This is a genomic window from Proteiniclasticum ruminis DSM 24773 (assembly GCF_000701905.1).
Lineage (GTDB): Bacteria > Bacillota > Clostridia > Clostridiales > Clostridiaceae > Proteiniclasticum > Proteiniclasticum ruminis.
The window spans coordinates 173,015-288,357 of sequence record NZ_JNKC01000005.1; the positions used below are offsets into that span (position 1 = coordinate 173,015).

Genomic DNA, 115,343 nt, shown 5'->3' on the forward strand with positions numbered 1-115,343 from the left:
TCAATGGAATCTACTGGAACCTGAAAAACATCGGGGACCCTGTACAACCAGGGGAACGTTTCAGTGTTCTGAAGATTGAAGACAACAAATTAATCATTCGTAAGGAGGAAAATTAACATGCCATGGATTATCATTACAGCAGTCATTCTATTATTCATTATGGTGGTGCTTTTAAGCTCCATCAAGGTCGTCAATACCGGTTCTGTATACGTACTTGAGAGGTTCGGACAATATTACAAAACCCTTCAGCCCGGGTGGCATGTCATACTGCCTTTTGTAGATTATGTCAGAAGAAAAATCTCTATGAAGCAGCAGATCCTTGACATTCAGCCTCAAAATGTAATCACAAAAGATAATGTCAATATCAGCGTTGATAATGTCATCTTCTATCAGGTGCTGAATCCTAAAGATGCCGTATACAATATTGAAAATTATGTATCTGGTATCATGTACTCCACCATCACAAATATGCGTAACATCATCGGTGATATGTCACTGGACGAAGTGCTCGCAGGACGTGACAGAATCAACATGAAACTTCTGGATATTGTAGACTCCATTACAGACGCCTATGGCATCAAGATTCTCTCTGTGGAAATCAAAAACATTGTGCCTCCAGAAGAGATTCAGAACGCTATGGAAAAGCAGATGAAGGCAGAGCGAGAAAAAAGAGCTGCAATTCTCATTGCTGAAGGAGACAGAGAGTCCAGCATCGCTAGAGCAGAAGGCGAAAAACGAAGCAATATCCTGCGTGCTGAAGCAGAGAAAGAAAAGAACATCCGACTGGCAGAAGGTATGAAAGAGTCTCAGCTTCTGGAAGCGGAAGGTAAAGCCCGAGCTATCGAAGCCATTTCCAACGCTGAGGCTGAAGCCATACGTAAAGTGAATGCTTCTATCATCGAGTCTGGTACAGATGCAAGAATCATTGCGCTGAAGCAAGTGGAAGCCTTAAAGGAAATGGCCACAAATCCAGCGAACAAACTCATTCTTCCCGTGGACACACTGAACTCACTTGGCAGTATTGCAGCCATAGCAGACATCATCGGGGAGAAAAGATCTCAGCAGTAAAAACATTCGGAAAGGATCTCCATTCATGGGGATCCTTCTTCGTTTCTCTGCAGAACTCTGCTATAATTTAAAAAGACGAAAGGAGGGGATTGTTTGAAAAAAGCGGTGATCACCGGAGCGACAGGAGGAATAGGAGAGGCTATCGCCCGAAAATTCGCCTCCCTTGGCTATGAGCTCATCCTGATTTTTTCCAAAAATCTCGAAAAAGCACAACAGCTGAAAGAAGAGCTTTCAGCCCAAGTACCTGTTTCCATTTATAGTTTGGATTTTTCAGACACGAAAAGTTACACCACTGAATTCCAGCATATCCTAAACCATCATAGCAGTATCGATGTCCTCATACACAGTGCAGGCATCTCTGTCCGAAGTCTCTTTCATGAAATGCAAGATAGTGAATTCGAAAGGCTGTTTGAAGTTAATGTGAAGCCACTATTTTATCTCACGAAAGAAGTCATCCCAAAGATGATTTCAAAAGGAGAGGGATCTATTCTCAGCATCTCTTCCATCTGGGGTTCCAGAGCAGCTTCCATGGAAGTGGCTTACTCCATGACAAAAGGGGCCGTAGAGCAGTTTACCCGAAGCCTCGCAGCGGAGCTTTCCCATATGAACATCAGAGTAAACGCCATTGCGCCAGGAGGTGTTCACACCGAACTCCTTTCTAATCTCACACCGGAGGAGATGCGCACTTTTACTGAAGATATTCCCTTCAACAGGCTCGCTTCTCCAGAGGAGATTGCAGATCTGGCCGCTTTTCTTGTACAAAAAGGAACCTACATCACAGGTCAGGTTCTGACCATTGACGGCGGATTCACATTATAACCATCCATTCAGAAGCAAAAAAATCACCCCTGTAAACTAGGCTTTGCGTATTACGCTCCTTGTTCACAGGGGTGTTTCCATGTCGGATTCTTTTTATCGTTTTTTTTGACCTCGTTTATTCCTGTTCATTTGTGTCATACTCTCTAAACTCGCTGAAGATGATTTCAAAAACCACGCCTTCTTCATCATTATAAAGACTGTACTGGTACTTGTGCTTCTCCAGTATATTCTTCACAATGGAAAGTCCCAGTCCTGAACTTCCTTCTTTTCTCTGCCTGGACTGATCTTTCTTGTAGAACTGGACCCATAGATTCTGAAGTTCTTTCTCTTCAATATGCGCAGGGGAATTCTTGACCTTAAGAGAAAGTCCTCTGTCCTCTTTATCGAGCATGATCATGACAGTGGCCTCAGGCTTCTCATCCGTATAGCTGATGGCATTCTTGATGATATTTCTCAGTGCGGTGGACAGCTTGCTGCTGTCTCCATAAATCATATAGCTGACAGGCATCCTGAACTCAAAATGAATCTTATCGCCATAGATTTCCAAAAACGGAGAAGCACAATTCACCACAAGTCTGTTCAGATGAACGGGTTCCATGGACACTGTAAAGGAATCGGACTCTGTATAGTTCAGCTCAATCATATCTTTCACCAGTTTCTCCATGTTTCTGGTCTCATCCAGGATGATGGAAAGATACTCGTCTTTGCTTTCAGACGCCACACCGTCAATAAGACCTTCAGTGTAACCCTGTATCAGCGTAATCGGCGTCTTCAGTTCATGGGATATATCCCGGATGAAATCTTTTCTCTGGTTCTCAAGTCGTTGAGTTTTTCGTATATCCTCCTCCAGAAGTTTGTTCTTTTCCTGCAGCTCCATCAGTGCTCCTTTCAGATTGAAGGAGAGGGTAGACAAACTTTCGGCCAGGTCGCCAATCTCATCTTTTTGGGTATTCTCTATGGTTACGTCAAAGTTCAGGCTCGCGAGCTCCTTGGATGTCTGGATCAGCTTTCTGACGGGCTTTGTTACAGTTTTAGACACAAAGAAGGCAAGTATAGCCACTACAATAAAGCCTCCCAGAAATACATAAAAGAAGAAATTCTTAATCGTTCTTGCGGACTCATTGATGGGCAGCATTGAACTGATTGAGATGGCAAAGGATTCATAGTCGCCAACCTGAATGGAACCAGCCGTTAAAAAATAGCGGATACTGCCGTCTTGCCGCTCATATTCTCGGCTTAAGATTTCCCGTCCCTTGAGAAGGTTCTCCCGAAGAGAGGGGTCTCGGATGAGATCATTGAAAAACCTGTTGATGATTTCAATATAATCTCCTTCGATGTTGTTGCCGCCGTAGGCCATATATTGGAGCTGGCCATTCTGTCCAAAAATAAATAGACGGGTGTTGTTCTGGGTCTCAAAGTTATTGATGGCTTCTATAAAGGTGTCATTCTGAGATATTTCCTGATTTCTGAAGGCTTGAAGATTCTCTTCCAGTGCTGTTTTCTTCGTTACCGTGTAATACGACTCAAAAGAATAGGACATAAAAAGCATCGATCCAAGAAGCAGCGTACCCATCAGAACAATCAGAATCAACGTCAGCTTATTTGCAATAGATCTAAACATCGTCACTCACCCGGAATCTGTATCCATATCCCCGTACCGTCTCCACATAGGCTGCTGCTGTCTGGAGCTTCTCTCTGAGCCTCTTGATGCTGGTATCAATGGCTCTCAGATCTCCTTCATAATCAAATCCCCATACTTTCTCCAGAATGATCTCTCGAGATAGAACCAGGTCCTTATTCTGGGTGAAAAGGAGAAGCAGTTCAAATTCTTTTTTTGTCAGGAATATTTCTGAAGTCTCCACATAGACTCTCTGCGCCCCCGGATGGAGGGTCAGCCGTCCAAAGACAAGCTCTTCCTGAAGCGGGTCCTCCTGCTCCAAACGTTTAAACAGATTGCCGATTTTCATAACCAGAATCTTTGGCGAAAAGGGCTTGGCGATGAAATCATCCGCACCAATCTCATAAGCTTTGACAAAATCCTCATCCATGGTTTTTGCTGTGATATAGAACACCCGGGTATTCTTCTTTTTTCTCAGTTCTTCCAGCATATCAAATCCATTCATAAAAGGCATCATCACATCCAGAAGTATCAGATCATAGTCTTTCTCCAAAGCCATATGAAGGCCCTCCTCACCATGTGAGGCCAGATCCACATGATATCCTTCTTTTACCAAATAATCGCGAAGAAGATCCCTCAGCCTTTTTTCATCTTCCACAATGAGAATTTCTTTATCCATCTTCACTTCATCCTTTCAGATAACTAAATATAGATCTTGTTTTTGTCATCCTTGTCGCCCTTCATGAGAAGCACTTCCTTCACAAGCTCCTTAATGGCTGTATTCATCGCATTAGGTTCCACCCTCGTCAGACTGATTCTTAGGATCTTCCGGTCTTCCTGCTTGGTAAACCCCTGCAGATCACGGAATCTGTATCCTTTCACCTGCAGTCCCTCCAAAAGAGTTTTCAGCTTGAAATCCTTGGGGAAATAAAGACTTGCAAAAAAGCCCGTCTCAGGAATGTAATAATCAAACGGAAATCCCTGGAGCGCATTTTTAAAAATCATGATATTCTGCTTGACCCGATCCTTAAGCACAGACATATCTTTCATATAAAACTCCGACTTCAGGTATTTCAGAAGAATGGCCTGATTGAAGAGGGGAGCTCCACCATTGAGATAGGTGATATTATAGGACAGCTTTTTAGCAAGCTCCATGGGTGCAATGACTGAGGCAATTCTCAAGGAAGGACTGATGGTCTTGCTGTAACTTCGTACATAAACAGTACGGTCTTTTCCTAAACTGAAGAATGTGCTTCCTTTCGATAGTTCTGAGAGATAGTCATCCTCAATGATATAAAAATCATACTTCCGGGCAAGCTCCAACACTTTTTTCATTTCCTTCTCTTTCAGATCCGTTCCCAAAGGATTATGATTTCTGCTGATGGTGTAAAAGAACTGGAACTCTCCAGTTTTCGCCTGTTCCTCCAGCTGAATCAGATCCAGCCCGTCTTTGGTTCGCATAATGGTTTCATGGGGTATGTTCTTGATTCTAAGATAAGAAAGGACGATGTTGTAGGTCGGATCTTCCACCAGCACCTTTTTCTCCCTGAGATCAGCACCGAGCAAAAGGTCTATGGCACCTTGCGCACCTTCTGTTATGAGTACAGATTCCAGAGAAACCTCCGGATCATGCAGCTCCATAAGCAGGTGTTCTCTCAGCAGGTTGTATCCCATGGGATAGCTGTAGTTCAGAAGGTTCTGGTTCTTCTCTTCAAGCACCTGATCATAAATTTTCTTCATAGATGCCAGGGGAAGATTTTTATTGTTGGGTACACCAGAGTAAAAATCATATTCTGTGGTGCTTCTCTTTTTATTCTTGTTGATATAGTACCCGCTCTTTGGTGCTGAAAAAACCAGCTGCAGCGATTCCAGTTCATTGTATGCTTTGATTACTGTTGAATTTGAACACCCAAATTTGATGGCAAGACCACGGATAGATGGGAGTTTATCCGTATAAACATCTTTATCAATCTCAGAACGTAAATAATCCATGATTTCTGTATACTTGTAATTCATAATATCCCCCTTGGTGTACCAGTTCAGTTTTAACCATTATATCATCATACCCCAGGGGATTTCTATAGTGTTCAGGTATCTGAACACGCTGGCTGTAATTTTCAGGACTCTTGTTGTATACTGTATTATAGTATTGTATTGTGTCATACAGGTGACAGAGATGCGTAGCAGAAGGAGCGGTACCGATGAGATTTTATGAGATTCTTGAAAAACACTATGACTATATTTTCCCATTTCAGAATTCTACCTATGACTTCATCCGTGAAGGGCTCAATCCTCAGGATAAAGTGCTGGATGTCGCTTGTGGTACAGGTTCTTACACCATTGCACTTCGAAAGGAAGGTATCCTGTCCTGCGGTCTTGATCTGGAGGAGTCCATGATCCGGATTGCGGAAAAGAAAGCGGAAGAGCAGGGAATACAAGGGGATTTCATCGTCTCAAACATGCTGGATATGGATCTTGTTCATGAAGGCGGTTTAAGACGGATTTTCATCATCGGAAATTCTCTGGTGCACCTGAACTCCCTAAATCAGATTAAAAGCTTCATCACAACGGCAATTAATCTCCTGAATGAAGACGGAGATCTGGTGATTCAGATCATTAATTATGACCGGATTCTGAAAGAGCACATCGACCATCTTCCCACCATCCATGTGCCAGAAATCAGCCTGACTTTTGAGCGGAACTACACCTATGATGCTGAGGCGCATCTTGTTGATTTTTCCTCAAAACTGACTCTGCAAGGTGAAACAGAAGAAGCTTCGGTGCTGCTGTTTCCGTTGAAAAGTGAGGAGCTTGTCCACTTGCTGATGGAAGCAGGCTTTGAGGAGATCCATCTGTACGGCAGTTTCAAAAAAGATCCTTATACAGATTCCTCCCTGCCTCTTATTGTTGTTGCAAAGAAAAAACTATCATAAATGGAGATAAGAAGAGATATGATCGATTACAGACAATCCACCCTTGAAAATGGACTTACTATACTCACGGTGGTGAAACCAGGAAGTCTATTTTCACTCAACCTAGGCATCCGTATCGGTGCGCTCTACGAACCTATGGCTCAGAAAGGAATCTGTCATTTCATCGAGCATATGCTTTTTAAAGGAACAGAAACTCTGGATAACCAAACCCTCAATCATAAGATTGAACATTTGGGTGGAGATTTCAATGCATATACGGACTATATTTCTACGGTGTTCACAGTCTCCGCCATGACCAGTGAACTGGGAGATGCCCTGATGCTGCTCTCTGATATGATCCAGCATCCAACCTTCTGTAAGAGCGAGATGGAAAAAGAACGAACTGTGATCATCTCAGAACTGAAAGCCTCTCTGGATGACGTGGAAGACAGCACACATAAACTCCTGTTCGAAAAAGCCTACAACAGCAGTCCGTTGAAATATGATGTCATTGGCACGAAAGAAAGCATCTCTTCTTTGAGAGCGGAAGATCTTTTCTCATTCCATCAGAAGCATTATATTCCCAATGAATCCATCTTAGTCCTTGTGTCAGATTTGTCTCACAATGAGGCTGTTTCCATGGTGGAAGATTACTTCGGCACATGGAAAACAGGTCCTCAGCCAAAGAAAAACGTGGCCTTTGAAAAGAATACACCGGGCATTCACACCTCCTTTAAGGATATGGAACAGTCCGCCCTGGGTTTTCTCTACACCTTTGAAATCAAAGAGGAGGAGAAGCTTCCCCTTCGGGTGCTGAACTATAAACTTGGTGTCAGTGGAAATTCTATTCTTTTCAGAGAGCTTAGAGAGAACCGTGGACTTGCCTATGATGTATATTCTGATTTGGAGCTTACAGACCCCTTACAGAATCTCATGATTTACACTCAGGTACCTGACGAGCGCCTGGAGGATGCGGAAGAACTGATTCTGCATATTCTGGAGGAGATCAAACGTGGAGCTTACTTCAAAGAAGAGGATCTTTTTCTGATGAAGAAGGTGCTCACCACCAGTATCTTCAGCACACTTCACCATCACAGCGATCTGTCATCCTTTATGCTGGATGCTGTGCTCAGCAAAGAGGATCCGCTTTCCTTCCAGAAGGATCTGGAGAAGCTGAAAGATGTGACACTTCAGGATATCATGAACATTGCAAAGAAAATTTTCACATCACCTACAATTTACAGGTTAAGAGGGGAGGAACATGAAGACAATAACGAAGATTTCTGAAAACAAGAAAAACAGCAGCCGGGTCAGCATCTACGCTGATGAAGAGTTTCTGCTCTCTTGTGACAAAGAACTGATTTACAAAAGAGGTCTTGTGAAGGGAATGAAGATTGACACAGATCTTCTGTTGGAAATTGCGAAAGAAGATACCTTCATCCGTGCACGAGAAACAGCCCTTAGAAGTTTGGAACGGACCATGAAAACGGAAGAGGAGGTTCAGAAGAAACTCCAAGAGAAAGAGTTTGATGAAGACACCATCACACGAGTTCTTTCCCTTTTGAAAGAGTACAATCTTCTAGATGATGCACGCTATGCGGAGCTTTATCTGAAAGAAAAGCTTCGGTCCAGGGGCCAGAAAAAAGCAAAATATGAACTGCTTCATAAAGGTGTGGACAAAGAAGTGCTCAATGAGGCACTTGAATCTCTAAAAGACAGCAGCCTTGAAGAAGATACCTGTTTCAAACTAGCTAAAAAGAAATATGATCAGCTGAGTAAAAGAGAACAGGACCCTTTCAAGCTGAAATCCAAACTCTACACTTTTCTTGCAGGAAAGGGATATGAATACGACCTCATCAGCAGTACCTTGCGAAAGATCCTTACTGAAGATGAGGAGGAATAACAGCCGGAGCAGAGCAGCTTACTAGAGATGCTTTGCTCTTTTTTCATCCGGAATCTCTTTTATTTTTTTCCACTCCTTGAGAAAAAATTGTTAACTTTTTTGCTCTTTCATTATTTTTTGTCAGTGTTATAATTATTTCTATATTCAAAATACAACAAAGACGGAGCAGGTGAGTGTTCATGCTGGATAAATTATATTTAGGACTGGACGTTGGATCCACAACAGTAAAAGCTGTTGTTACAGATAAAAATCATCGGATGATCTACCATTCGTATGAACGTCATTTTTCAGATATCAGAAGTACCGTGGTGAATGTTATGCAAAAGATCCACGCTGCCTTTGGAGACAGAGAAATACATGTGGCTGTGACAGGCTCCGGTGGTCTGTCTGTTTCTTCTTGGCTGAAAATCGACTTCATCCAGGAAGTGATCGCATCGACAAAGGCTGTAGAAGCCATAATTCCTGATACAGATGTTGCCATCGAGCTGGGAGGAGAAGATGCAAAAATCACCTATTTCAAAGGTTCTGTAGAGCAGAGAATGAACGGCACCTGTGCCGGTGGTACCGGCGCTTTCATCGACCAGATGGCCGCTCTTCTCAAAACAGATGCCCAGGGACTGAACCACCTGGCAGAAAATGCCACCTATATTTATCCCATTGCCGCACGATGTGGTGTGTTTGCAAAAACAGATCTTCAGCCTCTGCTCAATGAAGGAGCAAGAAAAGAAGATCTGGCTGCCTCCATCTTTCAGGCAGTAGTGAATCAGACCATCTCCGGTCTTGCCTGCGGAAGAAAAATTGAAGGAAAGATTGCTTTTCTTGGAGGACCACTGCATTTTCTCCCAGAGCTGCGAAAACGCTTCATAGAGACTCTTCATCTGACGCCGGAAGATATCCTGGAACCAGAAAATGCGGAGCTCTATGTCGCCTTAGGCGCTGCTTTAAGCTCTGAAGGAAATTATCCTCATCAGCTGAACCTTCTGATGGAAAGAGCAGGAAAACTGAAAGATGTATTCCAGAAAGAAGTCCACAGACTTCCCGCACTGTTTCAGAATGAAGATGATTACCAGGCATTCCAGGAAAGACATCACAGCGCACGTGCCATAAGAAAACCGCTTGCCTCTCATAAAGGAGCTGCTTTTTTAGGCATTGACTCAGGCTCCACCACAAGCAAGGTGGTGCTCACCGATGAGGACCTCAATATCCTGTACTCCTATTACGGAAGCAATCAGGGTGACCCTCTACAAGAGATTCTGAAAGTTCTGAAGGAACTTTATCATCTACTGCCGGATGATGTTCATATCGCCCATTCAACGGTAACGGGTTACGGCGAAGGACTCCTGAAGGCAGGGCTGGGGATTGACACTGGGGAGATCGAAACCATTGCCCACTACGAGGCTGCAAACCACTTTCTTCCAGGAGTGGATTTCATCTTGGATATTGGTGGACAGGATATGAAGTGCCTCCGGATCAAAGATGGTGCCATCGATTCCATTCTTCTGAATGAAGCCTGCTCCTCAGGATGCGGATCCTTTATTGAGAGTTTTGCAGAATCCCTGGGAAGCAGTGTGATGAACTTTGCGAAAGCTGCAGTGTCTTCCTCTGAACCCGTGGATCTTGGCTCCAGATGTACTGTTTTCATGAACTCCAGAGTAAAACAAGCCCAGAAAGAAGGTGCAAGTCTTTCTGATATCAGCGCTGGGCTTTCTTATTCTGTCATCAAAAATGCGCTTTTTAAAGTCATAAAAGCCAGAGACCCTAAATCCATGGGAGAGAAGATCATTGTACAAGGTGGCACCTTCTACAATGACAGCGTTCTCCGTGCTTTCGAGCTTATTTCTGAAAGGGAAGCCGTTCGTCCGGATATTGCAGGACTCATGGGTGCCTTTGGCGCAGCAAAAATATCAAGGGATCGCTATACCGGCAAAGAAACCACTCTAATTTCTTTAAGAGAACTCGACGCCCTTCATCCCAAAACCGAAATGCGAAGATGTAAGCTTTGCAATAACCACTGTCCTCTGACCATTACCTTCTTTAAAGAAGGACAGGAGGAGTATATTACTGGAAACCGCTGTGAAAGACCACTGGCCTCCAAAAATGCACGTGAAAAACTCCCAAACCTTTATGACTACAAATACCAGAGAACTTTCCGCTACAAACCCTCTACAAAAGTGGAGGAGAGCAGGGGTACTGTGGGCATTCCAAGGGTGCTGAACCTTTTTGAGAACTATCCATTCTGGGCCGCTTTTTTTGACAGTCTGAAATTCCGTGTGGTGCTTTCACCTGCTTCCTCCAAGACTCTTTATGAAAAAGGGATGAGCAGCATACCATCAGAATCTGTATGTTATCCTGGAAAGCTGACCCATGGACATATTGCTTCCTTGGCGGAGAAGAACGTAGATTTTATTTTCTATCCCTGTATCCCCTACGAGGAGAAAGAGGACACAGGTGCCAGCAACCACTATAACTGTCCTGTGGTTACCTCTTACCCAGAAGTGATCAAAAACAATATGGATGTACTTCACTTAAACCATGTGAAATTTCTTCATCCATTCCTGAACCTTCAGGATCGGAAACATCTTTCGAAAAAACTGTACGACGTCCTTTCAAAGCACTACTCCATCACTCTTTCTGAAGTAAAGGAAGCTGTGAGAAGAGGGTACATTGAGGTGGAATCCTATAAGAAGGATATCCGACAGAAAGGGGAGGAAGTGGTCCGGTATCTGGATGAAACGGGTCATAAAGGCATCGTTCTTGCAGGAAGACCTTACCATGTGGATCCAGAAGTGCATCATGGCATTCCGAATCTGATCATAGAGCAGGGGATGGCGGTGCTGACAGAAGACTCCGTGGCGCATCTGTCTCAGGTAGAACGGCCACTGCGTGTGGTGGATCAGTGGACCTACCACAACAGGCTCTACCGTGCGGCTGCCTTTGTCAGCAAAAAAGAGAATCTGGAGCTCGTTCAGCTCACAAGTTTCGGCTGTGGTCTTGATGCAGTAACCAGTGATCAGGTAGAAGAGATTCTCAGAAGCAAAAATAAACTGTTCACCCTCCTGAAGATTGATGAGGGGAACAATCTTGGTGCTGCAAGGATAAGAATCCGGTCACTCAAGGCAACCATGGAAGAACGGATCCGCAATGAAATCCATTCAACCGATACGCCGCTGACCTATGACCGGCCTATCTTCACCAAAGAAATGAAAGAAAAGCATACCATCCTTTGTCCCCAGATGTCTCCGATACATTTCCGATTCGTGGAAGCTGTGCTCAAGCACCAGGGCTTCCATGTGGTGGTGCTTCCGGATACGGACTTCGCAGCAGTGGATGAAGGCCTGAAGTATGTCAATAATGATGCCTGCTATCCCTCCATTCTGGTGGTAGGGCAGATGATCAAAGCGCTGAAAAGTGGGGAGTATGATGTCAACAACACATCCTGCCTCATCACGCAGACAGGAGGCGGCTGCCGGGCTACAAATTATGTGGCATTTCTCAGAAAAGCACTGAAAGACGCTGGATTTTCTCAAATCCCAGTGATTCCTTTGTCTGTTCAGCAGTTTGAAAAACATCCCGGAATGAAACTGGATCTGAAAACACTGAGCGGTGCTCTTCAGGCGCTGCTGTATGGCGATCTTCTTATGAGAGTCCTTTATCGGGTCCGTCCCTATGAAGTCATCAAAGGTTCTGCCAATGCGCTCTACGAGACCATGAGCCTGGAAGTGGAAGAAGTTCTTAAAAACCCAACGCTTTCTTCCTTCAAGATGCAAGTCCGAAGAATCGTGGATCTTTTTGATACCCTGGAGCTGAAAGAGACGGTAAAGCCTAAGGTGGGTCTTGTGGGAGAAATTCTTGTGAAATTCCATCCTACGGCCAACAACTCTGTTGTTCAGGTCATTGAAGAGAACGGTTGCGAAGCTGTGATGCCGGACCTGACAGATTTTCTTCTCTATTGTGCCTACAATAATGTAGCAAAGCATGAGGAGCTGCATCTCAGTCTTGGGAAGGCCATGGCAAGTAAAGCTGTCATCGGACTGATTGAAAGTATCCGAAAACCAATGAAAGAAGCTCTTGCTGATTCTAAAAGGTTCCATGCACCCAGCAGGATTGAACATCTTGCAGCGATCACAAAAGATATTGTTCAGATTGGAAATCAGACGGGTGAAGGATGGTTTCTGACGGGTGAGATGCTGGAGCTCATTGAAGAAGGAGTGGAGAACATCATCTGCATGCAGCCCTTTGCCTGTCTTCCAAATCACATCACCGGAAAAGGGGTCATCAAAAAGCTCCGTGAGGAAAATGAGAATGTGAACATCACAGCCATCGATTATGATCCAGGCGCCAGCGAGGTGAATCAGCTGAACCGAATCAAGCTCATGCTCTCCATTGCCTTCAAGAATCTGGAAAAGAACCAAAAGAACCAAGACATCGATGCAACGGAAAACCGCTTGACAATCCTCAAGAGGCAGATATAATTAGAATATATGTGAAATGCGCTGAAAAAGAGGAGTATCCATGAGGATGTGCCAGAGAGGAAAACCCTAGGCTGAAAGGTTTTCTCATTTGAACCGTGGAGAAGGTAGCTTTTGAGCTTCTGGACTGAACTTTTATCTGTAAGTCCAGACGGTTGTTCCCAACCGTTATGTTTTGAGAGCCCATGGAAGTGGGAATAAAGGTGGTACCGCGAGTCTTCGTCCTTTTACAGGATGAAGACTCTTTTTTTATACACATTTTTCAGTATGCATATAGCTATGTTTGTACATTTTCTGTCCATGTGGGACAGAGGAATTCACTAGGAGGAAATTATGGAAAAGAAAAATCTCAACACAACGTACAACCCAAAGGATTTTGAGAAAAGAATCTATGAACACTGGCTGAAGAAGGACTACTTCACAGCCAAGGTGAATCCGGATAAAAAACCGTACACCATTGTGATGCCACCACCAAATATCACAGGAAAACTGCACATGGGTCATGCGCTGGATCTCACACTTCAGGATATGCTCATCAGATTCAAGAGAATGCAGGGTTTTGAGACCTTATGGCTTCCCGGAGAAGATCATGCATCCATTGCCACAGAGGTCCGGGTGGAAAATGAGCTTCTGAAAGAAGGCATCGTAAAAAAAGAAATCGGCCGAGAAGCTTTCCTCGAAAAGGTCTATGAATGGTCCGAAGAATATCGCGGAAAGATCAGAGATCAAGTTAAGAAACTGGGTTCTTCCTGTGATTTCACAAGAGAAGCCTTCACCATGGATGATAATCTTTCCAGAGCAGTCCGTGAGGTTTTTGTAAAGCTGTATAATGATGGGCTGATCTACCGTGGAGACAGAATCACCAACTGGTGTCCAAAGTGCCAGACAGCTCTTTCAGATGCAGAAATTGAATATGTGGAGACACAAGGCAACTTCTGGCATTTCAGATATCCTCTGACAGATGGAACTGGATACCTGGTCATTGCCACCACAAGACCGGAAACCATGCTGGGCGATACGGCTGTTGCTGTTCATCCAGAGGATGAACGGTTCCAGCACCTGGTTGGAAAAACCCTCACACTGCCCCTCATGAACCGGATCATTCCCATTGTGGCTGATGAGTATGTAGACAAGGAGTTTGGAACAGGTTGCGTAAAGATTACGCCCGCCCATGATCCTAATGACTTCCATGTAGGTGCCAGACATCATCTGGAAGCCATTAAAGTACTGGATGACCGTGGTGTTGTCAACGAACTGGGCGGAAAATACCAAGGAATGGACAGATATGAAGCAAGAAAAGCCATTGTCAAGGACATGGAAGAACTTGGTCTTTTGGAAAAAATCCAGCCTCATGTTCATAACGTGAATACCCATGACCGATGCGGAACAGTCATCGAACCTATCATGTCCAAACAGTGGTACGTAGAGATGAAGCCTCTGGCAGGACCTGCCATTGAAGCGGTAAAATCAAGAAAAACAAACTTTGTCCCAGAACGTTTTGAGAAAACATATTTCCACTGGCTGGAGAATATTCAGGACTGGTGTATTTCCAGACAGCTGTGGTGGGGACATCGAATTCCAGTCTGGTACTGTGATGACTGCCATGAAATCAATGTATCCAATGATGCTCCTACTTCCTGCAAAAAATGCGGAAGCACAAATCTCAGAGAAGAGGAAGATGTGCTGGATACCTGGTTCAGTTCTGCTCTATGGCCATTTTCCACACTGGGATGGCCCAATGAAACAGAAGATCTCAAATATTTCTATCCAACATCGACCCTGGTCACCGGGTATGATATCATTCCATTCTGGGTCATGAGAATGATGTTCTCCGGACTTTACAACATGAAGGAGATCCCATTTGATACTGTCTTTATTCATGGTATCGTGAGAGATTCCCAGGGCAGAAAGATGAGTAAGTCCTTAGGCAACGGCGTGGATCCGCTTCTCACCATCGATGAGTATGGTGCAGACGCCTTGAGATTCATGCTGATTACAGGAAATGCACCTGGAAGCGACATCCGTTTCTACCCTGAACGTGTAGAAGCCGCAAGAAACTTTGCCAATAAACTATGGAATGCTTCCAGATTTGTACTCATGAACCTGGATGACACCCTGCTTGAAACCTATAAAGACAGCGAGAACTACAGCTTGGCTGACCGCTGGATCCTGTCCAAGATGAATCATCTGATCGAGGAAGTCACGGAGAACTTTGAAAAGTTCGAGCTTGGCATTGCTCTGGCAAAAGTCTATGACTTTATCTGGAATGAGCTTTGTGACTGGTATATCGAACTGGTGAAACCAGTATTCTATAATGGAACCGATGAGGAGAAGGGAATCAGCTACCGCGTAATCCGCGAAGTGCTCATCAAATCCTTGAAGCTTCTTCATCCAACCATGCCTTTTATCACTGAAGAGATCTACTCCTTCCTGAACGATGAAGAAACCATCATGAAGGCACCATGGCCAGAAGCAGAGAAAATGTTCATGGATCCTGCCATTGAAGACACCATGAGTGGAATCATTGAAGCCATCAAGAGCATCCGAAATCTCCGAGCTGAAATGAACGTGCCAAATAAGAGAAAGACCATGCTGAACATTCTGCCAAACAGCGGAAAGGAAGAGGCCTTCAAAAGCTCAAGAGACTACCTGATGAAGCTTGCTTATGCAGAGGACATCACCTTACTTGAGAAAGCTCCTGAAGAAGAGGGCAGCGTAACTCTCGTCACGTCTACGGCGAAAATCTATATTCCGCTTTTGGATCTTGTGGACAGAGAAAAAGAACTGGAACGTCTCGAAAAAGAAAAACAGAAACTGCAGTCTGAAATCGAGCGCGTCAGCAAAAAACTGAACAACGAAAAATTCCTGGCCAATGCAAAAGAAGATGTGGTTCAGGAAGAGAGAGCCAAAGGGGAGAAGTACCAGTCCATGCTGGACGCGGTCCTTGAAAGAATTGGCGCTTTAAGCTAAGAACTGGGAGGGAAGATGGAAACATCTTCCTTCTTCTTGATTCTATGGCAGAGTTCATTATAATAGAGATAGAAAAATGGAAGGAATTTGGTGAACACCTTGAATTATCAGGAAACATTACAGAATCTGCATAGTATTCCTAGAAGAAAAAAAGAAAATGATCTGAAGAGAATGGAGAGGTTCATGGAACTTCTTGGTAATCCACAGAACACGCTGCGATGTGTTCATGTGGCAGGCACAAATGGAAAAGGATCCGTCTCCAAAATGATTGCACACAGCCTCACCACCAGCGGATATACGGCTGGACTGTTCACGTCACCTTATATCATTGAATTCAGAGAAAGAATTGCTGTAAATGGAGACTTGATCAAAGAAGAAGAAGTTATTGAATACTACAGCATCGTCCAAAAAGGCATTGAAACTCTTCTACAGGAAGACTTCGGTCATCCTTCGGAATTTGAAGTGGTCACTGCCATGGCTTTCATGTACTTCAAAGAAAAAAATGTGGATATCTGCGTCATAGAGGTTGGAATAGGAGGGCGATACGATGCCACCAATGTGCTCTTTCCCATATTATCGGTGATCACTTCCATTTCCAAGGACCATGTGAGTCAGCTGGGAGACACGCTTCGTGAAATCGCCTTCCATAAAGCTGGCATCATAAAATCAGCTCCAGTGATTGCTTCCTCACAAAAACAAGAAGTCAGAGAGGTACTCGACAGTGCTGCGGCTGAAAAGAAAACAGACATCACTTTCATCGAACCGGCCATGTATGAATTTTTAGAACTGGAAGGATCCAAACAAAAAATCTGTCTTCGGATGGATGGCATTCCGCCTTTTACTGTGAGACTGAATCTTCTTGGCACCTATCAGCTGGAGAATGCAGCCACTTCAGTGAAAGCTCTGCTGACACTTCAAAAGTCAGGCTACCAAAAGCTGACTGTGGAATCCATAAAAAAATCACTGGAAACAGTGACTTGGATTGGCCGAATGGAGGTCGTTCATACGACACCTTTCACCATTATGGATGGGGCTCATAATGAGGATGGAGCATCTCGGCTCGTGGAAAGTATCCAGTCCTATTTCCCCCAACAAAGAATTTTGCTTCTGCTGGGCATGCTGAAAGATAAGGATGTATCAGCCGTCACAAAGCTCCTTGCAGGGGCTGCAGCAATATGCTATCTTCATACACCAGATGATTTCCGGGCACTTCCAGAGACGGAACTGGCGTCTTATATTCCACCTGGAAAACCATACTTTCTTCGCCATACAGTGGAAGAAGCCTATAAAAAAGCTGTGGAGGACTTTACGGAAGGAGATCTTATCCTCTCCACAGGCTCACTCTACACCATCGGAGATATGAGGACCGCTGTAGAGAATACTTGGAAAGCGGACACGAAATCAGTTTAAAACGAGTAAAGTCCGGAGGAATACAGTCATGCTGCTTCCTCCGGACTTTTTCTACTGTCCTTTTTTACTGAGCTCCTTATAAAGAAGTTCATAAATCTTTGTAGACTCTTTCTTCCAGGTCTGAACGGATTTTTCTGCTGTCTCTTTCGTTGGCACTATCATACTGATCCGTATCAGCTCATCTTTGTTTTCAAAGGCACTCAATATCACCTGGAAGGCGCCGTGAGGACCTTCACTGATTTCATGAGTAATGGTGGTCTCCCGGATTAAATGGTTGATGTTTTCAGTGAGGTACGTATCGATGACCTTTTTCTTCCGGTCTGGAATCCTGTCCTGAAACATACCAAGAACACTTTTTCCCTGATCTGAAATCACCACTGCTTCCTTGTCATGAACAACATCCAGAAGCACCAGTCCAGTCTTTATGAGTTCTTCAATGTACTGCTGCAGTTCAAAATAATTGATGTACATGCATTCCAGAATAATATTTGAAAACTGAGTTTTCGTAAGAATCAGTTTAGACTGATTCAATGTATACAAAATGAGTAGTTTATTCTCTGCTAAAGCGTTGTCCATAATCTCCTCCTTAACACTATTTCCATGATACTCAAAAAACACGGTCATGACAACTGCAAAAGTATGAGAAGCCTTTGTGAAATAATTCCATATTTTTATGATATATTTCAGAGATGACTTGTAATCGAATACAAGTTTGTTATAATTAAATGTAGAACTTTTACAAAAGTGACATGTATATGGAACAAATGGGGGGAATTGCAACTTGGAAGAAACAAATGATAACATTGTCATCCTGGAAGGTCTTTTTGTACAGCCACCTGAATTCAGCCATGAGCTCTTTGGGGAAGAGTTCTATACCGGATTATTCTCTGTAAACCGGTTAAGTGATTCAAAGGATATTTTAAACATAACCATATCCAAGAAGCTGCTGCCTGAGAACGACAGCCTCCTGGAACAATACACGAAAATCACCGGGCAGCTCAGAAGCTACAACAAGGTGGTCGGATCAAAAAACAAACTGCTCCTCACTGTCTTTGCCAGAGATCTTGAATTTCCGGAACTCCATGCAGAAGAGCCCAATCTCATAGAGCTCACAGGATATATCTGCAAGGATCCCATCTATAGGATGACACCATTTGGCAGAGAAATTACTGATTTATTGCTGGCTGTGAACAGACAGTTCAATAAGACAGACTATATTCCAGTCATTGCCTGGGGGCGGAATGCGAAGTACACGAAAAACATGCAGGTAGGGGATATGCTGAAAATCACAGGAAGGCTCCAATCCCGAGGATACACAAAAACCTATCCGGATGGACGGACGGAAGATAAAATTGCCTATGAGGTTTCATCATCTTCCATACAGAAAGTGTATTCTGTAAACGATTTATCCGAAAAAGATGAGGATTCTGAAGAGAATGATAAAAATCTGAATATATCATAATTTCCATATTGACATCCTTTCTAATGAGCCTATAATTACATATTATAGACGAATAGAGGGATATTTATGGATAAAAGCTTACTTCTATTCCAAGGCGTAGTGATACTTCTGATGCTTTTTGCAGCTGTACTTTTCATCCTGGATCAGGCCTATCTGCAAGGCATCCTGTATATCGCCATTGGTTTTGTATTTCTGGTTTATTCCCTGGCAGGGAGAAAAAAGAAATCTCAATAGCATACCTGATTAAGACTGCTGAACAGCAGTCTTTTTTTGCACTTCTTACACGCTAGGATAAAACTGTGATTTATGATAAAATACTAGAATCATAACTGCATATAGTAATGTTGGAAGGAACTGTGATGAAATGGAAAGTTATCATGATTTTTCAAGAATTTATGATATGCTGATTCAGGAAGATATCTGCTATGAGGAGATTGCATCCTATATTTTAGGACGCGTAGAGAAGAAAAACCGTTATCTGGACCTTGGATGCGGCACAGGCACATTATCGATTCTCATTGCCAGACATTTTCAGGAAACCTATCTTGTGGATCTGTCACCGGATATGCTTACTGAAGCAGTGTCAAAATTCACCGATGCCGGATTGCACCATAAAGCCTATGCCCTGTCCATGGACGAGATTGATTTCAGGAAAGAGTTTGATCTGGTCACCTCATCCATCGATGCGCTTAATTATCTTCTGGAGGAAAACCAGGTACAAGAGGTGTTCAAGAAGGTGTTTGCCCATCTCACAGCAGATGGGGTATTTATCTTTGATGTCCAGTCTCCATATAAGATTAAAGAGATTCTCGGAAATAATGACTTTGTATATACTACGGATGATCTGGTCTATACGTGGGAAAACTTTCTGGACAATGATACTGTAGAGATGTCATTAAACTTCTTCGTCCCACATGGAGATCTTTATGAACGTATTGAGGAGTTTCATATGGAACGGGCATACGAGTCAGATGTTCTGATATCAATGCTGAAAACTGCAGGTTTCCAAAGTATAGAGCTCTATGACAATTATTCAATAAACAAACCGGTGCAAACCACAGAACGATGGACGATTATTGCAAGAAAGAGGGAACAAAATGGATAAATTGATACATGCAATGGCTAAAGAAGGCAGCGTTAGAATTATTGCTGCTGAGACGACTGCGCTCGTGAATGAGGCAGTGAAAAACCACAATACGATGCCTACCGCAACCGCTGCTTACGGAAGAATGCTAACCGCTGGTGCAATGATGGGTTCTATGCTGAAAGGAGAACAGGACTCTGTCACCGTTCAGATAAACGGTGGCGGTATCTCTGGTGGCATTCTCATCACTGGGCGTTCCGAGGGACGGGTAAAAGGGTATATTGTGAATCCCGATGCGGATATGGTGCACAATGACCTTGGAAAGCTCAATGTTTCCGGAATTATTGGTCTGGATGGAAAACTCACGGTAATCACAGATTTGGGAATGAAAGAGCCCTATGTGAGCTCTGTCCCCATCTATACTGGAGAAATCGCAGAAGATCTGGCCTATTACTATACTGTCTCTGAGCAGACTCCGTCTGCTGTGGCTTTAGGCGTTCTCGTGGACGTAGACGGCAGTGTAATGAAGTCCGGAGGCTTTATCATACAGATGATGCCCGGTGCGGATGAAATGCTGGCGGACCTCATCACGTATCGCTTAGAGGAAATCCCAAGCTTGACCACACTGCTTCGTGATGGAAATTCCATTCTCGAAGTGCTTCAGTTTATTTTCGAAGACATGGACCTTCAGGTTCTCACAGAAGGCACACCTGTCCTTTATTGCGACTGTTCAAGAGATAGAGTGGAAAAAGCATTCCTCTCCATTGGGGAAGAAGAACTGACAAAGCTTTATGACGAAAATAAGGAAGAAGAACTGGTCTGCCATTTCTGCAACAAAAAGTATAACTTCACCCATATAGATATTGGAAATCTTCTTCAAGAGATCAGAAAGCACTAGGAGCGGGACCCTGTTCCTGAATATTGATGCAGTATTTTGAAACCCTTTAACTCAAAAAAAGAGTACGCTTCAGGAACAAAATCTCGTGAAGCACTTGATTTCTAAGGTGAATTCTGTTTTAATAATCTTTGTGTTCAGAAATAAGGAGGACTATGTAAATGAATAAAGCACAACTCGTAACTAAGATTGCAGAAAAAACAAACTTCACCAAAAAGGATTCTGAAAAGGTTCTGAAAGCTACCATCGAGAGCATCGTAGAAGCACTCACAGAAGGGGATAAGGTACAGCTTTCCGGTTTCGGTACTTTTGAAGTTAAGAATAGAAAAGCTAGGGTAGGAAGAAATCCTAAGACCAACGAAGAGATCCAGATTCCAGAGTTCAAGCAGCCAGCATTCAGAGCTGGTAAAGACCTCAAGGACATCATCAACAAGTAAAAAATTCAAAGTAAAAGAGCAGCAACCGCTGCTCTTTTTGTCTTTTATTCTTTTACTTTTCACGTTCGAAGTATTTGGTGTGCAGAAGCTTGTGCGCCATCTCTCCACCAGGTTCTCCGAGGAATTCTTTATAAAGATCCTGAATGTATGGATTTTCATGGGACATTCTGATGCTCTGACTCTGGTCGATGGCATAGATTCCTTTTGCTCTCTCTTTGAGAATCTCCAGGTCTCCATGATGGTAGGGCTGTCCACCACCGCCTATACAGCCTCCAGGACAAGCCATAATCTCAATGGCATGGTAGTTGCTCTTTCCTTTTCTGATGTTCTCCAGAAGCGTTCTGGCGTTTCCAAGGCCATTGGCAATGGCGATGTTCAGTTTGAGGTCTCCGATTTCAACGGTTGCCTCACGGAGTCCTTCCATTCCACGCACTTCATTGTAGTCAATCTTATCAATTGCGCCTCCTGTGAGCTGAACTGCTGCGGTTCTTAGCGCCGCTTCAATAACGCCACCTGTGGTGCCGAAGATCTGCGCCGCACCTGAAGATTCTCCTAGTGGATTGTCATATTCGGAGTCTTCCAGCATGAGGAAATTCATTCCAGCTTCTTTGATCATTCTTCCAAGCTCTCTGGTGGTGATCACCACATCCACGTCCTTTACTCCGCCATATTCAAGCTCTGGTCTTTCTGCCTCATATTTCTTCGCTACACAAGGCATGACTGAAACCACCACAACATCTTTGGGATCGATGTTCATCTTCTTTGCGAAGTAATGCTTTGTGATGGCCCCAAACATCTCGTGAGGGGACTTGCAGCTGGATGGAATATCCAATAAATCTGGGAACTGATGTTCAAAGAACTTGACCCAGGCAGGGCAGCAGCTGGTAAGGATTGGCAGCTTTTTATTGTTCTGGATCCTATTGATCATCTCATGGGCTTCTTCCATAATGGTCAAATCCGCAGCGAAATTCGTATCAAAAACATAACTGAATCCAAGATTCTTGAGGGCTGTGACCATCTTTCCAGTCACTACAGCTCCGGGCTCGAGACCGAACAGCTCTCCAATGGCTACACGCACAGCAGGAGCCACTTGCACAACCACTGTTTTTGACTTGTCCGCCAGTGCATTCCATACTTTGGACACATTGTCAATTTCAACAAGTGCGCCAGTAGGGCATACAGCTACACACTGACCACAGAATGTACAGACCGTTTCTCCAAGCGGTGCGTGGAAAGCAGGCCCCACAACAGTATCAAACCCACGGTCAAGACCGGAAAGCGCATGTACCGTCTGCACTTCATTACACATGGTTTCACATCTTCTGCAAAGTATACATTTAGAAGAATCGCGATAAATGGCTTTAGAAGACATATCCACAGGGAACAGAGACATCTCGCCTTCGTAATGAACCTGCTTTATGCCCAAATCTGCTGAAATCTTCTGCAGCTCACATTCCTGATTCTTCAAGCACACCAGACAATCCTTTGGATGATCGGATATGAGAAGCTCCACCATGGTTCTTCTGGCTTTAATGGAACGGATGGTATCTGTCTTGATCTTCATGCCTTCATATACTGGCGTGGAACAAGCGGGAGCAAGATTTCTTCTTCCTTCCACTTCCACAACACAAGCTCTGCAGGATGCCACTTTGTTCACCATCTTGATGTTGTGAAGGTCCAAATGGCAAAGGGTAGGGATTTTGATATTCAGAGTTTCTGCTGCCTGCAAAATGGTGAAATCTGCAGGAACCTGAATCTCCTTATTATTAATGGTGATATTGACCATAACGATTCCTCCTAAACAATTTGAACTGCCTTAATAGGCTTCACTGGACAAGCGGTGTAACAAGCACCACATTTGATGCATTTTTCCTGATCGATGACATGTTTCTCTCTGACTTTTCCTGAAATTGCATCTACTGGACATGCTCTAGCGCATTTTGTACAGCCGATACATGCATCTGAAATCACATAGCGCATCAGGTCTCTACATACTCCTGAAGGACATCGTTTCTCTATAATATGAGCACGGTATTCATCCTCAAAAAACTTAATTGTGCTTAAGATTGGATTTGGCGCGGTCTGTCCAAGTCCGCACAATGAGGTGTCCTTAATGGTTTCCGAGAGGTTCTTAAGCTTCTCAAGATCCGCTTCTTCACCTTTTCCTTGAGTGATTCTTTCGAGGATTTCAAGAAGTCTCTTGTTACCAACTCTACATGCAGTACATTTACCGCAAGATTCTTCTACCGTAAAGTCCAGATAGAATTTAGCGATATCCACCATGCAGTTCTCTTCATCCATGACAATCATTCCACCTGAACCCATCATGGATCCGATGCGGTTCAAAGACTCATAGTCAATAGGAGTATCCAGATCTTTCTCTGTGATGCAGCCACCTGAAGGTCCTCCTGTCTGGACCGCCTTGAAAGCATGTCCACCTTTAATGCCACCACCGATTTCATAGATGATTTCTCTCAAGGTGATGCCCATAGGTACTTCCACAAGACCTACATTGTTGATCTTTCCTGCTAAAGCAAATACTTTGGTTCCTTTTGAGAACTCTGTTCCGATGGAAGCATACCACTCTGCACCTTTCTGGAAAATCACAGGAACATTCGCAAGAGTCTCTACATTGTTTACACAGGTAGGCTTTCCGAAAAGACCTGACTCAGAAGGGTAGGGAGGCTTTGATACAGGTTCTCCACGGTGACCTTCTATACTCTGAATGAGAGCAGTTTCTTCACCACATACAAAAGCACCTGCGCCATACTTGATCTCAAGATCAAAATCAAATCCGGTATTCAGTATGTTTTTGCCGAGAAGATTATATTCTTTCGCCTGTGCTATGGCAATCTTGAGTCTCTTAATGGCCAGGGGATATTCTGCTCTGATATAAACAATACCTTTATTTGCACCGATAGCAAATCCGCCGATGGCCATAGCTTCGATGATGCTGTGCGGATCTCCTTCCAGAATGGATCGGTCCATAAATGCGCCTGGATCTCCTTCATCGGCATTACAAACCATATACTTTTCTGTACCTGGGCTTCTTAAGGTCATACCCCATTTGGATCCTGTAGGATAGCCACCGCCGCCACGCCCACGCAGTCCTGAATCTTTCAGATGGTTCACCACATCGATGGGCTGCTTGTTTGCAAGGATATCTGCCAAAGCAACATATCCATCATTGGCGATATACTCATCAATTCTTTCAGGATCGATGAGACCGCAGTTTCTTAAAGCAATTCGGTTCTGTTTACCATAGAAGTCCATATGGTGCTGCGTATCTATTTTCTTTTTGGTCTTGGGATCCACATAGAGGAGACGTTCAACAATTTCACCCTCCATAAGGTGTGAAGAGATGATATCATCCACATCGGAAACCTTCACTTCAGTATAAAATACATCATCAGGATATACTTTAACAATGGGACCTTTTTCACAGAATCCGAAACAACCTGTAATATGGCACGTAGCTTTATCCGACATATTGCGCTTTTTCAGCTCATTGTTGAATTCCTGTACGATTTCTTTACTCATAGCACTGTGGCAGCCAGTTCCCGCACACACGAGGATTTCTCTTTTTCCGGTGACCGCTTCCACATTCTTTCTCAGGAAGAGAAGGCCTTGGCTCTGCTCTTTTACTCTCTGTAGATCTTCAATACTTCTTAGCATATTACACCTCACACTCACTGATGATTTTTGCTACATCAGCGCTTTCAACTCTTCCGTAGACTTTATCATTGACCATAACAACAGGGGCCAATCCACAAGCTCCTACACAGCGCAAGGAATCAATGGTATAAATACCGTCAATGGAGGTTTCTCCCGATTTCAATCTCAACTGGGACTCCAGTTCTCTTAGAATCTTATCCGCTCCTCGAACAAAACAGGCGGTACCCATGCAGACATTGATCACATTCTTACCTCTAGGTTCAGTCGTGAAATAAGAGTAAAAACTTACCACACCATAAATCTTAGCCCTTGGGACGCCAATCTTGTCACTGATATGGGCCACCAGTTCTTCTGAGATGTACCCGAAGAGGTTTTGAGCCTTATGAAGCACTTCGATGAGGTCAGATTCTTTCGCATGAATGTCATCAATAAAAGTGTCCAGCTCCTGGATTTTTGGATTTTCAAGTAAACTACACATTAATTCTCCCCCTTGTTAAATAATTGCCAAACAATATTAATTATAGCCCGAGAGCATCCTCAAATCAATGGAAAACGCCTGAATTCAGTACAATTTACATTATTGTCAAATTATTATCATTTTAATTCAAAAAGAGGCAGTTGTTGTAAGTGGATGCTATGAGAAATGGGGTAAACGCGATTTTTATTTCCTAGTAAAACACTAAGAAATCCAGCATTTTCAACGGTTTTCATCAATAAAAACAGGCGCAACTCTTCTGGAAGTATCGTCCTTCCCTCAGAAGCCCCACCTGAACTGTCTCATATTATTCAAAAAAAGATTCACAATCGCTGTTCATTATAAAAATCGATACATCTTCCACTTTAGTGCCAGAAAAAATATTGATCTCATCTTTCAAAATCTGCGCCAGCACTTTTTTCTCCTCCAATGCAAGGGGAGGGCAGGAGACCACGTCAATATGAATAAAGTCTCCTAGATTAGACTCCATATCGGAGCGGAACTCAGATTCATAGAAAATCACACGAACATCCTTATCCGGTAATGAAAAACATCCTGCTACCCGGAACACAATACTTTTAATCAGACGGTTCTTCCTTTCATGGCCACTGCACCGCGGGAAATGAAGTGAAATAGTAAGCATTAAAAAAACCTCCTTATCCTCCTTCATTATACTTTGAAAAGTGTCCTAAAAAAAGACTGTAAACGTTTATTTTTTCTTTGGCCCAACTAAGATTTCCGTGGTGCTGCCAACGAAAAGAGAAGGAACCTCCGTATTCCTTGCATTTGATGATATCTTCCGTTGACGGTGCTTTTTTTATCCGCTATAATAAAGGAAATTCAATATCATCAACATGATGAACAGGACGAGTACTTATTAGAATTCTCAAAGAGAAGGAAACCACGGCTGGAAGTTTCCAGTGAGTTCTACTAACGAAGACCCCCTGGGAGTGGAGTACGAGGATAGTTTTTATATAAGTGCTTCCGTTTGCCGCGTTAAGGCGTAGAGTGATAATAAAGTTTATCTTTATTTTAATTAGGGTGGAACCGCGACGACTCGTCCCTTTCTGAGGGACGGGTCTATTTTTATTTATATAGGAGGAATGGAAATGATCAACATAACATTAAAAGACGGAAATGTCATAGAGCTTGAAAAAGGCTCAACGGTAAAAGATGCTGCATTTGCAATCTCATCTGGCCTTGGCCGAGCTGCCATGGCAGGAAGGGTGAACGGAGAACGGGTAGACCTAAGGTTCCCTCTGGAAGAGGACTGCACCCTCGAAATCAGAACTTTTGATGATGAAGACGGACAGCATGCTTTCCGTCACACATCTTCCCACATTCTGGCCCTGGCAGTGAAGAGGCTTTATCCAGAAGTGAAACTGGCCATCGGACCAGCCATCGCAGACGGATATTACTATGATTTCGATAAAGAGGGCAGTTTCTCTGCAGAAGACCTTCTGAAGATTGAAGAAGAAATGAAGAAAATTGTAAAGGATGATCTGAAACTGGAAAGATACACTCTTTCTAGAGAAGAAGCCATTGCACTCATGAAAGAAATGGATGAGCCTTACAAGGTAGAGCTTATTGAAGATCTTCCTGAAGATGAGGTATTATCCTTCTATAAAATGGGAGAATTTGTGGATCTCTGTGCTGGGCCACATATTTCCTCCACAAAGCTCGTTAAGGCATTTAAACTGACCCAGGTGGCAGGTGCTTACTGGAGAGGTTCTGAGAAAAACAAAATGCTCACAAGAATCTACGGCACTTCTTTCCCTAAGAAAGCAGATCTGGATGAATATCTGCTAAGAATAGAAGAAGCCAAGAAAAGAGACCACAACAAGATTGGCAGAGAGCTCGGTATATTCACATCTTCCGAACTGATTGGCCAGGGTCTTCCACTGTTCAAGAAAAATGGAACCAAAATTCTCCAGGTCATGAAGAGATTCATAGAGGATCTGGAAGAAAGCAGAGGGTATGAGTTTACACAGACACCTCTCATGTCCAAGTCTGATCTGTTCAAAATTTCAGGACACTGGGATCATTATAAGGATGGTATGTTCATCATGTGCCAGGATCCTCATGGTCATGGAGACCTGTTCGGCGACGATGTGGAAGGGGAAGTCATGGCTTTAAGACCTATGACCTGTCCTTTCCAGTTTGCCATCTATAACTCTGATCAGCACAGCTATAGAGACCTTCCCGTGAGAATGGGTGAAACCTCTACACTATTCAGAAACGAATCCTCAGGCGAGATGCACGGTTTAACAAGAGTCCGTCAGTTCACCATATCAGAAGGTCATCTGATCGTAAGACCAGATCAGCTGGAAGAAGAGTTCAAGGGAGTTCTTGACCTGACCAACTATGTCATGGAAGTACTTGGCATCAAGGATGACATTACCTATAGATTCTCCAAATGGGATCCCAAGGACACACATAAATACATCAATAATCCTGAAGCATGGGAAGCAACCCAGAACACCATGAGAGAGATTCTCGATCATGCAGGTGTAGATTACGTGGAAGCAGAAGGAGAGGCCGCTTTCTATGGTCCAAAGCTTGACCTTCAGATGAAAAACGTGCACGGCAAAGAAGACACCATCATCACAGTTCAGATTGACTTTGCTCTTCCCGGCAGATTCAATATGACGTATGTTGATAAAGACGGTCAGAAGAAGCATCCTATCGTCATTCATAGAACGTCCATCGGCTGTTATGAAAGAACTTTGGCCATCCTCATTGAGAAATATGCGGGCGCAATGCCACTATGGCTTGCTCCAGTCCAGGTAAGACTTCTTCCTATCTCTGAAAAGTATCATGATTATGTGGAAGAAGTGCTGGCACTCATGAAGAAAAAGGGAATCCGCGCAGAAATGGATGAGAGAAACGAAAAAATCGGATACAAAATTCGAGAGGCTAGAAATGAGAAGATTCCATACTTTGTGGTCATCGGAGAACAAGAGCAGGAGAACGGCACATTATCCGTAACCAGCAGAGAAAAGGGTGATGAAGGCAAGGTTTCCATGGAAGATTTCATCAACAGAATTATCATGGAAGACGAAAGCAAGTTCAATTATCATTTTGCTAAAAAAGCTGAAGAAACAAAGGATGAAAACTAAAGATTTGAATCCTTGCACTGTTTGCGGGAGAAAAGGAGACAGGCATCACATCATTCATAAAGAAGAAGGTGGGCTTGATTATCCCTTGAACAGGATCTATTTATGTGATGAGCATCATAGGGGACCTCACGGTCCCCATAAAGATCCCCAGGTGGATGCTTCTTATAAAAAAATGCTCTACGAAAAACTGCATCTTCTTTTCGAAAAACCTTATTATCAGGTGGAAGAGATTAAATCTTCCATCCATCTCTCAGCAAGCCTTCTTAGAACCGTAACAAAAACACTGAAACGATATAAGGAAGGGTACAGGAACGTGGACCTCATTGATTTTCTCATGAGCGGTCACCACATTTCTGATGAGGAGCTTGAACCAGAGCTGTTTTTGGACGAGTGATTGAAAAATCACACTATAGTACTGCAGCTTGAAGATTCCATATCTGGCCAATGCTGTAGCGTACTTTCGCTCTTGCCACGCCATCACTACAACACAGAATAAACAAATCGGACATCGTTCCTTAGGAGACACATGAAAGAAATCATCATTTCCGCTGTCGTCGGATATTTATTAGGCAACATCCAAGCTGCATATATACTTGGAAAACTGATCAAAAAAGTGGATATCAGGACCATGGGGCAAGGAAATGCCGGCGCATCCAATGCCGTAGAATCTCTTGGCTGGAAGTTCGGGGTACTGGTTGCTATCATCGATGTGTTGAAAGGCGCAGTTTCTATCTTGCTCATCAAGATGCTCTTTAAGGTTGAGCTGAACTCAGAAGGAGCCTTTCTTCTTTATCTTGCTGGCTATACAGCGATTTTAGGGCATATCTATCCATTTTATATGAATTTTAAAGGTGGAAAGGGAACTGCAACTCTTATCGGTATTCTACTTGGTATGAATCCATTGTATGGTCTCATAGGCATCCTTTTTATTGCAGCCACCACTTTTCTGACAGATTATATTGTGCTTGGCACTGCAGCACTGACTACTTATGTGGTAGTTCTGACGTATTTGAAAGATTTGGGCCCAGGTGCCCTCATCTTGTCAATCTTAGGGGCACTTCTAAGTATGTTTCTGCATCGTAAGAATTATAAAAGAATCAAACTTGGCACCGAGACAAGGCTGTCACAGGTGCTTGGCAGAAAGAAGAAATAGGCAAAAACTCAAAAGACCGCTTCAAGTTCTAAAACTTAAAGCGGTCTTTTCTCATGGTTTTCTAAAACCAGATATTGATTTCTTTTTCTGCACTTTCCTGAGAGTCTGAAGCATGAACTGTATTCTCACGATAGCTGACACCATAGAGCTTTCTGACCGTACCAGTTTCTGCATCTGCAGGATTGGTTTTTCCGTTCAGTTCTCTCACTTTTTGGATGGCATTCTCACCTTCAAGCACCATGGCTACCAAAGGACTTCTTGTGATGTAGGTAATAAGAGGCTCAAAGTAGTCTCTTCCCTCATGTTCCTTATAATGCTCCGTCGCAGTCTCCACATCCGCATGAACCATACGAAGTTTAGTGACTTTCAGGCTGTTTGCCTCATAAAGTGCTATAATGTTGCCGATGAGGTTTCTTTCCACCGCATCAGGTTTGATCAGTACCAAGGTGTTTTCCATAATAATCTCCTATCAAACGTTATTTTAAACCATTATATCAGGGTTTTAATACCTTGTGAAGAGCAAATATACTGTAAAAAGAGGATCCATAATGATAAAACAAACACATCCACTCTCTCCAATCTATAACAAGCATTCCGAGATTCTCATTTTAGGGAGTTTTCCTTCTGTAAAGTCTAGAGCATCCATGTTTTATTACGCGCATCCTCAGAATCGATTCTGGAGGATCTTGCCAAGGATTTTTAACTATCATAAGACACTGGAGACGAACGAGGAGAAAACTCAGTTTTTACTGGAACGGAGAATCGCACTTTGGGATGTTCTTCATTCCTGCACGATAGAAGGTTCCTCAGACAGCAGCATCAAAGATGCTGTCCCCAATGACCTGACCTTCCTTCTCGAAAACTCGGACATCCGGCGCATTCTATGTAATGGCACAACCGCTTACAAACTATATAATAGATTTCAAAAGACTTTGATAGGGAATGCGATTGAAGTGCTTCAGTTACCAAGCACCAGTCCAGCCAATGCAAGATTTTCAGAAGAGATGCTAGAAATCATCTGGAAAGAAGCTCTGATACATCATAAATAAAAGGAGATGCATCAGCATCTCCTTTTATTTATATGAACTATCTGTTTCTACCAAATCCTCCGAAACCACCATTCATCATACCACGTCCCATACCTTTTCCGAATCCGAGACCATAGTTCTGACCAGCGACTCCACCACCGCATGGACCAGTACCATTTTCAATATTCTCAAGAATCTGATCTGCGCGTTCTCTGGATAGGGAACCTTCCTTCACGCGTTCTTCAATGACTTCTTTTTTCTGCTCCAGAACTTCGTTTCTGAATTCCTCCAATTTTCCCTCATCTTCCGCAATTTCATAGAGCATTTTTCCTTCTTCAAAATGTTCTTCTTCAATCTCTTCAATGGACTTTCCTGTGATACCAGCCAGGGCCTCCCAGGGATTGTCGTACTTTGCTGCTGCAAATACTGTAAGGGATGTGATTCCCATAGCCACCGCCAATGTGCTGCCTGCAATAATCTTACTGATTTTGTTCATTTTTCATTTCCTCCTTTGGTTGTTCTTTGATTACATCATATGATCCATTTGTGTCAAAAATTTGTTTTTTCTCAAGTAATCCTGTGTTTTTTCAGCTCTACATCTGACAGTGGTGGACATTGGGATTGTTTTCAATCGGACAATTGTAGATTCCATTTTTTTGTCCATTTCCCGGTATATCTTGCCCCATCATAAGCGCTTTGCGATACTCATGCCTTCTGCTTTTCATGAAATTTTCCATAGCAGGAACCGACTTCTCAGAAACCTCCATTGTCATTTCACTCACTTCAGAAGCACGAACTTCCACAGGAGCGAGAAGAGCGGTCCCCGCAGATACAGCCATAGTCAGCATAAGTGCATTTGTCAAGATCATCAATTGTATTTTTTTCATTATGAAACCCTCCAAATTTGTTTTATGAGGTCACTATACAGCGTAATTGTGTTGAAAGTTTGTATTAAGATAGCATTTTCTGTGTTTCTCTTTTGCCCTACAGTCTGAATCATCACAAAAAAAACATATCTCTTCGCTAAAATGTTATTATTGAATTGAACAGAAAACAGAAAGGAATGAGTGTCATGAACTTGCTCATCGCAGACGACCATAAACAAATCACATCAATACTAAGTGATTATGCAAAAAAAGAAGGGTATACCGTATCGATCGCCAACGACGGCAAAGAAGCATTAAGTATGTTCAGCAAGAACACTTTCGATCTGGTACTACTTGATGTGATGATGCCGGAGATGGATGGTTTTCAGGTATGCAGAGAGATACGGAAAACATCCACTGTACCCATTATTATGGTCACTGCCAGAGGAGAGGACTTTGAACGCATCATGGGACTTGATATGGGTGCTGATGATTATATCGTCAAACCTTTTTCACCTGGCGAAGTCATGGCAAGAATCCGTGCTATTCTAAGAAGAATTTCACCTGATTTAAAGGAAAGCCAGGATAAAAACATCTTACATTATGATAATCTCACCATTAATATTGAGGAGTTTACTGTCCTGGTGGAGAATGAACCGGTATCACTTACGAAAAAAGAGATCGAGATCCTTTATACCATGGCAAAGAATCCAAACAAGCTTTTTACCAGAGATAACCTTTTAAACAGTCTTTGGGGCTATGATTACTTCGGAGATGCCAGAACTGTAGACTCTCACATCAAGAGGCTCCGTGCAAAACTGGACAGCTGTCATCACCCGAACTGGGAGATAAAAACAGTCTGGGGAATGGGATATAAATTCGAGGTGGAACATGAACTATAAAATCACAAGAAAACTGGTTCTTTTTATTGTTTCTCTGCTCCTTCTCTTTTCATTGCTCATGAGTGTGGTATTTGCACGCCTTTTTTCTGAACATACTTTAGAATACCATCAGGAGGATCTGAAGATCCGTGCAGAAGCCATCGCTTCCAATCTCACAGAATTTTTGAACTCCACTACAAGTTCTGGTTCCATGGGTATGAGTGGTATGGGCATGGGGATGAACGGAATGAAAGGATATATGCCCTATTTGAGAGGGCTGGAGCAGGTTGCCATGGGCAACATATGGATTGTAGACCGGAATGCTTCTATCATCTATGAATCAAAGGGACTGGAGATTGAATCTCAAGAGCTTCCATCCTCGGCTAATGAAATCATTGAAAAAGCACTTTCTGGAAGCACTTCTTTCAGTGAGACCTTCAGTGACTTTATTGGCATAAAAAGTCTTACCGTAGGGGTCCCCATTCTCAATGATACGCAAGAGGTCATAGGTGCTGTGCTGCTTCATGCTCCTGTGAACAACATTGACTCCTCTATCTTAAGCGGACTGAATATCCTCTTTATTTCAGCAGCCATTGCTTTGGTTCTGGCGATTCTCTTAGGGACTCTTTTCTCTTTAAAGTTCATCGCACCCATCAAAAAAATAAATAAGGCAGCTTATAAACTATCTGAAGGGGACTATTCCATCCAGACTCAGGTGATTCAAAATGATGAAATCGGAGATCTTGCAAAAACGGTAGATCAACTGGCCATTCGCCTTGACGAAGCATCCAAAGAAAGTAGCAGACTGGAACAAAGCAGACGGGACTTTATTGCCAGTGTCTCACACGAACTGAGAACACCTGTCACTGTGTTAAGAGGTTCTCTAGAGGCACTGAAGGATGGAATCATAGAAGACGAGGATCAGCGCAGACAATATGAGGATCAGATGTTCCAGGAAGTCCTTTCTCTGCAGAGGCTGGTAGATGATCTTCTAAGTCTTACAAAACTTCAGAATCCGGATTTTAAGATCAGTAAAGAACTTCTCAATCTTTCCGAAGTTCTTTCTGATGGCGTCGATGCCATGAAGCTTTTAGGGGCAGACAAAGAAATCAGCCTGAGCCTTTCAAACCCGTATACCTTCATACCATTTACAGGAGACTACGGAAGACTTCGCCAAATGTTCATGGCCATCCTTGATAATGCCATAAAGTTCTCACTAAACCGAAGCTCCGTTGACATAGAGGTGGGGGAACAGACCGGAAGAACCATTGTAAAGATCAGGGATCACGGCATCGGAATGGAAGAAAAGGTAAAAGCGCATATTTTCGAGAAGTTCTATCAGACCTCGACAACAGAGAATCTGAAAGGAACCGGGCTAGGGCTTTCCATCGTGAAGGAGATAGCATTAAGGCATGATATATCCATCGATGTGGAGAGCCGTAAAGGGGAGGGAACAGTATTTTCTTTCACCTTCCCGAAAGAAAAAGCGCCAAGCTAAGTGATTTTCTTGTCACAAAACCTTGTCAGCACAGGATATATCCGGTATGATAGGAGAGTACAAAAATTATTTTCAGGTAGTTGACAGACTTTCTGATTATGTTATAATAGTTTGGTACAAGTAGAAACCACCGTTTCTCACCCTACGACTAGCGTTGTATGGTCATAATTCATTCTTTAGTGAATTTGAGGACGGTTTATGCCGTCCTTTTTTAGCGTCTATCGTTAGAAAAGGCATGTTAAATTCCGGAGGTGAAAATTATTAAATCAAACAACCCAATCAATCATGAAATAAGAGAAAAAGAAGTAAGACTTATTTCAAGTGAAGGTGAACAGCTTGGAATTGTATCATCAAGAGATGCCCTGAAAATGGCAGAAGACCAGAATCTGGATCTTGTGATGATTGCTCCCACAGCAAAACCACCCGTATGTAAAATCATGGACTACCATAAGTTTACCTACGAACAGGCCAAAAAAGAAAAAGAGGCCAAGAAGAATCAGAAGATCATCACCCTGAAAGAAATCCGATTCAGCCCTAAGACCGAAGAACATGATATCACAATCAAGTCAAACAAGGCACGGGAATTCCTGACAGACGGAGACAAGGTGAAGGTTACTGTAAGGTTTAGAGGCCGCGAAGCCGCTTACGCAGAAAATGGATACAAGATCCTGAGTAATTTCGCATCAAAATTAGAGGATGTCGGTACGATCGAAAAGCCTGCCAAAATGGAAGGTCGTAACATGATCATGATACTGACTCCAAAGAAGTAACAAACTTTAGGAGGAAGAAACGATGCCAAAAATGAAAACCCATAGAGGCGCTGCCAAGAGATTCAGAAAAACTGGAAGTGGAAAGCTGAAGAGAGGAAAAGCTTTCAGAAGTCATATCCTTACTAAGAAGTCTTCCAAGAGAAAGAGAAATCTTAGAAAGACCGGGTATGTTTCTACAACACAAGAAAAGGCAATGAGAAAGTTGCTACCATACCTATAATTAGAAGGATACAGGAGGATTAAAAATGGCAAGAGTTAAAAGAGCCTTAAACGCTCGTAAGAATCATAAAAAAGTACTGAAGCTTGCAAAGGGATACTACGGTGCAAAGAGCAAGCTGTTCAAGACAGCAAATGAGACTGTTATCAGAGCTCAGAGAAATTCCTATATCGGCAGAAAGCTGAAGAAGAGAGATTTCAGAAGACTCTGGATCGCGAGAATCAATGCAGCTGCTAGAATGAACGGTCTTAGCTACTCCAGACTGATGAACGGTCTGAAGATTGCTGGAATCGACATCAACAGAAAGATGCTTTCTGAGATCGCAATCCATGATCCAAAGGCATTTGCAGTGCTCGTTGAGACCGCAAAGTCCAAATTAGCATAAACCCATCAAAATCACCTGTTTTCAGGTGATTTTTTATTTTCCGATTTAATACCAATGGTTGAACATTTCAGAATTATTCTATAAGATGAAGAGTAAGATAGATTGCAGCTCTTATAAAGTCTGACAAGAGTGGTGTACTGATTAATTATTTACAAAAGGCATCTTGCAAAACACAAAAAAAGGCGTACAATAATCCGAGTGACAGGCTAATATTGACAAACGAGGTGCTCCTATGGAGAACATAAAAAAGAAGAAACATCTAAGTCCTTTTAAAATACTGGCAATAGGATTTGCCACAGTCATCCTGACGGGAGGAATTCTCCTGTCCCTTCCAATATCCTCTGTATCTGGCCAATACACAAGTCTTCTGGATACCATTTTTACCGCAACCTCTGCGGTCTGCGTAACGGGGCTTGTGGTTCTTGATACAGGAACCTACTGGTCGGTATTTGGACAATGGATTATTTTAGTCCTAATCGAAATCGGCGGCCTTGGATTTATGGCATTATCGACAATCTTTGCACTGCTTCTTGGAAAGCGTATCTCCTTAAGAGAACGGCTCGTTATGCAGGAAGCATACAACACTTTTTCTTTGCAAGGTGTCATCAGCCACGTTCGTTATATGCTGTTTTTTACCCTTGCCGTACAAGGGGGGGCTGCTCTCATACTGATGACACAGTTCATTCCCCTATATGGGATCGGAACAGGAATATATTATGGAATCTTCCATGCGATATCAGCATTCAACAATGCAGGCTTTGATCTTTTGGGCAACTTCACCTCAGTCACTGTACTGAACACCAATAAGGTGGTGCTGATGACCTTAGGAACACTGATTAACATCGGTGGACTTGGCTATCTCGTATGGCGTGAGATCATCAGCAGCATCCGGTCGAAAAAGAAGTTAAAGAACTTCAGCCTTCACTCAAAAGTGGTTCTGACCATTTCACTGACCTTAGTTTTATTCGGCTCATTGATTTTCCTGATTTTTGAGTGGAATAATCCTGCAACCATGCAAGGGATGAGATTTTCAGATAAAATCGTCAACTCGTATTTTACTGCAACTACCCCTAGAACGGCCGGCTTCAACAGCATCTCGAACTCAGAGATGTCTCCCGCCGGAAAGCTTCTGACCATGGCTTATATGTTTATTGGTGGTTCTCCAGGTTCTACAGCAGGTGGTGTGAAAACCACCACACTGGGTATCGTGATTTTCACACTGATTTCTGTCCTGAAAGGGCGGGAAGATGTGGAGGTCTATCACAAGAAACTCTCACAAAGCACCGTATACCGTGCAGTGGCAGTTTTCTTGCTTGGCATATCCATTGTAATTATGGGCGTTATGGTGCTTTCCATTGCAGAGGTAGGAGCAACCTTTGAAGTCATTCTTTATGAAGTCCTTTCAGCCTTCGGCACAGTTGGACTGACCCAAGGCATCACACCAAGCCTCACTGCAGTCAGCAAGGTCACTTTAACTCTCATCATGTATATGGGAAGAGTGGGTCCATTAACCGTCATGCTGGCCTTAGCAGGAAAACAGAGTAAAGCAAACGTTAAATATCCAGAAGGCAAACTTCTGATTGGATAAGGAGAAAGACATGAAAGCAAAACAATTTATAGTAATTGGACTTGGCCGCTTCGGTCAAAGTGTCGCAAAGACTCTATTTCAGATGGGATATGATGTGCTGGCTGTGGACGATGACGAAACCACAGTACAGGAGATTTCTGATTCTGTCACCCATGCAGTGCAAATGGATGCCACAGATGAGTACTCACTAAGGACACTGGGTGTCAGAAACTTTGATATTGCAGTAGTTTCTATTGGTACCAATATCCAGTCTTCCATCATGGTGACATTGAACCTAAAAGAAGCTGGCGTTAAAAAAGTCATCGCAAAAGCTACCAACGAAATGCACGCAAAGCTCCTGACAAAAATTGGAGCAGATCGGGTGATTCTGCCAGAATATGATATGGGTGTCCGCGTGGCACACAATTTGGTTTCTTCCAACATTCTTGATTTCATCGAGCTCTCACCTGATTATTCCATCATAGAAGTCAAAGCACCTGAAAGCTGGATAGGCAAAGACATCAAGACATTGGATGTCCGGGCAAAATATGGCATCAACATCATGGCAGTGAAATCAGGCATGGATATCAACATCTCTCCAAGTGCAACAGACCTGATCAAACAAGAAGATATCCTTGTAGTCATCGGTTCTATTGATGATCTATCACACATTGAAGGACTTGTGTCCAATGACTGAGTTCCGGATTGAGAGTAAATCAAACCCTGTGATCAAAATGGCGAAAAAACTGAAAGAGAAGAAGTACAGAAATGAGAGCAGACGATTTCTTGTGGAAGGATTCCGGTTTCTGGAAGAAGCGCTGAAATCGGGGAAAAAAATTGACAAGATCTTTTATGTTCCTGAAAAAGAAGAAGATTTCAGAAAGTATATTGAGCCAAATCTGAAAGGGGAAGAGATTTATTCAGTACCTGAAGCTCTATTGAAGGAACTCTCATCCACGGTGCATCCACAAGGGGTCATCGGCGTCGTTCATATGGATGAAAGCTCTGATAATCATGGTGCAGATCCTTTCAGAAATTCCATGTACCTTTATCTGGATGGTCTTCAGGATCCCGGCAATCTCGGCACCATCATCCGTTCTGCTCATGCAGCAGAAGCAGGGGGGATTCTCCTTGGAAAGAACACCGTGGATCCATACAGTGACAAAGTCCTTAGAAGCTCCATGGGCTCTATTTTTCATCTCCCTCTCTACAGAGATGGGGATATGATGCTCAAAAAACTCCAGAATCAAGGCTATAAACTTGCCGTTACGAGTCTGGATGCAACGAGAAGCATCTATGAGGAAGATCTTGCACAGAACCTGGTTCTCGTCATCGGCAACGAGGGCAGTGGGGTGACAAAGGAAATCCAGGACAATGCTGAAATGCTTCTGAAAATCCCAATGCCTGGAGGCGCAGAAAGTCTGAACGCAGCAGTTGCTGCATCTGTTATTCTATTCGAGAAGGTTCGTCAGACTCAAGAAAAGTCTCTCTAGTGGTCCTTTTTACAGTTCATAGGGCGCACTCAAAATCAGACCTAAACATTGCATCGCATCTCAGGAAAGTCTTTGAGAATGGCTTGCACATTTGTGAAATACCTTTTATAATAGATTAGAACTCAAACTGAATACTGTGCGAGGATGAAGAGAGTACCTGTACCCCTTCCAGTTAGGGAAAAAAAGCCATGGACTGAAAGCTTTTTATGGAAAGATACAGCGAAGTTCACTTCGGAGCATCAGAGGGGAAATCCAGTAGTCTCTGACGGGTAAACCGATATATTTAACTGAGCGGACAGATAAACTCTGTCAATCAGGGTGGTACCACGGAAGCATTCCGTCCCTATTTATTAGGGGCGGTTTTTTTATTTATTTTGATAGGAGGAACTTATGAGAGAACAAATTGACGCCATAAAACAGAAATTCAATGAAAAACTGGCTGCATTGTCCACCAGCGAAGAACTGGAGAAGCTGCGTGTGGAGGTGCTGGGCAAGAAAGGAGAATTCACCCAGATTCTTCGAAGCATGGGCAGCCTCAGCGCAGAGGAAAGACCCCTCATCGGGAAACTGGTGAATGAAGCAAAAGAGGAGCTGGAGGATAAAATCCGCTCTGTGAAAGAAAGCCTCAAAGAACGTGCAACGGATGCCAAACTGAAGAATGAAGTCATAGACATTACGCTGCCCGGTGTAAAATCACCCATGGGCGGGAAACACCCCCTCATGATGACCATGGAGAAGATTGAGAACATCTTCCTGGAAATGGGATTCACCATTGAAGAGGGACCTGAAGTGGAACTGGACTATTATAACTTCGAAGCGCTGAACATCCCGAAGGATCATCCCGCAAGAGGGGAACAGGATACCTTCTATATTGATGATCAGGTAGTACTGAGAACACAAACTTCTCCAGTACAGATCCGAACCATAGAAAATCAGAAACCACCCATCAAGATGATTTCTCCCGGTAAGGTGTACAGATCCGATGATGTGGACGCAACGCATTCCCCCATCTTCTATCAGATTGAAGGCCTTGTCATAGATAAAGGAATCACGTTTGCCGATCTTAAAGGCACTTTGGATCTATTTGTAAAGAAGATGTTTGGAGATGATATCATCACCAAATTCAGACCCCATCACTTCCCATTCACAGAACCATCTGCAGAAATGGACGGCACCTGCTTTGTATGTCATGGAGAAGGCTGCAAGGTATGTAAGGGTGAAGGATTCATGGAGCTTCTGGGCTGCGGTATGGTGCATCCTGAGGTACTCAAGAAAGGCGGTATTGATCCAGAAGTCTATTCCGGATTTGCCTTTGGCTTCGGTCTGGACCGTATGACCATGCAGAAGTTCGGTATCGATGACATCAGACTGCTGTATGAAAGCGACATGCGTTTCCTGAAGCAGTTCAAGTAGGAGGAAGTAGAGATGAAATTACCAATAAACTGGCTGAAAGACTATGTAGATATTGATGTGGACGGAAAAACCCTTGGCGATGCTCTGACCCTTTCCGGCTCTAAAGTGGAAGGTCTCGAGAATCCCTTTGATATACTGAAAAACATTGTCACCGGAAACATCACAAAAATTGAAAAGCATCCGGAAGCGGATAAACTTCAGGTATGTACCGTGGAGATCGGTGAGGAGGAACCCATAGTCATTGTCACCGCTGCAACCAATATGAAGGAAGGCGACACAGTTCCAGTGGCGCTTCACCAGTCCACTCTTTTTGACGGTTCCGAAATCAAAAAAGGAAAGCTTCGCGGCATCTTGTCCAATGGGATGTTCTGCTCTGAAGAAGAACTGGGACTGAAAGAAAAAGGCACCTGTGACGGTCTCATGATTCTTCCTCTAGATACTCCAGCAGGAAAAGACATCAAAGAAGTCCTTGGCTTGAACGGTGGTATTCTGGACCTGGAGATCACCTCCAACAGACCCGATTGCCTCAGCATCCTTGGTCTTGCCAGGGAAGTTTCTGCTGTATACGGTGCTCCACTGAAAAAACCTGACTTTACCTTCAATCCACAGAAATCAGACGTAGACCCCGTGAAGGTTTCTATAGACACACCTCTTTCCAGAAGGTATATGGCCCGGGAAGTTGTGGATGTGGTCATCGGAGAAAGTCCAGATTTTATCAAGAGCCGACTTTTAGAAGCAGGGATCAGACCCATCAGCAATATGGTGGATTTGACAAACTTTGTGATGCTGGAAATCGGACAGCCCCTTCATGCTTTTGACAAAAGAGAGATCACCTCTGGCATCATCCGGGTGAAAGAAGCTGCCGGCGGCGAGAAATTCACAACTTTAGACGGAAATGAGCGGACATTGAGAGAGAACACACTGCTCATCATGGATGATGACAACATCATCGGACTTGCCGGTCTCATGGGCGGTCTGGATTCAGAAATCAAAGAAGATACCACGACTGTTATTCTGGAGTCTGCAAACTTTGACGGTGTTACCATCAGAAATGCATCCTCTTATCTGAATCTTCGTACCGATGCCTCCACAAGATTTGACAAGGACATTGATCCTAATCTGGCAGAACTTGCCTTAGATAGAATCTGCCATCTCATTGAGAAGCTCGGCATCGGAAAGGTGCTGGACTATACTGTAGATGTGTATCCCATGAGAAGAGAGCCCAATCAGCTGTCTGTATCTTCTGATTACATCAACAGGTTCCTGGGAACAGATCTTTCCGGCCAAAAAATGGCGGAAATTCTAAACTCCCTGGAGATTGACACAAAGGTGGATGGAGATGCATTAGAGATCACCACGCCAACCTTCAGAAATGATCTGTTCATCAAAGAAGATATTGTGGAAGAAGTAGCCAGAATCTACGGATACAATAACATCAACCCAACGGTCCCTCATGTGAATGCAGAGCGGGGCGGAAGATACCCTTACCAGATTTTAAGAAGAAAGCTGGAGAACTCTCTTGTAGCCCAAGGGCTTTACGAATCCATCAGCTACAGCTTCATCTCCAGAAAAGACCTGCAGAAAATCCTTCTGCCTGAGGATTCTCCATTAAGAAACATGGTGGAGATCCGAAATCCTTTGGGCGAAGATTTCTCTGTCATGAGAACCACCATGATCTCTTCCATGATGGAATCTCTGGCAAGAAACGAAGCAAGAAGCAACGAAGAAGCCTCTCTTTATGAGATTGGCAAAATCTACCTGAAAAATGAAAGCCCACTGCCTGAAGAAAGAGAAGTCCTAACGGTAGGACTCTATGGAAAGGATCTCTTCTATCACCTGAAGGGCATCGTAGAAGTCATCATTGAAGAGTTCGGCCTTACCGGTATTTCCTACGAACGGGCAGACCATCCTTCCTTCCATCCTGGAAAGTCCGCTCATGTGCTTTTAGGGAAGAAGAAGCTCGCGACCTTTGGTGAGATTCATCCAAAGGTTTCCCAGAACTATAACATGGAAAAAGCATCCTATATTATGGAACTGGACCTTATGACCCTCTACAACGCTGCAGTGACCGAGAAAAAATATGTGGAGATTCCTAAATATCCTTCTGTCACCAGAGACATTGCTGTACTCATCGATGATGCAGTGCTGGTCCAGGAAATGGAAATGATCTTCAAGAAGCAGGGTGGATCACTTCTTGAAAGCTATACTCTGTTTGACGTCTATAAAGGAAAACAGCTTCCTGAAGGAAAGAAGAGTGTCGCCTATAATCTTGTGTACCGGAACAAAGAGCGGACTCTGACTGATAAAGAAGTCAATAAAGTTCATGATAAAATTGTCCGCACACTGGAGCATATGCTGGGAGCAGTATTAAGATAACCAGAAAAGAATCTTAAAAATCCGTCAGGAAATTCTTCCTGACGGATGATTTTTTCCGGAAAACAAGCTATAATATTAGGTACTGATGAATAATTGAGAATATTGAAAAATATAGGGATACTAAAAATACAATGTATACGGGGGCATGCAGAAAGGGGACGACAAGATGAATAAAGTAACGGTACGGATCTGTGGTCAGGAATACACCTTGAAAGGTGAGGAATCTGAGGAATATCTAAAAAAAGTCGGAAAAGAAGTGCATCAGATGATCAGCTCCATGATGGAGAGAAACCGTCAGATGGATACTTCCTCCGCCTCTGTTCTGGCTGCGCTGAACGCTGTGGACAGACTGTACAAAAAGCAGGATGACCTGGAGAACCTCAAGAAAGAGGAAGGATCCGTCTATAAAAAAGCGGCAGGTATGGAAGAGGAGATGAAGCTTCTTGAAAAAGAGGTGGATCGAATCCAGAAAGAAAACAATCAGCTGAAAGAAACTCTTTCAAAAACCCAGGAAGAGGACAGCAGGGAAAAACTGGGAAAAGACAGAGAAATCAAGAGACTTGAAACGGAGCTGAGGCTGACACAAGACAGTGCCAAAGAATACCGCGATGAAAATGAAAGTCTCTCCAAGCTGAACAAAGAGCTGAAATTTGAGCTGCAGTCTTATAAATATAAAGTGCTGGAGCTTCAGAAAAAACTCTTTGATACCCAGCTGACCCAGACAAAAGAGCTGAAAGACAAGGAAAAAAAGGAAAAGAATCCCATCTTGAAAGAAAAATCCAGGTAGAAACGCCGGATTCCCATGAAAACCAGAACGAAGAGGTCCTTCGCTCTGGTTTTCATGCTATAATAGATAGGTAAATTTTAAGGATTGAGGTAGATTTTTTGTGAGATATATTGAACTATTAGCACCAGCAGGCAGTATGGAATCCTTGGTGATGGCTGTGCAAAACGGAGCCAACGCTGTTTATCTTGGCGGAACCAAATTCTCCGCTAGAGCCTATGCCACCAACTTCACCGAAAAAGAGCTCGAAGAAGCGGTTGATTACTGCCACAGCTATGATGTTCGGGTAAATATCACGCTGAACACTCTTCTGAAAGACAGTGAGCTGGAGGAAGCCGTGTCCTATGCATCCTACCTCTACGAAATCGGTGTGGATGCCCTCATTGTGCAGGATCCAGGGCTCATCTACAGACTGAGAACTGAACTGCCGGATTTTGAGCTCCATGCATCCACCCAGATGACAGTCCATAACGGAGAAGGCGCTCTGTATTATACAGAGAAAGGAATTCGGCGGATCGTGCTGTCCCGTGAGCTGTCCTTTGAGGAAATCAAAGAAATCAGTGTGGACCTTGGTGTAGAAACCGAGATCTTTGTCCACGGTGCTCTTTGTATCAGCTATTCCGGGCAGTGTCTCATGTCGAGTATTTTAGGCGGCAGAAGCGGAAACCGCGGAAGATGTGCCCAGCCCTGCAGGCTCCCTTATGACCTTTTGGATGGGCAGGGTGCTTCCAGAGCAAAGGCCTACCTCATGAGTCCGAAGGATATCACAGCCATAGACAACATGGATGAGATTCTGGATTCCGGTGTTTATTCCTTGAAGATTGAAGGAAGAATGAAACGTCCGGAATATGTGGCGGCCACAGTACAGTATTTCAGAGAAGAGATTGAAGGATACAAATCCAACAAACATAAAGAAAACCTTCTGAAAGTCTTTAACAGAGAAGGGCTTTCCGATGGTTATTTCCATGGTAAGACCGGTAAAGATATGATGGCCTTCCACTACCCTAAAAACACAGGGGTACCCATCGGGAAGGTCCATGGGGACGGAAGTCTCCAGCTGGATGCGCCTCTAAAAAAAGGTGATGGTCTTCGAGTCGGAGAAAAAGGCTTGACCGTGGAAGGGATCCGGGACGGAAAAGATGTGAAAGACTCTGCAGCTGCTGGCGAACAGGTGAGACTCATCGGGCGGAGCAAGCTCCCCGAGGGAGAACTCTTCAAAACCTATGATTTTGAGCTGATGGATCAGCTTAAAAGAAGCCATAATGGTCTGTACGACAAAAAAATAGGCCTCACAGCAGAACTAATCTTTGCCCCTGGTGAGGAAGCCTCCCTTACAGTGATCTATAAGGACAGAACGTATCAAAAGTCTTCAAAAATGGTGGAGAAAGCACAAAAAGCACCTCTTTCCAAAGAGAGAGTGGAAGATGCGCTGAAGAAAAGCGGTGAGATTCCTTTTGTCATAGATACCCTCCATTTCACAAAATTCGAGGAAGGCTTTCTGCCGGTGAAAGATCTCAACGAAATGAGAAGACTGCTCCTGGAAGACATCGTAACTTATGAGGTGCAGAATAAAAAAAGGACCGGAGGACGTCAGGAAAAAGAAGCTCCTTCCCTTGAGAAAAGACAAGAGAAGATGCGCCTTGTGGGAATCTCCACCAAAGATCAGCTGAAAGCCGCACTGGATTCCAATTTGAAAGAGCTGGTGCTTTATCCGTTTTACCGTGGAGAAAGACATCTCAATTTCAAGGATGTGGCAGATCTTCTGAAAAAGAACGAAGAACTGGGTCTAAAGATTTATCTGAAGGTCTCCAATATTTTGAGAAAAGAGCTTCACGGCGTGGTCTCTAAAGTAAGAGACCTGAAAAAATATGGTGCAATAGAAGGTATCGTCACAAATAATGCGGGTGTCCTACGTGCCCTCCACAAGGAATTCCGGATCATCGGCGACTATAAAATGAACCTTATGAACAGCTATGGTCTTCATCTTTATGGAGAAGATCTTTATATGAGTATGGTCAGTGAAGAGCTGAACCGTCAGGAACTGAAAGATCTGAAACATAAAGATCGTCTGATTACTCTTGTCTATGGAAGGCAGGAGCTCATGCACAGTGAGTACTGTCCTGTGGGTGCTTCTTTAGGGGGTATGACACGGGAAACGCCATGTAATGAAATCTGTATGAGAGATACATTTTCTCTCAAAGACCGTATGGGTGAAGAATTCCCCGTGATGACCGATGTTTTCTGCAGAAGTTATATCATGAACGGCAAACCCAAGAATCTTCTGGACACCACAAAAGATCTGCAGTCCCTAGGATTCACCTCCTTCCGTGTGGATCTCACCACCGAGTCCTATGAGGAGTCCATGGCGATTCTGAGCGCTTTCAAAAACGAACAAGCCTTAACCCTCGAAGCATTCAACCGCGGACATTATAAAAGGGGAGTGGAATAGTGAACGAAAAAAATATACAAAAACTGGAATTCCCAAAAATCCGGGAAAAAGTGGCCGCCTACGCGGTATCTTCTCCAGGAAAAGAAGAAATACTGAAGCTTATGCCCTTCACCTCCAAGACAGAAATCCTCCGCGCTCTTCAGGAGACCAACGAAGCGAAAAGTCTTCTGGATGAGAAGGGAGGTGCTCCTTTTGAAGGGGTCTATGATGTTCTTGGCACTTTGAACTATATTGGGAAAGGAGGCACCGCCTCCATCGACGGTCTTGTAAAAACCGCCAACATCTTGAAAAGCGCCCGACTTCTGAAAGACTATGTGGGCAAAGATGAAAAAACAGGTGCACTTCAGGAGCTCACTGCTGGTGTCACATCCTTAAAAAATCTGGAGAACGCCATCTATCAGGCCATCACAGATGAAAATGAGATTGCAGATCATGCCAGTGACGCACTTTTAAGAATCAGAAGGACGCTTCGTGAAAAGACTGCCAGCGTCAAGGATAAAATTCAGGGAATGGTCCGGGAGAATGAGAAATATCTTCAGGATGCCATCTATACTGTCCGGGGAGACCGCTATGTCATCCCGGTAAAAGCAGAACACAAAAGTCAGGTGAAAGGCCTCATCCATGATCAGAGCGCTTCCGGTGCAACTCTTTTCATTGAGCCCATGGGGCTTGTAAATCTCAACAATGAGATCAAAGAACTGATGCTGAAGGAAAAAGCTGAAGTGGAACGGATCCTCATGGAACTGTCCCAGAAAGTGGATAAGGATCTGCCCCTCGTACAGGCCAATGCAGATATTGTCTATGCACTGGATGTGATCTTTGCAAAAGCGAAGTATTCCATCAGAACCGATGGCACCATGCCTGCGCTTATGGAAAACCTCACATTCAACTTAAGAGATGCAAGGCATCCTCTCATTCCGGATAAAGTCGTGGTTCCTTCCACCATCTACATGGAAGAAGGCATCACTGCCATCATCATCACAGGACCCAATACTGGAGGCAAAACGGTGACGCTGAAAACCGTAGGCCTTCTTCATATCATGGCCATGTCCGGCATCCTGATTCCGGTGACAGACGGCTCCAGCATCGGCCACTACAGCAGTATCTATGCAGACATAGGAGATGAGCAGAGCATAGAGCAGAGCCTGTCCACCTTCTCCTCTCATATGGTGAATATTGTCCATATCATTGAAGAAGCAGATGAAAGAGCTCTTGTTCTTTTTGATGAGCTCGGCGCAGGGACTGACCCGACAGAAGGCGCAGCTCTGGCCATGGCCATTTTGGAAACACTGAAGGAACGTGGGCTGCACATCATGGCCACCACCCATTACAGTGAGCTGAAAGCCTACGCACTGAAGTCAGACAAGACCACCAATGCATCCGTGGAGTTCAACGTGGAGACGCTGCGTCCAACATACAGACTCCTTATTGGCGTGCCTGGAAAATCCAATGCTTTTCTCATTTCCAAAAGGCTTGGGCTTCCTGATGAATTTATAGAACGTTCCAGAGCTTACATCGATAAAGAGGCCCTACGATTTGAAGAACTCATTGAGAGTCTGGAAAAATCCAGAAGAGATGCCTCCAAAGATGCCCGCTTTGCAGAAAATATCAAAAATGAGCTGAAACGAAAAGAAGAGGAGCTGGAAAAGAAGCTTCAGAGGATTGAGGAAATCCGTGAGAAAGCCTTGCGTGATGCAAGGCAGGAAGGGAAGAAATATCTGGAGGAAGCCAAGGAAAAGGCCGATGTTCTTTTGAAGCAGCTTCGTGAGATTGAGCAGAATGTGGATCTTAAAGACAGCAGAAGAAGCCTCCAGTCTCTCCGGGACACGCTGAAGAAGGATCTTGAAAAGGGAGAACAGAAGGAGCTCTTCGAACGTGTGGAAGGAGAAAAGGTCACAGAGTTTAAAGAAGGACAGGAAGTGCTTCTGTCCACGCTGAACCAAAAAGTATCTATTCTCAGTCTACCGGATGCCAAAGGAGATCTGATGGTACAGGCAGGCATCATGAAACTCTCTGTGAACAAAAGAGATCTGGTTATGCTGAAGGAAGACAAGAAACAGAGAAAATTCGAAAAACGTGAAGCAAGGCTTAATTTAAGAAGTGTCTCCACCAGCTGCGATGTCCGGGGCAGTGATGCCTTAGAGGCGGAAAGAGCGGTGGATTATTATCTGGATGAAGCCTCCATGGGAGGTCTTCTCGAAGTCACCATCATCCATGGCATGGGTACTGGCATCCTGAAAGAGCATCTATGGGATATGTTCCGTCATCATCCCCACGTGAAAAAATACCGTCTGGGCGAGTATGGAGAAGGAGGAAAGGGCGTGACCATCGTCACCCTAAAATAACCATGAGAGAAAAACTTTTGGTCTCTTCCTGCCTTTTAGGCGAGAAAGTGCGCTATGATGGAGAAGGATTTCAATATCCAGAGATTCTTGCTCTTTCGGAGAACTATGACCTTCACCCATTCTGCCCTGAGGTTTCTGGAGGTCTTTCCATCCCGAGGCCCCCTGCAGAGAGGTCAGGTGTGAGCATACTGACAAAAAACGGAAAAGATGTTTCAGCTGAATACAGGCTCGGCGCAAAAAAAGCCTTAGACTACTGCCTGAAAGAAGACATCAGAAAAGCGGTACTGAAATCAAGAAGCCCTTCCTGCGGGAAGGGCCAGATTTATGACGGCACCTTTACAAAAACTTTGACGGAAGGTCATGGAGTCACAGCAGAGCTGATTTTGGCCCATGGCATTGAAGTATATACTGAAGAAGATTTAGGAGGTCTCAAATGACATTACAGGAAGCAAAACAACAAGCAAGAGAAAAAATGATGCCCCAGTGCCGTATGTGCAAAGAATGCGACGGGGTGGCCTGCAGAGGCGAAGTTCCGGGAATGGGCGGTAAAGGAACTGGAGCGAGCTTTATACGGAACGTGGAAGCTCTGAAGAACATCACCCTGCATCTGAAAACCATCCATGATGTGAAAGATGCGGACCTGACTTTCACCCTTTTTGGCCAAACCTTATCCATGCCGGTGATGCCTGCACCAGTCACAGGTGTGAACATCAATATGGGCAACAAAATGACTGAAAAAGACTATATCCGTGGCGTTGTGAAAGGCTCTGAAAAAGTGGGCATTCTGCCTATGGTGGGAGATTCAGCCTTCAAGTCCTTCCTGGAGGACAACCTCAGTGTGCTGCAGGAAGAAAATATGGCGGGCATTCCGTTCATTAAACCTTGGAATCAGGAGGAGCTCTTTGCAAGAATTGATCTGGCCATGGCATCCAATCCTGTCGCTCTTGGAGTGGACATTGACTCCGCAGGGCTTGATACTTTGAAAATCCACGGCCACAGGGTCGATCCGAAGTCTCTGGAAGAGCTGAAAGCCATCAAATCTTATCTCACAGTCCCTTTTATCGTCAAAGGAATCATGACCGTTGAGGAAGCAATGCTTGCAGTAGAAGCAGGAGCCGATGCTATTGTGGTCTCCAACCACGGCGGACGTGTCCTTGATCATGCAAGGGCCACCATATCCGTTTTACCTGACATTGCCAAGGCTGTGAATGGCAGAGTGCCTGTTCTTGCAGACGGCGGTATCAGAAGTGGTGTGGATGTATTTAAGTTCCTGGCTCTAGGCGCGGATGCTGTCCTCATCGGCAGACCTTTTGCCCAGTACGCCATCGGCGGCGGGGAAGAAGCTGTGGAGCTTTATGCCAAAAAGATTGCACAGGAGCTGAAAGGCGCTATGCTTCTCACTGGGATCAAAGACCTTCAGACACTGAAGGAGCAGGGCAGAAGCGCACTGCATTTTGAAGTCTAAATCATTACGAAACTGCCAGTATCTGTTTTATTTTATTGACAGGTTATTTTGATTTTCGTGAAATCTCTGACGGAATTTGTATAGTTTGTTCATTCAATTGATAATGTGAAAAGGATATTTTATACTGAAAGAAGATGAACCTTTGGTTTCATCTTCTTTTTCACCTTTATTGTATACGTTATCAAAGTATAGGAGGGGTATTTTTTGATTACCAGTTTAAAGGAAATACTGACATTGGCGAAGAATCAGAAGAAACGCATTGCAGTCGCCTGCGCAGAGGACAAGGATGTTCTAGTATCACTGAGTGAAGCGGAGCGCCATGGTCTTGCCACATTTCTCCTTTATGGGGATGCTCTGAAAATCAGGGAGGTCATGGAAGGGAACAATCTATCCTTCCGTCATGCGGAAATCATCGATGTGAAAACACCTGAGGAAGCCGCTTATCAAGCTGCAAAGTCCATCTCTGAAGAGAGAGCGGATATTCTCATGAAAGGCCTTGTGGATACAAAAATTCTGTTGAAAGCTGTGCTCAGTAAAGATCTCAATCTCCGTGGGGGCGGGATTCTGTCCCATGTGATGATCTATGAAATGAAAAATTATGAAAAACTGATTCTTCTTACAGATGGAGGTATGGTGATGAAGCCCAGCCTCGAAGACAAAAAAGGGATCATCGAAAACACCAGAATCCTAGGTAAAATTCTGGGACTTCAGCCCATGAAGGTGGCTGTCTTGTCTGCAGTTGAAAAGGTGAATCCAAATCTGGAGAGCAGCACCGAAGCCCAGGAGCTGAAAGAATTCTATCAAGAGGATGCAGATCTTCTTGTGGAAGGCCCTCTATCCTTTGATATTGCCATATCCAAAGAATCCGCACTGCATAAGGGGTATAAAGGAAAGGTCGCTGGAGATGCCGATGTGCTTCTTGTGCCAAGCCTTGAATCCGGGAACTTCCTCGGAAAGTCCTTTACCTATATGGCAGACGCCGACAGTGCCGGCATCATACTAGGCGCCAAGTGTCCTGTGATTCTGACCTCAAGGTCTGATTCCAGTGAAGCAAAACTCAACAGCATCGCACTGGCTGTACTCATGACAAGAACCGAGGGGGAAACCATATGAAAGCATTGATGACCGGAAATGAAGCTCTTGCAAGAGGAGCCTTTGAAGCAGGGGTGCATTTTGCCTCCGCTTATCCAGGAACGCCTTCCACAGAAATTCTGGAGAATCTGTCCCAGTATAAAGAAGTCTATTCCGAATGGGCACCGAATGAAAAAGTCGGGATGGAAGCCGCTTCTGGAGCATCCATCATGGGAGCAAGGGCATTGACCACCATGAAGCATGTGGGTCTCAACGTGGCTGCAGATCCTTTCTTCACCATGGCTTATATCGGTGTTCTCGGCGGATTTGTCATCATCAACGCAGATGATCCAGGCATGCACTCTTCCCAGAACGAGCAGGACAACAGGTTCTACGCACCTCATGCGAAGGTCCCTATGCTGGAGCCTTCAGATTCTGAAGAATGCCGTATCTTCACCAAAAAAGCCTTCGAGATCAGCGAGGAGTTTGATACCCCTGTGATGATCCGCACCACAACAAGAGTGAACCACTCCAAGTCTCTGGTGAATCTGGAGGACAGAGTGGAGATCCCTGTGAGAGAATACAAAAAGGACAAGCTGAAAAATGTCATGACCCCTGGTCATGCCCAAAGAAGACATCCCATTGTGGAAGAACGTCTGAAAAGTCTTGAAATCTATAATTGCCACAGTTCATTGAATAAAGTGGAGAAACATACGGAGCAGCTTGGCATCATCACCTCCGGCATCTCCTATGCTTATGCCAAGGAAGTATTTGGAGAAAGTGCTTCTTATCTGAAGCTGGGCATGACGTTCCCGCTGCCAAAAGAGCTGATTCAGGAATTCGCCAAAGAAATGCGGGAAATCATTGTCATCGAAGAGAACGAACCTTATCTGGAAAAGGAAATCAAGGCCATGGGCATCCACTGCACCGGCCGGGATGTCCTTCCCACCTGTGGCGAACTGAATCCAGAGATCATCCGTGAAGCATTTTTGTCAGAATCACCCAAAATGCCTCCTGTGATGGAAAGCAAAGCGCCCACAAGACCTCCTGTGCTCTGTGCCGGATGTCCCCATAGAGGCTTCTTCAACGCACTGAAAACAGACAGGGATATCATCGCCTCCGGAGACATCGGCTGTTACACCTTAGGCGCCATGGACCCCATCAATGTCACTGATACCGTCATCTGCATGGGTGCATCCATTTCAGCAGGAACGGGGATGCAGAAGATACTGGAGCTCCAGGGAGATAAAAAGAAAAAGATCTTTTCTTTTATTGGCGATTCCACCTTCTTCCATTCCGGTATCACAGGACTGGTGAACTCCATCTACAATAAAATCCCACTGGTCACCGTAATCATGGACAACCGCACCACAGGCATGACAGGTCACCAGCAGAACCCAGGAACTGGAAAAACTCTCATGGGAGAAACAGCAGGGGACATTAATATCCCAATGCTTGTCCGTTCTCTGGGCATCAAAGACGAAAACATCAAAATCATCAACCCTTACTATCAGGATAAAGCAAAGGAAGTCATCAAAGCAGCCAAAGCTTGCGAAGAGCCCTTTGTCATCATCACCCAGGAACCCTGCGCACTTTTGAAGGAAGTACAGGTCCTTAGAAGAAACTCCTATGTGGAGATCGATCAGGAGAAATGCAGAAAGTGCAAAACCTGTGTGCGTACTGGATGTCCGGCCATTTTCATGAAGGACGGCAGTGTATTCATCGACCGTGAGATGTGCAATGGCTGTACACTCTGCTATCAGGTCTGTCCGTTCCAGGCCATTGAAAAAAAGGGGGATCTTGTTCATGCGTAAAGAAGCGAACATTTTATTTGTCGGTGTAGGCGGTCAAGGAACCATTTCCGCCTCGAATCTCCTGTCCGCCGCACTCATCGAGCTGGGATATGATGTAAAAATGAGTGAAGTCCATGGTATGGCGCAGCGTGGGGGAAGTGTGTCTACCCAGGTGCGTTACGGAGAGAAAGTATATTCTCCGCTCATTGAGAAAGGCACTGCGGATTACATCATGTCTTTCGAAAAGAGCGAATCCCTCCGATGGATCGGCTTTCTGAAAGAAGAGGGTAAAGTAATCTCCAGTCTTCATGAGATCCGTCCTTATCTCGTCAACGTGGGCAAAGAGGTTTACCCTGAAAATTCTCTTTCTGAGTTGAAGGAGAAGGGGATAGACGTCATTTCTCTGGATGCGCAGGGAAAAGCCATTGCCCTGGGGAATGGGAAAGCCGCCAATATGATTCTCCTTGGGATTCTCGCTAAAGAGCTGGGGCTCTCCCAGGAGCTTCTTGAAAGACTCATCAAGCAGTATTTTAAACCACAGCTTCAGGAAGTGAACCTGAAAGCTTTGAACGAAGGATACCTCTATGACGAAACCCATTCAGTTTCATTGACACTTTAAAGAGCATTCTATAAATAGAAGGAGCATCCGACCTGGATGCTCCTTCTATTTATTGCGTATTTTCAAAGAATTGCTGTGAAGTCAAACTCTTTCATGATTTTTTTGAACCAGAACGTATACTTCTCCGGCTCATCCTCCATCTCCGCCATGAGATCCGGTAGGGAGATCCATCGGAAAGACTGCACTTCTTCAGGATTCACTTCAGGGTCCTTTTCATAGCGTCCAATATATACGTGGTCATACTCATTTTCAATGATGCCGTTGTCAAACTTCACTTCATAAGACATCTCATAAATGTGGGTCAGCTCACAATCAAATCCCATCTCTTCCGGAAGTCTTCGGTGAACCGCACTGTCTGTGGTTTCGCCATATCTTGGATGACTGCAGCAGGTATTGGCCCAAAGACCTGGTGTGTGATATTTGTGAAGCGCCCTTTGCTGAAGGAGCAGCTCTTTTTTGTCGTTGAAGACAAAAATACTGAACGCTCTGTGCTTTATCCCCTTGATATGTGCTTCCTCTTTTCCCATGTATCCTTGGAAATTGTCTTTCTCATCCACAAGAATCAGTATATCTTCCATCTCTTTTATCTCCTGTTCTCTTTAATTTTCATCATTATAACGAATAATTTCATTTTATTCAATCCAGTTGTATCTCATGTATTTCCGAAATCTTAAGGCGATTTTAAAAACTTTGCGATATATTCATTATATCCGTGACGAAAATCACAATGTCACAAGAGATTCCATTTATAATTCTTATACTTATTTGACGACTGGAGGAAATTCATGAAAGACTATACAAAATCCATGATAGTGGATTTCAAAGAAGTGGACCGTTTTCTACACCTGAAACTGGATGCCTTTATGCAGATGCTCAATACAACCTCAATGTACCATACCGTAAGCCTGGGGCTTGCTCCGGACTATATGGAGAGAAGAGGCATGGTCTGGGTGCTTTACTCCTGGAACATCAAACTGTTCAAAGGGGATTACTACGCAAGAAAACTCTATTTCACAACTTTTGCGCTGTTTCATAAAGACATCTATTCCCACCGTTATTTTCTCGTAAAGGATGAGGAGGGGACTCTCATAGGCTATGCCGTTTCTGTCTGGATCGTCATTGATTATGAAAAGCGGAAGATGGTCAAGGTCCCAGAAGATGTACAGAAGGTTTACTTCTCACAGTTTGATTCAGAACTGACAGAAGAGCAGACCTACATTGTGGAGAGCCTCTCCACAGCTCCTTTAAAGAAACGAAGGGCACAGGACTATACCTATGAAAAAGAGATTGAGCTGCGTTTCCATGATATAGACAGCAATGGTCATGTGAACAACACAGTCTATGTGGAATGGGCCATGGAATCCTTAACCACGGATGAAGACGAAAGCTTTCTTCAGGATCATGTCGTGGAGGATCTTTCCATTGTATACAAGAAAGAAAAGATGCCCGGCGGCAAAGTTCTCATCCGATGCCTGCTCGAAGACTCAAAAAGCTATCATGAAATCTATGACATGGAAGGCTGTCTTCTGACCTTAGTGGAGTTCACATGGAAAAAGAGAAGCTGAGTAAAAGCGCATCGTCCAGAATCGCAAAAAAGATCCTTTTTTTTCTTCTTGTTTGTTTTATAGGGACCTTTCTTGTCATCGAAGGTTTTATCATCTACTTTGCGCAGAAAGAGCCCCAGGAAGAACCCGACGTCCTGATCATTCTTGGTGCAAGGCTTTATGGCACCATACCTTCACCCGCGCTGCAGCATCGTCTGGACCGGGGTGCTGCCTACCTGAAAGATCATCCCGAAGTCCTGGCCATTGTATCTGGAGGTCTGGGACGTGGCGAGGAGATGACAGAAGCGTCTGCCATGAAGAGAGATCTTGTGTCTCAAGGCATTCCGGAAGAGCGCATTTTTGTGGAAGAGAATTCCTATAACACCTATGAGAACTTTCTTTACAGCATTCAGATCATGAACGAGAAAAATCTAGGACTTCAAAAAGAGGATCTTCTCATCGGCATTGTCACCAATGACTTCCATATCTTCAGAAGCACCTTGACCGCTAAAGATTTTGGTGTAAAGGCAGTGGGCCTTCCTGCCAAAACACCTCCCAGTATCATTCTGAAATCCTATCTCCGGGAATATCTGAGCGTTCTGAAGTATCTGATTCTGGACCGCCCAAAAACCTTCCGCTGATTTCCTGGACCGTAAAAAAAGCCTGCAGCGCATCACCTATGGATGTCTGCAGGCTTTATTACTTTAGCGCACTACTTTGATGTATTCTACTCGAGGATCCTCGGTACCCTGGACATAAAGTCCTGTTTTCTTCAGGTCCGAGACGTAGTTTACGATTTCTTCTGTGATGACTTCACCAGGGCACAGCACTGGAATACCGGGAGGGTAGGCCATTAGGAACTCTCCGGAAACCTCACCGACACTGTCTTCCAGGAGCATAGACTCTTTCTCCGCGTAAAAAGCTTCACGAGGAATGAGAACCTGCTTCGGAATGGAAGGAATATCAATGAAATCAGGTTTCACCTGGTTCTTGTCCTTATACTCCTCGCTGATTTCATTCAGCGCATGAATGAGCTTATCCATATTTTCCCGGGTATCACCAAAACTGCCCACCGCGAGCGTATTGTATAGATCTGAAAGCTCCATCTGGATATGGTATTTGTTCGCAAGGATCATATCCAGGTCGAATCCTGTGATACCTAGATCTCTGCAGGTGATGCAGATCTTGGTGGGATCCACCGCAAACACACCAGGATTTCCAACGAGTTCCGGTCCGAAACAATAGAATCCCTCGATTTTGTTCACTTCCGCTCTTAAATAGTTGGCATTTTCAATGGCCTTTTCCAGAAGCTCTTCTCCCTCCAGGGCAATCTGCTTTCTGGAAGTGTCCAATGAAGCCAGAAGGATGTAGGAAGGAGAGGTGGTATGCAGAAGGTTCATAATCTGCTGCACTCTAGCGGCACTGACATACTTCGTTCTCACATGAAGAATGGACCCCTGAGTCATGGCCCCGATGATTTTATGAGTGCTCTGGGCACAAAGATCGGCGCCTGCTTCCATGGCGGACATGGGAAGCTTTTCTGAGAAAGCCAGATGTGGTCCATGGGCTTCATCTACAATAAGTGGAATATCATACTCATGGACAATTTCAGCAATTTTCTGAAGCTGTGTCGCTACCCCATAATAGGTAGGATTGATGATAAGCACTGCTTTCGCATGGGGGTTTTCTTTTAAGGTTTTCTCCACGGTTTCTGGTGTTACTCCTTGGGCGATTCCAAGTTTCTTATCCAGCTCAGGCTGCATATAGACAGGGATTGCACCACTGAGAATAATACCTGCGGTAATGGACTTATGAACATTCCTTGGCACGATAATCGTATCTCCCGCTCCAACCACAGACATGATCATGGCCTGGATGGCGCCCGATGTGCCGTGAATAGAAAAGAAGGAGGCATCTGCACCATAGGCGTCCGCAGCCAGTTCCTGTGCTTTCTTGATGGGTCCGGTGGGATGATGGAGTGAATCCACCAGCTGAAACACCGTTACATCTATTTTAAAGGGGTTTTCCCCCATGAACTTTTTAAAGCTCTTCTCGATTCCTTCGCCTTTTTTGTGACCCGGCACATGAAAAGGGACGGTTCCACGGTCTACATATTCCATAAGCGCATCAAAAAGAGGCGTTTCATTTTGGTTCAGCTTATACAACTTTACAGCCACCTTCTTTCACAATTCTCATCGGTTTCCCTGAATTTCTTATTCCAAAAATAACTATTGAATAATAGCATAATTCTCATGGTATTACAATGAATTTTCACATTCTCCGATACTTTCATTTTAGACTATTCTCCATGGATTTTCATCTATTGTGGCGAAAGTTCATTTCTTTTTTGAATTTCACCGAGGAATCAGATTAAACGGTGAATATTTCAGTGGTTTATTATATAATGTGAGTAGAATTGAGATGAACAAAGGAGGAATTTTACCATGTCTTATAAAGTAAAACTCAATGAATGGCTTGAAAGTGATTTTGTTTCCGAGGAGTTTAAAACGGAACTTCGGAGCATTGAAGATGAAAAAGAACTGGAGGACCGTTTCTATACAGAGCTTGAATTCGGCACCGCTGGCCTGAGAGGTGTCCTCGGCGCAGGTACCAACCGCATGAACATCCACACCGTTGGAAAAGCAGCAGAAGGTCTTGCAAGGCATCTGGTGAAAAACGTAGAGAATCCATCCTGTGCCATTGCCTACGATTCCAGAATCAAATCGGATGAGTTTGCCATGGTTTCTGCACAGATCCTTGCAGCCCATGGAGTAAAAGTTTATCTCTATGAAACCCTTGCACCAGTACCGCTTCTGTCCTTTGCGGTAAGGCACTATAAAGCCAGTGCGGGCATCGTCATCACAGCCTCCCACAATCCTCAGGCATACAACGGATTCAAAGTATATGGATCCTATGGAGGTCAGGTCACGGATGAAGAGGCGGATAAGATCCTGAAAGAAATGCATGCCATCGAGAAGTTTGAGGATGTGTCTTCCATTTCAGAGAAGGAAGCTCTTGAAAAGAATCTGCTGGTATACATCGGCGAAGAGGTCATGAAGACCTATATGGAGTCCATCAAAACCTTAACCGTAAAAAAAGACATGGTGAAAGAACATGCAAAAGACCTAAAAATTATCTATACACCCATCCACGGTTCAGGCAACATCCCGGTAAGAAGGGTGCTGAAAGAACTGGGCTATACAGTGAATGTGGTGAAGGAACAGGAGCTTCCTGACGGCACCTTCCCAACCGCTCCTTATCCGAATCCTGAAAATCCTCAGGTGTTTGAACTGGCTCTAAAACTGGCTGAAGAAGTCCATCCGGACATCATCTTCGGAACGGATCCGGACTGTGACCGTGTAGGGGTCATTGTCAAAGACAAAGATGCAAATGATCAGGTGCTTTCTGGCAATCAGATTGGTATGCTCATCACATATTATCTTCTCAAAGCTATGAAAGAAGAGAACAAAGTACCGGATAACGGCGTTGTCATCAAGACCATTGTTTCCACCGAAAGCGTTCGCGCCATCACCAAAGATTTCGGTGTGGAGCTTCTGGACGTGCTCACAGGATTCAAATACATCGGGGAAAAAATTGAAGAATATAAAGAAACCAAGGAGAAAACCTTCCTCTTCGGTTTTGAGGAGTCCTTCGGTTATCTTGCAGGCACTTTCGTCAGAGATAAAGACGCTGTCGTGGCCTCCATGATTCTCTGCGAGATTGCCACATATTATAAGACAAAGGGGATGACTCTTTACGATGCGCTGGTGGAGATCTACGAAAAGTACGGGTTCTTCCTGGAAGGCATCGAATCCTTCACTAAAACTGGAAAAGACGGACAGGAACAGATCCGCAAATGTGTGGATTATTTCAGAAACAGCACTTTGGACGAAGTGGGCGGTGTAAGAACCGTGTCCAAGGAAGACTATAAGCTGAAGGAAAAAGTAGATCTTCTCACAGGAGAGAAGACTGCCATCACGCTGCCATCTTCCAACGTCATCAAGTACACACTGGAAGATGGTTCCTGGTTCGTGGTTCGTCCATCCGGTACAGAGCCAAAGATGAAGGCCTATGTTGCCGTAAAGGGGAATTCACTAGAAGATGCAAAAGAAAAAATGGAGACATTCAAAAAGAGAATCGTGTCCATTGTTCACAAAGGATTTGAAGCATAATGTTCATATAAGCTGTCCTGATCCTTTCATCATGAGGAGGAAACCATCAAGTGGAATATGTAAATCACCTGAAGTCTAAGCTCTCGAAGCTTATATTTCTTGAAATCAACAAAGATGTTCTTGCTGAGAACTTTAATATTCCGGAGCTGAGGAAGAGCAGGGAAGATCTGTTTCTTCCTCTTTCTCCGGAGTACATTGCTGAAAATATCAATGAAGACCTGACAAAACATCTCCCCTTTGGAGAATTTGTCAAAGGAATGTACTATGTAGCAGGAGCTGATCCAGAGTTCAATCAGATTCCATTTTACCGGGAACTTCTTACTACATTACACAGGGAGACGGTGATAAAAGGTCTGGTGGCCAAGCTGGTCAAAGAGGACAGACAGGAAGAGGGGCTCATCTATCTCCTGGGTCTTTTCACCATTCATGGGGAGAAAGATGTCCTGAAGAATCTCCTGGTTCTGATAGAGGAACTCTCCGTAAAAGAAAGTATGTATCAGCAGGCGCTTCTCCGGTATTCTGATATCGCTATTGAGAAGGGGCTTCTGGAGGGGTATCTGTTTAAGGGTTCTGCTTTGAGATTTGCCGGAAACTTTTCCCAGTCTCTTTTCCACCTGAGAGAATATCTGAGACTTGGGGGAGAAGAGACAAAAGAGATCACAGAAGAAATGGAGTTTCTGGATAGAAAATCCCGCATCACTGAAGGGGAGGCCATCCTCTACGAGAATCCGGAACGTTTTCTCGAACTTGTGCTGCCTCTGCTGAACCTCGAAGAGGATAACCCAAAGCTGCTTCTCATGATTGCCATCGCCTACAGGATGCTCGGGAACCATGATAAAGCGATTTATTACTTGAATGATGCCTTGGCTGTGGACCAGACCTATGTGGATGTCCTCAATGAAATGGGCATCAATTATGCTGCCATTGGAAATTATAAGGAAGCCGTGAACTATTTCCATAAACTGTTTTCAGAAGTGAGAACCATCGAAATACTTACAAACCTTATTATGTGCTATATCAATATGGACGATCTGGAGCAGGCGAAAAAGCATATTGAAATTGGTGATCTCATCGACAGCGAAGATGAAATTCTCCTGGAAATCAAAAATTATATAAAAAAACTGGAGCAGAAATAGTATAACAAATCTCCTGGAACGCATACTATTCTTATCTATGGATTTGGTTGACACACATTCTTTTTTCACGTATAATCATTTTATGAACGAATGTTCTGTTATGAACAGAACAATTTAGAAATCAGCACATAAGGAGTGAATAATTTGGCTAATATCAATGCAGATAAAATGAAGGCACTGGATGCCGCCATGTCCCAAATAGAGAAACAATTCGGAAAAGGTTCCGTAATGAAACTGGGAGCAGATTCCAAACTCAATCTGGACTCCATTCCCACCGGATGTCTTGGTCTGGATATCGCTTTAGGAATTGGTGGTATTCCAAAGGGCAGAATCATCGAAATTTATGGACCTGAGTCTTCAGGTAAAACCACAGTAGCACTCCATTGTATTGCTGAAGCACAAAAACTCGGTGGAATTGCGGCATTTATCGATGCAGAGCACGCACTGGATCCTCAGTATGCCAGAAGACTTGGTGTCGATATCGACAATCTTCTTGTATCACAGCCCGATACTGGTGAACAGGCCATGGAAATCGCAGAAGCTCTCGTACGTTCCAATGCCGTGGACCTTGTCATCGTCGACTCCGTTGCAGCACTGGTTCCTAGAGCTGAAATTGAAGGCGATATGGGAGACAGCCATATGGGACTTCAGGCAAGACTTATGTCTCAAGCGCTCCGTAAGCTTGCTGGAACTGTCAGCAAGACCAACTGCAGTATTCTCTTCATCAATCAGCTGAGAGAAAAAATCGGCGTAATGTTTGGTAACCCTGAAACAACACCTGGCGGACGTGCATTGAAATTCTATGCTTCCGTTAGAATGGATATCCGTAGAATCGACTCCATCAAAAATGGAGAAGACGTCATTGGAAACAGAACCCGAGTAAAGGTCATCAAAAACAAGGTGGCAGCACCATTTAAATCCGCTGAGTTTGATATCATGTACAACGGCGGAATCTCCAGAGAAGGAAATGTACTGGATGTGGGCGTAAAAGAAGAAATCGTGGACAAGTCCGGTGCCTGGTTCTCCTATGAAGGAACAAGACTGGGACAGGGACGAGAAAACAGCAAGACATATCTTTCTGAAAATCCAGCTCTGCTTCTGGAGATTGAAAACAAGATTCGTGCCAAGTACGAACTTCCACTGGTGAAGATCGAGGAAATTCTCGAAGCAAAAGATACCGTAGAAGCCATTGAAGAAGAAATTGTGTTGGAAAAAGAATCCAAAAAATCAAAAAAAGGCGAATAACATTCTGAAAAGCTCTTCCAAAAGAAGGGCTTTTCTATTTGTATCTGAACCTTAGCGGATTTGTTTCAAGGTAGTCTCTACACGGGGGGCTGCAGAAAGTTCTTTCTATCTAAGGTTCAACGGATTCAACGTAAAGACTTCAGCATTTCAGTTCTTGTGATGAAATCGTATAAAAAGAGCTGAATAGTTTGACACTTTAATAGGGATACGATACAATTAATTTGTATTGGTTTATCAAATATCACAGTGAGAATGATATGCACTTCCAAGCTTTCACATTTAGCTATAAAAAATGACTAAAAAAAGCAAGGGGGTGTAAATATGAGCACAGAACAAATTGCTATCATTGTAACAGGTGTTGTTACTCTACTAGTAGTCGGTGCCATAATTTTATATTTATCTAATAGCAAACTGAAAACCGCCAAAGAAATTCTTGGCAACGCAGAAACAGACAGCAAGAGAATCCTTGAGGATTCGAAGAAAGATGCTGAAGCCTTAAAAAAAGAAGCTGCTTTAGAAGCAAAAGATGAAGCGTTCAAGCTGAAATCTGAAGCGGAAAAAGAAGTCCGTGAACGTCGAAGTGAAGTCCAGAGACTTGAGAGAAGGACCATTCAAAAAGAAGAATCCCTTGACAAGAAGATGGAACAGCTGGAAAAGAAAGAAGAAAATCTTGCCAAGAAAGTGCAGGATTTGACCTTAAAAGAAACTGAAGCGGAAGAACTGCTGTCCAAAAGAAGAGAAGAACTGGAACGAATCGCCAGTCTTTCCCAAGAAGACGCAAAGCAGCTGCTGATGTCTGAAGTCAGAGGCGAAGTTCAAAGAGATCTCACCATGATGGTGAAGGAAATGGAGACAAAAGCCAAAGAAGAAGCGGACAAGAAGGCACGCGAAATCATCACCACATCCATTCAGCGTTGTGCGGCAGATCATGTATCTGAAACTACTGTTCATGTAGTATCCCTGCCAAATGACGAAATGAAGGGAAGAATCATCGGTCGAGAAGGCCGAAACATCAGAACTCTGGAAACCCTTACCGGTGTCGATCTCATCATTGATGATACACCAGAAGCGGTTATCCTTTCAAGTTTTGATCCTATCCGTAGAGAAGTTGCAAAACTCACTCTGGAGAAACTGATTGTAGATGGACGAATTCATCCTGCTAGAATCGAAGAGATGGTAGACAAATCCAAAAAGGATGTGGAAAATTCCATTAAAGAAGAAGGCGAACAGGCTTCCTTTGAAATTGGAATCCATGGAATCCATCCTGAACTGCTTAAATTGCTTGGCAGACTGAAATTTAGAACAAGCTACGGTCAGAATGTACTGAAACACTCCATTGAAGTGGCAAACCTTGCCGGTCTTATGGCCTCAGAGCTTGGTTTGGATGTTACATTGGCCAAGAGAGCCGGACTCCTTCATGACATCGGTAAAGCCGTAGACCATGAAGTGGAAGGACCTCATGCACTGATCGGTGCAGACCTGGCGAAAAAGTATCATGAATCTGCCCTGGTGGTGAATGCCATTGGCGCTCATCATGGCGATGTGGAGATGATGTCCATGGAAGCCGTGCTGGTGCAGGCAGCTGATGCTATTTCTGCAGCAAGACCTGGTGCAAGACGTGAAACACTGGAAAACTACATTAAGAGACTCCAGAAACTGGAAGAAATTGCAAATTCTTACGAAGGCGTTGAGAAGTCATATGCAATTCAAGCTGGAAGAGAGATTAGAATCATTGTTAAACCGGATGCGGTTGACGATGCTGGTGCCATGCTGATGGCAAGATCCATTGTGAAGAGAATCGAGGAAGAAATGGAATACCCTGGACAGATCAAGATCAATGTTATCCGTGAGACCCGGTCCGTTGATTACGCAAAATAATCCAAGCTTTGTTTGGATTCTGAATTCGAAAGTGATGAAGAGCAAGACCTTAGATAGGCTTGCTCTTTCTTTTTGCCCAGATTCTGTTTCCTTGACCGAAGAAGACATCCTCCATATAATAAAAGAAGTTTATAGAAGAAAGTGAGATTTTCCATGGCTACATTATTTCTGATCATGATCTATATTGCATTCATCGGGCTGGGACTCCCGGACTCTGTTCTTGGCGCTTCATGGCCTACCATTCATCGGGCCTTGGATGTGCCGCTGGAATATGCGGGTATTCTCTCCATGATGACCACCGCAGGAACCATCTGTTCCAGTTTTATGAGCGGGAGAGTCACCAGAAGGTTTGGTGCGGGAAAAGTTACCACAGTCAGCGTGCTGATGACCGCCGTTGCGCTTCTGGGTTTTTCCATGGCACCTTCATTCTATATGCTCATGGCTCTGACACTGCCCCTAGGATTGGGCGCAGGTTCTGTTGATGCAGCGCTGAACGGCTATGTGTCCCTTCACTACGAGGCAAAGCATATGAGCTGGCTTCACAGTTTCTGGGGAGTAGGGGCCACCTTAGGTCCCGTCATCATGTCCTTCTTTCTCCTGAAAAGCTCTGGATGGAGAAGCGGGTATCTTGTGATTTCCCTGCTTCAGATGACCATCGCTGGACTTTTGTTTCTTACGTTGCCGCTTTGGAAGAGGTTCAACCAAAAAGATGCATCCAGCACCAAAGAAGTACTCCAAGACACGGCAAAAAGGGAAGAGAATGTCTATAAAATCCCTGGCGTCAAACTGGCCATCACAAGCTTTTTTGTGTACTGCGCAGTGGAGATGACCACAGGACTTTGGGGGGCCAGTTTTCTGGTGCAGATTCATAATATCCCCAATGACATTGCCGCCAGATACATTTCTCTTTTTTTCGCCGGCATCACAATAGGGCGGATGCTCACGGGTTTCATCACCTTGAAATACAGCTTTAAAACCATCATCAGAGGGGGCATCTTCTCAATGTTCATGGGCATTCTTCTCCTAAGCTCCGGCATCCAAGTGCTCTTTATAGCGGGTTTTCTGCTCATCGGACTTGGATGTGCACCGGTCTTCCCCGGCATGATCCATGAGACGCCTGAACGATTTGGAAAAGTTCATGCACAGACCATCATCGGGATTCAAATGGCCTTTGCTTATATGGGCAGCACCTTTTCACCAGCAGTATTCGGCTTCCTTGCAGGAAAAGGCTTTCTTCCATATTTTCCAGGATACCTTCTTCTCTTTCTTGTAGCTCTACTGGGTTCCACAGAAAGCATCAATCTCCTCATGAAGAGAAAAGAAGAAAAGATAAAGGCCTCCGCTTAATATAATCAAACTACAGAGACCGGAACAGCACCTCAATCAAAGAGATGCCGTTCCGGTCTCTAATTCGTTTTGTCAAATCCTCTTTAAGGTTCCATTACAAGATAAGAAAGAAGCTGATCTACTCCTTCTCCGGTGATGGAGCTCACATGGAACACCCGCTGGCATCCTGTGAGTCTCAGCCAGGTTTCTGCCTGTGCCGGGTCTCCCTCTTCTTTGTCCACTTTGGTGACTATACCAATGACCTCCCGGTTGACACATCCCGTGACATTGGGCGGGTAGAGCGAATAGGGCTCCGTTGCGCTGATGAGGAGCCCGATGATATCCGCTTCATAAGAGTAGACCGCAAGCGCCGCAGAAAGATCTTTGTTCTCTGCGTACTCTCCCGGGGTGTCAATGATCACATCATGGTAACTGATGCTCTGGGTTTTGCTGTACTGGATCCTCTCTCCTCGAAGGGCTTGAGTGAGGGATGTTTTTCCGCTCTCACTGCGGCCGACCAGCATCATTCTTCTCATCATCAGGTCCTCGTCACTGGACAGACTGTAAAGCCAAGCTTCGTCTCCACATAAGCCAAGATTGTTTTCAGAGCGGATTCCACTTCTGAAATCTTGCCGGTGATGATGAGGCTTCCGCTGAACCGGTCTATAAAGCCCAGGTCCACATTGGCTGTTTTCGCAGCCAGATCCCCGGCGATAATCGCAGTTTCACTGGGGGTCATCGTCAAAATCCCGATGGAGGATTTGTGGTAGTCGATATGAGGATTGAGTCCCAATTTTTTATAGACCACCTTGTCCGGATTCGCAATAAGGTGTGCCAGAGTCACTTGCTTCCCGGGAACTGACTCCTGAATGATCCTCATCTTTTCTTCGATTTGCTGCATAAGGTCCCTCCCGTAGGTTTTCTTACTTTCATTATAGAGAGGATCCATTTGCTTCTTGTGACACTATCTTGCAAAGTACGGGTATATTATTGCCGGAATATCAGTATCCGCGCACAAAAGTACTCCGCTTGTCGTCCTGTGAAGAAAAAGCGCTGAAAACACCTGAAAACGATGACACTTCTTCAATGATTTCACGGTTTTTCTATGAGCCTATGAATTGAGTATTATTTTAGGCCTAGGCCATTACAATTTCAGGAGAATATGTTAAATTTAATATATAGAAAGAGGTGATGTAATGCTGAATGATTTACACATTCATACGACCTATTCTGATGGAGCATTTACACCTGATGAAATTATAAATATGGCCAGAGAGAAGGGAATCCGGTATATTTCCATTACAGACCATGACACCATGGGCGCCTATGGGAACTTTGATGATGTCCATGAGGACCTCACCATCATATCCGGGGTTGAGGTTTCCACCTACTATAAAGGGTTGGAGCTGCATATTCTGTCCTATTTCCACAATCCGAAGGATGAACCGCTGCTTGCGCTGCTTGACCGTTTTAAAAATGATCGGGTAGAGCGGTACTATAAGATTTTGAGAAACCTTGAGAATCTCAAAATCCATCTGCCCGATGAAGCTCCGCCCATGGATTCCTATGGAAGGGCTCACATCGCAAAGCTGCTCATTGACCATGGTTATGTCAAAAACATCAAAGAAGCTTTTCAGCTGTATCTGGATGTGGATAAAATCGCCTATGAGAAAAGATTCAAGATTGACACCAGAGAAGCGCTTCGGGCACTTCGCAGCGCAGGTGGAATTCCTGTTCTTGCACACCCTGGCGATAAGCTCTATAACCTTCACTTTGAAGCACTCTTAAAGGAGCTCAAAGTCCACGGGCTCCTGGGTCTTGAAGTATATCATCCGTCCCATCGGCGGGAACTGTCCAATAAGCTCTACGCCACAGCAAGAAAGAACCATCTGGTTATAACCGGCGGCAGCGACTACCATGGGCAGCACGGCGCAAAATTCACTGGATCCAATGACAAGCTTGGACGCTATGGCCTGAACGACCATCTCCTTCAAAAGCTCATCACATTTCATCAAAAGCTCAAATAAACAGTATCACAATCAGAAACAAGGGGGAAAGACATGATTTTTTCAAACAAAGCAAAAAGACTTGCACCATCCATCACATTGGCGATCACTGCCAAAGCGAAAGAGCTGAAAGCACAGGGTAAAGACATCATCGGATTTGGGGCAGGCGAACCGGACTTCAATACACCACAGAACATCATCGATGCCTGCAATAGGGCTCTGGAGGAAGGAAAAACCAAATATGTGCCGGCTTCCGGGATCAATGAACTGAAAGATGCTGTCATTGAGAAGTTCAGAAGAGACAATGGGCTCACGTACAAAAGGGAGCAGATCATCATCTCCACCGGTGGAAAGCAGTGCCTTGCAAACGCATTGACCGCACTGCTGAACCCCATGGACGAAGTGCTCATTGCAAAGCCTTACTGGGTCAGCTATCCGGATCTTGTGCATCTGGCAGATGGTGTCCCTGTGATTGTAGAAACATCTGAAGAAACAGACTATAAATTCACCAGAGAAAATCTTACAAAGGCTCTGACTGAAAAGTCCAAAGTCATCATCATCAACTCTCCAAATAACCCAACGGGCACCATCTACTCCAAAGAGGAGCTTATGGATCTGGCGGAGTTCTGCAAGGAACATGATCTTTTCATCATCTCCGATGAAATCTATGAGCCTCTTATCTATGGAGGGGACCGTCATGTTTCCATCGCCACCTTAAGCGAGGACGCCTATGAAAGAACTTTAGTCGTCAATGCGCTTTCCAAGGCCTATGCCATGACAGGATGGAGACTTGGTTATGCGGCTGGCCCCAAGGACCTCATTAAGATGATGTCCAATATCCAGAGCCATACCACATCAAATTCCACCTCCTTTGTGCAGTATGCGGCAGTGGAAGCTCTTAATGGGGATCAGAGCTTTATTCCTGAAATGAATGAGGAGTTCAAGAGAAGAAGAGATTATATGGTTTCCCGAGCAGATAAAATCGAAGGTCTCCGTTATATCTATCCAAAAGGAGCTTTCTATCTGATGCTGGATATCAGAAGCTATCTTGGAAAATCCTATCGCGGAGAAGTCCTGGAAGACTCCCTGCAGTTCGCAGAGAAGCTTCTGACAGACTATCTGGTGGCCCTGGTTCCTGGTTCAGGATTCGGGTTGGAAGGATTTGTAAGACTCTCCTATGCCATCAACACAGATGCCATCGGCAAGGGATTTGACCGTATTGAAGCATTCCTTTCTGAAATCCAATAGGAGGCGAGATTATGGGAACAAAATGTGAGCTCTATATGCCTGTAGCTGGTGAAATCATTCCGCTGGAGGAAGCCAACAGTTATCTGAAGGATGACTTGCTTGGGGGTACTGGTGTCTGTATTATTCCAGATGGAGATTTATTTTGTGCTCCGGTTTCCGGTGAAGTGGTGTTGGTTTCAGAAAATCTTAATGCAGTGGCCATCAGCACGAAGGAACACATGACCATTCTCATTCATCTGGGGCTTGATACCGCAAAACTTGAGGGCCGGGGATTTGCCACCTATGTAAAGACCGGAGATCAGGTCAGTGTGGGAGACAAGCTTCTCTATATGGACAGAGATTATGTGGAGCTGTCGGCCAAGATCACCACGCCCATCATCATCACCACACCAGAGAAAGTGAAACATCTTGACATCAACTATAAAGCATCAGGCGCATTTGTGAAGTTCGCAGAAATCTCTCTTTTATAATTGGTTGTTTTAGACTTAAAACATGATATAATAAACTTGTTTATTACAGTATTTGAATATGAGGTGATTAAATGGTTTCAAAAGACGTTGCAGTGAAGAACCCAACTGGATTGCATGCAAGACCCGCTACCCTGCTGGTAAAAAAAGCATCATCCTTTAAGTCTGATGTGAGCGTAGAGTACAACGGCAAGAAGGCAAACGTAAAGAGCCTTATTGGTGTCCTTTCTCTAGGTGTAACAAAAGGTGCAACAATTACAGTTATTGCCAGTGGAGAAGATGAAGAAGTTGCTTGTGAAGAAGTAGCAAAGCTCATCGAAACATTGGAAGAGTAATTTAAAATGAGAAGAACTAGGACTCCTGTAGTCCTAGTTTTCTTTTGCGTTTATAAAACACATACAATTTTTATATTTTTAAGAAAATCGTATGTGTTTTGGTGTATAATAAGACTGCTGAACGATTCTATGAAGTGGAAAGAGGGAGTTTATGAAAAGCATACATGTGGCAGGCAACACATACGTACTGGATCTTCCTGTACTTCATCTGCCGTACTATAAAAAGAGCGAGACAGAAATCATTCTTCTGGATACAGGGCTCAAAAGAGAGCATGAAGCTTCTCTTCTGGATTTTCTCGAGAAAGAACACCTTACAGTTTCTGGAATTCTCTGTACCCATGCACATATTGACCACGTGGGAAATGCTGCCGTACTGAAAGAAAAATACGGCTGTCCCATCGCCATGCCTAAAGTAGAGGCCGAGATTGTCTCTTCTTTGCTGAACTTGAAGATTTTCTATGGAAACTATCCAATGAACAGAATCAAAGACCACTTCGGGCATATGGTGGTTGAAACGGACAGATTCATAAAGGAGGAAGAAACGGAACTTCTGTTTCAAGGTGTTCCTTTCTCCATCACCCATACACCAGGACACAGTGCCGGACACATTACCATCACTACTCCAGATGATGTGACCTACATCGGAGATGCCCTCATCAGTGAAGAAGTCATGAAAAGTTCAAAACTGCCCTATGCGCATATTCTGTCCAAAGATCTCATGAGTAAAATGAAACTCTATCACTTGAGATCCAGCTGGTATATTCTGGCGCACAAGGGCATTTACTCTGACATCAAAGATCTCATCACAGACAACATCTACTTTTATAAAAACCGGTCGGAGGAAATCCTTAAAGTCATTGATAAACCCATGACTTTTGAAGATATTCTGAAACCCCTGTCCCGATCCATGCACATCAACATCTCCACACCATTCAAATACATTGTGGTGGAAAGGATGCTGCGCTGCTACATCGAATACTTGGAGGAAACCGGTAAAATCTCCCTCGTGCTAGAGGATGATTTTCTTAAATACACCAAAATATCTCATCAACGTTAATGCCTAAAAGTAAGGCAAACCAAGGAGGAACCATGAGAGACACCTACGAAAGCCCCTTAACCAGACGTTACGCATCCAAAGAAATGAGCTATATTTTTTCTGATCTGAAAAAATTCAGAACCTGGCGAAAACTATGGATTGCACTGGCAGAAGCTGAACAGAAGCTTGGTCTCGCCATAACAGACGAGCAGCTGGAAGACCTGAGGAAGCATCAGGACGACATCAATTTCGAAGAAGCTGAAGCCAGAGAAAAAATCGTCCGTCATGATGTCATGAGCCATGTGCATGCCTATGGTCTGCAGGCGGTGTCTGCAAAGGGCATCATCCATCTTGGCGCCACCAGCTGTTATGTCGGTGACAACACCGATCTCATCCTCATGAAAGAGGGTCTTCTTCTGGTGGAGAAGAAAATTCTCCAGGTCCTTTCAAACCTGAAAGTTTTCGCCCTGAAGTATAAAGATCTACCAACGCTAGGATATACCCACTATCAGCCCGCCCAGATCACCACAGTGGGCAAAAGGGCAACCCTCTGGATGCAGGATCTTCTGATAGACCTTCAGAATCTCCGCTTCACCATTGAAACCCTCCAATTTAGAGGCGTGAAGGGCACCACAGGGACCCAGGCGAGCTTCCTGAATCTCTTTGATGGGAATGAGGAGAAGGTAAAAGCATTGGATCTTATGGTGACAGAAGCCTTTGACTTCAACAAGAGCTTCATGGTCACAGGACAGACGTATCCCCGGAAACTGGACAGCATCATCCTCAACAGACTCAGCGAAGTGGCTCAAAGCGCTTATAAGTTCAGTAATGACCTGAGACTGCTGCAGAGCATGAAGGAGCTGGAAGAGCCTTTTGAGAAAAACCAGATCGGTTCCTCTGCCATGGCCTACAAGAGAAACCCCATGAGAAGCGAAAGAATCAGCGCCCTCGCCAGATACATCATCGTGGACGCTTTAAACCCAGCCATCACCGCTTCCACACAGTGGTTTGAGAGAACACTGGATGATTCTGCAAATAAAAGAATCTCCGTAGCTGAAGCGTTCCTTGCTTTGGACGGTGTTCTGAATTTATATATGAACATCTCAGAAAATCTGGTGGTGTATGAGAAAATCATTGAAAAACACCTGTGGCAGGAACTGCCATTCATGGCAACAGAGAACATCATCATGGAAGGCGTGAAGAAAGGCGGAGACCGTCAGGAACTTCATGAACTCATCAGAACCCATTCCATGGCCGCTTCCAGAAGAGTTAAAGAAGAGGGGCTTGACAACGATCTTCTCGATAGAATTGGACAGGACAGCCGATTCGGCCTTTCTGAGGAAGATCTGAAGAAGACTCTGAATCCATCAGACTATGTGGGAAGAGCACCACAGCAGGTTATGGAGTTCATCAAGGAAGAAGTGGATCCCGTCCTTGAGGCCCTTAAAGGCTCCAGCCTCCAGGCAACCATCGAGGTATAGATCTGAATTTCCATAAAAATGTCTCTCCACCTTCGCTTAACGCTTGTTCTGCACAAAAGTCATGGGTTTTTACCGGATTCTATGATAAACTTTATATGTAATTTATGATTTTCCAGTAGAATGTTTAGTAGGGAAGGAGGAAGCACCATGTTCAAAAAAACTAGTCTATTTGTTCTCATACTCCTGACGATGGTGTCTTTCAGCGCCTGCAGAAACGGAGAGGAGAATCCTGAAAAACAGATGAGACCCATCCTGAACTTCACATCAGATGCAGAGGATCACATCAAGTTTGTCAGAACCAAGGAATACGATGGAAGAACCGTACGAGAGTATACGGACTCAAAATTCTTTTATGAGGTTACAGAAGACGGCCGTCTCATGACCATCTTTTTAAGAACAGCACCTGCAACCACAGCAGCGACATTGGCCACTAAGGAAGAAATCCTTCTGAAGAGCAATGATAATCTGAGAAGACTGGATTATGACATCACGAAGTTCCAGACGGACATCCGATTCAACGAAGGCCTGAAACAATACGAAAGTATCTCACGAGAAAAGAAAGGGGATGCTTTCACAGGAAACAACATCTACATCCAGTATGCCGGTGATGGAACCCTCATCAGTGTGTCTTTTAAATACGAAAACCCAGATGTGCTGAATACTGCAGATAAGATCACTCCTGATGAAGCAAAGGAGATTATCATCAACTATTTCGCCACCAATGCTTCTACGGAAAAATATGCACCTCTTCTGACAGAGGACCTCATCCGTTATGAGGTGGATGTATACAACAATAAAAAAGTATATAATCTCTATTTCAGCCTGCCCGTTGAAGACACTGGGATTTTCGATTTCAGCTACGTGGTCAGTACAGAGACTGGAATTATACTCTATAGAAAAGAGCTTTAAGATGATCTTCGGATCATCTTTTTTTGTTTCTGAACATCGTTTTATGAATTGAGTAAAATTAAATTTTATCATTGACTTATAATGGAATACACCGTACACTGAAAAAAAGAAGTAGTAAAAATACCACATTCATTCAGAAAATCACACTAAATCTCTATAGAACCGGAGGAAAATTATGATGATACATTACTACCAAAAAGGGACTGCCCCACGCACCTTAGTGCTGTTTCACGGCACCGGCGGTACAGAGGAGGATCTTGTTTCCATTGGCCACATGCTGGATCCCGAAGCGCATATTCTATCTTTGCGTGGAGAAGTCAATGAAAACGGAATGAACCGATTCTTTAAAAGACTGGCTGAAGGAGTCTTTGATGAGGAAGATCTCACGATGAGGGCAAAGCAGATTCTCAAGGAGATTGAAGAACTGCTTTCGCGGTACGAACTGAGAGAAACGGCTCTTCATAGCGCTGGATACTCCAATGGCGCAAATATGATTGCAGGTATGCTTTATCTCTATGGAGATGTCTTTCAGAAGTCCGTACTCTTTCACCCGATGGTCCCTCTGAAGTCAGGTCCCGCCGCTTCACTGGACATGGCTGAAATATTTATTGGCGCAGGGCTGAACGATCCCATTGTGCCTTATGACAACACCACTCAGCTGATGCAGGAGCTCACCCAGCAGGGAGCGTTTGTCACGATGAAAACCTATGAAATGGGTCACCGTCTAACTCTAGAAGAAGTAGAAGATGCAAAAGAATGGTATACCGCTTGACATAACAGTGCGCACCTGATGCCCATCAGGTGCGTTTTATTGCTTCCTGCGATTTCACCTTTCCTTTAAAAATCGGATGAAGAACATCCTCTTATAGATTATTGTCCATCAGTATGTGTTAAAAAATATGAAAAAGATAGAAAACACGCTATATTAGTGCTATTATAAAGGTGAAGCATCGTAAACATAACTTTACTTTTGATGCTGATGCTCACTAAAAGGAGGACTCCTCATGAGACAACTGTTTAAAACCATGATGCTGACCGTGCTTTTTGCGAGCTTTTTTCTTACCTCCGTCATGGCTCTGGATGTATGGGAGATCCAATTCCGAGGAGAGGTATCCCCAAGCCAGTCTGTGTGGTTGGAAAAAGCATATGAGGAGGCTAGAGAAAACGGCGCGGAGGCTGTTTATCTCGTTCTGGATACTCTGGGCGGAAGGGTAGATTCCGCATTAGAAATGTCCAAAACCATCTCTTCCATGGAAACCCTTGTACTTGTAGACGGCAGCGCAATCTCTGCTGGAGCTCTACTTGCATTCAGCGGCAGCGAAATGTATATGGTAGGGGGATCAACCATTGGAGGTGCGGAGCCTCAGATTGGGGGAGAGCGGGCGGATGAGAAGACTGTGTCTGTCTGGTCAGCTGAACTTGCAGCCCAAGCACAGAAAAACGGAAGAGACCCACAAATTGCAAGGGCCATGGCTGATGAAACCATTGCAATTGACGGCCTTGTGGAAAGCGGAAAACTCCTTACACTCACTGCTGAGGAAGCACTGAATACTGGAATGACAGATGGGGTTTATAATGGAGAACAGGATTTCAGACAAGAGAAAAACCTGAACGTCATTGGATCCACCGGGAAAACAACCATCAACTTTGTTACAGATTTCCTGACATCTTCAGCCATCAGCACTTTGCTTCTCACCATAGGTATTGCGGGACTTCTCATTGAGTTCTTTACACCAGGCTTCGGTATTCCAGGTGCCATAGGACTCGGAGCTCTTTCTCTGTACTTTGGCGGAGGCATCCTCTCAGGAGCTTCCGGATGGGAAACCGTACTCCTTTTCATCGTGGGACTGGTCCTTCTGATTCTGGAGGTATTTGTCATACCAGGATTCGGAATCACGGGTATTTTGGGCCTAGTTGCGATGTTTGGAAGTATTTTTCTCGCAACACCGGACCCAGCGTCTGCGGTACAGTCTCTGGTAATTGCCATCATCGGCTCCGTGGTTCTAGTTGCCATTGTGCTCAGGTTCACGCCCGGAAGGCGAGTATTCAAGCACCTGGTCCTGGATACATCCGAAACAAAAGAAAAAGGCTATACAGCCGCCAAGCCCGGTTTGCAATCCCTCATTGGAAAGACTGGTACCGCAAAAACGGTATTGCGACCATCTGGCACTGCCGAAATTGAGGACCAGTTTGTTGATGTAGTTACTTCTGGTGAATATGTCGAAGAAGGAACCTTCATTCAAGTGATGGATGTCGAAGGCATGCGCGTCATTGTCAGAGAAGTGAGGAAGGAGTGATCATGCATGCCATTAAAGAAGTTTTTCAAAAAACTTGTGCTCAACATGGAAGAAACTAAAGAAAACGGGTATGTGGCCGCAAAGCCAGGCCTGAAAGACCTGACGGGGAAAACTGGTGTGGCAAAAACTACTCTACGCCCGGCAGGAACCGCCAACATTGACGGAGAACCTGTAGATGTTGTTACCCGAGGAGAATTTCTTGAAGCCGGTTCAAAAATTATTGTAACCGGAGTCGAAGGAATGCGCGTCATCGTGAAAGAACTATAAAGGAGTTGTGTATAAATGCCTGATTTATTTGGACCTATCTTCATTCTTATCATAATATTAGTTGCATTGATCCTTCTGTTTACCATCATCCCTGTGGGGTTATGGATCAGCGCACTTGCTGCAGGAGTCAAGGTTGGATTCTTTAACCTGATCGGTATGAGACTAAGAAGAGTTGTTCCATCCAGAATTGTTAACCCATGGATTAAGGGAGACAAAGCAGGACTGAACCTAAACGGAAATAAACTGGAAGCACATTATCTTGCTGGTGGTAACGTGGATCGCGTTGTCAACGCACTGATTGCTGCAGAAAGAGCTCAGATTCCTCTGGAATTTGAAAGAGCCGCTGCCATTGATCTAGCCGGTAGAGATGTTTTGGAAGCAGTTAAAATGTCCGTTAACCCGATTGTCATTGAAACACCATTCATCTCAGCCGTAGCTAAAAACGGTATTGAGGTGAAAGTTAAAGCTAGAGTTACAGTACGTGCGAATCTGGACCGCCTAGTAGGTGGTGCTGGTCAGGAAACCATCATCGCAAGAGTCGGTGAAGGTATCGTCACAACTGTTGGTTCTGCAGAAGACCATAAGTCTGTACTTGAAAACCCTGATTCCATATCTTCTACAGTACTGAAAAAAGGTCTGGATTCTGGTACTGCATTTGAAATTCTCTCCATCGATATCGCAGACGTAGATATCGGAAGAAACATCGGTGCAAAGCTTCAGGAAGATCAGGCGCAAGCGGACAAGAAGATTGCCCAGGCTAAAGCAGAAGAGAGAAGAGCTATGGCTGTGGCTCAGGAACAGGAAATGAGAGCTGAAGTACAGGCCATGAGAGCTAAAGTAGTAGAAGCGGAGGCTGAAGTGCCAAAAGCTCTTTCAGAAGCATTCAGACAAGGTCACCTTGGTGCCTTTGATTATTACAACATGAAAAATATCATGGCGGATACCAATATGAGAGATGCTATTTCTCAGACAGGAAAACAGCCACAGAAGGGCACGCAGAAGGAAGACTAAGATAGGAGGTCTCCTATGGATTTTATCGTTATGCTGATTATTTTCGGGGTTATTTCCGCCCTGGGAAAAAACAACAAAAAACAGATTCAGAATAAAAGACAAGGATCTTCCTTTCCACAGAACCAAAGACCTCAAACACCCTCGCTCAGCTCAAGACCTCGCCAGGCAACATCTTCTTCTCCAAGAAACAGAGAATCGCTTCAGGACAGCCTGACATCGATATTCAATGCTCTTGCAGGGGAAGAGATTCTAAAATCTCCTGAAGAGAAAAAAAGAGACGAGGAGAGAGCCCGAAGAATAGAAGAAGCCAAAAGATCCATGGATATGTCAGAACCTGCTGGTTCTAGCACACCCCCTGATATAACCACATCAACAGCTGATTTTTTCTCCGATATGGATCAAGAGGATACCGGCGGACTTCAGATCATCACATTAGATGACGAAGCTCAAGCTGACTTCAGTGATGAGTTTGAGCTGGATCTGTCGGATGCAAAGAAAGGAATTATCTGGAGTGAAATTCTGGATAAACCATTATCTCTAAGGAAGTAACTGAAACTTAATAAAACACCTCCATATTGGGGGTGTTTTATTCTGTGAAAAATTCATCAGTTTGTTGTCTTTTAATAGTCTACATGTGCTACAACTATGTTGTAATAGGAAGGAAAGGAAGTGTTCTTCCATGAGATTCACAAAAACACTCTAATGTCTCATGCTGATGGTACCGCTGCTCATTATTTTTGGTTGCAGCAATGATCGTTTGCCGCAGGAAGTCACCGCAGAAGAGAAGCGGCTGGAGATTATCCTTAAAGAGAATCCCACCACGGGTTACAGCTGGACTATGGATGATTTTGATACAACTGTGCTGCAGCTGGAGAAGGATGAATACAGTGCATCCCCCACAGAAGGTACCGTTGGAAGCGGAGGAACGCATCTGTATCGCTTTACTGGACAGAAAGAAGGTAATGTCACTTTGACCTTCAGATATTATCGAAATTGGGAAAGTAAAGATACTGCAATAGAAGTAAGAAGCTATAGCATTTTTGTGACTGATGATGGTAAGATCCAATCCGTGGATGTAAAGAACAAAGAATAAGTGACTCATGAAAAAGCTGTCTTATTATGAGACAGCTTTTCATTTCTTTTCCAAAATGTCATCTACCAGTCTTCCAACAAAGTTACAATAGAATTGAGAATTTTTAGACGATATCGATAAAGGGGGATGTCAGCGGATGAAATCACAGGAAAAAAATCTATTATCGCTACTTATTATCGTTGTAATTGGTGTTTTCGCAGGAGGATGCAGCAACAATGCTTCACCTGTCGCCAAACCCAGCTTCACACCCGAAACCTATCCCATCATAGATGGCTCTACCGTAACTATTCCACTTTCAGAGCACTTGGCCGTCTCCCTTATGAATCTTGATCTGGAAACTGCCAGGCAATACGTTCTGCACAATAAAACCCATCAGGCTTATGTGAATCTCATCGAGAAGAAAGCGGACCTGATTTTTGTCACCAGTCCTTCCGCAGGTGAACTGGAGCTGGCAGAACAAAAAGATGTGGAGCTTGAAGTTATTCCAATCGTCAGTGAAGCTTTTGTTTTCCTTACTGGAGCCGATAACCCCGTGACGAACCTTTCCCTAGAGGACATTCAACGTATTTACAAAGGTGAAATCACCAACTGGAAAGAGGTGGGTGGGGAGGATCTCCCAATCACAGCCTACCAGAGGCCGGTGGACTCAGGGAGCCAGACCGGTTTTCTCGACCTGGTGATGAAGGACCAGCAGCCCATGGATGCCCCCTCCACACTGGTCATCGCAGGAATGGGGGAGCTCATTGATACCGTAGCAGCCTACACCAACGAACCCAGCGGGATTGGGTACTCCTATTATTACTATACAAGTGAAATGTGGGGGAATGAGAACGTGAAGCTTCTTTCTGTAGATGGTATTGAGCCCAACAATAAGACCATCAGTTCACATGAATATCCCATCCACACCGCATATTATGCAGTCATACGAAAAGAGGAAGTAAAAGACTCTGATGTGAGAAAAATCATTTCTTACATTCTTTCTGAGGACGGCCAGAACCTGATGGAGGAGGCTGGATATGTTAAAGTTACAGAAAAGAAATAAGCTGCTGAACTGGAAAATAAAGTATCTCAATGTATTCATTTTATGTTTTTTCGTTTTTCTCTCCACAGCCTGTCAGCCGGATATTCAAGAACCACAAGACTTGCCAGCCAGTCCATCACAAAGCAATATACCAAAGACTCCTCATGAGTCTCCATTCAAACAGGTTCATTCCCCAGTGCATTTTGTCTACATGATTGAGAATTCTCTCGTAACAGATACTGTGACAAAAGATTTGAAAGACGGCTTTGGGGAAACCTATGCCCAAGTGCGAGGGTACAAAGATAAAAACCTCCAAAAAAGCATCAACGAAAAAATTAAAACTTTTCATGACAGCAGAAAGCAGCTCACAATCCCTCCATATCGGGGCATAAAGAGAGTAATCACCGAAGAGTATGAACTGAAAGAGCACTATATCAATACCTATCCAACCTTCAACTTTAATAATCTCTTGTCTTTAGCCAGCAACAGCAGCCTGGTATACAGCAATGGTGATCCCAGCAAAGATATTTATTTGGACTTCACCGAGACCCTCACGTTGGATCTTGCCACTGGAGAAACAGTGCATTTTGAGGATCTCTTTGTAAATGATGCCAACTACGAGAAAATCATCAACGATTATATCAAGATTTTTTTGGAGCAAGAGTTCTCCTATGAGGAGTATCGGGAATGGTTCGGAAGCGTTGAACTTGTTGCACCTTTTAAAGGAATCAGCGAAAACCCAAAGTTCTTCCTTTCATATAATACGCTGGTTCTGCTTCTGGATAGTGAGACGCCAGAGTTCAACACTCAATACAATACTCAATACCTGAATATCCCTTACCTTGAATTAAAGGATATTTTGGCAATAGAAGAACGTTTTTCTGCGGACGTCGACAACCTCTACTTGGACGAAAATACGCCAAATATTACAATGATCAGCAGTTACGATAAATATGTCACAGGTAAATCCTATCAGGAAAACAAAAATGGGGTGGACTACTACATTAATTACAGGTATGCTCCAGCAATCCCTCAAAGCATCGTGGATGATTTCATCACACACCTTGATCCAAATGAAACTCCTCCAGATTATGTAAGAACTGTTTATAAAGAAGGAAGTATTTCATTTACTGGAGAGTATATTTCGGCTTCCATCGCTATGAACTACTCTGGTCCTAATGAGCAGTTTGTCTTCCGAAACTTTTTCAGCGTCTATTCTCCTGAAGGGGAAGTACTCACAATAGAAAAAGTATTCAAACCTGATTTCGACTACAAACCTGTCATCATGAGTCTTCTGGAGGACTCCATATCTTACGAACAGAAGAAATTTGATCCTAACGTGGATGAACTCTATGAGAGCCTTACATTCCGAATCTCTGGAGATGGGCTCTACTTTACAACGAAGCCCGTTAAGTCCAGTGAAAAGGAAGAATCCCCTATACAGTTTGGGCTGCCTTTTAAAGAAATCGGTTTAGATCACCTCATATTTTTTGATTAGAAGGAGAAATCCCATGAAAAAAATTTCTATTCTTATGTTACTGATGTCTGTAATTCTGATGACTATTTCTGCTTGCAGCATCAATAACAAAAATAATAGTTCAGAAAACCTTTCAGAAACACCAAACACCAAACCACCCAGTATTTACGTGGATGGCTTGGTGTACACAGCAACAGGAGAAAATCTTCCTATAGAAGTGGATCCGTCTATCATCCAGAAAGTGACTCACATCATACCAGGGACCGAATTCCCAGCCGAAGAAGGAACAATCAACTTCCCTTTAAATAACGGCTCCTACGCCCTAATAACGGATACAGAAGAGTATGTGGTCGTATCCATTGACCAGAAATGGCAGAAATTTACAAAAAGGGTGGATCACATCCCAACTCCAGGAAAATACTTGATGGATGATGCTAGAATTTCAGGTGGCACATGGATCTATCTGAGACCCGACCAGACTTTCGTCTTCATGAGAGATGCGGCTACATCCTATGTTCCACAAGGAACTTATAGAATCTCTGGAGATGAGCTTATATTGGAAGTATCAAAAGAAGAATACTATATCTTTAAAATAGAAGGAGATACTTTGCAACTCAAGGATGGGACACATATCAAGGAGTTGGTCCCAATAAACAGTCTGTTTCTAAGAAATGAGGTTGAGCAGCTCATTGAGGAAGATCCAATGAATTTCACAGAAGAAGAAATCAGAAGTGGTATGAGTCTCATCGAAGAAAACTTCAGTTTTCCTGGTGCCACATTGAAGAAACTGTGGTACGAAGAGGATAAGACTACTAAACTCCGTAATTCCTATATGAACTACGGAAGGGGTAAAATCAACGGTATCAGCCCCGAAAATGTCCTGGTGATCCTTTCTGAGTTCATTACAGCTGATACAGATGAAAACCCTGTACTAAACCCAAACAGCACCTACACCGACTATCAGTGGATCCTGATAAGAAGCAGAAAAGGGGATCCGTGGCGCATCGATGATCAAGGTTATTGAATCTCAAACACCGAAAAAGAACTAGGGAGAGCACAACTCTTTCCTAGTTCTTTATCGTATTGCGTGATGGATTGAAGTGATAAGCTCTTTGGGCAAAACTTATCTTGAATACATAGTAACATAAAAAGTAGAAGGAAAATCCCGAACTTCTTCGGGGTATTGATAAATTTTGTCAATCTCTCAAAATGTACAGCACCATAAGAAAGAGATTACCGGACGAAACACAAAGTACATTCATTGATCGAATATAAAAACCACACTCAGAATGGTCACAAACCAAGTATCGATTGAACCACCAGGCACTTATGGAAAGTACGGATGCCAATATAAACACATAGTCTTATCGAAGAAACAACAAGCAGCAAAAGCTCAGCTGTAAAAACTTGAGCAAGTGAAACACTAAAATGAATATCAGGGGGATCATTCAACTGTTCCGAACAGCAAGAATGAAGAAACATCGCGAAAATAATCAGAAGAGGCGGTATATCCCTTTAAATAATTTATTTCGCGAAATGTTGATTTCGCGAATTTAATGCGATATAATAGAGGTACAACAGCAGATTTCATGTTATTTCACCGAAATCGCCCTTCTGATTACGTAATAAGGATGGTATTTATGAGCAACGAAAATTCAACTACCTACTATGAAGTTTACCCCGAGCGTGTTCTTGACTTTCTCAACTACTCCAGCACCATCCGTGGGAAAGCCGACAGCACTATTGAAGCATACCGGTACGATCTCGGCTTATTCTTCCGCTTTTTAAAAAGACACAGAAAACAAATCCAACCCGATGTTCCATTTGATCAGATCCTGATTCATGACGTTAATGATGATTTCATAAAAAAAGTGACACTCTCAGAGATTTATGCATTCTTATCTTACATGGATAAACAGCGTCATAATTCCGCATATGCAAGAGCCAGAAAAACGGCCTGTATCAAAACTTTTTTTAAATACTTATCCGTCAAAGCCCGTATCATCGATAAAGATCCAACTTTAGAACTGGAAAGGCCGAAAATCAAGAAAAGAAACCCCGTCTACCTTACCTTAGACGAAAGCCGAACTCTCCTAAGATCCATGGATAAAGATAATATAAACTTCAAAAGAGATTACTGTATCCTTACACTGTTTCTAAACTGCGGAATGCGTCTCTCTGAACTTGTAAGCATCAGACTTAGCAAGATGAAAGATGATACACTCACCGTCATCGGTAAAGGAAATAAAGAACGAGTTGTATATCTGAATCAAGCCAGCTTAAGCAGCATCCAGCAATATCTCACAGTTCGTTCCAACATCGAAACAAAAGATGAATACAAAGATTATCTATTTTTGTCCACCCACAAAAGACCCATAAATAAAAGAACCGTGGAAATTTTAGTTAAAAAACACGTGCATACTGCTGGTTTATTTGACGAAAAATATTCACCTCATAAACTTCGACACACTGCTGCTACACTCATGTACAAGCACGGAAAAGTAGATATCAGAAGTCTTCAAATGATTTTAGGGCATGAAAATGTCTCAACGACTCAGATCTATACTCATGTTGATAACGAGGCCTTGCGTGAAGCTGTAAAACTGAACCCATTAGCAGAAGAAACAGAATAACATCTAAATAACCCCAAAAAACACAACATATTGATTTTATTAACATCTATTAATTCTATATGTTGTGTTTTAATTTTATGTAATTTCAATCGAAATAGGTTTACATAATTATTTAAATGTAAATATTGGGGATATCTACATTCCCCCTTCCCCCTTCCACCTCCCCTTTTCTTCTCACGTGTAGCAGATAAATTATGTATTTAGATTATCAACTAGTACGATCTGAAGCCTCTACTTAGCTCAATGACAGACTAAAAACATTTCATATTTATGTATAATTTTGCGTATTTTTATAAATTACTAATTATTCCTAATATTCATTTTATTGAAATCTCTCTATAATTTCGTCCTCCTGTTAATGACACTATTTTAATATTCAGATAATATAAATGAAAGAAAAGCATGAAGGTATTGATAATTTTTAACAACCCATATTGTTACATCAGTTGATTTGCCTATTTTACTTCATAATATATCCCCTTTTTTATAACTCAATAAAAAGCCCAACTGTATCAGAATAAACTGTAACAGTTGGGCTTTTATCAATACTACAGAAAACTAAAAAGCAAGATAATCAGAAGCAGAAGCATCACGCCATAAATAAACACATCTGAAGTGGTGATAAATTGTTCTAATTTCCTGAAGATAGATCGTATCCATTCTCCAGATTTTGTGTAAAAATTTCGATAGTAATCACTCTCAGGATCCAATTGTTTTGGAAGATGAAAATGAAATAGATTAAATTTCATGCCCGCAATATATATCACAAATCCGGCACTGTATACAACAAGCATTGAATTTAAATCCTTCGTGTGGAAAAAATTCATGGATACCAGATACTTCTCAATAAAGTATGGATTAAATTCCAGCGCTCTGGCACTCGGAATGATTGCATAATCCATGATAAAGCTCGGGAAAATCCCAATAATGATGATAAACAGAGCCAGCGCCCCCATCCCTATTGTGCCAATATTGTATTTTTCTTTAACATACTTGTACTTTTCAGGCATAGGCCCAAGAAACACATGGGAGTATAGTTTTATAAATGAAGCCGCTGTACATGCACTGACAAAGGTGAAAATATATTCTGCCCACCGAAATACTGGATGGCCATACTCATATGCTTCGATGATAGCATGATGTAAGATGGACTTACTTGCAAAACCATTGAACAAAGGCATACCTGTGATCCCAAAAACAGCTATCAACCCTACAATCGCAGCAAATGGCATTTTCCGATACAATCCACCAAGCTTATACATATTCTTTTCTCGCGTTCTAAAAAACACCACACCAGCCACCATGAAGAGCAACGCTTTAAACATCCCATGATTGATCATATGGTAGATACTTCCCGCAAATCCCATGGCACCATCAAAACCAAGATAAGCTGTAACACCAATACCCATAATGACATATCCCATCTGACTGACGCTGTGATATGCGAGCATTCTTACCATCTTTTCCTGCTCCAGCGCTGCAATCACACCAAAAATCATTGTTATCATTCCAACCCAGATGACCACAGCACCAATACCCTTTAAGGTTAATAGAATTGTAGTCACATTCGTCTCCTGTTGTCCTTTGGTGCTGGATAAAACAGAAATAATAAGCCTAACAATTCCATAACCACCTATTTTCATTAAAATCCCCGAAGAGAGAGCATTCACTGATAGATGAGATTTGGGGTATACCACTGGAACCCAATGATGCAAAGGAACCATACCCGCTTTAATACCGAATCCAACGATAAAGAAAACAGCCGATACATACTTTACCACACCAATCTCACCAAACTTCTGTCCCAATGTAATCCATTCATAGTTCTGAGTATATGCAGAAAGAACCAGTATTCCAGCTAGAATAGAGAGCCCTCCTGCGATGCCATAATAAATATAGATACTTCCCGCTTCTATAACCTTCTGACCTCGTTCATGAACCATCAACGCAAAACTCGCAAACGTCATGATTTCAAAGAACAGGAAAAAGCTTAATAAGTCCCCAGCCATAAGCGTTCCAATTGTAGCCATATAGGTGATCATGAAAAACATATAGAAACTTCGTTCTCTTCCACAACCTTTGATATCCACTGCCGTATAAAGACTAACCGTAAAGAAAATCAATGCTGCGAATATCATGAAGGTAAGACTCAGCATATCAATCCGGAAAACTATGCCATTGCCGAATAAATTTGCCATCCTGTATTCTATCGGCGCCTCCAAAACCTCTGTAAAAATAGACACCATAGAAATCAGAGTCAGCAGAATCACTCCACGCACCGTCATCCTTCTGACTCTTCTCCTCCTCCCCCCTAATAGCGGTATGAGGAATAGTTCAAGAAGTCCCACCACAAGAAGAATTACTGGCAGCCAGAGCTGCACCGCAAGCCGTACTGCATTCACAAAGATCCCTCCCGTTATGTAATCAGATACAGAATAATTCCAAGAAGCACCAGTGCATAGATCACAACATCACTTTTTATGATTGATGTCTCCATTCCATGCAAAAAAGAATTTGACATCGCAAGCGTCTTCTTCCGAATTCCTTTGTTCATGGTGAAATCTCCATCCATCCACCGTGGAAGATGAAGATGGAATAAATGGAAGCGGATTCCCAGATAGAAGATCGCAATACCAATACCATAAACATAAATCATGGTAATGAGATCCTGTATATTGAAGAAATTCATATCCATAAGATATTTTTTAATGAATTCGCTGCTGTATGCGTATCCTTCTGTTGCTGGGATAATAAACTGGTCCATGACAAAATTTGGGAATAACCCTATCAGAACAATAAGAAGCGCCAGACCTCCCATACCAAGACTCATCATAAAACTCTCGCCTTGGACTTTCTCATATTTTAAAGGCATTTTCCCAACAAAAACAAACCCAAACAGTTTAATGAATGAAGTAACTGTTCCCGCACTGGTGAGTGTAAACATCATTTCCGCATATCGGAAGGAAGGATGCCCGTACTCGTAAGCTTCCACAATTGCATGATGGAGAATTGATTTGCTCGCATACCCATTAAATAGAGGCATTCCTGTAATACCAAGCACTGCAATAAGACAAACCAGCGCTGTAAAAGGGAACTTTCTCCACATGCCACCGAGTTGATACATGTCAAGTTCATGAGTCCTTAAGTAAATAACACCCGCTACCATGAATAGGAGAGCTTTGAACAGCGCATGATTGACCATGTGATATATTGCCCCGGAGAAGCCCATGGCGCCCTTAGGACCAAGATAAGCTGCCACGCCAATTCCCATGATGATATATCCCATTTGACTTACACTATGATATGCGAGCATTTTTTTCATATTACTTTGCTGCAAAGCCATAAAGACTCCCCCAGCCATGGTGACAATTCCAATCCAGATCATTGCTGCTCCAAGATCTATGCTGAGATCCCAGATGGGACTTTCGTAAGACACATATGCACCCTTAGCCGGCATAAAGAAACTGGTAAGAACCCGCAAAATACCAAAGGCACCGATTTTAATCAAAAGTCCTGATAACAGAGCACTGGCAGGTGTTGGAGCCACAGGGTGTGCCCGAGGAAGCCATATATGAAGTGGAAGCATTCCTGCTTTTATACCAAATCCAACTAAAAATAGACCTGAAATAAGATATTTCACATTCCCTAGTGTGCTGATTCTTGCAGCCAGTGGAACAAAAGCCACCGTTCCTGTATTCACATAAAGGAGGATAATCCCAAGCAGCAGTGCCAATCCTCCAGCCACCCCCATATATATAAAGACGTCTCCAGCAATCAAGGAATCCTTGGACTGATTATGAGCAACAAGAAAATAGGACGCAAAGGTCATCAGTTCAAAAAACAGAAACATGGTGATCAGATCTCCAGCCATAATTGTTCCAAGGACTCCTGCATAGGTGATACTCATCTGGAGAAAAAATCTGTTTCTATGTTTCTCAATCATCATGTAGTCATGAGCATACATGATGACAAGAACCCATAAAATTGATGACACCACAAGCATAATAAACCCGAGCATATCTACTTTGAATCTGATTCCAAGCCCCAACGCTCTTGGAATCTCAAAGCGCATCGTCCCTTCCAGAACTTGCGGAAATAGAGCAAGAATCAGAAAGAACGTTAAGACTGTTGTATAAACAATGGCCATATCTCTTGCGTTTTCTCTTCTTCTAAAAAAATACATCTCCACAGGTCCTCCAATAAGGGGGATTAGGATGATCATAAGCGGAAGACTTTTGAGATTATTCAGCGAATTGGAAATGCCATCTGCAAGATTTACAAGAAAGAGCATCACCCCACTGATCTGTTCCCTTTCAACATTCTTAGCAAAAAGCAAAAACGCAGCAAAAAGACTTCCCAGAACAATATAAAGAATAATGCAGCTGACGCAATATGAGTCTAGCTCCTTGCTTTTCTTGCAACTACAATCTTTTTTCGTGTTACTTGACCGATTCTTTTTTTCTTTCACATATCCCTCCACTACAGTCCCATCTGGATAAATGTGGGCACCGCTTTTTCAATGATGTCCATGACAAGATGGGGGAAAAATCCGATCACAATACTTCCAGCTGCAACAAGCACCATTGAAATCTTCATGGTTCTTGGAATTCCATCTCTGTGCATTTCAAGAGGGACTCCCGGTCTTTCACGAAGAAACGCTGCGATGACAATCGGCAGATAATAAAGCGCGTTTAAGAAGCTGCTGAGCAAAATGACAAGAAGAAGCCCTGGATGTCCTGCATCAAGAACTGCAAGCCCCAAATACCATTTGCTCATAAACCCGCTGGTTCCTGGTATTCCAATCATGCCAAGTACACCGATGCTGAAGACTGTCATGGTGATGGGCATTTCATAGCCGATCCCATCCATATTTTTGACATCACGGCGTCCTGTGAGATAGATTATGGAACCTGCACTAAGAAACAGTGCCGATTTCATGAACGCATGCGAGATGACATGAAATAACGCTGCAGAAAACCCCATAGGTGTTGCAAGGGCCAACCCAAGAAAAATATATCCAATTTGAGCCACACTGGAATAAGCAAGTCTTCTTTTGATATCTCTTTGTGTCAGCGCAAAAACCGATCCCATAATCATACTCATGACTGCGAATATTATAATATAGTTATTGATACCAATATTTACAGAGATCTCCTGCCCAATCACACGATACATCATTTTGGCGATGGCAAATACATAAGCCTTCACAACAAGCCCTGACAGCAATGCACTAGAGGGTGTTGGCGCACTGGAGTGGGCATCTGGAAGCCAGTTGTGAAGCGGAAAAATGGCAGCCTTTATACCAAAACCAGTAAGAATAAATCCCATTGCCAGTAGAATGTTTCTGGGGTATTGTTCCCAAACCTCATTAATTTCCGTAAAAATCAATGTCATATTCAGATGCCCTGTGACCATATAAAGGAGCGCAAATCCCATAAGTATGGTCACAGAACCAATGGCCCCCATCATCAGATACTTCATAGAAGCCATCAGCGTATCTTTCTTCTTTTTGATGGAAATCACCGCTACAGATACAAGAGAAAGAATCTCCATGAATACATACAGATTGAACATGTCATTGGTGAAAATCATCCCAATCATAGAAAAAAGCATCAGAAAAACCAACGTATAATATCTGTATTTATTTTCAGCTTCAATCTCGTGATCAAGATCTTTCAACGAAAACAGCACAATTAAGAGTCCTAAAAGAAGTACAATAAAAGTCATGAGCGCCGAAAAATCATCTACAAGAAACTGTATACCGATACCGGCTTCATAATTTCCAAAGGTATAACTGTATGCGCCTTCCCTACTGACTTTAAGAAGTTCAAGAATCGCCAGTCCCGCTGTACCGGAAAGAACACTCATCATGAGAATATTGAACCATCTTCCATAAGCTTTCATGTACAGCGGTATTGTGACGGCAAAGATCAGGAGAACCATTAGGATATAAACGGGTAAATGAGGACTATTCATCAGACTCCACACTCCTTATTCTGATGATCTCGTCCATTTCAATGGTTCCATATGCTTCATGAATTTTAATCACAATACTCAAGGAGAATGCAGTAATACTGACAGCTACCACAATGCCCGTAAGCATCAGTGCTGCAGGCAGGGGGTTCACGAAGAATCCTTCCCCGCTTATAGACTCGTAAATGGGGGCTGCCGCACCTTTTCTGTACCCTATAGACACAAAAAATAGAAATATGGACGTCTCCATAATATTAATACCGATGATTTTCTTAATTAGATTGGAGTGGGTCAGCACAGTATATAATCCGATGACAAAAAGAATCATCGCACCAATATAATTGATGTTTTCCATCATCATTTTCAAATTCATGAATCTTCCTCCAGCATAGTATGAAACAATGTGACAATTGTGCTCATAACCTTCAGACCAATGGCAAAGGTCACCACGGGTATCAATCCCGCACTCAGCACTTTGCCAAAAGTGCCAATGGGGAAACCCGCCTCAATATTGGTCAGGAATGTATATCCAAGAAAAATCCCAGACAATCCTACAAGAATATAAACAAGAATCCCTCCGGTTTCAATCTTGGACGAAAGCCCATGAGGCATCCTTTCTTTGCCTTTTTTAAGACCAAAGGCTAAGGTGTAAAGAACAATACTTGCTGCATAAATTGCTCCTCCAGAGAAACCGCCTCCAGGAGATACGTGGCCATGGATAATCACATATAGTCCATAAAGCTGAATGAAGGGCAAGATCATTCTTGTTGTGAGTTTGACAAATAAATCATCCATGATGTTCCTGATCCTCCTTCTTTCCTTTATCATGAGGAACACCGATCATTGCAGTTACTGCTGCAATACCGGTAAAGAGAACTGTTGTCTCCCCTAAAGTATCAAATGCCCGATAATCTGTAATGATGGCTGCTATGATATTCTGTGCACCAGTATCCTGTGCACTTTCATTCACATAATACTCAGACACTTCATTATAAGCAGGGTTCTTCTCTTCTCCCAACGGTGGGATTTCTGTAATACTCGTTAAAAGCACAATCAATAGTCCCCCTAAGATGGTAAATGTAAATAATTTTTTCATTTTTCCATCCTCCCCGTACGGCTGATTACTACAACAAACAATATGGTCGTGATTCCAGCACCAATGGCCGCTTCTGTCATCGCAACATCGGGTGCACGAAGAAGAAGCCACAAAAGTGACATCACAAGGCTGTATGCTGTAAAGATAATCACTGCGCCTAAAAGATCTTTGGTTCTTTCCACGGCAATAGCCGATACGATGAGAAAAACAATAAGAATGACATTAAACAGCGCCATGATCATCCTCCTTCTGATTCCTCATTTTTTTGTGAAAGGCAGCTTTTGCAATGATATGCGCAGCTACAGGATTCGTAATAAATATAAACACAAGAATCAGCAGAAGCTTGAGACTCACTGGATCCAATCCTTTATAGACCATGAGGGCCAACAAGCCAAGTCCCGCCCCAAGTGTATCGCTTTTCGTAGTCGCGTGCATCCTGCTGAATACATCAGGAAGCCTGATCAAACCAACAGTGCCTACCATAAAAAAGAATAAACTGGATAATGCCAGAAGAAGTATAGTGATATCTTTAAGCATACAATGCACCTCCTAATATAGTTTCCCTTTTTCGATATACTTTGAAACAGCAATGGTGGCAATAAACCCCATCATCGCATAAATAACAGCCACATCGATAAATGCGTTCTGTTCGGTTAAAACTGCAATCACCGCGATAAGAACAGTCACTTTTGTGGAGATGACATTAATGGAAACCACCCGGTCTGCTGTAGTGGGCCCGGCATAAGCCCGGTAAAGGCATAAAAACGCAAAGAGTGACAAGACAATCGAATATACAGTTAAAAGAGTGGTACTCATGATTCTTCCCTTTCGAGATCCAGCACATGTTTCTCTAGCGTATTTCCTTTTAATCCCTCTGCTGCACTCCTGTCTATGGCATGTATGACAAACTCTCCCTGCTCCTCATCCACTGTGAGGGTACCCGGCGTCAGCGTGATGAGATTTCCATAAATCATTTTATGTAATTTCTTCTTTGGAGATGCTGGAATCTTAATGAACATAGGCTCAATAGGCATATCCTTACTCAGCACAATTTTTGCGACTGCAATATTCGCTTTCACTATTTCCACAAGAAGAACACCAATCATCACCGTATACCTTAAGATATACTTGAAAGTAAGAGGCCCGCCTTCGGTCTCATTAAAAAATAAATCCTTATTGAGAATCATTACTGCGAAAGCAGCAATACTTCCTATAAGGACAGACTCTACGGTTAGTTTTCCGTCTATAACAATCCAAAAAAGGATGAAGAGAATATACATAAAGCAGTAATTTTTTAAAGAGATTTTATTTTTCTTTTCCATCCGACACCTCACAACTATTGATAATATTTCGAATAACTACCTACTATACTAGTTACTTTATCGTAAATGCACATCGTTTTCAATGAAATTTGAGTTTTTCATCCTGAAATATGATAATTTGATAATTTAGTTCTTAGGTCATAACCAATCTACTTATGAATCTTATTTTTGTCTGTCATTATAGAAATAACATAATTTCTGGTCTGCCAACAGAAAAAGACACCTGCACTGCAGATGTCTCATCAAATCTAATATTCAATTCCTTCTCTCGATAGAATGCCCTGGTCATAATAATGTCGGATTTTTTTCATTTCAGTAATGAGATCCCCTTCTTTTAAAACCAGTTCAGGGACATTCCGTCCTGTCAGCACCAATTCCATCTGTATCGGCTTCTCTTGAAGAAGTTTCAGCACCTTGGATTCTGATACAATGCCAAGATACATGGCCGCCATGATCTCATCCAAAACGACGAGTTCAAATTGTCCGCTCATGATCTGTGTATACAGACTTTCCCATTCCTTCTCTGTTTCTTCGATCAGGGTTCTCTGTTCTTCAACAGTCAAAGCACGAAAAAAGGTCCGTGCATTTGCCAGTTTCACATGGGTAATCTGTGGTATCTTTTCCATCAGATACTGCTCTCCGGTATCCTGACCTTTTAGAAACTGAACAAACAGTACCTTTCTGTCTCTTCCTGCAGCTCGTATGGACAATCCCAGTGCAGCTGTAGTCTTTCCTTTTCCCTCTCCCGTATAGATATGAATCTGTCCTTTGGTACTCATTCTTCCTCTCTCCTTTTACTGATCTTCGGTATCACATAGGGTTTGCCATTCAATGGATTCTGAATGATCAGGCATTCTGTTTCATAAACTTCTCTTAGATTCTCTTCGGTGATGATGTCTTCTGGCACCCCTTTCGCAAAAATTTCCCCTTTTTTCATGAGAATCAGTTCATCACTATAGGTGATGGCCAAATTGATGTCATGGAGAACTGAAATCACTGTGCTGTTGTTCTTTCTGCAATAGCTGTTCACCTGATCCAGTATCAGCACCTGATGACGAAGATCCAGATGTGAGACAGGCTCGTCTAAAAGAAGAAGATCCGGTTCCTGAACCATGGCTCTTGCCACCACTACTCTTTGAAGTTCACCACCTGACAGCTCTAATACAGATTTATGGCTGTATTGCCAGGTGTTTGTCGCAATCATTGCTTCCTCTGCTTTTTTGTAATCAGATGAAGTTTCATTTTCAAACCTTTTCAGATAGGGCGCTCTGCCTGCAAGGACAAAGTCCAGAACGGGAAAATCCACAGACACATGGGTTTCTTGAGGCACTGTGGCGATTTTCCTCGCTAGATCCCGAATCTTCATCTGTCTCACTTCTTCTGTACCCAGCATCACTTTCCCGCTTTGGGGCAGAAGCAGTTTCTGTATATGCCGAAGAACTGTTGTCTTACCTGATCCGTTAGGTCCCAATATGCTGTAAAAGCATCCTTTCTTGACATAGAAGGAAAGGTCTTTCAGCACTTCCTCTTTTCCATAAGAAAACCGCAGTGAAGAAACAGATAACTCATTCATAGAAAGCCTCCACTTTTTTTGCTTCTGTAAAGAAGCAGGATAAAATAAGGTGCGCCAAATAGAGCAGTAACCGCACCCACTGGTATTTCCATAGGCGCTAGAACAGTACGGGCCAGCGTATCCGAGAAGAGCATAAATAAAGCACCAGCCAGCGCTGAGAAAGGAAGCAGCACACGATGGTCGCCTCCTAAAAGCATCCGGACAGCATGAGGGACAATCAGTCCCACAAATCCAATAATTCCGCTGACCGAAACAATGACTGCTACAGTGAAGGAGGAGAGGATCAGAAGTCTCTTCTTCACTTTCTCCACATCCACCCCCAGGCTGTAGGCCGTATCCTCACCCGAAATCATCAGGTTCAGCTCCCGTCTGTACAGGTTTAAAAGAACCACGGACAGCAACACAAGGGGACCAACATAGATGAGGTCTGCCCATGAGGCCGATGCGACAGAGCCCATGGTCCAGAAGATGATCTGATCCGACTGGTCCCGATGAAAGATCATCAGCATCGAAATCACGGCAGAAGACATGGCACTGATGGCAACACCCGCTAAGATGAGAGGAAGCACTGGGATCCTATGTCCTGTTCTGGCAATGTGAAACACCAGGAGAACCGCGGAAAGTGCGCCTAAAAAGGCCATGACCTGCACCGACAGAAATCCACCTGTAAAAATTGTAATCCCGGCTGCCGCCCCCAGCGCGGCACCGGAAGATACCCCCATGATATAGGGGTCTGCCATGGGGTTTTTAAAAAGCCCCTGAAAAGATGCGCCTACCACAGAAAGCCCTGTCCCAACCACTGCTGAAAGAAGGATTCTCGGCAGTCTGATCGAAAGAACAATGACACGGAACTTTTCTTCCACCTGTGGCCATGAAAACAGCTCTTTCAGATAAGGAACCTCTCCCAAAAGTATTTTCAGACTGTCCTTCATTGAAATATTTGCTGCTCCCACAGTGGTCGCCAGAACCATGGAGGCCATTAGGAAAAGGAGCATCCCCATGAAGAGCCTTCTGTAATACTTTCTTTTCTCATAATAAGCCATGGCTCCCCCTACTGGAAGTCATCCTGGTGTATGGCTCTGGCCAGATCTTCAAATCCGTCCGCAAGTCTAGGACCTTGCCTATCAATAAGATTGCTGTCAATCTCCACCACTTTATCTTCTTTCACTGCAGTCAGCTCCTTATATCCTTCTGCACTGATAAATCCATTTTTCGTCTCATAGTATTTTGAGACAATGATGATTTGCGGATCATGCTCCACAATCTTCTCCAGACTATAGCTCCATCCTTCCACATCATCCGCGATATTGGTTCCACCTGCTCTTTCAATCATCTCGCTGATGAACGTGCCCTTCCCTGCAGTATAATCTCCAAACTCTCCATAGCCGACTACGTAGTAGACGGATGGGGAAGACAGCTCTTTTACTTTTTCTTCCACGGAAGAAACCTTTTCTTTCATAGAAGAAATAATCTCTTCTGCTTTTACCTGAGCGTCCAGAACTGTTCCCATTTTCCCGATGACATCATAGACTCCTTCAAAGCTGTCATTCGGATTAAGAACTAGAACCGTTATCCCCAGCTCCTCCAGTTTCTTCTGCACCTCTTCCTTGAAATGCGTAGAAGCAATGACGAGATCCGCTTCCAGATCTGTTATCTTCTCTATGTTCGGCTCCTGAAGCGTACCAACGGATTCAATACCGGAAACCTCTGATGGATAATCACAGTATTCTGTCCTGCCCACCAAAAGTTCTTCTACGCCCAAGGCGAAGAAGGTTTCTGTGATGCTTGGTGCCAAAGACACCACTTTCATGGGCTTTTCCGTGATGGTGACTTCATTGCCTGTACTATCAGTAACAACAAGAGGATATACTGTATCAAGAGTGTTTCCTGAAGGTGTTTCCGTTTCCACACTTGGGACAGAAGGGTCAATTTCTCCTTTCTTGCCACTGCAGCCGCTGAATACCAGCATCACAAGGAAAAGAACCAGCATGAGTTTTGTTGTCTTATTTTTTTTATACATTAATATATTCACTCCGTTTCATTCAATGTCTTTTATGTTATGTCTTTTATTTTTTGCAGTGCGTTCATCAGTTTCAGATTGGATGACCTGTCTTTCACAGCGATTCTGAAATGATGAGAGGTGAGTCCTTTAAACCCATAGGGCAGCCGGATCAAAATTTGATCCACCAGAAGGTTTTTCTGGATGTCTTCTGCTGACGCGCAAGAAGATTTCACCAGAATAAAATTGCAGTCACTTTCAATCCATGTAAGCCACGGCACTTTAGATAGCTCCCGATAAAGAAAAGCCTTCTCAAGCTGCAGCCAGGATGCTGTTTCCTCAAGATAACCTGTCTCTTTCAGTACCACCTGACCAGCAATATCTGCGAAAGTATTGATCTGCCATGGCTCCTGCAGAGAATCCATCTTCTTTGCCAGAATCTCATTGTATATAATCCCATAGCCCAGCCGAACTCCAGGTATACCATAGATTTTAGTCAAAGCCCGCAAAAAGAGAACGCATTCAGGCTGCTGCTCCAGCAGGGAATGCCTCTTCTGCTGTTCCACAAAGGGGAGAAACGTTTCATCCAGCACCAGAAAACTCCCAGTTTCTTCGATTCTTTTCAGAACCAGCTCCAAATCAGATGCATTCAGGGCCTTTCCCGTAGGATTGTTGGGATTGCACAGAAACACCAGGGAACGGTCATGTACGGCTTTTAGAAACTTCTCTACCTGAAGATTACCCAAACTGTCGTACAGTAAATCCTCCCGATATGGTATTTCATTTCTTATGCAAGCATTGCGGTACTCTGAAAAAGCCGGGGAAGGAATGAGAACCTCTTTCGGCCTGACCCCCTTTATTACACTGTGGATGAGATCCACAGCACCATTTCCCAAAAGAATATTCGCTTTATCTGTCAGGAAATGATGGTCCGTTATGGCTTTTTTCAATTTTCTGTAGGAAGGGTCCGGATACGATGTCACCTGCTCCATTTGTTCTATCCAGGCAATCCGGAGCTTCTCCGGTATCCCCAGCGGATTGATGTTGGCGCTGAAATCCACCATGGGCGTCTCAAACCCATGGATATTGCCACCATGCTCATACATAAAAAGTCCACCTCCCCATAACTTTCAGCATCATAAACAAAGCAGCGCTCATGATGTAGGCTCGTTCCATCATCCTGACGGTCTTCACAATATCAGACGGTTCCGGTTCCTGATCCATTTCTCCCAGGGCAGGTTTACAAACAGTCTGCCCGAAATAGATGGCGTCCCCTCCTAAGGAGATGCCAAGAACTCCTGCAGCCGCGGATTCCGGATGGCCCGCATTGGGACTCTCATGACAGTTCCTGTACCTTCTGTAAACCTCTGCAGCTTTCTTGAAAGGCCTCCCTTCCAAGGGAGCGCTGAAGAGAATAAACCAGGACGTCAGCCGAGCCGGAATGAAGTTCAGCACATCATCGGTTTTAGCGGCGCACCAGCCAAAGTCCAAATAACGCTCATTTTTATAACCCACCATAGAATCCATGGTGTTCACGGTCTTGTATAGCCACATGCCGCAGGGTCCAAAGAGAACACCAAAGAAAAGCGGTGCGACTATCCCATCTGATGTATTCTCAGACACGGTTTCCACCGTTGCTTTAATAACTTCTTCCTCGGACATCAGTTCGGTCTGTCTGGAAACAAGCATGGAGAGTCTCCCCCTGGCTTCCTGCAGCTGATTCTGAGCCAGGGCATGATACACATTAAGGCCTTCCAGTTTCAGCGTTCTTCCCGCCAGACCCGTCCACAGCAGATATACGCACAAGATGAAATAAAGCCAGTAGGACACGCTGAATGCAAGGGCGAGGATGCTGTAAACAAAAGCTGTGACGCTGATGCAGGCAAGAATCACAAGAAGAATCCCCTTTCTTTTCCGTACGGCAGGAGTATCTTCGTTTTCGTAAAGCTTGCGCTCCAGTGCATGGATCAGTTTCCCGATGCCCATGACCGGATGCCAGAGGCTCTTTGGATCACCCACAATAACATCCAGCACTACTGCGAAGAGCACGCTAGCCACGGGGGTGTTCATGAAGAATCTCATAAATCGCCTCCATATCCAGGGTATCTCGCAGGGTATCTGCCAGACGTGAAAGCTCCTTGTCTATTTCCTCCCAATAGTCTTTTGGAACTTCGCTGATCTCCTCCATCCCTTTGCTCTTCCGGATGACATTAAGTAGCTTTCGTGTAAATCCGCTGTTGTCAAAAATCCCATGAAGATACGTACCAATGATTCTCTCACCCTCATGATAATATCCCTCCTCTGAAACAGCACCCTGTTCTCCAAGCTTCAGGAATGGCCTTTGCATGTCTTTATGAAAAAGGCTTCTGCCCATATGAATCTCATACCCCTTCACAGGACACGCCAAAGGAAGACACACACCTTCCACCAGAGTTGTTTTTTTACTTTTTTCCAGAATGGTCTTCATGGGAATCAGTTCCAATCCCCTGGATTCCAGTAGAGAAGACTCCACCTGATGAGGATCTTCCAAAGATTCTCCAAGCATCTGATAACCACCGCAGATGCCAAAGATAACTGCACCTTTTTCATGAGCTTTCAGGATTTTTTCATCCATTTTCGCTGCTCTTAATACAGCAAGATCGCTCAGTGTGTTCTTGCTGCCTGGAAGAATCACAAGATCCATTCCCTCCAGAGAATCTTCTAGTGATAAGAAACGCACTTGAACATCTTCATAGAGAAGAAGTGGCTGAACATCCGTGTAGTTTGAAATGTGTGGCAGCCTTATCACGCCCACTGTTATGTCCGCTTTGGTTTTTCTTTCTGCTCCTGGATCCTCCATGAGACTGTCCTCCTCCGGAAGATTCAGAGGAAGGTAAGGAACAACGCCTAGTACTGGGATGCCCACAAGTTTTTCAATCTCATCGATGCCAGGCTTAAGAAGAGCTCGTGTACCTCTGAACTTATTGATGATGATTCCCTTCACATGCTTTCTCTCTTCTTCCGGCATCAGCATCACCGTGCCATAGATGGACGCAAAAGCGCCGCCCTTATCAATATCCACCACAAGCAGCACCGGCGCATCCACCATCCTGGCCAGCCCCATATTCACAAAGTCATTCTTTCTCAGATTGATCTCTGCCGCACTGCCTGCTCCTTCAATCACGATGGTGTCATACTCCTTTTCCAGCTCCCCATAGGCCTGAAGAACTTTCACAGAGAGCTCCTCTTTCATGGAGATGTAATTCTCACCTCCCACTTCCCCATAGACCTTGCCCAGCAGCACCACTTGAGAGCCTTCACTGGAAGTAGGTTTTAGAAGAACAGGATTCATTTTCACATCCGGCACCACCTTGGCTGCCACAGCCTGCAGAATCTGAGCTCTTCCCATCTCAAGTCCCTCCGGAGTAACACCGGAATTAAGAGACATATTCTGGGCTTTAAAAGGTGCTGGTTTTAATCCATCCTCTTCCAATATCCGGCATAGGCCTGCACACAGCGTGCTTTTCCCCACCGAGGACGCAGTCCCCACCAGCATGATTTTCTTACGCATCTTTCTTCCTCCTTTCTGTATAAAAACTTCATCACAAAACATACTCTTCTTATCTAGCCAGCAGCACATAGACGAGGAGATAAATCAACTGGGAAACTTCCAGAAAAGCCCCTAAAACATCTCCTGTTATTCCTCCCAGACGTTTTTCTGTATAGTGCTTCATCTGCAGGATGAGGAAGCCGACGGCGAACCAGGAGATTCCTCCACTGATTCCCAACAGAGCTGTTGAGTAGAACAGCGCCGTCCCTGAGGCGATGGCCAAGGTCAGATTGGAGATCTGCCCAATATAGATGCCGCCGAATCCATGGTCTCTGGCGTAGACACTCCTAAAGGCCCCTAAAACCATCATGTTTCGGCCGATTACTGGGAGAACGAGCACCATCCTGAGAAACGTGACTGAATCAAGCTCCATCAGAAATGCCGTCTTCAAAAGAAGGCAGAAGAGAAGACTGAGCGCGCCAAAGGCGCCCAGACGGCTGTCTTTCATAATCTCCAGCATCGTTTTACGGTCTCTTCCAGAGAACAGCCCATCACAGGTATCTGCAAGACCATCCAGATGGATGCCCTTGGTCAGAAATACATCCACCATGAGAATCAGTAAAACGGCAGTCATAGGCCGGAACAGCCCTAGAATGAGAGAGGCGGCTCCGCCTTCCAGAAGACCCATAACGCCACCAAGAACCGGTAAAAGTACTGCTGTTTTAGTAAATCTCTCCCGATCATAAGGGATTTCTTTCTGGATGGGGATCACTGTAAAAAGCTGAAGCATCAGAAGAATCTCATTCATCTCCGGACTCCTTGATGCAAAGTGGGATGCCCGACACCAGAAGATACACATCATCAGACTCCCTGGCAAGATACTGGTTCACTCTGCCCTGAAGATCCCGGAACGCACGGGCAAAGGCAGTTTCAGGAACCAGTCCTTGTCCCAGCTCATTGGTGACAAGAACACACTCGGCAGAGGATTTTCTAAAAAAATCCAATGTTTCCTGCAGGTCCTCAAGGATCTCCGATTCAGCCTTCCCCCAGAAACCTTCCTCATAACGGTCCAGATTCAGATCACTCCGGATAAACAGAAGATTGGTCAGAAGAACCGTGACACAGTCCAGAAGAATTCCGCCGTAAAAGCTTTCTTTTCCAGCAAGCCGCTGCGGTAAAGTAGAGAATGCTTCCAAGGTATCCCAGGAAGGATTCCGGCCCTTCTGATGATGGCGGATTCTCACCTTCATCTCTTCATCCACGGGAACGGCTGTGGCGATGTATAGAACCGGATGGGTTTCCTGAAGAAGGCCTTCCGCAAAAGTGCTTTTTCCGCTCCTTGCTCCACCGGTGATTAATGTAATTTTCCCCATTTGTGCTGCTCCTTTCTAACAAAATACGCCTAATACATGAACCGGTATGTTCAAAGTTTCCTGAAGATCCTTAAGGTGCTCTTTCCCAAGAGTCACCAGCAGTGCACTGGCCGGCCCGCAGGACTGATGCAGCAGAGGCTTTACACCTTCTGCCGGCAGGAACCTGATCTTTGAAGCGCTTTCCACAAGTGAGATTTCATGTGCCATTCCTCTGGATCCACCTGGCACTACTTCCCTGACATAGGGCAAATCTCTTAAGGTCTTCACATGATGGAGCATGAGGATCTTTTCTTTTTCCGTCTTCAGCACCTCCTCTCCACACTTTGCCTCTCCTACCATAACCGCCACATCCTGAGCCAGCGATTTTTTCAGCGGCCACTGCCTCTTTTCTATCCTCCCCATTACGGTAACGCCCAGCCCTGTGGCTGAAACATGGAAGTTTTCTTCCGTGCTGCCAGTGAGTGCAATAGAATGCATGGGATCATATTCTTTCAGCAGCGTATGTATCCCTCTCATCATTTCGGCCCCTGTGGGATTCATTTCCACAGACAGAGTGCTAGATAGGAGTAAAGGTTCTCCATGGACACAGAGAAGTTCCATCAGTGCCACCTTCGCTGTATGATAGCCCACGATAAAAGGCGATGTTCTGATCAGATCATGAGGTTTGTCCCCAATACCGCCAGCGCTGTCACAGGATACAGCCAGTAAGTACTCTTCATGAAAATCCACTAAGGTAAGATCCCGCCATTTCATAAATTTCCCTCCTTGAAGTTCCTTTTAAGAAGAAGATTGCCTAAGAACACCGCTCCTAAAATGTTCACAGCAGAAGCAGCACTGAGCGGAGTGATCAGACTAAGAAACATCCATTTCCCCTGAAGGGGCATACCCATGAAGCTGGAAGCCAGCGAGAGGATCAAAAGCGATACAGGGCCATTCAGAAGAATCCCGGCAGCCGCAGCAAGCACCCGATGGCCTTTTCCATACAGCACTCCAAACACCTGTACCGCCTCCATCATCAGAAGAGAGATCAAAACATGGAGGGGGAAAGACAACGGAAACCCACTGAATAGCGCAGTGAAAAAGTGTCCTAAAGCTCCTATGACACCCCCATAGATCGGCCCAAGAAAAATCGCACCAAGGAATGCTGGAAGCGCATCCAGGGCGATGGTTCCTTGAATTTTAAGAAGTGCGCCTATGTAGGAAAGTGCGATAAGAAGGCCAGACAGCGCCATCGGTTGAGATCTTTTATAAACGGTTCTGATTCTCATTCTGACTCCTCCATTTTCGTAAGTGATCCAGCATGGACTGTACGATCCCACCGCTGCTCCGTAAGTGAATATGCACATAAGAACCGTAGCAGTTGTTTTTCTTCTGACCCGTGCGGTATGTTTCATCCCGGCTGCCAAAATGCTTAGCGCACAAAAATTCCTGTTCTGTCTCTTTTGGTCCTACCCACTGGGAATGATGAAACTCATGTCCCTTCATCTCATAAGGACCGATGCGGATACTTGTGTATCCGAACCGCTGCAGGGTATCTGTCATTTCACAGGATCCTTCAAAAAATCCCACCATGTTATGTAAGGTTCCTTCCTTGTCTCTTATGCCCTGTGTCAGGTACATGTACCCTCCACACTCAGCGAAGGCTGGCATTCCCAGTGCCAACTTCCTATGGATTTCTTCCCGTAGGCTGCTGTTCTCTTCCAGCTTCTGCAAATGAAGCTCAGGAAACCCACCTCCGAAGTACAGACCATCCAAGTGCTCCGGTAATCGTTTGTCTCTCAGAGGGCTGAAGGGAATCAGCTGAACGCCTTTTTGTCTCAGCTGTTCGAGATTATCCTCATAATAGAAGCTGAAAGCTTCATCCTCTGCGATGCCAAGCCGCAGCAGATCCTTCATTTCTTTTTTCTCCTCTACGAGTGGCTCTGCCTGCTTAGGGTCAGATGCTCTTACGGTAAGATCCAGAAGCGCCGAAAGGTTCAGATGCTTTTCAATAAACCGTCCCATATTTGTGATTTTTTCGCTGATTCCCCCCTGGTAAAGGGGATCAAGCTGAAGCCCCAGGTGCCTGGACTGAAATTCCATGACAGGATCTTCTGGCAAGTAGCCAAGACAGGGCACTCCTGTTTTCTCCATGATGCTGCTTTCGATGAGTTCATAATGACGGGCCGAAGACACTCGGTTCAAGATGACCCCTCGGAGATTCACATCCAAATCAAATTCTTTTATGCCAAGAACCACCGCTGCAGCGGTTTTTGACATGGCCTTCGCATCCAGAACCAGAATCACTGGAATGGACAAGAGCTTAGCAACAGATGCGGTGCTTCCTTCCATGGATTTGATTCCGCTGCCGTCATAGAGACCCATGACGCCTTCTACCACAGAAATATCACTGTATGCACTGGCTTTCTTGTATACATCGTAAATCCCCTCTTTCCCCATCATAAAAAGATCCAAATTATGGCTCACTTTTCCTGATGCAGTTTTCTGAAAAGACGGATCAATGTAATCCGGCCCAACCTTAAAGGGCTGCACGGAGAACCCTCTCTCTTTCAGCGCGGACAAAATCCCCATGGTTACAGCAGTTTTGCCAGAACTGCTTGAAATGGCAGCAATGACCATATGATGCATGTTTTTCCCTCCTTACAAAAAAAATAACACACGGAAATCCGTGTGTTTTCAGGCAAAATAAAAACGCACAAACTTCCCTCCGAAGCTTTCGCAGTATCCATACAACAAGGCAGGTCTCCTGACTTACAGATCTTCTTACTCTCTTCCCCTTCCCGGATCTCAGATCCAGTGGGTATTGAAGATTTCATCCCTGTACACAGTAGCGGGGGCTGTAGAGGAATCTAACCTCTTTCCCTTTTAAGCTTTTGCTGTTACACAAAAGCACCTCTTGTATTATTCAGTTGATTGATTATGTTCAGTATAGAATATCACGATATGAAATGTCAAAGGAAAAATGGAAGATAAATTTCTTTATTTTTTTGACATCCTCCATATTTCCTTTAGCCTCATAGCGTCTCCTCCATATTTTTCATATTTATCTGTATTCCAGTATATCTCCCGGTTGGCAGTCCAGGGCTCTACAGATGGCTTCCAGTGTGGAAAATCTGATGGCTTTGGCTTTTCCGGTTTTCAGATTTGAAACATTAGCTAAGGTGATTCCCACCTTTTCAGAAAGTTCCGTAACGCTCATTTTCCTTTTGGCAAGCATCACATCCAGATTCACAATAATTGGCATAAATATCCCCCTCCTTATACAGTGAGATCATTTTCTTCTTTGATTACCAACGCTTTTCTCAGAAGTTCCTCTAAAATACCTGCGATAAGCCCAATCATCATGGAAGCCAGCATGATCAGAATACCGAGCAGGCCGATTCCTGGGCTGAGATCCACAAGCTGTATCAGCACCACAAACCCGATAAAATACATCACTGTGATCAGAAAAGAGGATCTTTTGATGTTCCTGAGATGGGTCACAGACTTGACAGAGAAAGCCTCATTGATTGCCACTTTTCTGCTGAGTCTCAGACCTTCCACGATGGCAAAGAGAAATGGCAGTACAGTAAGATAGATGCCAACGAGAAGAGGATACTTGAGATAAGCATACTCCGGTGCATCTTTTGCAAAAAATGCAGCTGTATCTGGAAGCCAGAATACACAGAGAAGCAGAATACATAAAGTGATAAACAAAACACCAATCTGGAACAGGGGAATACTCATTCTTTTCATTTGGATACCTCACTTTTTTCTTTATGTACATATCTTATCACACTATTTATTGATTATCAATAAATAATTATCGAATAAAAGAGAGGGATTGCTCCCTCTCTGATTCAGGTCTGATTGTGTTTTTGGCAGCTGAAGTTCCTGCAGGAGCTGACGCTTTTTACGTCCTGTCCATAAGAAACACCACGGAGTTATGCCATGGCCACAGCTGTATCTAAGGCGATTTTCATCATTTCATTGAATGTTTCCTGTCTCTCCTGCGCAGTGGTTTCTTCCCCTGTGATGAGACTGTCTGAGACTGTAAGAAGAGTCAATGCATTCACACCAGCCAAGGCAGCTTCTGTGTAAAGTGCAGCCGCTTCCATCTCTACTCCCAGTGTTCCAGCATCCATGAAAAGTTTTGTTGCACCTGTTGTATCATAGAATATGTCAGAACTTAATACATTTCCAACATGAACATCTATGCCCAGTCCCTTTGCACTTTCATGGGCCTTGTAAAGAAGCTCAAAACTTGCAGTTGCTGCAAAGTCCATGCCTCTAAAACGGTTCTTATTGATGGATGAGGTTGTGGATGCTGAGCTTGCAAGAATCACATCTCTGATCTTCACATGCTCCTGCATAGCGCCACAGCTGCCCACTCTCATGAGGTTCTTTACCCCATACTCATGAATCAGTTCATGAACATAGATGGAGATGGATGGTATACCCATTCCAGTACCCATAACAGATACTTCCACACCTTTATATGTTCCAGTAAAACCAAGCATTCCCCGTACTTCATTAAACTGTTTCGGATTCTCCAGGAATGTTTCTGCAATGTATTTTGCACGAAGCGGATCTCCTGGAAGCAGTATTGTTTTTGCGATATCGCCTTTTTTAGCACCAATATGTGTTGACATTGGTTTCCCTCCATATTTCCATATATTATTACAGAGAATGCAGAATGAAGCTGCATCATCTGTAAGTATCCTCTTCTATTTTAACATGTTCAAAGAAAAAAAGTGCGTTGTTCGATAAAATCTTACTCTCAAAGAATCAAGGAATCAGAACATCCATTCCGGAACATTCGTTTGATTTCAGGTCTTTTCCATGCTATAATAGGCTTAAAATCAGTTTGGGGTGAACTTATGAGAAAAGGCCAAGAAAAAAAAGAAATGGTATATGAGTATCTTCTTTCCTTTACAGAGGCTAAGGGATATCCACCATCTGTCCGTGAAATCTGCAGTGCGCTTGATATTAAGTCCACATCCTCTGTGCACTCCTATCTCAATCAGTTGGAGTCAGACGGTAAAATTGAAAGGGATCCTACAAAACCACGTGCCTTGATGATACCTGAACTCATCAACAAGAGCATTGAAATGGTCCCAATTCCCATGGTGGGTAAAATCACCGCAGGTGAGCCCGTCCTTGCTGTAGAAAACGTTGAAGATTATTTCCAGATGCCTTTGAAATTTGTGAAACACGATAACGATCTCTTCATCCTGAGGGTCGAGGGAGAAAGTATGATTGAAGCTGGAATCCATAATGGCGACTTTGCCATCATCGAAAAAGCCAGCAGCGCAAAAAACGGAGACATAGTAGTGGCGATGATTGGCAGTGACGCCACCATCAAAAGATATTTCAAGGAAAAAAATCATGTAAGGCTTCAGCCAGAAAACTCAAGTATGGCACCGATCATTGTCATGGAATGTGAGATCCTCGGTAAATTAGTTGGCCTCTACAGAAAATACTAGAACAAGAAGCGCCTGGCAGGATTATTTCTGCCAGGCGCTTCTTCAGTTATGATTCTTCGTCAATATACTCTTTGTCCAATTTTTCCTGATTCAAGATCACTTTCAGCACTTTGATTCTTTTCCCAGCCATCTGCTGGACTTTAAATCCATGTCCTCCGTAATAAACGGTGTCTCCTTTTTTAGGGACTCGTCCCAACCTTTCAATCACATATCCGCCGATGGAGTCCGCGTTCTCAGATTCTATCTCAAACCCAAGGCTGTCATTAAAATCATCAATGGAGACCAGGGCATCCACCAGATAGATGTTGTCTGTAACTTTATTGATATATTCGTCCATGACATCATGCTCATCATAAATATTACCGACGATTTCCTCCAGGATATCCTCAATGGTCACAATGCCTGAAAATCCGCCGTACTCATCCAGGAGAATGGCCATTTGTGCATTGGCCACCTGCATCTCTTTGAAAAGATCATCAATATATTTATTCTCCGGTGCAAAATATGGTTTTCGAAGAATATCCTCGATGTTGCCAGGTTTTCCTTTATTGACCAGTTCACGGAATAAATCTTTGATAAAAAGGATGCCAATGACATTATCCACTTCATCCAGATAGAATGGAATTCTAGAATAATTGCCGTTGGTTACCTTCGCGATGACATTATGAGTGGGCTCTGAGATTTCAATCATTTCTACTTCTGTTCTCGGGGTCATGATTTCTCTTGCAAGTTTATTGTCAAACTCAAAAATCCCATCCAGCATATCACGTTCCGTCTCATTGATGACACCTTTTTCTTTTCCCACTTCAATGATGGAACGGATCTCTTCAAGAGACACATTTTCCTCCAGCTTATCCGTATGAATGCCAAAAAGTCTCGCAAAAAGACTGGTGGAAAATGAAAGAAACAGCACAAACGGTTTTAAGATCGTAGCCACAAAACCGATGATCGGCACCATGGTCATGGCGATTTTCTCTGAGTTCTGAAGAGCAATACGTTTTGGTAGCAGTTCACCAAAAACCAAAGTGAAATAAGCCAAAACAATTGTAATAAGTACAATTGCCATCTGCTGATTGATTCTGATGTTGATAGAAGCAAAGAGCATTGTCACTTCTTGTGCAATTCCTGTAGCAGCCTGAGCGGATGCCAGGAATCCGGCAAGGGTAATCCCAACTTGAATGGTCGAAAGAAAATCGCTCGGTCTTTCAAGTATTTTCTGAAGCTTCAGTGCTCGGGGATTTCCTTTGTCCGCCTCCACACCAATGCGGACCTTGTTGGCAGACACCATGGCCATTTCAGCCATCGCAAAAAATGCATTGACAAATATAAGAAATACAATGGTTAACAACTGGGGACCTAAATCACTTTCCATACACTCATTCTAGGCAGTAAGCCTATTCTTTTCTCCTTTTAATATAAATTTCTTGAAATAAACTGATTACATTATAGCATAAGTTCTCAAGAATCTATAGGATTCTTGAGAGCGCAATAAGAACACCTACCTTTCCGTGGTCAAAGCTCAAACCGCCCTGAAAATAAGCTGTGTACGGTTCTCTAATCGGGGCATCGCAAGACAGCTCAATGGATGCTCCCTGTATGAAGGCTCCCGCTGCCATGATGACCTGATCTTTATAGCCAGGCATATCCCAAGGCTCACAGCTTGCATTGGAGTCTATCGGTGCTCCATATTGGATTCCCTTGACAAAATCAATGAGCTTCTCTTTGTTCCTGAAGGTGATGGCCTGCACAATATCCGTTCGCTTCGCTTCCGCTTTCGGATGCACTTCATATCCGGCAAGTTCTAGAAGCTTTGCTGTATATACTGCAGTTTTCAGAGCTTCCATGGAGATCTGAGGTGCCAGGAAAAGACCTTGGAAAAATGTGCGCATCACACCGAATGTTGATCCGCATTCTCCTCCAAGCCCTGGCACCGTCAGCCTGTAAGAGGCCAAATCCACAAGATTCGCTTTTCCTGCAATATATCCACCCGTAGGAGATATGCCGCCACCCGCATTCTTGATGAGCGATCCGGCAACGATATCAGCTCCTACTTCGATAGGTTCACGTTCTTCAATGAACTCTCCATAACAGTTGTCCACAAAAATGACTGTCTCAGGAAATTCTTTTCTGATCTCATTAATGGCATGACCAATCTCTTCGATGGTAAAACTATTTCTTTCCGCATAGCCTTTACTTCTCTGAATATGAAGCATTTTAACGGATGGATCTTTTTTCAGATACTCTATGACTTTATCCACTTGAATGGCATTTTCCTTCAGCTCAATCTCCGCATAGCGGACTCCGAAATCATAAAGAGACCCTGTGTTTTCATCTTCTTTTGTCTGTTCGATGCCAATGACTCCATGAATGGTGTCATACGGTCTGCCGGTGATTGCAAGAAGGGTGTCTCCAGGTCTTAATATACCATAGAGCACGCAGGATATGGCATGGGTGCCGCTGACAAACTGAGGTCTTACTAGAGCTTTCTCTGCTTTGAAAATTCTTGCGTACACCTGGTCCAGCGTATCTCTCCCAATGTCTCCATATCCGTAGCCTGTGGTATTGGTGAAATGATAATCGCTGATTTTCTCCTCCTGAAATGCCTTGAGCACCTTAAACTGGTTATATTCCCGAATATCCTCATACTCTTTAAAGAGAGGCGTCACTGCTTCCATGGCCTTCTCGTGCAGAGCGAGGGCCTTTTCACTGATGTTGTATTCTTTCATGAGATATTCTTTTGATTTATAATACATGGTTTACTTCCTTTCAATGTCCTACTATTTTCACAATCAATTTATCATTATAGCACAAAGTCTCTGGCTTTCAAACAATCTGGTTTCCCCAAAAAAAAGCACCTGTCCCTAAAGACAGGTCTTTTCACTTTCTATTCTTCCTCATCCAGAATCAGGATGGGTTTTAGTGGTGTAATGGTGGTCACCGCATGCTTATAGACAAGCATCTGTTTGTCTTCGGTCTCCAGTACTATGACATAATTGTCAAATCCCCGTACCATGCCTTTCAGCTGAAATCCATTCACCAGATGTATGGTCACTGTCATTTTTGTTTTTCTTGCCCCATTTAAGAAAACATCCTGAAAATTATTGATGGCTTTGCTCACGGATACTCCCCCCACTTTATCTTATTCATAGTTTATATATATGATTCTTTCATTATAATACAGTTTTTAAAAATGTACTACTCTCTTATGGATTTTTCTAGAATCTGTATGATTTCTTCATCAGAATACTGCTCTTTTGACAGTTCCTCCGCATATTTTTCGTTTCTGAACCACGTCAGCTGCCTCTTTGCATAGTTTCTGGATCTCATTTTCACAAGATCCACTGCTCCTTCCAAAGAGAGGACACCATCCAGATAGGACAGAATCTCCTTGTACCCGATCCCTTGCATGGAAATATATGAAGAGTTCAGTCCACTCTTCTGCAAATGCTCCACTTCCTCCAAGAGACCCCTTTTCATCATAACCTCTACTCTCTCATCAATATCCTCATAAAGCTTTTTCCTGTCTTTATTGAGATAGAAGTAATGAATCTCATATTCTTTTCGTAATCCCCGTTCATCTTTGAAACTGGAAAAGGGCTTTCCCGTAAGGTGATACACCTCAAGAGCCCGTACAACCCGTTTCACATTGTTGGGATGGATGGCTGTGGCTGCCTCCAAATCCACTATTTTCAGTTTCTCATGAAGAAAAAGAGGTCCATGCTCCTTTGCTTCCTCTTCCAGTTCCTTTCTGAGCACAGCATCACTGCCGCCTTCTGTAAAGGAAAGATTCTTAATTACAGCATCGATATAAAGTCCTGTGCCACCCACAAGAATGGCAGGTTTGCCTCTCTTGTGGATGTCATGAATAGCTGCCTCAGCAAGATCTTTATAATCTGATACCGTAAAGGCATCAAAAGGCGATACCACATCTATGAGATGATGAGGCACTCTTTCCATTTCCTCTCTGGTGGCCTTTGCAGAGCCAATGTCCATCCCTTTATAGATCTGCATGGAATCACAAGATACAATTTCCCCTTGCAGCGTCTCTGCCACCTGAAGAGATATTTCCGTTTTCCCAACACCCGTGGGACCAGATATGATTACTATTTTTCTCATACAATTCTCCTGAACATCTTTTGCATGTCTTTCTCCGTCAGTTTCACAAGCGTCGGTCTTCCATGGGGACAGGAGAAAGGTTCCTCGATGAACCGCAATGTTTCAATCAGATGCCGCATTTCTTCCATCGTAAGCTCCTCATATGCTTTAATCGAGGCTTTACAAGCTGCAGTTGCGATTCTTAAATACTTCACTTCCTCTTTGCTCCCTTTTCCCAGATTTCTGATGTTATCCAGAATCTCATGGAAATAAGGTGCTGCTTCCGTTTTCCCTAGAAAAATAGGTACTTCCCGGATGGCAACACTTCGGTCACCAAACTCCTCCAGAAGGAACCCAGCCTCTTTCAGAACTTCTTTATTTTCAAGATACAGCTGATGGTCATCCATGGAAAGGTCAAGAATTTCCGGAATCAGAAGCCCTTGGGCAGCCACATGTCCGTTTTTGATTTCTTCCATATATTTCTCGAAGTTTATTTTTTCATGGGCTGCATGCTGATCAAAGATGTACAGCTCATCCTGAATCTCTGTCAGTATATAGGTGGCCCTGAACTGCCCGATGATCCTTGGCATTGGGAATTTCGCGGTGGGTTTCCCTGTATTTTCTTCAGGTCTCGCAGCGGGAACAGTATCTGCCTTCAGCTCTTCAAAAGACTCCTTCAACATAGAATCCTGGTGCCGTACTGCACCTTCTCTCTTCATGGCATCCAGGGCTTTCTTATCCTCTTCGATCTTCACAACCCTTGGATCCTTTGTGACATCTACCGGTATATCAATGCGCACTGGCCCTGTCTCTGGATGTCTCAGCTGCTCATACCTGTCTGGTTCCTCTTCCTCCTGAATTCTGAAGGTCTCCTGAAGCCCTTCACGCAGAGACTGATGTATGGTGCCGAATACACTTTTGAACATATGACCATCATCTTCAAATTTTATTTCTGCCTTCTGAGGATGAATATTCACATCGATGAGCTCCGGGAAGATCTCTATGTTAATGACAAAAAAAGGAAATCGGCTTGAAGTGGCAAATGATTTGAACGCCTTTTCCGCTGCAGTGGTGATGACCTTTGACTGCACCAGCCTTTTATTGACAAAAATAGTCTCATGGGCCCTTGAGCCTCTGGAGATCTCTTCATGTCCGATGAATCCGAAGATACTGAAGGAATCATAATGATTTTCAAAGTAAAACACATGATCATGGACTTTCTTGCTGTAAACTTGCCGGATCACATCTTTCTGATTTCCCGTGCCGTAAGTTCTCAGCATCTCCTTCCCATCTACAACCAACCGGAACGATATGGAGGGATGAGCCATGGAAATCTTTGAAACGATCTCGGAGATGATAGACCCTTCTCTGGAGGGAGTCTTCAGAAACTTCTTTCTTGCGGGCACATTATAAAAAAGATCCCGTATTTCCATGAGCGTTCCCTGGTCCATGGAGGAGTACTTCTCATAACGAATCTCTCCCCCTTCAATGAGGATCTCCCGGCCATCCTGCTCTCTGGTCTTGGACCTGGTGAGAATTTTAGAAACAGAGGCTATACTCGAGAGAGCTTCTCCACGAAATCCCATGGTCTGGATGGAAAACAGATCATCCGCTGTGCGGATTTTACTGGTGGCGTGAGGAAGAAACGCATTTCTAAGGTCCTCCTCCAAAATGCCTTCTCCGTTGTCTACAATTTTAATAAGTTCTTCTCCACCAGCCTGAATTTCCACATAAATTTCCGTAGCACCGGCATCAATGGAGTTCTCCACCAGCTCTTTCACGACAGAAGCGGGCCGTTCCACCACTTCTCCTGCTGCAATTTTATTAAAGGTATCTTTTGTTAGAAGATTGATCTTCCCCATCAGTTCACGTCCTTTGCTTCCTGATTCAGTTCATAAAGAATACGCTGTGCATCCAGTGGACTCATGGATAGCACATCAAGACTTCTCAGCTTTTCGAGCACATGATCTTTCTCAAAATCAAATATGTCCATCTGAAGAACCCCTGAATCCTCTTTTACTTTATGTGTGGCCTTTGCTGTTCTCTTTTCTTTTTTCTCCAGTTTTGCCAGGATTTCTTTTGCTCTTGCAAGAAGATTCTTTGGAAGTCCTGCAAGCCTTGCTACCTCTATCCCATAAGATTCATCCGCACCTCCAGGTACGATTTTTCTGAGAAAGGCAATATTTTTCCCCACCTCTTTTACAAGGACGGAGTAGTTCCTGATGCCATAGAGTTCTTCCTCGAGAGCTGTCAGTTCATGATAATGCGTAGCAAACAGAGTTTTCGCCCCTTGAATCTCACTGAGAATATGTTCAATGACAGCCCAGGCGATGGAAAGTCCATCATAAGTACTGGTTCCTCTACCCACTTCATCCAAAATAATCAGAGAGTTTTCTGTCGCATGCAGGAGAATATCCGACACCTCACTCATCTCCACCATAAAGGTGGACTTTCCGCCAGCCAGATCATCCGATGCGCCGATTCGCGTGAAGATGCGGTCACAGATGGGCAGGCTCGCCTCTTTTGCAGGTACAAAGGATCCAACCTGAGCCATGAGACTCATCAGTGCGGTCTGTCTCATATAAGTGGACTTACCGGCCATATTCGGACCAGTGATGATGAGAAAACGTTCTTTGTCCCGATCCATATAGAGGTCATTGGACACAAACTCCCCTTTTTTCATCATCTGTTCCACCACTGGATGTCTGCCTTCAAGGATTCTTATTTTTCCATCTTCATTGATCTGCGGTTTCACATAGCCGTTATTACGAGCTACTTTGGCAAGGCACTGATAACAGTCCAGATCGGCAATAATCCTTGCGGTCTGCTTGAGACGCTCTATCTCACCTTCCACTTTATCTCTGATATCCTGAAAAACTTTATATTCAAGATCCGCAAGCTTCTCTTCAGCTCCTAAGATTTTATCTTCAATATCTTTCAGCTCCTGTGTGATGAATCTCTCCGCATTCGCTAAGGTCTGTTTTCTGATATAGCGGCCTTCCGGAATACTGCTGTAGTTGGATTTTGAAATTTCAATGTAGTATCCGAATACCTTGTTATACCCGACTTTGAGACTTTTGATGCCTGTGAAATCCCGTTCTTTCTGCTCCATTTCAGCAATATATCTCTTGCCGTTCTGCTTCAGATTCCGCAGTTCCTCAATCTCCTTATGAAAACTGCTTCTGATGACGCCGCCATCTTTTAAGGCAAGTGGGGCATCCTCTTCAATGCTGTCCTCTAAAAGTGTATAAACATCTGACAGCACATCAAACTTTCTCGAAAGCCTTGAGAGTTCACCGTAATCCACCTGTTTCAGGAGGCTCTCCACAATCGGCAGCTTCCCTAGAGACTTCTTTAAAGTGACCATTTCTTTAGGATTTACGGACTTGAGTGCAATCTTGGAGACAATCCGCTCAATATCAAAAACACCTTTCAGCGCCTCTCTCATATCCTCCAGCAGGTTCAGATTCTGGTAGAACGCCTCCACAGCATCCAGACGCTTCACTACAAGCTCTTTGTTCAGCAGAGGAGCTTCGATCCATCTTCTCAGGTTTCTCGACCCCATGGCGGTTTCCGTGTCATCTAGAACCCATAGAAGGCTTCCCTTCTTGCTCTTGTCCACGATATTTTCTGTAAGTTCCAGGTTCCTTTTCGTATTGATATCTAACGCCATGGAATCTTCTGTGTTATAAATCTCCAAATGCGTGATATTGGTTAATGCGGTTTTCTGTGTTTCCTCCAGATATTGAAGCAGTAAAGCGGATGCGGAAGCTACCACACGATTGTACCCTCCGGTTACACTCTTGAAGTAATTCTGTACACTGCCCTTTTCCAGAGAATCATCGAGCTCTCTCAAATTCACCAGGACATTCCATTTTTTCTGAAGCTCCTCTCCTAGAGAATCCTCGGTGACAATGACTTCCTTTGGTGTGAACTTGCTCATCTCATTGTGAAGCGAGGAAAGGTTTTGTGGAACATAGGTCCCCTGAAACTCTCCCGTAGAGAGATCGCAAAAAGCTACCCCATACCACTCTTCCTGAGACGTGACCGCCATCACATAATTATTTCTTTTATTGTCCACGAAGTTTTCATCAAGAAGTGTTCCCGGAGTGACAATTCGGATCACATCTCTTTTGACAATTCCCTTGGCCTCTTTAGGATCTTCCACTTGCTCACAAATACCGACTTTATATCCTTTTTGAATCAGTTTCCCAATATAGCCTGCTGCTGCATGGTAAGGAATTCCACACATGGGCGCTCGTTCTTCCAGACCACAATCTCTGCCTGTCAGGACAAGTTCCAGCTCCTTGGATGCAGTTTCCGCATCCTCAAAAAACATCTCATAGAAGTCACCCAGTCTATAAAAAAGAATACAGTCCTTATACTGCTCTTTAATTGTAAAATACTGCTGCATCATTGGGGTCAAAGCCATTTTCTATTCCTCCGTTAAGATAATAGTCAGGTGATTACTCATTTAAATCATAGAACCTGATCTATGTTTACCAGTCTGTACACTGCATTACATCTATTATACTAAAAAGCACCTGAAAAATATAATAAGAATCTGGAGAATAGACATATCAGTACCTTCTCCAGATTCTTACTCCTTACTGAACCAGTTCTCCCATCAGACTGAAGGATCTGGCTTTGGTAATTTTCACTTGAACCAGTTTTCCCACAAGAACCTCGTCTCCCGGGAAGTTTACCGTTTTTCCTGTCCGTGTTCTGCCCTGAAGGTATTCATCGTTGTTCTTGCTCTTTCCCTCCACCAGAATCTCAACCACCTGATCCTGGTAACTCTTGTTGATTTCTATGGAGTTCTTATTCACCGCCTCCACAAGCCGGTTGAATCTTTCATGTTTCACATCTTCAGGCACCTGTTCTTTCATTCTGTCTGCAGGTGTATATTTTCTTCTGGAATAAATAAATGTATAGGCTGAGTCATATTTCACTTCTTCCACAAGTCTCAGTGTTTCCATAAAATCTTCTTCCGTCTCTCCTGGGAATCCTATGATGATATCCGTCGTCAACGCAACTCCAGGAATAGCCTCTTTGATTTTCTTCACGATATCAAGATAGTTTTCTCTTGTGTAGTTTCTGTTCATACGCTTCAGCAGTGCAGTGGAACCGCTTTGCACCGGCAGATGAATCTGCTCTACCACTTTTTCACAGTCTCTTACCGCTTCAATAACATCCTCTTTCAGATCCTTGGGGTGTGGAGACATAAACCGGATTCTTTCTAATCCCTCCACCTCATTCACCATTCTGAGCAGTTCGGAGAAAGTGACTTTTTCCTCCAGATTGTAACCATAGGAGTTCACATTTTGCCCCAGAAGGGTCACTTCTTTATATCCCTTGGATACCAGATCTCTGACTTCAGAAAGAATATCCTGTGGTTTTCTGGAACGCTCTCTTCCTCGTACATATGGAACCACGCAGAAGGTGCAGAAATTGTCGCAGCCATAGGTGATGGTCACAAATGCTTTTACACTTGAATCTCTTACAATCGGGATGCCTTCCACGATTTCTGTTTCTTTTTCGTAGATTTCACAAATCTGAGCATTCTCTGTTCTGGCTCTTTCCAGATACTCAGGGAACTTATGCGCATTATGCGTACCAAAAACAATATCCACATGTTTATACTTTCTCAGAATCTCTTCTGGCATTCCTTTTTGCTGCATCATACATCCACAGACAGCAAGAATCATATCTGGATTCTCACGTTTCAGCGCTTTTAAAGCACCAATATTTCCATACACTTTCAGTTCTGCATTTTCACGCACTGCACAAGTGTTGAATATAATGACATCCGCTTTGTTTCTGAACATGGTGGACTCGTACCCCATGCTTCGGAGCATTCCGGCAAGTTTCTCAGAATCTTCCTCATTCATCTGGCATCCCCAGGTCTCTATCAGGTATTTCTTGCTCAAATCTATATTCCCCTTTTCTACTTTCATATATCCAAAAGAACTTTTTCTTTTGTAAGAATCGTTCTCTACTAAACACAACAGTTCTATTATAGCTAAAATAGCAATTAATTAAAAGTAGTCTGGACATATCCCATGAATTCATAAATGGTCAACAAATCCAATAATAATTCGCTAAATTTCATTAAATTGTAGCATGATGTGACTTTTTGTTAATATATTGTCATTATTGCTTGAATTAATGAAAACGTTTATACTGGTTCTGTAACAAAATTGGGGGGTGTTGTGATGAACGTGGAATTTTCAGAAAGAGCAAACAGGATCAAAGCTTCAGAAATCAGAGAGCTGCTGAAACTGACCGCACGACCAGAAATCATATCATTTGCAGGAGGACTTCCTGCCGCAGAGCTTTTTCCGTTGGAATCCCTTGCTGAAATCAGTAAAGAAGTGATTCTTCAGGAGGGAAAAACAGCATTGCAGTATAGTACCACCGAGGGATTCAATGATTTAAGGGAGATTATTCTAAATCAAAGACTGGCAAAGGTGGGCATCCATGCAACTTTAGATGAAATTTTTATCACATCCGGGTCTCAGCAGGCTCTGGATTTCTCTGGAAAACTTCTCATCAATGAAGGCGATCCGGTGATTGTGGAGTCTCCTACCTATCTGGGTGCATTAAATGCCTTCCTGGCTTACGCTCCTTCCTATGTGGAGATTCCATTGGAAGAAGACGGCATGGATCTGGACCTATTGGAAGAACACCTAAGGGGCGGACTGAAAGCAAAGTTTCTGTATACCATACCAGATTTTCAGAATCCTTCCGGCATCACAATGTCTCTGAAAAAAAGAAAAAGACTCCTGAGTCTTGCAAACCAGTATGATCTCATCATCATTGAAGATGCGCCCTATGCGGAGCTTGTCCTTGAAGGAAATCAGCTTCCTCCGCTTAAATCTATGGATACTGAAGGCCGTGTAATTTATCTTGGCACTTTTTCCAAGACATTCACACCTGGCTTACGAATCGGCTGGGTTGTGGGGCATCCAAAAATCATCAATAAATTTATACAGATCAAACAAGGTTCAGATCTTCAGACTTCTTCTTTGGATCAGCGTATTGCTGCACGGTATATGCTTCAGTATAATCTGGATGAACATATTGAGCTGATCAAAAAGGTATACAAAAGAAGAAGAGATGTGATGATCAATGCCATGAAGGCTTCTTTTCACAAAGACATCACCTTCACAGATTCAAAAGGCGGATTGTTCACTTGGGTGAAAGTAAAAGAGACCATGGATACTAAACTCATCATGGAAGAAGCATTAGCCAAAAATGTTGCTTTTGTACCTGGTGCATCTTTTTTTGCCAGTGGAGACAAGAAAAATTATATGCGCCTCAATTATTCTTGCATGCCAGAGGAAATGATCGAAATCGGCATAAGAAGACTGGCAGAAGTACTTAATAAGTACTACTGATTCCTGTATAATGAATAAAAAAAGAATGGAGATCAAAACATGAAGTTATCAAATAGAATCAACGAGATGAAATTTTCTCCCATCCGTAAACTATCCCCTTACGCTCAGACAGCCCGTAAGAAGGGACTGAAGGTTCTGGGTCTTAACATTGGACAGCCTGATATCGAAACTCCTCCACAGTTCATGGAGACCGTTAAGAAGTTTGATGATAAGGTGCTTAAATATTCCGAATCTAGAGGAGAGGCCGTCTTAGTTGAATCATTTATCCGTTACTATAAAGATTATGGTATTGAATTTACAGAAGAGAACCTCATCATAACCAATGGAGGATCAGAAGCTCTTCAGTTTGCTCTTTTCTCTCTACTGAACCCCGATGAGGAAGTGCTCATTCCAGAGCCTTTTTACACCAACTACTCTTCCTTCACAGACATCGTAGGCTGCAAGGTT

Annotated in this window: 111 protein-coding genes, 1 riboswitch and 3 other annotated features (2 of these 115 running past the window's edge); of the genes, 64 read left to right on the plus strand and 47 right to left on the minus strand. The window is 43.7% G+C overall.

Annotation, left to right across the window (positions count from 1 at the left end):
• The 3 genes from T487_RS0107485 to ymfI all read left to right on the plus strand — a co-directional run.
• Positions 1–116, plus strand: partial view of an NfeD family protein gene (locus T487_RS0107485; RefSeq protein ID WP_051651588.1) — the end only. The gene continues 304 nt to the left of window position 1, outside the view; the window shows 116 of its 420 coding nt (coding positions 305–420); the start codon falls outside the window, past its left edge; it ends in the stop codon at positions 114–116.
• A gap of 1 nt (position 117) precedes the next feature.
• On the plus strand, positions 118–1,068 hold the full coding sequence (locus T487_RS0107490; protein ID WP_031576025.1) for an SPFH domain-containing protein: 951 nt from the start codon (positions 118–120) through the stop codon (positions 1,066–1,068).
• Between the two features lie 93 nt (positions 1,069–1,161).
• Positions 1,162–1,887 (plus strand): elongation factor P 5-aminopentanone reductase, encoded by a 726-nt coding sequence (ymfI, locus tag T487_RS0107495; RefSeq protein ID WP_031576028.1) that lies wholly within the window; start codon positions 1,162–1,164, stop codon positions 1,885–1,887.
• Positions 1,888–2,002: 115 nt separating this feature from the next.
• Here ymfI and T487_RS0107500 read toward each other — a convergent pair whose 3' ends face one another.
• Genes T487_RS0107500 through T487_RS0107510 form a run of 3 tightly spaced genes read right to left on the minus strand, consistent with a single transcriptional unit; the run spans position 2,003 to position 5,521 of the window.
• Complete coding sequence (locus T487_RS0107500) at positions 2,003–3,508, minus strand: sensor histidine kinase (protein ID WP_031576030.1); 1,506 nt, start codon at positions 3,506–3,508, stop codon at positions 2,003–2,005.
• Entirely contained in the window at positions 3,501–4,184 is a 684-nt protein-coding gene (locus tag T487_RS0107505; protein ID WP_031576032.1) for a response regulator transcription factor, read from the minus strand. The genes T487_RS0107500 and T487_RS0107505 overlap by 8 nt, the downstream gene beginning before the upstream one ends.
• Before the next feature lie 23 nt (positions 4,185–4,207).
• Entirely contained in the window at positions 4,208–5,521 is a 1,314-nt protein-coding gene (locus tag T487_RS0107510) for an aminotransferase-like domain-containing protein (RefSeq protein ID WP_031576035.1), read from the minus strand.
• Positions 5,522–5,706: 185 nt separating this feature from the next.
• On the opposite strand from T487_RS0107510, the gene T487_RS0107515 reads away from it, so the two are divergent.
• The 6 genes from T487_RS0107515 to T487_RS0107540 all read left to right on the plus strand — a co-directional run bounded on the left by T487_RS0107515 (position 5,707) and on the right by T487_RS0107540 (position 17,169).
• Entirely contained in the window at positions 5,707–6,438 is a 732-nt protein-coding gene (locus T487_RS0107515; protein ID WP_031576037.1) for a class I SAM-dependent methyltransferase, read from the plus strand.
• Positions 6,439–6,456: 18 nt separating this feature from the next.
• A complete protein-coding gene (locus T487_RS0107520; RefSeq protein WP_031576040.1) occupies positions 6,457–7,704 on the plus strand; it encodes a M16 family metallopeptidase in 1,248 nt (415 codons plus the stop codon).
• Positions 7,679–8,320, plus strand: a complete 642-nt coding sequence (gene recX / locus T487_RS0107525) for a recombination regulator RecX (RefSeq protein ID WP_031576043.1) — start codon at positions 7,679–7,681, stop codon at positions 8,318–8,320. Before T487_RS0107520 ends, recX begins: the two co-directional genes overlap by 26 nt.
• Positions 8,321–8,499: 179 nt before the next feature.
• Entirely contained in the window at positions 8,500–12,792 is a 4,293-nt protein-coding gene (locus T487_RS0107530) for a 2-hydroxyacyl-CoA dehydratase (RefSeq protein ID WP_031576045.1), read from the plus strand.
• Positions 12,793–12,804: 12 nt separating this feature from the next.
• Positions 12,805–13,019, plus strand: a binding site (T-box leader).
• 103 nt (positions 13,020–13,122) lie between these two features.
• Positions 13,123–15,759, plus strand: coding sequence for a valine--tRNA ligase (locus T487_RS0107535; RefSeq protein WP_036909299.1), 2,637 nt, complete (start codon positions 13,123–13,125; stop codon positions 15,757–15,759).
• A 171-nt stretch (positions 15,760–15,930) separates the two neighbouring features.
• On the plus strand, positions 15,931–17,169 hold the full coding sequence (locus tag T487_RS0107540; protein ID WP_155953254.1) for a bifunctional folylpolyglutamate synthase/dihydrofolate synthase: 1,239 nt from the start codon (positions 15,931–15,933) through the stop codon (positions 17,167–17,169).
• 51 nt (positions 17,170–17,220) lie between these two features.
• Here T487_RS0107540 and T487_RS0107545 read toward each other — a convergent pair whose 3' ends face one another.
• A complete protein-coding gene (locus T487_RS0107545) occupies positions 17,221–17,745 on the minus strand; it encodes a DUF4364 family protein (protein ID WP_051651590.1) in 525 nt (174 codons plus the stop codon).
• A 205-nt stretch (positions 17,746–17,950) separates the two neighbouring features.
• Between T487_RS0107545 and T487_RS0107550 the strand changes: the two genes are divergently transcribed.
• The 5 genes from T487_RS0107550 (at position 17,951) to T487_RS0107570 (ending at position 21,047) form a co-directional block, all read left to right on the plus strand.
• Positions 17,951–18,631: a single-stranded DNA-binding protein gene (locus tag T487_RS0107550; protein ID WP_031576056.1), complete on the plus strand. Its 681-nt coding sequence runs from the start codon at positions 17,951–17,953 to the stop codon at positions 18,629–18,631.
• Positions 18,632–18,697: 66 nt separating this feature from the next.
• Positions 18,698–18,865: a hypothetical protein gene (locus T487_RS16425; RefSeq protein WP_155953255.1), complete on the plus strand. Its 168-nt coding sequence runs from the start codon at positions 18,698–18,700 to the stop codon at positions 18,863–18,865.
• A 130-nt stretch (positions 18,866–18,995) separates the two neighbouring features.
• Positions 18,996–19,736, plus strand: coding sequence for a class I SAM-dependent DNA methyltransferase (locus T487_RS0107560; protein WP_031576058.1), 741 nt, complete (start codon positions 18,996–18,998; stop codon positions 19,734–19,736).
• Complete coding sequence (gene hslO, locus T487_RS0107565) at positions 19,729–20,613, plus strand: Hsp33 family molecular chaperone HslO (protein ID WP_031576060.1); 885 nt, start codon at positions 19,729–19,731, stop codon at positions 20,611–20,613. The genes T487_RS0107560 and hslO overlap by 8 nt, the downstream gene beginning before the upstream one ends.
• 158 nt (positions 20,614–20,771) lie before the next feature.
• Positions 20,772–21,047 (plus strand): HU family DNA-binding protein, encoded by a 276-nt coding sequence (locus T487_RS0107570; protein ID WP_031576063.1) that lies wholly within the window; start codon positions 20,772–20,774, stop codon positions 21,045–21,047.
• Positions 21,048–21,099: 52 nt separating this feature from the next.
• On the opposite strand, the gene T487_RS0107575 is transcribed toward T487_RS0107570, so the two are convergent.
• From T487_RS0107575 to T487_RS0107590, 4 genes are all read right to left on the minus strand, one after another.
• The gene (locus tag T487_RS0107575) at positions 21,100–22,839 is read right to left on the minus strand and encodes an NADH-dependent [FeFe] hydrogenase, group A6 (RefSeq protein ID WP_031576066.1); all 1,740 of its coding nucleotides are present in this window, start codon (positions 22,837–22,839) and stop codon (positions 21,100–21,102) included.
• Between the two features lie 5 nt (positions 22,840–22,844).
• Positions 22,845–24,722, minus strand: a complete 1,878-nt coding sequence (locus T487_RS0107580) for an NADH-quinone oxidoreductase subunit NuoF (RefSeq protein WP_031576068.1) — start codon at positions 24,720–24,722, stop codon at positions 22,845–22,847.
• A gap of 1 nt (position 24,723) precedes the next feature.
• Positions 24,724–25,200 carry an NADH-quinone oxidoreductase subunit NuoE family protein gene (locus T487_RS0107585; RefSeq protein WP_031576071.1) on the minus strand — a complete coding sequence of 159 codons (477 nt, stop codon included), beginning with the start codon at positions 25,198–25,200 and terminating at the stop codon, positions 24,724–24,726.
• A 304-nt stretch (positions 25,201–25,504) separates the two neighbouring features.
• Entirely contained in the window at positions 25,505–25,840 is a 336-nt protein-coding gene (locus tag T487_RS0107590; protein ID WP_031576074.1) for a hypothetical protein, read from the minus strand.
• A gap of 205 nt (positions 25,841–26,045) precedes the next feature.
• Positions 26,046–26,265, plus strand: a binding site (T-box leader).
• 41 nt (positions 26,266–26,306) lie between these two features.
• Between T487_RS0107590 and thrS the strand changes: the two genes are divergently transcribed.
• From thrS to T487_RS0107605, 3 genes are all read left to right on the plus strand, one after another.
• Entirely contained in the window at positions 26,307–28,316 is a 2,010-nt protein-coding gene (gene thrS / locus T487_RS0107595; RefSeq protein WP_031576078.1) for a threonine--tRNA ligase, read from the plus strand.
• Positions 28,306–28,710 carry an HNH endonuclease signature motif containing protein gene (locus tag T487_RS0107600; protein WP_031576080.1) on the plus strand — a complete coding sequence of 135 codons (405 nt, stop codon included), beginning with the start codon at positions 28,306–28,308 and terminating at the stop codon, positions 28,708–28,710. Before thrS ends, T487_RS0107600 begins: the two co-directional genes overlap by 11 nt.
• A 132-nt stretch (positions 28,711–28,842) precedes the next feature.
• Positions 28,843–29,469 carry a glycerol-3-phosphate acyltransferase gene (locus tag T487_RS0107605; protein WP_031576082.1) on the plus strand — a complete coding sequence of 209 codons (627 nt, stop codon included), beginning with the start codon at positions 28,843–28,845 and terminating at the stop codon, positions 29,467–29,469.
• Positions 29,470–29,530: 61 nt separating this feature from the next.
• On the opposite strand, the gene ndk is transcribed toward T487_RS0107605, so the two are convergent.
• A complete protein-coding gene (gene ndk / locus T487_RS0107610; protein WP_031576085.1) occupies positions 29,531–29,926 on the minus strand; it encodes a nucleoside-diphosphate kinase in 396 nt (131 codons plus the stop codon).
• Between the two features lie 91 nt (positions 29,927–30,017).
• Here ndk and T487_RS0107615 point away from each other — a divergent pair, with 91 nt between their 5' ends.
• Complete coding sequence (locus T487_RS0107615) at positions 30,018–30,518, plus strand: DNA-deoxyinosine glycosylase (RefSeq protein ID WP_036909300.1); 501 nt, start codon at positions 30,018–30,020, stop codon at positions 30,516–30,518.
• A 37-nt stretch (positions 30,519–30,555) separates the two neighbouring features.
• Here T487_RS0107615 and T487_RS0107620 read toward each other — a convergent pair whose 3' ends face one another.
• Both T487_RS0107620 and T487_RS0107625 read right to left on the minus strand, forming a co-directional pair.
• A complete protein-coding gene (locus tag T487_RS0107620) occupies positions 30,556–30,993 on the minus strand; it encodes a DUF2680 domain-containing protein (protein ID WP_031576090.1) in 438 nt (145 codons plus the stop codon).
• 97 nt (positions 30,994–31,090) lie between these two features.
• The gene (locus T487_RS0107625) at positions 31,091–31,384 is read right to left on the minus strand and encodes a hypothetical protein (RefSeq protein ID WP_031576092.1); all 294 of its coding nucleotides are present in this window, start codon (positions 31,382–31,384) and stop codon (positions 31,091–31,093) included.
• A 176-nt stretch (positions 31,385–31,560) separates the two neighbouring features.
• On the opposite strand from T487_RS0107625, the gene T487_RS0107635 reads away from it, so the two are divergent.
• The 18 genes from T487_RS0107635 (at position 31,561) to T487_RS0107720 (ending at position 52,489) form a co-directional block, all read left to right on the plus strand.
• Entirely contained in the window at positions 31,561–32,265 is a 705-nt protein-coding gene (locus T487_RS0107635) for a response regulator transcription factor (RefSeq protein ID WP_074542646.1), read from the plus strand.
• Entirely contained in the window at positions 32,255–33,742 is a 1,488-nt protein-coding gene (locus T487_RS0107640) for a sensor histidine kinase (RefSeq protein ID WP_031576101.1), read from the plus strand. The genes T487_RS0107635 and T487_RS0107640 overlap by 11 nt, the downstream gene beginning before the upstream one ends.
• A gap of 242 nt (positions 33,743–33,984) precedes the next feature.
• Positions 33,985–34,512 carry a translation initiation factor IF-3 gene (gene infC / locus T487_RS0107645; protein ID WP_074542637.1) on the plus strand — a complete coding sequence of 176 codons (528 nt, stop codon included), beginning with the start codon at positions 33,985–33,987 and terminating at the stop codon, positions 34,510–34,512.
• Positions 34,513–34,534: 22 nt separating this feature from the next.
• Positions 34,535–34,732 (plus strand): 50S ribosomal protein L35, encoded by a 198-nt coding sequence (rpmI, locus tag T487_RS0107650; RefSeq protein ID WP_031576107.1) that lies wholly within the window; start codon positions 34,535–34,537, stop codon positions 34,730–34,732.
• Positions 34,733–34,757: 25 nt separating this feature from the next.
• The gene (rplT, locus tag T487_RS0107655) at positions 34,758–35,114 is read left to right on the plus strand and encodes a 50S ribosomal protein L20 (RefSeq protein WP_031576110.1); all 357 of its coding nucleotides are present in this window, start codon (positions 34,758–34,760) and stop codon (positions 35,112–35,114) included.
• Between the two features lie 232 nt (positions 35,115–35,346).
• Positions 35,347–36,702: a TrkH family potassium uptake protein gene (locus T487_RS0107660; protein ID WP_031576113.1), complete on the plus strand. Its 1,356-nt coding sequence runs from the start codon at positions 35,347–35,349 to the stop codon at positions 36,700–36,702.
• Positions 36,703–36,712: 10 nt separating this feature from the next.
• The gene (locus tag T487_RS0107665; protein WP_031576116.1) at positions 36,713–37,378 is read left to right on the plus strand and encodes a potassium channel family protein; all 666 of its coding nucleotides are present in this window, start codon (positions 36,713–36,715) and stop codon (positions 37,376–37,378) included.
• Entirely contained in the window at positions 37,371–38,174 is an 804-nt protein-coding gene (locus T487_RS0107670; protein WP_031576118.1) for a TrmH family RNA methyltransferase, read from the plus strand. Before T487_RS0107665 ends, T487_RS0107670 begins: the two co-directional genes overlap by 8 nt.
• A gap of 132 nt (positions 38,175–38,306) precedes the next feature.
• Positions 38,307–38,522: a binding site (T-box leader), on the plus strand.
• Between the two features lie 42 nt (positions 38,523–38,564).
• Complete coding sequence (gene pheS / locus T487_RS0107675) at positions 38,565–39,587, plus strand: phenylalanine--tRNA ligase subunit alpha (RefSeq protein ID WP_031576119.1); 1,023 nt, start codon at positions 38,565–38,567, stop codon at positions 39,585–39,587.
• 12 nt (positions 39,588–39,599) lie between these two features.
• On the plus strand, positions 39,600–41,963 hold the full coding sequence (gene pheT, locus T487_RS0107680) for a phenylalanine--tRNA ligase subunit beta (protein ID WP_031576122.1): 2,364 nt from the start codon (positions 39,600–39,602) through the stop codon (positions 41,961–41,963).
• Positions 41,964–42,129: 166 nt separating this feature from the next.
• A complete protein-coding gene (locus T487_RS0107685) occupies positions 42,130–42,750 on the plus strand; it encodes a cell division protein ZapA (protein ID WP_031576124.1) in 621 nt (206 codons plus the stop codon).
• Between the two features lie 100 nt (positions 42,751–42,850).
• On the plus strand, positions 42,851–45,196 hold the full coding sequence (locus T487_RS0107690) for a U32 family peptidase (protein WP_031576127.1): 2,346 nt from the start codon (positions 42,851–42,853) through the stop codon (positions 45,194–45,196).
• Positions 45,196–47,541, plus strand: a complete 2,346-nt coding sequence (locus T487_RS0107695; protein WP_031576129.1) for an endonuclease MutS2 — start codon at positions 45,196–45,198, stop codon at positions 47,539–47,541. The genes T487_RS0107690 and T487_RS0107695 overlap by 1 nt, the downstream gene beginning before the upstream one ends.
• 2 nt (positions 47,542–47,543) lie before the next feature.
• Positions 47,544–47,978, plus strand: coding sequence for a 2-thiouracil desulfurase family protein (locus T487_RS0107700; protein WP_031576131.1), 435 nt, complete (start codon positions 47,544–47,546; stop codon positions 47,976–47,978).
• On the plus strand, positions 47,975–49,006 hold the full coding sequence (locus T487_RS0107705) for an alpha-hydroxy-acid oxidizing protein (RefSeq protein ID WP_031576133.1): 1,032 nt from the start codon (positions 47,975–47,977) through the stop codon (positions 49,004–49,006). The genes T487_RS0107700 and T487_RS0107705 overlap by 4 nt, the downstream gene beginning before the upstream one ends.
• Positions 49,007–49,210: 204 nt before the next feature.
• Positions 49,211–50,119 carry a phosphate acyltransferase gene (locus tag T487_RS0107710; RefSeq protein WP_031576135.1) on the plus strand — a complete coding sequence of 303 codons (909 nt, stop codon included), beginning with the start codon at positions 49,211–49,213 and terminating at the stop codon, positions 50,117–50,119.
• Positions 50,116–51,891: an indolepyruvate ferredoxin oxidoreductase subunit alpha gene (iorA, locus tag T487_RS0107715; RefSeq protein ID WP_031576136.1), complete on the plus strand. Its 1,776-nt coding sequence runs from the start codon at positions 50,116–50,118 to the stop codon at positions 51,889–51,891. The genes T487_RS0107710 and iorA overlap by 4 nt, the downstream gene beginning before the upstream one ends.
• Positions 51,884–52,489, plus strand: coding sequence for an indolepyruvate oxidoreductase subunit beta (locus tag T487_RS0107720; protein WP_036909303.1), 606 nt, complete (start codon positions 51,884–51,886; stop codon positions 52,487–52,489). The genes iorA and T487_RS0107720 overlap by 8 nt, the downstream gene beginning before the upstream one ends.
• A 62-nt stretch (positions 52,490–52,551) precedes the next feature.
• Here the strand turns inward: T487_RS0107720 and idi are convergent, their stop codons facing one another.
• Positions 52,552–53,067: an isopentenyl-diphosphate Delta-isomerase gene (gene idi / locus T487_RS0107725; RefSeq protein ID WP_031576141.1), complete on the minus strand. Its 516-nt coding sequence runs from the start codon at positions 53,065–53,067 to the stop codon at positions 52,552–52,554.
• A 207-nt stretch (positions 53,068–53,274) separates the two neighbouring features.
• On the opposite strand from idi, the gene T487_RS15900 reads away from it, so the two are divergent.
• Together T487_RS15900 and T487_RS0107735 are read left to right on the plus strand one after the other, a co-directional pair.
• Positions 53,275–54,054 (plus strand): acyl-[acyl-carrier-protein] thioesterase, encoded by a 780-nt coding sequence (locus T487_RS15900; RefSeq protein ID WP_031576143.1) that lies wholly within the window; start codon positions 53,275–53,277, stop codon positions 54,052–54,054.
• Positions 54,036–54,674, plus strand: coding sequence for a YdcF family protein (locus T487_RS0107735; RefSeq protein WP_051651591.1), 639 nt, complete (start codon positions 54,036–54,038; stop codon positions 54,672–54,674). Before T487_RS15900 ends, T487_RS0107735 begins: the two co-directional genes overlap by 19 nt.
• Before the next feature lie 63 nt (positions 54,675–54,737).
• On the opposite strand, the gene T487_RS0107740 is transcribed toward T487_RS0107735, so the two are convergent.
• A complete protein-coding gene (locus tag T487_RS0107740) occupies positions 54,738–56,198 on the minus strand; it encodes an aminotransferase class I/II-fold pyridoxal phosphate-dependent enzyme (RefSeq protein ID WP_031576149.1) in 1,461 nt (486 codons plus the stop codon).
• Positions 56,199–56,477: 279 nt separating this feature from the next.
• On the opposite strand from T487_RS0107740, the gene T487_RS0107745 reads away from it, so the two are divergent.
• The 5 genes from T487_RS0107745 (at position 56,478) to T487_RS0107770 (ending at position 63,811) form a co-directional block, all read left to right on the plus strand.
• Positions 56,478–58,205: a phospho-sugar mutase gene (locus tag T487_RS0107745; RefSeq protein WP_031576153.1), complete on the plus strand. Its 1,728-nt coding sequence runs from the start codon at positions 56,478–56,480 to the stop codon at positions 58,203–58,205.
• Between the two features lie 50 nt (positions 58,206–58,255).
• Positions 58,256–59,341, plus strand: coding sequence for a tetratricopeptide repeat protein (locus T487_RS0107750; RefSeq protein ID WP_031576155.1), 1,086 nt, complete (start codon positions 58,256–58,258; stop codon positions 59,339–59,341).
• A 144-nt stretch (positions 59,342–59,485) separates the two neighbouring features.
• Complete coding sequence (gene recA, locus T487_RS0107755) at positions 59,486–60,586, plus strand: recombinase RecA (RefSeq protein WP_031576158.1); 1,101 nt, start codon at positions 59,486–59,488, stop codon at positions 60,584–60,586.
• 321 nt (positions 60,587–60,907) lie between these two features.
• On the plus strand, positions 60,908–62,464 hold the full coding sequence (gene rny / locus T487_RS0107760; protein WP_031576160.1) for a ribonuclease Y: 1,557 nt from the start codon (positions 60,908–60,910) through the stop codon (positions 62,462–62,464).
• 153 nt (positions 62,465–62,617) lie between these two features.
• Positions 62,618–63,811, plus strand: a complete 1,194-nt coding sequence (locus tag T487_RS0107770) for an MFS transporter (RefSeq protein ID WP_031576165.1) — start codon at positions 62,618–62,620, stop codon at positions 63,809–63,811.
• Between the two features lie 83 nt (positions 63,812–63,894).
• Here T487_RS0107770 and T487_RS0107775 read toward each other — a convergent pair whose 3' ends face one another.
• Positions 63,895–64,326 carry a EutP/PduV family microcompartment system protein gene (locus T487_RS0107775; protein ID WP_031576168.1) on the minus strand — a complete coding sequence of 144 codons (432 nt, stop codon included), beginning with the start codon at positions 64,324–64,326 and terminating at the stop codon, positions 63,895–63,897.
• 2 nt (positions 64,327–64,328) lie between these two features.
• The gene (locus tag T487_RS0107780) at positions 64,329–64,691 is read right to left on the minus strand and encodes a BMC domain-containing protein (protein WP_031576170.1); all 363 of its coding nucleotides are present in this window, start codon (positions 64,689–64,691) and stop codon (positions 64,329–64,331) included.
• A gap of 295 nt (positions 64,692–64,986) precedes the next feature.
• Here T487_RS0107780 and T487_RS0107785 point away from each other — a divergent pair, with 295 nt between their 5' ends.
• The 17 genes from T487_RS0107785 (at position 64,987) to T487_RS0107865 (ending at position 81,071) form a co-directional block, all read left to right on the plus strand.
• Positions 64,987–65,817, plus strand: coding sequence for a PHP domain-containing protein (locus tag T487_RS0107785; protein WP_036909304.1), 831 nt, complete (start codon positions 64,987–64,989; stop codon positions 65,815–65,817).
• Between the two features lie 33 nt (positions 65,818–65,850).
• The gene (locus T487_RS0107790) at positions 65,851–67,044 is read left to right on the plus strand and encodes a pyridoxal phosphate-dependent aminotransferase (protein WP_031576175.1); all 1,194 of its coding nucleotides are present in this window, start codon (positions 65,851–65,853) and stop codon (positions 67,042–67,044) included.
• An 11-nt stretch (positions 67,045–67,055) separates the two neighbouring features.
• Positions 67,056–67,514 carry a PTS sugar transporter subunit IIA gene (locus T487_RS0107795; protein ID WP_031576176.1) on the plus strand — a complete coding sequence of 153 codons (459 nt, stop codon included), beginning with the start codon at positions 67,056–67,058 and terminating at the stop codon, positions 67,512–67,514.
• A gap of 71 nt (positions 67,515–67,585) precedes the next feature.
• The gene (locus T487_RS0107800) at positions 67,586–67,846 is read left to right on the plus strand and encodes an HPr family phosphocarrier protein (RefSeq protein WP_031576178.1); all 261 of its coding nucleotides are present in this window, start codon (positions 67,586–67,588) and stop codon (positions 67,844–67,846) included.
• Positions 67,847–67,997: 151 nt separating this feature from the next.
• A complete protein-coding gene (locus T487_RS0107805; protein WP_031576179.1) occupies positions 67,998–68,903 on the plus strand; it encodes an MBL fold metallo-hydrolase in 906 nt (301 codons plus the stop codon).
• A gap of 32 nt (positions 68,904–68,935) precedes the next feature.
• Positions 68,936–70,363, plus strand: coding sequence for an adenylosuccinate lyase (gene purB, locus T487_RS0107810; protein WP_031576180.1), 1,428 nt, complete (start codon positions 68,936–68,938; stop codon positions 70,361–70,363).
• 147 nt (positions 70,364–70,510) lie between these two features.
• Positions 70,511–71,272 (plus strand): hypothetical protein, encoded by a 762-nt coding sequence (locus T487_RS0107815; protein ID WP_031576182.1) that lies wholly within the window; start codon positions 70,511–70,513, stop codon positions 71,270–71,272.
• A 175-nt stretch (positions 71,273–71,447) separates the two neighbouring features.
• Positions 71,448–72,044 carry an alpha/beta hydrolase gene (locus T487_RS0107820; RefSeq protein ID WP_207638303.1) on the plus strand — a complete coding sequence of 199 codons (597 nt, stop codon included), beginning with the start codon at positions 71,448–71,450 and terminating at the stop codon, positions 72,042–72,044.
• A 232-nt stretch (positions 72,045–72,276) separates the two neighbouring features.
• Positions 72,277–73,569 (plus strand): NfeD family protein, encoded by a 1,293-nt coding sequence (locus tag T487_RS0107825; RefSeq protein ID WP_031576187.1) that lies wholly within the window; start codon positions 72,277–72,279, stop codon positions 73,567–73,569.
• A gap of 6 nt (positions 73,570–73,575) precedes the next feature.
• On the plus strand, positions 73,576–73,836 hold the full coding sequence (locus T487_RS0107830) for an NfeD family protein (RefSeq protein ID WP_051651592.1): 261 nt from the start codon (positions 73,576–73,578) through the stop codon (positions 73,834–73,836).
• Between the two features lie 15 nt (positions 73,837–73,851).
• Positions 73,852–74,847 carry a flotillin-like protein FloA gene (gene floA / locus T487_RS0107835; RefSeq protein ID WP_031576192.1) on the plus strand — a complete coding sequence of 332 codons (996 nt, stop codon included), beginning with the start codon at positions 73,852–73,854 and terminating at the stop codon, positions 74,845–74,847.
• Positions 74,848–74,862: 15 nt separating this feature from the next.
• The gene (locus T487_RS0107840; RefSeq protein ID WP_031576195.1) at positions 74,863–75,396 is read left to right on the plus strand and encodes a hypothetical protein; all 534 of its coding nucleotides are present in this window, start codon (positions 74,863–74,865) and stop codon (positions 75,394–75,396) included.
• A 160-nt stretch (positions 75,397–75,556) separates the two neighbouring features.
• Positions 75,557–75,940, plus strand: a complete 384-nt coding sequence (locus T487_RS0107845) for a protease inhibitor I42 family protein (RefSeq protein WP_051651593.1) — start codon at positions 75,557–75,559, stop codon at positions 75,938–75,940.
• Positions 75,941–76,076: 136 nt separating this feature from the next.
• Positions 76,077–76,982, plus strand: a complete 906-nt coding sequence (locus tag T487_RS0107850) for a PstS family phosphate ABC transporter substrate-binding protein (RefSeq protein WP_051651594.1) — start codon at positions 76,077–76,079, stop codon at positions 76,980–76,982.
• Complete coding sequence (locus T487_RS0107855; protein ID WP_031576223.1) at positions 76,957–78,459, plus strand: hypothetical protein; 1,503 nt, start codon at positions 76,957–76,959, stop codon at positions 78,457–78,459. The genes T487_RS0107850 and T487_RS0107855 overlap by 26 nt, the downstream gene beginning before the upstream one ends.
• A gap of 13 nt (positions 78,460–78,472) precedes the next feature.
• Positions 78,473–79,462 (plus strand): DUF4829 domain-containing protein, encoded by a 990-nt coding sequence (locus tag T487_RS16690; protein WP_242848033.1) that lies wholly within the window; start codon positions 78,473–78,475, stop codon positions 79,460–79,462.
• 616 nt (positions 79,463–80,078) lie between these two features.
• Positions 80,079–81,071, plus strand: coding sequence for a tyrosine recombinase XerC (locus tag T487_RS0107865; protein ID WP_031576230.1), 993 nt, complete (start codon positions 80,079–80,081; stop codon positions 81,069–81,071).
• Positions 81,072–81,619: 548 nt separating this feature from the next.
• Here T487_RS0107865 and T487_RS0107870 read toward each other — a convergent pair.
• Positions 81,620–83,473, minus strand: a complete 1,854-nt coding sequence (locus T487_RS0107870) for a complex I subunit 5 family protein (protein WP_031576244.1) — start codon at positions 83,471–83,473, stop codon at positions 81,620–81,622.
• 14 nt (positions 83,474–83,487) lie between these two features.
• Positions 83,488–85,254 carry a complex I subunit 5 family protein gene (locus T487_RS15905; protein WP_242848034.1) on the minus strand — a complete coding sequence of 589 codons (1,767 nt, stop codon included), beginning with the start codon at positions 85,252–85,254 and terminating at the stop codon, positions 83,488–83,490.
• A gap of 31 nt (positions 85,255–85,285) precedes the next feature.
• On the opposite strand from T487_RS15905, the gene T487_RS16695 reads away from it, so the two are divergent.
• Positions 85,286–85,441 (plus strand): hypothetical protein, encoded by a 156-nt coding sequence (locus T487_RS16695; RefSeq protein WP_242848035.1) that lies wholly within the window; start codon positions 85,286–85,288, stop codon positions 85,439–85,441.
• A 109-nt stretch (positions 85,442–85,550) separates the two neighbouring features.
• On the opposite strand, the gene T487_RS0107880 is transcribed toward T487_RS16695, so the two are convergent.
• From T487_RS0107880 to deoD, 23 genes are all read right to left on the minus strand, one after another.
• A complete protein-coding gene (locus T487_RS0107880; protein ID WP_031576248.1) occupies positions 85,551–87,047 on the minus strand; it encodes a complex I subunit 5 family protein in 1,497 nt (498 codons plus the stop codon).
• Positions 87,040–87,417 (minus strand): cation:proton antiporter subunit C, encoded by a 378-nt coding sequence (locus T487_RS0107885; protein WP_031576250.1) that lies wholly within the window; start codon positions 87,415–87,417, stop codon positions 87,040–87,042. The genes T487_RS0107880 and T487_RS0107885 overlap by 8 nt, the downstream gene beginning before the upstream one ends.
• Complete coding sequence (locus tag T487_RS0107890) at positions 87,414–87,839, minus strand: MnhB domain-containing protein (protein ID WP_031576252.1); 426 nt, start codon at positions 87,837–87,839, stop codon at positions 87,414–87,416. Before T487_RS0107890 ends, T487_RS0107885 begins: the two co-directional genes overlap by 4 nt.
• Positions 87,832–88,140: a hydrogen gas-evolving membrane-bound hydrogenase subunit E gene (gene mbhE / locus T487_RS0107895; RefSeq protein ID WP_031576254.1), complete on the minus strand. Its 309-nt coding sequence runs from the start codon at positions 88,138–88,140 to the stop codon at positions 87,832–87,834. Before mbhE ends, T487_RS0107890 begins: the two co-directional genes overlap by 8 nt.
• Complete coding sequence (locus T487_RS0107900) at positions 88,137–88,376, minus strand: hydrogenase subunit MbhD domain-containing protein (protein WP_031576256.1); 240 nt, start codon at positions 88,374–88,376, stop codon at positions 88,137–88,139. The genes mbhE and T487_RS0107900 overlap by 4 nt, the downstream gene beginning before the upstream one ends.
• Positions 88,363–88,677, minus strand: coding sequence for a monovalent cation/H(+) antiporter subunit G (gene mnhG, locus T487_RS0107905; RefSeq protein WP_031576259.1), 315 nt, complete (start codon positions 88,675–88,677; stop codon positions 88,363–88,365). Before mnhG ends, T487_RS0107900 begins: the two co-directional genes overlap by 14 nt.
• Positions 88,678–88,689: 12 nt before the next feature.
• Positions 88,690–88,956 (minus strand): MrpF/PhaF family protein, encoded by a 267-nt coding sequence (locus T487_RS0107910; protein ID WP_031576260.1) that lies wholly within the window; start codon positions 88,954–88,956, stop codon positions 88,690–88,692.
• Positions 88,953–89,462 carry a Na+/H+ antiporter subunit E gene (locus T487_RS15910; protein WP_051651596.1) on the minus strand — a complete coding sequence of 170 codons (510 nt, stop codon included), beginning with the start codon at positions 89,460–89,462 and terminating at the stop codon, positions 88,953–88,955. Before T487_RS15910 ends, T487_RS0107910 begins: the two co-directional genes overlap by 4 nt.
• Positions 89,463–89,710: 248 nt before the next feature.
• Positions 89,711–90,241 (minus strand): cob(I)yrinic acid a,c-diamide adenosyltransferase, encoded by a 531-nt coding sequence (locus T487_RS0107920; protein WP_031576264.1) that lies wholly within the window; start codon positions 90,239–90,241, stop codon positions 89,711–89,713.
• Positions 90,238–91,035, minus strand: a complete 798-nt coding sequence (locus tag T487_RS0107925; protein ID WP_031576266.1) for an ABC transporter ATP-binding protein — start codon at positions 91,033–91,035, stop codon at positions 90,238–90,240. The genes T487_RS0107920 and T487_RS0107925 overlap by 4 nt, the downstream gene beginning before the upstream one ends.
• Entirely contained in the window at positions 91,032–92,078 is a 1,047-nt protein-coding gene (locus T487_RS0107930) for a FecCD family ABC transporter permease (protein ID WP_031576268.1), read from the minus strand. Before T487_RS0107930 ends, T487_RS0107925 begins: the two co-directional genes overlap by 4 nt.
• An 8-nt stretch (positions 92,079–92,086) precedes the next feature.
• Positions 92,087–93,055, minus strand: a complete 969-nt coding sequence (locus tag T487_RS0107935; RefSeq protein WP_031576269.1) for an ABC transporter substrate-binding protein — start codon at positions 93,053–93,055, stop codon at positions 92,087–92,089.
• Between the two features lie 32 nt (positions 93,056–93,087).
• Positions 93,088–94,140, minus strand: coding sequence for a pyridoxal phosphate-dependent aminotransferase (locus tag T487_RS0107940; protein WP_031576271.1), 1,053 nt, complete (start codon positions 94,138–94,140; stop codon positions 93,088–93,090).
• Positions 94,133–95,116 (minus strand): adenosylcobinamide-phosphate synthase CbiB, encoded by a 984-nt coding sequence (cbiB, locus tag T487_RS0107945; RefSeq protein WP_051651597.1) that lies wholly within the window; start codon positions 95,114–95,116, stop codon positions 94,133–94,135. The genes T487_RS0107940 and cbiB overlap by 8 nt, the downstream gene beginning before the upstream one ends.
• Entirely contained in the window at positions 95,085–96,584 is a 1,500-nt protein-coding gene (locus T487_RS0107950; protein WP_031576275.1) for a cobyric acid synthase, read from the minus strand. Before T487_RS0107950 ends, cbiB begins: the two co-directional genes overlap by 32 nt.
• 49 nt (positions 96,585–96,633) lie before the next feature.
• Positions 96,634–97,371 (minus strand): adenosylcobinamide-GDP ribazoletransferase, encoded by a 738-nt coding sequence (gene cobS / locus T487_RS0107955; protein ID WP_031576277.1) that lies wholly within the window; start codon positions 97,369–97,371, stop codon positions 96,634–96,636.
• Positions 97,364–97,936 carry a bifunctional adenosylcobinamide kinase/adenosylcobinamide-phosphate guanylyltransferase gene (gene cobU, locus T487_RS0107960; RefSeq protein ID WP_031576278.1) on the minus strand — a complete coding sequence of 191 codons (573 nt, stop codon included), beginning with the start codon at positions 97,934–97,936 and terminating at the stop codon, positions 97,364–97,366. The genes cobS and cobU overlap by 8 nt, the downstream gene beginning before the upstream one ends.
• 15 nt (positions 97,937–97,951) lie before the next feature.
• Complete coding sequence (locus T487_RS0107965; protein ID WP_031576280.1) at positions 97,952–98,689, minus strand: AIR synthase related protein; 738 nt, start codon at positions 98,687–98,689, stop codon at positions 97,952–97,954.
• A complete protein-coding gene (locus tag T487_RS0107970; protein WP_036909306.1) occupies positions 98,686–99,204 on the minus strand; it encodes an ECF transporter S component in 519 nt (172 codons plus the stop codon). The genes T487_RS0107965 and T487_RS0107970 overlap by 4 nt, the downstream gene beginning before the upstream one ends.
• The gene (locus tag T487_RS0107975) at positions 99,182–100,564 is read right to left on the minus strand and encodes a cobyrinic acid a,c-diamide synthase CobB (protein WP_031576284.1); all 1,383 of its coding nucleotides are present in this window, start codon (positions 100,562–100,564) and stop codon (positions 99,182–99,184) included. Before T487_RS0107975 ends, T487_RS0107970 begins: the two co-directional genes overlap by 23 nt.
• 91 nt (positions 100,565–100,655) lie before the next feature.
• A riboswitch (cobalamin riboswitch) is annotated at positions 100,656–100,850 on the minus strand.
• A gap of 129 nt (positions 100,851–100,979) precedes the next feature.
• On the minus strand, positions 100,980–101,180 hold the full coding sequence (locus T487_RS0107980; protein ID WP_031576286.1) for a helix-turn-helix domain-containing protein: 201 nt from the start codon (positions 101,178–101,180) through the stop codon (positions 100,980–100,982).
• A gap of 14 nt (positions 101,181–101,194) precedes the next feature.
• Positions 101,195–101,671 (minus strand): DUF2975 domain-containing protein, encoded by a 477-nt coding sequence (locus T487_RS0107985; RefSeq protein WP_031576288.1) that lies wholly within the window; start codon positions 101,669–101,671, stop codon positions 101,195–101,197.
• 188 nt (positions 101,672–101,859) lie between these two features.
• Positions 101,860–102,567 (minus strand): purine-nucleoside phosphorylase, encoded by a 708-nt coding sequence (gene deoD / locus T487_RS0107990; protein WP_031576290.1) that lies wholly within the window; start codon positions 102,565–102,567, stop codon positions 101,860–101,862.
• Positions 102,568–102,795: 228 nt separating this feature from the next.
• Here deoD and lexA point away from each other — a divergent pair, with 228 nt between their 5' ends.
• The gene (gene lexA, locus T487_RS0107995) at positions 102,796–103,401 is read left to right on the plus strand and encodes a transcriptional repressor LexA (RefSeq protein ID WP_031576291.1); all 606 of its coding nucleotides are present in this window, start codon (positions 102,796–102,798) and stop codon (positions 103,399–103,401) included.
• Between the two features lie 46 nt (positions 103,402–103,447).
• On the opposite strand, the gene T487_RS0108000 is transcribed toward lexA, so the two are convergent.
• The 7 genes from T487_RS0108000 to miaB form a co-directional block, all read right to left on the minus strand.
• Positions 103,448–104,773, minus strand: coding sequence for a hemolysin family protein (locus T487_RS0108000; protein ID WP_031576292.1), 1,326 nt, complete (start codon positions 104,771–104,773; stop codon positions 103,448–103,450).
• 94 nt (positions 104,774–104,867) lie between these two features.
• Positions 104,868–106,154, minus strand: a complete 1,287-nt coding sequence (locus T487_RS0108005) for a methionine gamma-lyase family protein (RefSeq protein ID WP_031576294.1) — start codon at positions 106,152–106,154, stop codon at positions 104,868–104,870.
• Between the two features lie 131 nt (positions 106,155–106,285).
• On the minus strand, positions 106,286–106,519 hold the full coding sequence (hfq, locus tag T487_RS0108010) for an RNA chaperone Hfq (protein ID WP_031576296.1): 234 nt from the start codon (positions 106,517–106,519) through the stop codon (positions 106,286–106,288).
• Positions 106,520–106,596: 77 nt separating this feature from the next.
• Positions 106,597–107,517, minus strand: a complete 921-nt coding sequence (miaA, locus tag T487_RS0108015) for a tRNA (adenosine(37)-N6)-dimethylallyltransferase MiaA (RefSeq protein WP_031576298.1) — start codon at positions 107,515–107,517, stop codon at positions 106,597–106,599.
• Positions 107,514–109,358 (minus strand): DNA mismatch repair endonuclease MutL, encoded by a 1,845-nt coding sequence (mutL, locus tag T487_RS0108020; protein ID WP_031576300.1) that lies wholly within the window; start codon positions 109,356–109,358, stop codon positions 107,514–107,516. Before mutL ends, miaA begins: the two co-directional genes overlap by 4 nt.
• Positions 109,358–111,928 carry a DNA mismatch repair protein MutS gene (mutS, locus tag T487_RS0108025; protein ID WP_031576302.1) on the minus strand — a complete coding sequence of 857 codons (2,571 nt, stop codon included), beginning with the start codon at positions 111,926–111,928 and terminating at the stop codon, positions 109,358–109,360. Before mutS ends, mutL begins: the two co-directional genes overlap by 1 nt.
• Positions 111,929–112,103: 175 nt before the next feature.
• Positions 112,104–113,453, minus strand: a complete 1,350-nt coding sequence (gene miaB / locus T487_RS0108030) for a tRNA (N6-isopentenyl adenosine(37)-C2)-methylthiotransferase MiaB (RefSeq protein WP_031576304.1) — start codon at positions 113,451–113,453, stop codon at positions 112,104–112,106.
• Positions 113,454–113,711: 258 nt separating this feature from the next.
• Here miaB and T487_RS0108035 point away from each other — a divergent pair, with 258 nt between their 5' ends.
• Positions 113,712–114,896, plus strand: a complete 1,185-nt coding sequence (locus tag T487_RS0108035; RefSeq protein ID WP_031576306.1) for an aminotransferase-like domain-containing protein — start codon at positions 113,712–113,714, stop codon at positions 114,894–114,896.
• 39 nt (positions 114,897–114,935) lie between these two features.
• Positions 114,936–115,343: the start of a pyridoxal phosphate-dependent aminotransferase gene (locus T487_RS0108040; protein ID WP_031576308.1), read on the plus strand. Its footprint extends 783 nt past the window's final position; 408 of the gene's 1,191 nt are visible here — the first part of the coding sequence; its start codon is at positions 114,936–114,938; the stop codon falls past the right edge of the window.

Excerpts from the sequence above, each read along its gene's own strand:
- T487_RS0107490 (WP_031576025.1), top strand. The coding sequence starts at position 118 with ATGCCATGGATTATCATTACAGCAGTCATTCTATTATTCATTATGGTG.
- T487_RS0107500 (WP_031576030.1), bottom strand. The coding sequence starts at position 3,508 with ATGTTTAGATCTATTGCAAATAAGCTGACGTTGATTCTGATTGTTCTG.
- T487_RS0107505 (WP_031576032.1), bottom strand. The coding sequence starts at position 4,184 with ATGGATAAAGAAATTCTCATTGTGGAAGATGAAAAAAGGCTGAGGGAT.
- T487_RS0107510 (WP_031576035.1), bottom strand. The coding sequence starts at position 5,521 with ATGAATTACAAGTATACAGAAATCATGGATTATTTACGTTCTGAGATT.
- T487_RS0107515 (WP_031576037.1), top strand. The coding sequence starts at position 5,707 with ATGAGATTTTATGAGATTCTTGAAAAACACTATGACTATATTTTCCCA.
- T487_RS0107520 (WP_031576040.1), top strand. The coding sequence starts at position 6,457 with ATGATCGATTACAGACAATCCACCCTTGAAAATGGACTTACTATACTC.
- recX (WP_031576043.1), top strand. The coding sequence starts at position 7,679 with ATGAAGACAATAACGAAGATTTCTGAAAACAAGAAAAACAGCAGCCGG.
- T487_RS0107530 (WP_031576045.1), top strand. The coding sequence starts at position 8,500 with ATGCTGGATAAATTATATTTAGGACTGGACGTTGGATCCACAACAGTA.
- T487_RS0107535 (WP_036909299.1), top strand. The coding sequence starts at position 13,123 with ATGGAAAAGAAAAATCTCAACACAACGTACAACCCAAAGGATTTTGAG.
- T487_RS0107540 (WP_155953254.1), top strand. The coding sequence starts at position 15,931 with ATGGAGAGGTTCATGGAACTTCTTGGTAATCCACAGAACACGCTGCGA.
- T487_RS0107545 (WP_051651590.1), bottom strand. The coding sequence starts at position 17,745 with ATGGACAACGCTTTAGCAGAGAATAAACTACTCATTTTGTATACATTG.
- T487_RS16425 (WP_155953255.1), top strand. The coding sequence starts at position 18,698 with ATGGATAAAAGCTTACTTCTATTCCAAGGCGTAGTGATACTTCTGATG.
- T487_RS0107560 (WP_031576058.1), top strand. The coding sequence starts at position 18,996 with ATGGAAAGTTATCATGATTTTTCAAGAATTTATGATATGCTGATTCAG.
- hslO (WP_031576060.1), top strand. The coding sequence starts at position 19,729 with ATGGATAAATTGATACATGCAATGGCTAAAGAAGGCAGCGTTAGAATT.
- T487_RS0107570 (WP_031576063.1), top strand. The coding sequence starts at position 20,772 with ATGAATAAAGCACAACTCGTAACTAAGATTGCAGAAAAAACAAACTTC.
- T487_RS0107580 (WP_031576068.1), bottom strand. The coding sequence starts at position 24,722 with ATGCTAAGAAGTATTGAAGATCTACAGAGAGTAAAAGAGCAGAGCCAA.
- T487_RS0107585 (WP_031576071.1), bottom strand. The coding sequence starts at position 25,200 with ATGTGTAGTTTACTTGAAAATCCAAAAATCCAGGAGCTGGACACTTTT.
- T487_RS0107590 (WP_031576074.1), bottom strand. The coding sequence starts at position 25,840 with ATGCTTACTATTTCACTTCATTTCCCGCGGTGCAGTGGCCATGAAAGG.
- thrS (WP_031576078.1), top strand. The coding sequence starts at position 26,307 with ATGATCAACATAACATTAAAAGACGGAAATGTCATAGAGCTTGAAAAA.
- T487_RS0107600 (WP_031576080.1), top strand. The coding sequence starts at position 28,306 with ATGAAAACTAAAGATTTGAATCCTTGCACTGTTTGCGGGAGAAAAGGA.
- T487_RS0107605 (WP_031576082.1), top strand. The coding sequence starts at position 28,843 with ATGAAAGAAATCATCATTTCCGCTGTCGTCGGATATTTATTAGGCAAC.
- ndk (WP_031576085.1), bottom strand. The coding sequence starts at position 29,926 with ATGGAAAACACCTTGGTACTGATCAAACCTGATGCGGTGGAAAGAAAC.
- T487_RS0107615 (WP_036909300.1), top strand. The coding sequence starts at position 30,018 with ATGATAAAACAAACACATCCACTCTCTCCAATCTATAACAAGCATTCC.
- T487_RS0107620 (WP_031576090.1), bottom strand. The coding sequence starts at position 30,993 with ATGAACAAAATCAGTAAGATTATTGCAGGCAGCACATTGGCGGTGGCT.
- T487_RS0107625 (WP_031576092.1), bottom strand. The coding sequence starts at position 31,384 with ATGAAAAAAATACAATTGATGATCTTGACAAATGCACTTATGCTGACT.
- T487_RS0107635 (WP_074542646.1), top strand. The coding sequence starts at position 31,561 with ATGAGTGTCATGAACTTGCTCATCGCAGACGACCATAAACAAATCACA.
- T487_RS0107640 (WP_031576101.1), top strand. The coding sequence starts at position 32,255 with ATGAACTATAAAATCACAAGAAAACTGGTTCTTTTTATTGTTTCTCTG.
- rpmI (WP_031576107.1), top strand. The coding sequence starts at position 34,535 with ATGCCAAAAATGAAAACCCATAGAGGCGCTGCCAAGAGATTCAGAAAA.
- rplT (WP_031576110.1), top strand. The coding sequence starts at position 34,758 with ATGGCAAGAGTTAAAAGAGCCTTAAACGCTCGTAAGAATCATAAAAAA.
- T487_RS0107660 (WP_031576113.1), top strand. The coding sequence starts at position 35,347 with ATGGAGAACATAAAAAAGAAGAAACATCTAAGTCCTTTTAAAATACTG.
- T487_RS0107665 (WP_031576116.1), top strand. The coding sequence starts at position 36,713 with ATGAAAGCAAAACAATTTATAGTAATTGGACTTGGCCGCTTCGGTCAA.
- T487_RS0107670 (WP_031576118.1), top strand. The coding sequence starts at position 37,371 with ATGACTGAGTTCCGGATTGAGAGTAAATCAAACCCTGTGATCAAAATG.
- pheS (WP_031576119.1), top strand. The coding sequence starts at position 38,565 with ATGAGAGAACAAATTGACGCCATAAAACAGAAATTCAATGAAAAACTG.
- pheT (WP_031576122.1), top strand. The coding sequence starts at position 39,600 with ATGAAATTACCAATAAACTGGCTGAAAGACTATGTAGATATTGATGTG.
- T487_RS0107685 (WP_031576124.1), top strand. The coding sequence starts at position 42,130 with ATGAATAAAGTAACGGTACGGATCTGTGGTCAGGAATACACCTTGAAA.
- T487_RS0107700 (WP_031576131.1), top strand. The coding sequence starts at position 47,544 with ATGAGAGAAAAACTTTTGGTCTCTTCCTGCCTTTTAGGCGAGAAAGTG.
- T487_RS0107705 (WP_031576133.1), top strand. The coding sequence starts at position 47,975 with ATGACATTACAGGAAGCAAAACAACAAGCAAGAGAAAAAATGATGCCC.
- iorA (WP_031576136.1), top strand. The coding sequence starts at position 50,116 with ATGAAAGCATTGATGACCGGAAATGAAGCTCTTGCAAGAGGAGCCTTT.
- T487_RS0107720 (WP_036909303.1), top strand. The coding sequence starts at position 51,884 with ATGCGTAAAGAAGCGAACATTTTATTTGTCGGTGTAGGCGGTCAAGGA.
- idi (WP_031576141.1), bottom strand. The coding sequence starts at position 53,067 with ATGGAAGATATACTGATTCTTGTGGATGAGAAAGACAATTTCCAAGGA.
- T487_RS15900 (WP_031576143.1), top strand. The coding sequence starts at position 53,275 with ATGAAAGACTATACAAAATCCATGATAGTGGATTTCAAAGAAGTGGAC.
- T487_RS0107735 (WP_051651591.1), top strand. The coding sequence starts at position 54,036 with ATGGAAAAAGAGAAGCTGAGTAAAAGCGCATCGTCCAGAATCGCAAAA.
- T487_RS0107745 (WP_031576153.1), top strand. The coding sequence starts at position 56,478 with ATGTCTTATAAAGTAAAACTCAATGAATGGCTTGAAAGTGATTTTGTT.
- rny (WP_031576160.1), top strand. The coding sequence starts at position 60,908 with ATGAGCACAGAACAAATTGCTATCATTGTAACAGGTGTTGTTACTCTA.
- T487_RS0107770 (WP_031576165.1), top strand. The coding sequence starts at position 62,618 with ATGGCTACATTATTTCTGATCATGATCTATATTGCATTCATCGGGCTG.
- T487_RS0107775 (WP_031576168.1), bottom strand. The coding sequence starts at position 64,326 with ATGAGAAGAATGATGCTGGTCGGCCGCAGTGAGAGCGGAAAAACATCC.
- T487_RS0107780 (WP_031576170.1), bottom strand. The coding sequence starts at position 64,691 with ATGCAGCAAATCGAAGAAAAGATGAGGATCATTCAGGAGTCAGTTCCC.
- T487_RS0107785 (WP_036909304.1), top strand. The coding sequence starts at position 64,987 with ATGCTGAATGATTTACACATTCATACGACCTATTCTGATGGAGCATTT.
- T487_RS0107790 (WP_031576175.1), top strand. The coding sequence starts at position 65,851 with ATGATTTTTTCAAACAAAGCAAAAAGACTTGCACCATCCATCACATTG.
- T487_RS0107795 (WP_031576176.1), top strand. The coding sequence starts at position 67,056 with ATGGGAACAAAATGTGAGCTCTATATGCCTGTAGCTGGTGAAATCATT.
- T487_RS0107800 (WP_031576178.1), top strand. The coding sequence starts at position 67,586 with ATGGTTTCAAAAGACGTTGCAGTGAAGAACCCAACTGGATTGCATGCA.
- T487_RS0107805 (WP_031576179.1), top strand. The coding sequence starts at position 67,998 with ATGAAAAGCATACATGTGGCAGGCAACACATACGTACTGGATCTTCCT.
- purB (WP_031576180.1), top strand. The coding sequence starts at position 68,936 with ATGAGAGACACCTACGAAAGCCCCTTAACCAGACGTTACGCATCCAAA.
- T487_RS0107815 (WP_031576182.1), top strand. The coding sequence starts at position 70,511 with ATGTTCAAAAAAACTAGTCTATTTGTTCTCATACTCCTGACGATGGTG.
- T487_RS0107820 (WP_207638303.1), top strand. The coding sequence starts at position 71,448 with ATGATGATACATTACTACCAAAAAGGGACTGCCCCACGCACCTTAGTG.
- T487_RS0107825 (WP_031576187.1), top strand. The coding sequence starts at position 72,277 with ATGAGACAACTGTTTAAAACCATGATGCTGACCGTGCTTTTTGCGAGC.
- T487_RS0107830 (WP_051651592.1), top strand. The coding sequence starts at position 73,576 with ATGCCATTAAAGAAGTTTTTCAAAAAACTTGTGCTCAACATGGAAGAA.
- floA (WP_031576192.1), top strand. The coding sequence starts at position 73,852 with ATGCCTGATTTATTTGGACCTATCTTCATTCTTATCATAATATTAGTT.
- T487_RS0107840 (WP_031576195.1), top strand. The coding sequence starts at position 74,863 with ATGGATTTTATCGTTATGCTGATTATTTTCGGGGTTATTTCCGCCCTG.
- T487_RS0107845 (WP_051651593.1), top strand. The coding sequence starts at position 75,557 with ATGCTGATGGTACCGCTGCTCATTATTTTTGGTTGCAGCAATGATCGT.
- T487_RS0107850 (WP_051651594.1), top strand. The coding sequence starts at position 76,077 with ATGAAATCACAGGAAAAAAATCTATTATCGCTACTTATTATCGTTGTA.
- T487_RS0107855 (WP_031576223.1), top strand. The coding sequence starts at position 76,957 with ATGTTAAAGTTACAGAAAAGAAATAAGCTGCTGAACTGGAAAATAAAG.
- T487_RS16690 (WP_242848033.1), top strand. The coding sequence starts at position 78,473 with ATGAAAAAAATTTCTATTCTTATGTTACTGATGTCTGTAATTCTGATG.
- T487_RS0107865 (WP_031576230.1), top strand. The coding sequence starts at position 80,079 with ATGAGCAACGAAAATTCAACTACCTACTATGAAGTTTACCCCGAGCGT.
- T487_RS15905 (WP_242848034.1), bottom strand. The coding sequence starts at position 85,254 with ATGTATTTTTTTAGAAGAAGAGAAAACGCAAGAGATATGGCCATTGTT.
- T487_RS16695 (WP_242848035.1), top strand. The coding sequence starts at position 85,286 with ATGATCATAAGCGGAAGACTTTTGAGATTATTCAGCGAATTGGAAATG.
- T487_RS0107880 (WP_031576248.1), bottom strand. The coding sequence starts at position 87,047 with ATGAATAGTCCTCATTTACCCGTTTATATCCTAATGGTTCTCCTGATC.
- T487_RS0107885 (WP_031576250.1), bottom strand. The coding sequence starts at position 87,417 with ATGAATTTGAAAATGATGATGGAAAACATCAATTATATTGGTGCGATG.
- T487_RS0107890 (WP_031576252.1), bottom strand. The coding sequence starts at position 87,839 with ATGGATGATTTATTTGTCAAACTCACAACAAGAATGATCTTGCCCTTC.
- mbhE (WP_031576254.1), bottom strand. The coding sequence starts at position 88,140 with ATGAAAAAATTATTTACATTTACCATCTTAGGGGGACTATTGATTGTG.
- T487_RS0107900 (WP_031576256.1), bottom strand. The coding sequence starts at position 88,376 with ATGGCGCTGTTTAATGTCATTCTTATTGTTTTTCTCATCGTATCGGCT.
- mnhG (WP_031576259.1), bottom strand. The coding sequence starts at position 88,677 with ATGCTTAAAGATATCACTATACTTCTTCTGGCATTATCCAGTTTATTC.
- T487_RS0107910 (WP_031576260.1), bottom strand. The coding sequence starts at position 88,956 with ATGAGTACCACTCTTTTAACTGTATATTCGATTGTCTTGTCACTCTTT.
- T487_RS15910 (WP_051651596.1), bottom strand. The coding sequence starts at position 89,462 with ATGGAAAAGAAAAATAAAATCTCTTTAAAAAATTACTGCTTTATGTAT.
- T487_RS0107920 (WP_031576264.1), bottom strand. The coding sequence starts at position 90,241 with ATGAGTACCAAAGGACAGATTCATATCTATACGGGAGAGGGAAAAGGA.
- T487_RS0107925 (WP_031576266.1), bottom strand. The coding sequence starts at position 91,035 with ATGAATGAGTTATCTGTTTCTTCACTGCGGTTTTCTTATGGAAAAGAG.
- T487_RS0107930 (WP_031576268.1), bottom strand. The coding sequence starts at position 92,078 with ATGGCTTATTATGAGAAAAGAAAGTATTACAGAAGGCTCTTCATGGGG.
- T487_RS0107935 (WP_031576269.1), bottom strand. The coding sequence starts at position 93,055 with ATGTATAAAAAAAATAAGACAACAAAACTCATGCTGGTTCTTTTCCTT.
- T487_RS0107940 (WP_031576271.1), bottom strand. The coding sequence starts at position 94,140 with ATGTATGAGCATGGTGGCAATATCCATGGGTTTGAGACGCCCATGGTG.
- cbiB (WP_051651597.1), bottom strand. The coding sequence starts at position 95,116 with ATGAGATTCTTCATGAACACCCCCGTGGCTAGCGTGCTCTTCGCAGTA.
- T487_RS0107950 (WP_031576275.1), bottom strand. The coding sequence starts at position 96,584 with ATGCGTAAGAAAATCATGCTGGTGGGGACTGCGTCCTCGGTGGGGAAA.
- cobS (WP_031576277.1), bottom strand. The coding sequence starts at position 97,371 with ATGAATGAGATTCTTCTGATGCTTCAGCTTTTTACAGTGATCCCCATC.
- cobU (WP_031576278.1), bottom strand. The coding sequence starts at position 97,936 with ATGGGGAAAATTACATTAATCACCGGTGGAGCAAGGAGCGGAAAAAGC.
- T487_RS0107965 (WP_031576280.1), bottom strand. The coding sequence starts at position 98,689 with ATGAAATGGCGGGATCTTACCTTAGTGGATTTTCATGAAGAGTACTTA.
- T487_RS0107970 (WP_036909306.1), bottom strand. The coding sequence starts at position 99,204 with ATGAGAATCAGAACCGTTTATAAAAGATCTCAACCGATGGCGCTGTCT.
- T487_RS0107975 (WP_031576284.1), bottom strand. The coding sequence starts at position 100,564 with ATGCATCATATGGTCATTGCTGCCATTTCAAGCAGTTCTGGCAAAACT.
- T487_RS0107980 (WP_031576286.1), bottom strand. The coding sequence starts at position 101,180 with ATGCCAATTATTGTGAATCTGGATGTGATGCTTGCCAAAAGGAAAATG.
- T487_RS0107985 (WP_031576288.1), bottom strand. The coding sequence starts at position 101,671 with ATGAAAAGAATGAGTATTCCCCTGTTCCAGATTGGTGTTTTGTTTATC.
- deoD (WP_031576290.1), bottom strand. The coding sequence starts at position 102,567 with ATGTCAACACATATTGGTGCTAAAAAAGGCGATATCGCAAAAACAATA.
- lexA (WP_031576291.1), top strand. The coding sequence starts at position 102,796 with ATGAGAAAAGGCCAAGAAAAAAAAGAAATGGTATATGAGTATCTTCTT.
- T487_RS0108000 (WP_031576292.1), bottom strand. The coding sequence starts at position 104,773 with ATGGAAAGTGATTTAGGTCCCCAGTTGTTAACCATTGTATTTCTTATA.
- T487_RS0108005 (WP_031576294.1), bottom strand. The coding sequence starts at position 106,154 with ATGTATTATAAATCAAAAGAATATCTCATGAAAGAATACAACATCAGT.
- miaA (WP_031576298.1), bottom strand. The coding sequence starts at position 107,517 with ATGAGAAAAATAGTAATCATATCTGGTCCCACGGGTGTTGGGAAAACG.
- mutL (WP_031576300.1), bottom strand. The coding sequence starts at position 109,358 with ATGGGGAAGATCAATCTTCTAACAAAAGATACCTTTAATAAAATTGCA.
- mutS (WP_031576302.1), bottom strand. The coding sequence starts at position 111,928 with ATGGCTTTGACCCCAATGATGCAGCAGTATTTTACAATTAAAGAGCAG.
- miaB (WP_031576304.1), bottom strand. The coding sequence starts at position 113,453 with ATGAAAGTAGAAAAGGGGAATATAGATTTGAGCAAGAAATACCTGATA.
- T487_RS0108035 (WP_031576306.1), top strand. The coding sequence starts at position 113,712 with ATGAACGTGGAATTTTCAGAAAGAGCAAACAGGATCAAAGCTTCAGAA.